This window comes from Burkholderia glumae LMG 2196 = ATCC 33617 (genome assembly GCF_000960995.1).
Taxonomy (GTDB): Bacteria; Pseudomonadota; Gammaproteobacteria; order Burkholderiales; family Burkholderiaceae; genus Burkholderia; species Burkholderia glumae.
This window is the reverse complement of sequence record NZ_CP009435.1, coordinates 622,701-734,357: the sequence shown is the minus strand read 5'-3', so window position 1 is coordinate 734,357 and position 111,657 is coordinate 622,701. Positions and strand designations below refer to the sequence as shown.

The following is a 111,657-nucleotide window of genomic DNA, read 5'->3' as shown; positions in this document are numbered from 1 at the left end:
CACGACCCTGCTGCGGCCGCGATGACGGCCGGCGCGTCGCCGCCGCGAGCCGCGCCCCATGCCTCGTCGCTCGGGCGGCGGCTGTTCGCGGCCTACGCCGCGCTGATCGTCTACGCCTCGCTGTATCCGTTCTCCGGCTGGCGCTCGCTCGGCGTCGGCGCGTTCGACTATCTGTTCGCGCCGATGCCGCGCTACTGGACCGGCTTCGACGTGGTCACCAACGTGCTCGGCTACCTGCCGCTCGGCGTGCTCGCGGTGGGCGCGCTGCATCCGCGCGTGCGCGGGCCGGCCGCCGTGCTTGCCGCGACGCTGTTCGGCACCCTGGTGTCGGGCGCGATGGAGGCGCTGCAGACCTATCTGCCCACCCGCGTCGCCTCGAATCTCGATCTCGGCGCCAATGCGCTCGGCGCCCTGCTCGGCGCGCTGCTGGCGGCGCCCGCCGTGCCGGCGCTGATCGAGCGCGGCATGCTGCGCCGGCTGCGCGACGCGTGGTTCGAGCGCGACGCGGCCACGCCGCTGCTGCTGTCGGCGCTGTGGCCGTTCGCGGTGCTGTTCCCGTCGCCGTTCCTGTTCGGCATCGGCAGCTGGCCGAGCGAGCTGTGGGATCGCGCCGACGTGTCGATGCGCGCCGCGCTGCTGGCCTGGGCGCCGGCCGGCTGGCGCGTGGCGGGCTGGTCCGACGCGTTCTACGCGCTCGACGCGCGCCTGTCGGCCACCGCCTGGGAGGCCCTGCTCGCCGCGCTGGGCCTGTTCGCGGCGCTCGCGCTCGCGTCGCTGACGATGCGCCGCGAGGCGCCGCGCCAGCGTCTCGTGATCGGCTTCGTCGCCGTGGTGCTGGTGCTCAAGCTGGCCGCCACCTTCGTGCAGTCGCGCAGCGGCCTGGCGTTCGACTGGGCCACGCCGGGCGGCTGCGCGGGCATCGCGCTGGGCCTCGAGGCCGGCCTCGCCGCGCTGCGCCTGCGCGCGGTCTGGCGCGCCACGGCCGCCGCCGCAGCGCTCACCGTCTCGCTCGTGCTCGTCAACGTGCTGCCGGTGAACCCGTTTTTCGACTACACGCTGTCGGGCTGGAGCCAGGGCCGCTACCTGCACTTCAACGGCATCGCGCGCTGGCTGGCGTGGATCTGGCCTTACGCGGCGCTGATCTGGCTCGCGTGGCGCGCCGAGCGCGGCTGGCTCGGCCGCCGCGCGCGCGGCCGGGACGGCGCGAAACGCGAGGGCCGCTGAGCGGCTGGGCGGCAAGCTGCCCGCGCCGGCCGGCCACGCGCGCATCACGAAAAGACCGGCGCCCGTCACGAAAACGACATCCGCGAGCGGCCTCAGCGGCCGCGGCCACCGCTCGCTATAATCGTGCACCCACCTCACCGATTCGGCCGGCGGCGCCTCGCGCACGCGGGCGGCTCCCACACCATGAACGGCAACTCCTACTACCGGCATCACGTCTTCTTCTGTCTGAACCAGCGCGATCCTGGCGCCGATCGTTCGAGCTGCGCGAACTGCGATGCGCAGTCGATGCAGGAATACGCGAAAAAGCGCGTGAAGGAACTGGGCCTGGCGGGCGCCGGCAAGGTTCGCATCAACAAGGCCGGCTGCCTCGACCGCTGCGAGGAAGGGCCGGTGATGGTGGTGTATCCCGAGGGCACCTGGTACACCTACGTCGACAAGCAGGACATCGACGAGATCGTCGAATCGCATCTGCGCGACGGCAAGGTGGTCGAGCGCCTGACGATCTGAGCGCGCGCGGGCCGTTTCGTCGGCTTGCCGCGCGGCCTCGGCCGGCGGTGGCGCGCGCTGCCGGCGCGGTTCGGCCCGCCGCTTTCCCATGGCGCTCCCGCCGATTCAGCCGATTCACCCGATTCATCGTTACCTCGCAGCGAAGCGCCGCCATGAATGCCCAAACCGAGAAATTCCTGATCGACGGCCCGGTCGGCCGCATCGAGATCGCCGTCGACCAGCCGCCCGCTGGCACCGCCACGCGCGGCGTCGCGCTGGTGGCGCATCCGCACCCGCTGTTCGGCGGCACGATGGACAACAAGGTCGCGCAGACGCTGGCGCGCACCTTCACCCAGCTCGGCTACACCGTCTATCGCTCGAACTTCCGCGGCGTTGGCGCGACCGAAGGCACCCACGACAACGGCCACGGCGAGGCCGACGACCTGCTCGCCGTGATCGCGCACCTGCGCGCGCAGCCGGGCCAGGCCGCGCTGCCGCTCGTGCTGGCCGGCTTCTCGTTCGGCACCTTCGTGCTGTCGCATGTCGCGAGGCGCCTGCGCGAGCAGGGCGCGGCGATCGAGCGGATGGTGTTCGTCGGCACCGCCGCGAGCCGCTGGGAGGTGGCCGAGGTGCCGGAGGATACCCTCGTGATCCACGGCGAGACCGACGACACGGTGCCGATCGCCTCGGTCTACGACTGGGCGCGGCCGCAGGAACTGCCGGTGGTGGTGATCCCGGGCGCCGAGCATTTCTTCCACCGCAAGCTGCACATCCTCCGGCGCGTGATCACCGACGCCTGGCGCTGAAGCCGGGCCGCGGCCTGTCCGTTCCGCGCGACGAAAACGCTGCTTGCGGGCGGAGGCCGCCGTCGCGCCCGTATAATGGCCGGGTTTGCCTGCGCCGCGCGCCCGGTCCGGTGCGGCTGGCGGGTTCGGCTGCGCCATGTGAAACACGCGCCGCGCGAACCGATGCCGCTGCCGCCTGTCCAACTCCGCGCGTCGCGCCCGGCTCCGCCCAGATGCCGCGGCCGGACCGCTCGCCGTCCCGGTTCCCCGATCTCGCGCCCCGTGCGCAGCACTTTCTGCCATCTGCCTGAATCGATCATGCGTTTGTCCTCCGTAGGCCTCAAGTCCCTCGCTTCTTCCACCGCCTTGGCCGCCGCCGCGCGCAACGTCGCGCTCGGTGTGGTCATGCCCGCCGCGCTCGTGACCACGGTCGCCGTCGCGCAGGCCAAGCCCGCCGCCAGGGCCAAGGCCGCCGCGGCCGCCGAGGCGCCGACCGGCGCGCCGGCCACCTACCTGCCGGGCGCGGTGCCGCCGCCCGGCGTCAACGCGCGCTCGTGGGTGCTGGTCGACGCGAGCAGCAACCAGGTGCTCGCCTCCGGCAACGCGGACGAGCGCGTCGAGCCCGCTTCGCTGACCAAGCTGATGACGGCCTACCTGGTGTTCGAGGCGCTCGCGTCGAAGAAGATCTCGATGGAGCAGATCGTGACGCCGAGCGAGGCGGTGCGCCGCGTCGGCACCGACGAGTCGCGCATGTTCATCGAGGCGAACAAGCCGGTGTCGGTCCATGATCTCGTCTACGGGATGATCATCCAGTCGGGCAACGACGCCGCGATCGCGCTGGCCGAGCTGGTCGGCGGCAGCGAAGCGCAGTTCGTCAACATGATGAACGCCGAGGCGCAGAAGCTCGGCATGAAGGGCACCCACTTCGCCGACGTGAACGGCATGCCCGACCCGCAGCACTACACCACGGCGGGCGACCTCGCCGTGCTGTCGGCGCGCCTGATCCGCGACTTCCCCGACTACTACAACATCTTCTCGGTGAAGGACTTCACCTACAACCACATCCGCCAGCCCAACCGCAACCGGCTGCTGTGGATCGACCCGACCGTGGACGGCCTGAAGACCGGCCACACCCAGGCGGCCGGCTACTGCCTGATCGCCTCGGCCAAGCGCCCGCTGCCGGGCTCGGCCGACGTCTCGCGCCGCCTGGTGACGGTGATGATGGGCGAGCCGAGGGAAAGCGACCGCGTGCAGGACAGCCTGAAGATGCTGAACTACGGCTACAGCGCGTTCGATACGGTGCGCCTCTACAAGGGCGGCCAGGCGGTGGAAACGCCGCGCGTCTACAAGGGCCGGGTCAACTCGGTGCCGGTCGGCGTGCAGAAGGACCAGTTCGTGACGCTGCCCAAGGGCGCGGGCGACAAGCTCAAGCCGCAGGTCACGCTGAACACGCCGCTCATCGCGCCGCTCGCCGAAGGCCAGCAGGTCGGCACGGTGCAGTTCGTGGCGGACGGCAAGACGGTCGCGCAGTTCCCGATCGTCGCGCTGCAGGCGGTGCCGGAAGCGGGCTTCTTCGGCCGTCTCTGGGATTCGATCCTGCTGATGTTCAGCAAGAAGTAAGCAGACGCCGGTGCGGCATGGCCCGGCGCGCGCGCCGCGCCGGGCCATGCCGAGCTGCCGCAACCCGCGCTGTGCCGTGGTCGACTCGGACGCATCGCCATTCGGAGTTTTTGATCGCCATGAGCCAAGCTGATTTCGATCCGGTCGTCTATCTGAGCATCTCGGCCGAGGAGCAACGGGTGCCGCTGTCGCAGGCGCGCGTGCCGGTCCTCGATCGCGGCTTCGTCTTCGGCGACGGCGTCTACGAGGTCGTGCCGGTGTACGCGCACGACGGCCGCCGCACGCCGTTCCGGCTGCCCCAGCATCTGGCGCGCCTCGAACGCAGCCTCAAGAAGCTCGCCATCCCGAACCCGCGCGACGACGCGGGCTGGAGCGCGCTGATCGACGAACTGCTCGCCACCAACGCGGCCGGCTTCGACGAGGGCGAGCACGCCAAGGTCTATCTGCAGATCACGCGCGGCGTCGCCGAGCGTGGCCATGCCTATCCGGCCGACATCGTGCCCACCGTGTTCATGATGGTCAGCCCGTTGGCGCTGCCCGGCAACGAGATGCGTACCACCGGCGTGCGCTGCGTGACGGCGGAAGACCGCCGCTGGCTGCATGCCGACATCAAGGCGACCTCGCTGCTCGGCAGCGTGCTGATGGCCCAGCATGCGGTCGAACGCAAGGCCTTCGAGACGATCCAGCTGCGCGACGGCAATCTCACCGAAGGCTCCTCGACCAACGTCTGGATCGTGAAGAACGGCGAACTGCTGGCCCCGCCGCGCAGCAACCGGATCCTCGAGGGCATCCGCTACGCGCTTGTCGAGGAGCTTGCCGAGGAATGCGGGATCGCGTTCGTGGCGCGCGAGATCAACGAAGCCGAACTGCGCGCGGCCGACGAGATCCTGCTGACGTCGGCCACGCGCGAAATCCTGCCCGTCACCTCGCTCGACGACCTGCCGGTGCAGGACGGCCGCCCCGGCCCCGTGTTCATCGCGCTCTACGAGGCCTACCAGCGCGCCAAGGCGCGCGAGCTGGCGCTCGCCTGAACACCCGTTTTCACCGATTCCTTCTGGAGAAGCCAAATGACCGAACCGACCAAGACAGTCGAGCTGACTGGTGCGATCGATGCCAGGAAGGACACGCTGCTCGAATTTCCCTGCGATTTCCCGATCAAGATCATGGGCCGCGCGCATCCCGAGTTCAAGGACACCATCTTCAAGGTGGTGGCCGTGCACGACAACGAGATCGATCTGGAGAAGATCGAGGAGCGTTCGTCCAGCGGCGGCAACTACACGGGGCTGACCATCACCGTGCGCGCCACCAGCCAGCAGCAGCTCGACGACATCTATCGCTCGCTGACCGGCCATCCGATGGTCAAGGTCGTGCTGTAGACCCGCGCCGGCGGGCGCCGCCCGCGCGCCGCCGCGTCTTGCTTGCGCCCTTGCCGGGCAGCCTTGCCCGCGCCGCTGCCTTGCTGCCGGCGCTCGCGCCCGGCTCAGGCCGCCTCGCCGGCCGGCCCGATTGCGCCGGGCGTGCCGGCTGCGCCCGCCGCCGTGCGCGCGGCCGCCGCGCTGGCCGCCGGCCGCGCCATCACGCGCGCCCAGCTCTGCTCGAAGCGCGCCAGCTCCTCCAGCAGCCAGCTGCGGAACGCCTGCACGCGCGGCAGCTGGATCCGCGAGTGCGGACAGACGAAATAGCAGTGCCACGGGCTCGGCCCGAGGATGTCGAACAGACGCACGATGCGGCCCGCCTCGAGTTCGGCCGCGGCCAGCGAGCGGCGCACCAGCGCGATGCCCTGGCCGTCGATCGCGGCCTGCACCAGCTGCGACGAATCCTGGAACAGCAGCCCGCGCTTGGGCTCGGTCAGCGTGGCGAGGCCGGCCGCGTCGAACCACGGGCGCCAGAGCTCGTCGTCGGAGCGCAGCAGCGGGTAGCGCGCCAGGTCGGCCGGCTCCCGCGGCAGCACGCCGCCGTTCAGCGTCGGCGCGCAGGCCGGCAGAAATGCCTCGTCGAACAGCTTTTCCACGTACAGCCCCGGATAGTGGCCGCGGCCGAAGCGGATCGCCACGTCGACGTCGTCGCGCGAGAAATCGGTCAGCGAATCGGTGGACTTCAGTTCGAGGTCGATGGCGGGGTGCCGGTCGATGAACGAGCCGATCCGCGGCGTGATCCAGCGGGCGGCGAACGACTGCAGCGACGACACGATCAGCCGGTTCGGCCGGTCCGGCGCGCAGACCTCGCGCGTCGCGTCCATCAGCATCGTCAGCGCGGCGCGCACCTGCCGCGCGTAGCGCTCGCCGGCCTCGGTGAGCGCGAGCCGCCGGCCGTTGCGCGTGAAGAGCGGCACGCCGAGCTCCTCCTCGAGCGCGCGGACCTGGTGGCTGACCGCGCCGTGCGTGACGAACAGCTCGTCGGCCGCGCGCGAGAAGCTCTCGTGGCGGGCCGCGGCCTCGAACGCGCGCAGCGCGTTCAGCGGGGGAAGTTTCAGAGCGTCCACTTGCTAATTTTTCTCACAAGAACGTGAAAACGTCTCGTTTTGCGCAAGCCGTTGATGTGTCTACGATTGTAGTCATTCCACCGCCGTTCCCGGAGCGCATCATGAGAGAAATTTCTTCAAGCGTCACCTTCGAAATCCAGCCCGGTGAGATCGTGCCGATGAAAGTGGTGCGCAGCACGCGTCTGGCGGTGCAGGGCGCGACCGTCTGGGCCACCCGCAGCCACGACGTGGACGATTATTTTCTGGCGTCCGGCGCCTCGCTGCGCCTGCGCCGCGGCGAGCGGCTGTGGCTCGGCGTGGAAGGCCCCGGCAGCGCCTGCGTGTCGTTCAGCGTCGCGGCCACGCCGCGCGAGGCCGCGCACACGCTGCTCGCGCGGCTCGCCAACTGGCTGGCACGCTTTCCCGACGGCTGGCGCACGGTCTGAGCGGCGCGCGGCGCGTGCCGCTTTTCGCTAAACTAGCGTCCATGTCAGCGCCGCCGGTTTCCATTCCGTCCCCCATCTCCACCGAGCCTGGCAGCGCGGTTGGCTCCGAGGCCGCCGCGCTGCCGCCGATCGCCGTGCGGTGGCTGGGCTCGGTCCCCTACGAGCCGACCTTCGAGGCGATGCGCGCGTTCACCGATGCGCGCTCGCCCGACACGCCCGACGAGATCTGGCTCGTCGAACATCCGCCCGTGTTCACGCTCGGCCAGGCCGGCAACCCTTCGCACCTGCTCGTCGCCGACAGCGGCGTGCCGCTCGTGAAGGTCGATCGCGGCGGGCAGATCACCTATCACGGCCCGGGCCAGATCGTCGCCTACCTGCTGGTGGACCTGCGGCGCCGCAAGCTGATGGTGCGCGGCATGGTCGAGCGCATCGAGCAGGCCGTGATCGAAACCCTCGCGGCGTATAATCTCGCGTCGGTCCGCAAGGCGGGCGCGCCCGGTATCTATGTGGAATCGGGGCCGCATGCCGGCGCGAAGATCGCCGCCCTCGGGCTCAAGATCCGCAACGGCTGCAGCTATCACGGCCTGAGCCTCAACGTGCGGATGGACCTTCGCCCGTTTCTCGCGATCAATCCGTGCGGCTACGCGGGACTCGAAACGGTCGACATGGCGACCGTCGGCGTGAGCGCCGACTGGCGCGACGTGGCCGGCACGCTCGTGCGCCGTCTGACCGCCAACCTCGACGGCGCCATCGCCGCCGCTTTGCCGCAGGCACTGGAACATTCGAATGACTGACGTAACCGCAACCCCCGCATCGGCCGATCCGGTCGCCGCCTACGATCCGACCTCGAAGCAGAAGGCCCAGGCGAAGACGGCCCGCATTCCGATCAAGATCGTGCCGATCGAGAAGCTCAAGAAGCCCGAGTGGATCCGCGTGAAGGCGGCCACCGGCAGCTCGCGCTTCAACGAGATCAAGACGATCCTGCGCGAGCACAAGCTGCACACCGTCTGCGAGGAAGCGAGCTGCCCAAACATCGGCGAGTGTTTCGGCAAAGGCACCGCGACCTTCATGATCATGGGCGACAAGTGCACGCGCCGCTGCCCGTTCTGCGACGTCGGCCACGGCCGCCCCGATCCGCTCGATCCGCAGGAGCCGGCCAACCTCGCGCGCACCATCGGCGCGCTGCGCCTGAAGTACGTGGTGATCACGAGCGTGGACCGCGACGACCTGCGCGACGGCGGCGCCGGCCACTTCGTCGAGTGCATCCGCCAGGTGCGCGAGCAGTCGCCCGAGACGCGCATCGAGATCCTCACGCCCGACTTCCGCGGCCGTCTCGATCGCGCGATCGGCATCCTGAACGCCGCGCCGCCCGACGTGATGAACCACAACCTCGAAACGGTGCCGCGCCTCTACAAGGAAGCGCGCCCGGGCTCGGACTACGCGCATTCGCTGAAGCTGCTGAAGGATTTCAAGGCGCTGCACCCGGAAGTCGCGACCAAGTCGGGGCTGATGGTCGGCCTGGGCGAGACGCCCGAGGAAATCCTGCAGGTGATGCGCGACCTGCGCGAGCACGATGTCGACATGCTGACGATCGGCCAGTACCTGCAGCCGTCCGAGCACCACCTGCCGGTGCGCGAGTACGTGCATCCGGACGTCTTCAAGATGTACGAGGAAGAGGCCTACAAGATGGGCTTCACGCACGCGGCCGTGGGCGCGATGGTGCGTTCGAGCTACCACGCCGATCTGCAGGCGCATGGGGCGGGCGTGGTCTGAAAGCCCGCCGGCGGCCGCTGCGCCGCCCGACAGCACGACACGAAAGCCCGCCTTCCGGCGGGCTTTCGCTCTTTTTGGCCCGCTGGTCGCGGGCCGCCGTGCTGCCGCCGCGCCCGCGCCGCGATGCCGTCGCCGCCATCCGCCCGAACGCGAAAAGCATAGCGGCGGCAGCGTCAATTGCATCGCAGGAATCGTTAGAACCGCAGGCGTGCCAAGGCCTCTATAGTCGGGCGCTTTCGTGCCGCTTCCCGACCCGAGGACCGCCATGCCGCGTTTGAACCCCGCCCGCGCCGCCGCCGCGCTCGCCACCGCCCTTGCCACCCTTGCCGCCACCGTGCTGCCGTCCGCGGCGCGCGCGGCCGACAGGGAGGTGGTGATCGCCTACCAGGACATGGTCGTGCCGTGGCGCTACGCGCAGGCCACCGGCGAAGTCGAGAAGGCGACCGGCTACCACGTCACGTTCCGCAAGCTCGGCAGCGGCGCCGACGTGATCCGCGCGCTCGCCTCCGGCTCGGTGCAGCTGGGCGAGGCGGGTTCGAGCCCGATCGCGGCCGGCCTCTCGCAGGGCGTGGACATCGCGTTGTTCTGGATTCTCGACGACATCAACGACGCCGAGGCGCTGGTCGCGCGCAACGGTCCGGGCGTGACCAGCGTGGCCGGGCTGAAGGGCCGCCGGATCGGCGTGCCGTTCGTCTCCACCTCGCATTTCCACACGCTGGTGGCGCTGCAGCAGGCGGGCGTGAACCCGAACGACGTGCGGATCGTCAACCTGCGCCCGCCCGAAGTGGCGGCGGCCTGGGCGCGCGGCGACATCGACGCGACCTACATCTGGGACCCGGTGCTCGCGAAGGTCAAGCAAAGCGGCACGGTGCTGACCACCTCGGGGCGGGTCGCCAAGGCGAGCGGCAAGGCCACCTTCGACGGCTTCGTGGTCGCGCGCGGCTTCGCGAACGCGCATCCCGAGTTCGTCACGCGCTTCGTGAAGGTGCTGGCGGCGGCCGACGCCGACTATCGCGCCCATCCGGCCGCCTGGGGCAAGGGCTCGGCGCAGGCCGCGGCGATCGCGCAGGAGTCGGGCGCGAACCCCGGCGACGTGCCGGCGAGCCTCGCGCTCTATGCGTTTCCGTCGCTCGCCGAGCAGGCGTCGGCCACCTGGCTGGGCGGGGGCGCGCAAGCGGGCGCGGCGAGGTCGCTGGCCGCCACGGCGGCGTTTCTGAAGACGCAGGGCACGATCCAGACGGTGCTGCCCGATTATTCGGTCGGCGTCGATCCGCGCTTCGTGAAGGCGGCCGCGCGATGAGCCTGCTCGAGATCCGGCAGCTGTCGGTGGCCTATCCCGGCGAGCGCGGGCGCGACGGCACGCAGGCCCTGGCCGGGGTCGACCTGTCGATCGAGGCCGGCGAGTTCGTGGTGGCGGTGGGCGCGTCCGGCTGCGGCAAGACCAGCCTGCTGAACTGCATCGCCGGCTTCGTCGCGCCGAGCGCCGGCCAGGTGCGCATCGACGGCGCCCCGGTGAGCGGCCCGGGCGCCGATCGCGGCGTGGTGTTCCAGAAATATGCGCTGCTGCCGTGGCTCGACGTGCTCGACAACGTCGCGCTCGGGCTGCGTTTGCAGCGCGTGCCGAAGGCCGAGCGCCACCTGCGCGCGCGCCGGATGCTCGCGCTGGTCGGGCTCGAACGGCATGCGCACGCGCGCGTCTACGAACTCTCGGGCGGCATGCAGCAGCGCGTGGGCATCGCGCGCGCGCTGGCCGGCGAGCCGCGCGTGCTGCTGATGGACGAGCCGATGGGCGCGCTCGATGCGCTCACGCGCGAAGCGATGCAGACGCTCGTGCTGGATCTGTGGGCGCGCACCGGCAAGACGGTGTTCTTCATCACGCACGACGTGGAGGAAGCCCTGTTTCTCGGCACGCGCGTGGTGGTCATGACGCCGGGGCCCGGGCGCATCGCCGAATCGCATGCGCTGCCGTTCGCGCGGCGCTTCGTGGCCACGCGCGATGCGCGGGCCGTCAAGTCGGCGCCCGACTTCATCGCATGGCGCGAACGGCTGATCGGCCTGCTGCATCGGCGCGACGCGGCGGAGGCGGCATGAGCGGGCGCGAGGCGGGGACGCGCGACACGGCGTTCGATCTCTGGGCCGGCGGCGGGCCGGGGCTTGCCGGCGTGGATCGGGCAGCCGCTGCGCCAGCCGATGCGGCGGCCGGGGCGGCGGCCGGGGCGGCGGCCGGGGCGGCCGCGAGCGCCGAGGCGGGCTCGCGCGAGCATGGCCTCGATCCGCCGCGCGCCGGGCCGGCCCGCGTGCGCCGCGGCGCGCCGCCGCCCGCACGGCGCACGGCGGCGCGCCGGCGCGTGCATCACGGCTCGCGGCGCCCCGGCGAGGGGCCGACGGCGGCGCTCAGCGCGGCGTCGGTGGCCGGACTCGCGCTGCTCTGGTGGGGCGCGACACACTTCGGCTGGGTGCCGCCGCTGTTCCTGCCGGCGCCGGCCGCGGTCTGGCGCGCGTTCGTCGAGGCGTGGCACGGCAAGCTGCAGGGCGGCGTGCCGCTTGCCGTGCAGCTCGGCTGGAGCGCATTGCGCGTGTTCAGTGCGTTCGCGCTGGCCGCGCTGATCGGCATTCCGGTCGGCCTCCTGATGGGCGTGAGCCGCGTCGCGCGCGGGCTGCTCGATCCGCCGCTGGAGTTCTACCGGCCCTTGCCGCCGCTTGCCTATCTGCCGCTGGTGGTGATCTGGTTCGGCATCGACGAGACTGCCAAGATCGTGGTGATCTTCCTGGCCTGCTTCGCGCCGATCGCGATGGCCGCGCGCGCCGGGGCGCGCGGCGCGACGCGCGAGCAGATCGCCGCGGCCTGGTCGCTCGGCGGCAGCGCCGCGCAGGTGGTGCGCCACGTGGTGCTGCCGGCCGCGCTGCCCGAGATCCTGACCGGGCTGCGGATCGCCATCGGCTTCGGCTGGACCACGCTGGTGGCCGCCGAGATGGTGGCCGCCACGGCCGGGCTCGGGCAGATGGTGCTCAACGCGTCGAGCTTCCTGCGCACCGACGTGGTGGTGATGGGCATCGTGCTGATCGGCCTGATCGCGTGGGGCTTCGATCTGGCGATGCGCGCGCTGGAGCGGCGCCTCGTGCCGTGGAAGGGGCGCGGGTAGCGCCGGCCTCCGGCGCCGTGCCGCGCAAGCGCGTCGGATCGGCCGCGCGACCGGCCGCGGCCCTGACATCGCCCGGCCGCCGCGCGCGGCGGGCTGCGCCCGGGATCCGGGCGCGCTGCCTCAAGCGGGGGCGCCGGGCGGGTCGACCGCGCGCCCGGACTTGCGCGCCTCGTCGAGGATGAACTCGATGAAGGTGGCCATCGCGCGCGTATGGTGGCGGTTCGGCATGTAGAGCAGCGCCATGCGCGTGCCGAAGATGCTGAGCCGGTAGGCGTCGAGCGTGGTGACCACGGCGCCGCGGCGCCAGTCGTCGTGGATCACGTAGTCGGGCACGATGCCCACCCCGAGCCCGGCCAGCACGGCCTGGCGCAGGAACAGGAAATTCTCGGAGATCAGCGTGGGCGCGAGCAGCACCTCGTGACGCTCGCCGTCGAGATAGGCGGCGATCCGCAACTGCCGCCCGACCACGGTGGCGGTGATCACGGGCGCGTCGGCCAGCGCGTCGAGCGTGGCCGGCATGCCGTGCCGCGCGGCGAACTCGGGCGACGCGCAGGCCACGTAGCGCACCGCGCCCATGTCGCGCGCGACCAGATTCTGCGGCGCCTCGGCCAGCACGCGCACGGCGATGTCCACCTCGTCGCGCAGCAGGTCCTCGACGCGGTTCTCGAACACCACGTCGAGCACGATGCCCGGGTGGCGCCGCTTGAACGCGATCAGCCAGTCCGACATCACGATCTGCCCATAGCCGCTGGGCACCGACAGCCGCACGCGCCCCTGCAGTTCCTGGCCGAGCGTGGCCACCGTCTCGCGCGCGGCCAGCAGCTCGTGCTGGATGCGCCGGCCGTGCTCGACGAGCCGCAGCGCCACCTCGGTCGGCTCGATGCGCCGCGTGGTGCGCCGCACCAGCTGCAGGCCGACCGATTTCTCGAGCTGGTTGAGCCGGTAGCTGACGTTGGCGCGGCTCATCTTGAGCCGGCGCGCGGCATTGCTGAGATTGCCGGCGTCGAGGATCTCGACGAGCAGCGTCAATGCGTTCAGGTCCATCACGGTGCCCACCGCCGATTGTCAAAAAAACTTTGACAGCTTGTAAAACGATCCTGAAATTGTCAATCGCGCTCGATCAATCGAGAATCGACGGCATCGCCAGCCCGGCCGCGGCCGCCCGCCGCCGCTGTTCCATTCGAGGAGACCCGATGTCCACGCCGCTTCCGTCCGCCTCCGGCACCGTCACGCGCGAGCGCCGTGACAAGGTGCTCGTCGTCACCGTCGATCATCCGCCCGTCAACGCGCTGTCCGCCGAGGTGCGGCGCGGCCTCGCGGAGGCGTTCGACGCGGCCGCCGCCGATGCCGCCGTGGCGGCGGTGCTGATCGTCGGGGCCGGCCGCAACTTCATCGCGGGCGCCGATATCCGCGAGTTCGGCAAGCCGCCGCAGCCGCCCGCGCTGCCCGACGTGTGCCGCCGCATCGAGGACAGCGCGAAGCCGGTGGTGGCGGCGCTGCACGGCGCGACGCTCGGCGGCGGGCTCGAGGTGGCGCTCGCCGCGCATTACCGGATCGCGCTGCCGGGCGCCACCCTCGGCCTGCCCGAGGTGCTGCTCGGGCTGCTGCCCGGCGCCGGCGGCACCCAGCGCGCGCCGCGCCTGATCGGCGCGGCCGCGGCGCTCGACCTGATGCTGAGCGGGCGCCACGTCGGCGCCGAGGAGGCGCTCGGGCTCGGCCTCGTCGATCGCGTGGCCGCCAGCGACGACACGCTGGCCGAAGGGCTCGCCTACACGCATGAACTGCTGGCCGCCGCCGCGCCGGTGCGCCGCACGCGCGACGCGCAGCGGCTGGCCGACCGCGCCGCCGCCGAGGCGGCGATCGAGGCCGCGCGCGCCGAGGTGGCGCGGCGTTCACGCGGGCTGTTCTCGCCACAGCGCATCGTCGAGGCGGTGCAGGCCGCGCTGACGCTGCCGTTCGACGCGGGCCTGCAGCGCGAGCGCGAGTTGTTCCTGGCCTGCCTGGACAGCCCGCAGCGCGCGGGTCTCGTCCATGCGTTCTTCGCCGAGCGCGAGGCCGCCAAGGCGCCCGGCGCCGAGGGTGCCGCGGCGCGGCCGGTCGAGCGCGTGGGCGTGGTGGGCGGCGGCACGATGGGCGCCGGCATCGCGGTGGCGGTGCTCGACGCCGGGCTGCCGGTGACGATGATCGAGCGCGACGCAGCCTCGCTCGAACGCGGCCGCGCGCATGTCGCCAAGGTCTACGACGCGCTCGTCGCCAACGGGCGGCTCGCTGCCCAGGCACGCGACGCGCGGCTCGCGCGCCTGACCGGCAGCACCGGCTACGACGCGCTCGCCGACGCCGATCTGGTGATCGAGGCCGTGTTCGAGGACATGGCGGTCAAGCAGGCCGTGTTCGCGGAACTCGCGCGCCTCACCAAGCCGGGCGCGGTGCTTGCCACCAATACCTCGTATCTCGACGTGGACGCGCTGGCCGCCGCCGCCGGGCCGCGCGCGGCCGACGTGATCGGCCTGCATTTCTTCTCGCCCGCGCACCGCATGAAGCTGCTCGAGATCGTCGTGCCGGCGCGCGTGAGCGCCGCGGTGGTGGCCACCGCGTTCGGCTTCGCGAAGCGGCTGCGCAAGGTCGCGGTGCGCGCGGGCGTCTGCGACGGCTTCATCGGCAATCGGCTGCTGGCGGTGTACCGCACGGCGGCCGACTACCTGATGGAGGACGGCGCGTCGCCGTACGAGATCGACGCGGCGATCCGCGGCTTCGGCTTCCCGATGGGGCCGTACCAGGTGATCGACCTGGCGGGCGGCGACATCGGCTGGGCCACGCGCAAGCGCCGCGCGGCCACGCGCGATCCGGCGCTGCGCTACGTGGCGATCGCCGACCGGCTCTGCGAGCGAGGCTGGTTCGGGCAGAAGACGCAGCGCGGCTTCTACCGCTACCCGGAAGGCGCGCGCGGCGGCCAGCCCGACCCGGAGGTGGAGGCGATCATCGCGGCCGAGCGCGCGGCCAAGGGCATCGTGCCGCGCGCGTTCGACGCCGACGAGATCGTGCGCCGCTATCTGGCCGCGATGATCAACGAGGCGGCCAACGTGCTGCACGAGAAGATCGCGCTGCGCCCGCTCGACGTGGACGTGGTGCTGGTCCACGGCTATGGCTTTCCGCGCCATCGCGGCGGCCCGCTCCATTACGCCGACACGCTCGGCCTGCCCGAAGTGCTGGCCGGGATCCGCCGCTATGCCGCCGAGGACCCGGTGTTCTGGCGGCCCTCGCCGCTGCTGGTGGAGCTGGCCGAACGCGGCGAGACCTTCGCGAGCCTCAATCGCGCCGGCTGAGCCTGCCCGCCCGCGACGCGACCCCGACCCATTCGATCCCGACCGGAGCCGATCCGGTGAATCTCGATTTCTCCCCCGCAGAAGAAGCGTTTCGCGACGAGGTGCGGCGCTTCCTCGCCGACGCGCTGCCGCCGGCGCTGTCGCGCAAGGTGAAGGGCGGCCTGCGCCTCACGCGCGACGACATGGCGCGCTGGCACGCGATCCTCAACGCGCGCGGCTGGCTGGCGAGCCACTGGCCGCGCGAATACGGCGGGCCCGGCTGGAGCGTCGTGCAGAAATTCCTGTTCGACAACGAATGCGCGATCGCCGGAGCGCCGCGCATCGTGCCGTTCGGCGTCAACATGCTCGGCCCGGTGCTGATCAAATACGGCAGCGAGGCGCAGAAGCGCCACTGGCTGCCGCGCATCCTCGACGGCAGCGACTGGTGGTGCCAGGGCTACTCGGAGCCGGGCGCCGGCTCCGATCTGGCCTCGCTGCGCACCAGCGCGGTGCGCGACGGCGATCACTACGTCGTAAACGGCCAGAAGACATGGACCACGCTCGGCCACTACGCCAACGTGATCTTCTGCCTGGTGCGCACCGCCACCGACGTGCGTAAGCAGGAGGGCATCAGTTTCCTGCTGATCGACATGGCCACGCCCGGCGTCGAGGTGCGGCCGATCGTGCTGCTCGACGGCGAGCACGAGGTGAACGAGGTGTTCTTCACCGACGTGCGCGTGCCGGTGGAGAACCTCGTCGGCGAGGAGAACCGCGGCTGGACCTATGCGAAATACCTGCTGACCTACGAGCGCACCAACATCGCCGGAGTCGGCCTCTCGATGGCCGCGCTCGACCGGCTGCGCGCGGTGGCTGCCAAGGTGCGCCGCCACGGCCGGCCGCTCGCCGAGGATCCGCTGTTCGCCGCGCGCCTCGCGCGCGTCGAGATCGAGCTCGAAAACATGAAGACCACCAACCTGCGCGTGCTCGCGGCCGTGGCCGGCGGCGGCGCGCCCGGCGCCGAGAGCTCGATGCTGAAGATCCGTGGCACCGAGATCCGCCAGGAAATCTCGTCGCTGATGCGGCGCGCGATGGGGCCTTACGCGGCGCCGTTCGTCGACGCGGCGCTCGATGCCGACGCGGCGGCCGACGGCGGCGACCCGCAAGGCGCCGTGCCCGGCCCCGACGGCGCGGCCAGCGCCGCCGCGCAGTATTTCAACCATCGCAAGCTGTCGATCTTCGGGGGCTCGAACGAGATCCAGAAGAACATCGTCGCGAAGACGCTGATCGGACTGTAACGGACGGAGGCCGCATGGACTTTACTCACAGCGAGGATCGCCGGATGCTCGCCGATTCGCTGAACCGCTTCGTGGCGGAGCAATACGGCTTCGCGGTGCGCGCGCGCATCGTCGGCAGCGAGGCCGGCTACAGCGACGACCTCTGGCGCCGCTTCGCCGCGCTCGGCGTGCTCGGCGCGCTGTTTCCGGAGGCCGACGGCGGCTTCGGCGGCGCCGGCTTCGACATCGCGGTGGTGTTCGAATGCCTCGGGCGCGGCCTGGTGGTCGAGCCGTTCCTCGGCGCGCTGATGGCCGGCCGCGCGCTCGCGCTGGGCGCGGGCCAGGGGCAGGGCGCCGCCGTCCATCGCGAGCGGCTTGCGGCGCTGCTCGACGGCCGCGCGGTGGCGGCGTTCGCGCATACCGAGCCGAGCACCCATTACGAGCCGCATCGCGTGGCGACGCGCGCGCTGCCCACCGCGCAAGGCTGGCGGCTCGACGGCGAGAAGGGCGTGGTGGCGCACGGCGGCAGCGCGACCTTCTTCGTCGTCTCGGCGCGGCTCGCGGAGGCGGACGGCGCGGCCGCCGGCGGTGACGACGACGACGACCCCGCCGGCCTCGCGCTGTTCGTGGTGCCGCGCGAGGCGCCCGGCGTGTCGGTGCGCGCCTATCCGACCATCGACGGCGGCCGCGCGGCCGAGGTGCGCTTCGAGCGCGTCGCGCTCGACGCCGGCGCGCGGCTGGCGGGCGACGGCGCTGCGCTGCTCGAACGCGTGACCGGCTTCGGGCTGCTGGCGCTCGGCGCCGAGGCGATCGGCGCGATGGACGTGGTGCGCGCGCAGACCATCGACTATCTGCGCACGCGCCGCCAGTTCGGCCAGCCGATCGGCGGTTTCCAGGCGCTGCAGCATCGCATGGCGGACCTGCTGCTCGAGATCGAGCAGGCGCGCTCGGCGGTGATCAACGCGGCGGCCGCGCTCGAACTGCCGCGCGCGGCGCGCGAGCGCGCGCTGTCGGCCGCCAAGTACACGATCGGCCGCACCGGCGCGCGCGTGGCGGAGGAAGCGATCCAGCTGCACGGCGGGATCGGCATGACCTGGGAGCTGCCGCTCGCGCATTACGCGAAGCGGCTCGTGATGATCGATCACCAACTGGGCGACGAGGATCACCACCTGGCCCGCTACATCGCGCTCGGCCGGGCCTGAGCCGTGCGGCCCGGGCGCTTGCGCGCCGGCCGCGAGGCCGGCCCCGGACCGTTGCCGAGCGCCTCGGCCGCCGCGCGCGGGAGTGGGGGGCGGTGCGCGCCGCCGCCAGCGCCGTTCCGGCACACTTTTTCACCCGTCCGGAATGCCGGACGCGATTGTTTCCGGATTTCCGGAAAGTCGGATTCGCTGCGCCCCCGGTTGCTGAGGAAATATATATAAATCAAATATTTAAGTGATTTCTCCAGGCTGGCATCGAGCTTGCGTGTATTTGTCGCAAGGCCGGTCTTCCGGCTGGACAACGACAGCAGCAAGGAGACAATCGATGACGCCCCACCCGTATCCTTCCCCCCGGATGGCTTGAGGCCGTCGCTTGTTGCGGCACGGCAGCCGCGCGGGCGAATGGCGCTCCCCCCTGACATTCGCCCGCGTGCGTGACGCCGACACTTCGACTCCCTTCACCCTTCTGGAATCTGGACCCATCGTGAAGAAGAAACCGTTCTACAAAGTGCTCTACGTGCAGGTGATCTGCGCCATCATCGTCGGCGTGATCCTCGGCCATTACTACCCGTCGCTCGCCGTCGACATGAAGCCGCTCGGCGACGGCTTCATCAAGCTGATCAAGATGGTGATCGGCCCGATCATCTTCTGCACGGTCGTGACCGGCATCGCCGGCATGCAGGACATGAAGAAGGTGGGCCGCGTCGGCGGCAAGGCGCTGCTCTACTTCGAGATCGTCTCGACGTTCGCGCTGGTGCTGGGCCTCGCGGCCACCCACCTGCTGCGTCCGGGCGCGGGCTTCAACATCGATCCGGCCACGCTCAACGGCAAGGAAGTGGCGTCGTATGCCGCCAAGGCGCATGGCCAGTCGACGGTCGACTTCCTGATGCACATCATCCCGAACACGATGTTCGACGCGTTCGGCCAGGGCGAGATCCTGCAGATCCTGCTGATCGCGCTGCTGTTCGGCAGCGTGCTCGCGCATATCGGCGAGCGCGGCAAGGTGGTGACCGACTTCATCGAGGGCATCAGCCGCGTGCTGTTCGGCATCGTCCACATCATCACCAAGCTCGCCCCGATCGGCGCGTTCGGCGCGATGGCGTTCACCATCGGCAAGTACGGCGTGGGCTCGCTGGTGCCGCTGCTCAAGCTGATCGGCACGTTCTACCTGACCTCGGTGGTGTTCGTGGTGGTGGTGCTCGGCGCGGTGGCGCGCTACACCGGCTTCTCGATCCTGCGCTTCGTGGCCTACATCAAGGAAGAGATGCTGATCGTGCTCGGCACCAGCTCGTCGGAGGCGGCGCTGCCGCAGCTGATGGAGAAGCTCGAGAAGGCGGGCTGCTCGCGTTCGGTGGTGGGCCTGGTGGTGCCCACCGGCTACTCGTTCAACCTGGACGGCACCAACATCTACATGACGATGGCGGTGCTGTTCATCGCCCAGGCCACCAACATCGAGCTGAGCTGGATGCAGCAGCTCACGCTGCTGGCCGTCGCGATGCTGACCTCGAAGGGCGCGAGCGGCGTGACGGGCGCGGGCTTCATCACGCTGGCCGCGACGCTGGCCGTGGTGCCGACCATTCCGCTCACCGGCATGGTGCTGATCCTCGGCATCGACCGCTTCATGAGCGAGTGCCGCGCGCTGACCAACATCGTCGGCAACGGCGTGGCGACGATCGTCGTCTCGGCATGGGAGAAGGAACTCGACCGCAGCAAGCTGCGCGCCGCGCTGAACGGCGAGGCCACGGTCGACGGCAGCCCCGCGCAGGTCTGACGTGAGGCCTCCTGCAGCGGTGCGCGATACGCCGCCGCTGCCGGGCGGGGCCGGCCCCGCCCCGTTTCGGGCGGGCGGCTATGCCACAATGAGCGATTCCCACTTTCCGGAAATCGCGAACGTGAAGCGCCGCCTGCTCGTCCTGCTGGTGCTCGTCGCGCTGCTCGCGGCGGCCTGCGCGCTGACCTGGACGATCACCTGGCAGCGCGGCGTGGACGATCTGCGCCGCAACGCGGCGGTGCGCGTGGACCGCACCACCAGCGCGCTGAAAAGCACCCTGGACCGCTACGAATCGCTGCCGTACCTGCTCGGCGGCCATCCGCTCGTGCAGGACGTGCTCGCCAATCCCGGCGTACCCGGCGACGTCGAGCGCGCCAATCGCTACCTCGACGACCTGACCCGCCACGCGCACGCCACCACCACCTACCTGATCGCCGCCGACGGGCACTGCGTGGCCGCCAGCAACTGGCGCGAGCCGGACAGCTTCGTCGGCATGGAATACCGGTTCCGGCCGTACTTCATCGATGCGATGCGCGGCGGCGTGGGCCGCTTCTTCGGGATCGGCACGGTTTCGCACGATCCCGGCTACTACATCTCGCAGCCGGTGCGGCGCGAGGGGCGCATCGTCGGCGTGGCGGTGGTCAAGCTCAACCTCGAATGGTTCCAGGGCGCCGATGCGTCCGAGCCGTTGGTGGTGGCCGACGATCACGGCGTGATCTTCCTGTCGTCGGTGCCGGCCTGGAAGTACCACACGCTCGAGCCGCTCACCGGCAGCGTCGCCGAGTCGATCTTCGCCACGCGCCAGTACGCGCAGCAGCCGGTCACGCCGGTGCCGATCCGCGTCGAGAAGGTGCTCGGCCCCGATGCCGAGATCGTGCGGATCGGCGCCGGCATGCGTGCGCCGCGCTACCTGGCCAGCACGCGCCGGCTCGGCGAGCCCGACTGGCGGCTCGTCACGCTCGCGCCCATCGAGCCGGTGGACACCGACGCGCGCAACGCCACCGTGGTGACCGGCTTCGGCTTCGTCTCGCTGTGCCTGTTCGCGTTCTACTGGCGCATGCGCCGCGCGCGCGTCAAGGAAATGATCCGCAGCCGCACGCTGCTGCAGAACGCCTATGCCGAGCTGAACCAGCGCGTGGCCGAGCGCACCGCCGACCTTTCCCAGGCCAACGAGCAGTTGCAGAAGGAGGTGGGCGAGCGGATTCGCGCCGAGCTGGAGCTGCGCACCGCCCACGACGAGCTCGTGCAGGCCAGCAAGCTCGCCGCGCTCGGCCAGATGGCGGCCGGCATCACGCACGAGCTGAACCAGCCGCTCGCCGCGCTGCGCAGCTTCTCCGACAACACCCGCGTGCTGCTCGATCGCGGCGAGCAGGCTGCCGCGCGCGAGAACCTGGAGGCGATCGCGTCGCTGACCGAGCGGATGGGCAAGATCACCAACCAGTTGAAGCTGTTCGTCGGCCGCGCGCGGCCGCGCAACGAGCGGGCGCTGGTCTCGCGCGCGCTGCGCAACGTCGCCTCGCTGCTGCGCGAGCGGCTGCAGGGCGTGGCGCTCACCGTCACGCTCAGCGATGCGCTGCATCCGCAGGACGGCGCGCAGCGATTCGACCCCGCACTCGAATATCCGGACCTGGTGGCGATCTGCGAGGACCTCCGTCTCGAACAGGTGCTGATCAACCTGCTCGGCAACGCGCTGGACGCGGTCGGCGGCGTGGCCGCGCCGCGCATCGACGTGACCATCGAGGCCACGCCGGCGACGATCGTCATCACGGTGGCCGACAACGGCCCCGGCGTGCCGCCCGAGCTGCTGCCGCGCCTGTTCGAGCCGTTCTTCACCACCAAGGAAATGGGGCGCGGGCTCGGCCTCGGTCTGGCGATTTCGTCGTCGATCGCCAGCGATGCGGGCGGCTCGATCGTTGCGCGAAACGCACCCGATCATGGCGCGGTATTCGTCTTGACGCTGCGCCGCGCGTACACGCATCATCCGCAGACGATGTCCGCCGGCCGTTGACGGATCGCGCCGGCCGCGGCATCGACAGCAATCCGCGTGAGGGAAGATGGCGAACCGCCTGCAGGTGATTTATATCGAAGACGACGAACTGGTGCGACGCGCGGCCGTGCAGAGCCTGCAGCTCGCCGGTTTCGAGGTGGCCGGCTTCGGCTCGGCCGAAGCGGCCGAGAAGGCGATCCTCGGCGAGCGCGTCGGCGCCGTGGTGTCCGACATCCGGCTGCCGGGGGCAAGCGGCCTCGAACTGCTCGCGCAGTGCCGCGAGCGCGCGCCGGACGTGCCGGTGATCCTCGTCACCGGCCACGGCGACATCAGCATGGCGGTGCAGGCGATGCGCGACGGCGCCTACGACTTCATCGAGAAGCCGTTCGCCTCCGAGCGGTTGATCGAGACGGTGCGCCGCGCGATCGAGCGGCGCGAGCTGGTGCTCGAGAATCTCGCGCTGCGCCGCGAGCTGGCCGTGCAGGGCCTGGTCGCGCCGCGCATCATCGGCCGCAGCCCGGCGATCGAGCAGGTGCGGCGGCTGATCGCCAACGTCGCGCCGACCGACGCGTCGGTGCTGATCAACGGCGATACCGGCGCCGGCAAGGAACTGATCGCGCGCAGCCTGCACGAGATGTCGCCGCGCCGCGACAAGCCGTTCATTGCCGTGAACTGCGGAGCGCTGCCCGAGCCGATGTTCGAGTCGGAGATGTTCGGCTACGAGCCCGGGGCGTTCACGGGCGCCGCCAAGCGCCGCGTCGGCAAGCTCGAGTACGCCTCGGGCGGCACGCTGTTCCTCGACGAGATCGAGAGCATGCCGCTCGCGCTGCAGGTCAAGCTGCTGCGCGTGCTGCAGGACGGCGTGCTGGAGCGGCTCGGCTCGAACCAGCCGATTCGCGTGAACTGCCGGGTGGTGGCCGCCGCCAAGGGCGACATGGTCGAGCACGTGGCGGCCGGCACGTTCCGGCGCGACCTGCTGTACCGCCTCAACGTCGTCACCATCGCGCTGCCGCCGCTGGCCGAGCGGCGCGAGGACATCGTGCCGCTGTTCGAGCACTTCATGCTCGACGCGGCCGTGCGCTACGGGCGCCCCGCGCCGCACCTGACCGACCGCCAGCGCGAGAGCCTGATGCAGCGCGACTGGCCCGGCAACGTGCGCGAACTGCGCAACGCCGCCGACCGCTTCGTGCTGGGCGTGGCCGAAGGGCTGGCCGATGCCGGCGCGGGCGCCGCCGAGGCGCGCGACGAGGCGGGCGCCGAGCAGTCGCTGAAGGAGCGCGTCGAGCAGTTCGAGCGCGCCGTGATCGCGGACACCCTGACGCAGACAGGCGGCGCCGTCGCCGCCACCGCCGACCGGCTGCACGTGGGCAAGGCCACGCTCTACGAGAAGATCAAGCGCTACGGGCTGTCGACCAAGGGCGAGCACGAACGCTGAGGCGGCGCGCGCCGCCTGGATGGACGAAGGCCGGCGGCGCCACGCGGCGCGGCCGGCCTTGGCAAGGCGGCGCGCTTACGCGTTCGTGGCGAGCGCCTTCTGCAGCAGCTGGTCGAGTTCCGCGAACTGCGGCTCGCCGACGTAGCGCTTGAGGATCTTGCCGTCGCGGTCCACCAGGAAAGTGGTCGGTGTGAGCTGGACGTTGCCGAACTGGCGGGCGACCGAGCCGTCGTCGAGCGCGACCTTGAACGGCAGCCGGCGCGTTTGCGCGTAGTTCGCGACGTACATCGGCGGATCGTAGCTCATCGCCACCGCGACGAATTCGAGACCCTGGCCCTTGAAACGGTTGTAGGTGTCGACCATCTGCGGCATTTCCTTCATGCAGGTCTCGCAGCTGGTCGCCCAGAAGTTGACGAGGTAGACCTTGCCCTTCAGGTCCGAGGCGGTCGAGACCTTCTGGCCCGAGAGCAGCGTGAAGGTGGCGTCGGGCACGCTCGACTTGCCGTTCAGCGCGAAATAGCCGGCCACGGCGATCGCGGCGGCCAGCACGGCGATCGCGACGTAGCGCAGCGGGCTGGTGCGGAAGGAGGAGGGAGCGGGGCTCATCGGCAGTACCTCGGCGGCCAGGCGAAAACCCGCGCGGCGTTGCGCGGGCGGCGTTCATTGTACCGTCAAACCATGTGAAGTATCGGGCGCGGCGCACGCGTGGCCCGGCGAGTCGCGGACCGGCGGCTGGCGGTCCGGCCCATGCTGCGCCACGCGCGGCGCGGCGGTTTTCGCTGATGCCGGCCATTTCGCCGCGCGCGGCGCCGCGGCGACGATAATGTCGCCTGCCGCGCCCGTGTGGCGGCGAGGCGTGTGCCTTCTCGCGGGTTTCCGTTGCGCTCGTTGCGTGCGGCCACGGCCGCCGCTGGTTGATCCGACATGTCCATCCCTGATTTCCGTGCGCCGGCGGCCGCACGGCGCTTCCCGCGCGGCGCGGCCGCCTTGCTGGCACGCGCCCGCGCCTGCCTGTTGTTGGCGGTGGCGGCGGCTGCCGCCGTCGGCTGCTCGCCCGCGCTCGACTGGCGCACGCTGCATAGCGACGCCGGCTACACGATCGATCTGCCGGCACGGCCCACCGTCGATGCGCGCACGGTCGAGATCGGCGGCGCGCCGCTGACGATGCGGATGCAGGCCGCGCACGTGGCCGGCGCCGTGTTCGCGGTCGGTACGGTGACGCTGCCGCAGCCGAGCGAGGCCGGCCGCCGGGCGGTGCTCGAGGCGCTGCGCGCCGCGCTGGCGCGCAATCTGCGCGCGCAGCCGGTGGTGCGCGAGGTCGCGGTGCCGCTCGCGGCGGGCGGCAGCACGCCCGGCGTGGAGCTGACGATCCGCGGCGGGCCGGCCGGCTCCTCGCAGGCGACAGCCGGCAAGACGATGGTGGCGCGGCTCGTCGCGCGCGGCGCGCATGTCTATCAGGCGGTGGCGATCGCCGATACCCCGCTGCCGGCGGAGGCGCTCGACCAGTTCCTCGGTTCGTTGAAGCTGGATTGAACCCCCGTGGCCGCGCGCCGCCGTCGGAAAGGCGGCGGATTGCTGCACGGCGAGGCGCGAGGACAGCCGCGGGCGCGCCCCGGAAAAGCCGCTAGCCGGCGGATTTTGCGGGATTTTTCCGTGCCCACGGCGGGTGTGGATAACTTTGTTGACAAGCCTCCCGCGCGACTGCCGGACGCCCGTCCCGGATGCTTTCAAAGCGGGCTACGCCGTTTTTACCGCATAAAAAAACGATTGACAATTCAACGGCTTGCGAAATTCGCGCGGGCGCCGGGCGAAGGCATGGCACACGGCCGGCCGATTTCGGTAAATGTGTATAAGTCAAGCCTTGACAGCGAGAAATTTCGACCGAAACAAGGTTTGCGGCCAGCAGCGGCCAGCGGCGGCGCGCGGCGGCACCGGCCGGCAGCGACCCGGGCGGTCCGCGCGCCTGCCGTTTCACACCAGTTCCATCGCGCGCCGGTAGCGGATCGCCTCGCCGATCTGGGCCGCGTCGGGCTGGGCGTCGCCGGCCAGGTCGGCGATCGTCCGCGCCACCTTCAGCACCCGGTAATAGGCGCGCGCCGACCAGCGAAAGCGTTCGCCGGCCTCGCGCAGCAGTCGCTCGCCGGCTTCGCCCGGCCGGCATACCTCGTCGGTCTCGCGGCCGCTCAGGCGCTGGTTGGTCTTGCGCTGGCGCGCCTGCTGGCGTTCGCGCGCGGCGGCCACGCGGCTCGCCACCACCGCGCTGGACTCGGCCGGCGTGGCGGCGCGCTCGGCCAGCTCGGCCGGCGAGAGCGCCGGCAGCGCGATCTGCAGGTCGATCCGGTCGAGGAGCGGCCCCGACAGCTTGCGCAGGTAGCGCGCGGCCACCTCGGGCGAGCAGCGGCAGCGGCCGCCGGGGTCGCCGCGCCAGCCGCACGGGCAGGGGTTCATCGCCGCCACCAGCTGGCACGCGGCCGGGAAGTCGGCCTGCAGCCCGGCGCGCGAGATGGTGATGCGGCCCGTGTCGAGCGGCTCGCGCAGCATTTCCAGCACGTGGCGGTCGAATTCGGGCAGCTCGTCGAGAAACAGCACGCCCAGGTGCGCGAGCGTGATCTCGCCCGGCTGCGGCGGATTGCGCCCGCCGACCAGTGCCGCCGCGCTCGACGAATGATGCGGCGTGCGGAACGGGCGCTGGCGCCACTGGCCGGGCGAGAAGCCGACGCGGCTCGCCGACAGCAGCGCGGCCGAGGTCAGCGCCTCGTCGTCGGTCATCGGCGGCAGCAGCCCCGGCAGCCGCGCGGCCAGCATCGACTTGCCGGCGCCGGGCGGCCCGATCATCAGCAGGTGATGGCCGCCCGCCGCGGCGATCTCGAGCGCGCGCCGGGCGCCGTGCTGGCCGACCACCTCGGCCAGATCGGGCGGCGCGGCGCCCGGTGCCGGCGCGGGCGGCGGCGCGGCAACCGGGGCGAGTCTGGCGTCGGCCGCGCCGGCCAGGTGCGCGCACAGCGTGGGCAGGTCGGGCGCGCCGAACACGGTGACGCCGGGCACCAGCGCCGCCTCGGCCGCGCTGTCGAGCGGCAGGTAGAGTTCGGGGCCGTCGGGGCGCGGCGGCGCGAGCCGTTCGCGGCAGCGGCCGGCGGCACGCGGTGCGCAGTCCGCGCCGGCCTGGGCGACGCCGCAGGGAGGGCCGGCGCGCGACGGGGCGGCGCCCGGCGCCGCGCTCACGCGTCGCCGGAGGCCGCCAGCGAGTTCCCCGCGCGCGGTTCCGCAGGCCATCGCGAACGCGCCGCGCATCGGCCGCAGCGCGCCCGTCAGCGACAGCTCGCCGGCGAATTCGCGGCCGTCGAGCACGTCGGGCGGCAACTGCCCGTTGGCGGCGAGGATGCCGAGCGCGATCGGCAGGTCGAAACGCCCCGATTCCTTCGGCAGGTCGGCCGGGGCGAGATTGACGGTAATGCGGCGCACCGGGAATTCGAAGCCGCAGTTCTGCAGCGCCGCGCGCACGCGCTCGCGGCTTTCGCGAACCTCGGTGTCGGGCAGGCCGACGATCGAGAACGACGGCAGGCCGTTCGCGAGATGAACTTCGACGGTGACTTCCGGCGCGTGGCCGGCGGCGGGCGCACGACTGCGCACGACGGCAAGCGACATGGTGGCACTCCTGGGTGCCGGACGGGCGGTGGCCGCCCGTCCGGGGAATCCGTTGAGGTGCGCGCTTGCCGGCGTGGCGCGTATCGGTTGGAACAGCGGGTCTGGCTTACGGGGGAAACGACGGACGGGGCCGCGGCCGGTGGGCCGGGGCGGAGCTGGGCCGCCAGGACGGGGCGGCGCCCGCGGGCCGCCCTCCCGGCGAGGCCGCGGCGTCAGTCGCCGGCGGGGCGCTCGGCCAGCTTGCGCTCCAGTTCGGCCACGCGGCGCTCGAGCTCTTCCAGGCGCGCGCGGGTGCGGGCGAGCACCTGCGTCTGCGTGTCGAAATCCTCGCGCGTCACGAGGTCGAGCTTCGAAAAGCCTTGCGTCAGCATGGCCTTCACGTTGCGCTCGACGTCCTTGGCCGGCGAATTCTTGAGCAGGTCGCTGACGCGCGACTGCAGATCGTTGAAAACGTCGCTGGGTTGTTTCATGGTGATCCCCTTCTCTGCACAAAAAATGTGCAATTCTCGTTGCATTCGTGCCCGCGAGGCGCGCATGAGCGAATCTGGTGCGTGCCGCCGGCCCGTTTTCGGGCATGGCGCGCCGCATGGCGGCGCGCCGGAGGTCCCGAACGTCCGAGCACTCTAACAACCTTCGATTGCGCGCGCCACCGAAGTGCCGCGACGTTGGCCGTTCGGCCGGCTCCGGCACGCCCTCGCGGGGCTTTCTCGGGGGGCGGGGCGGCGACATGGCACGCGAGTTGCTGAGTGTATTTCCGCGACCCATGCAACGCGGTTGGTCGGACCACCGATCGGACAACCAGAAAGCGAGAGGACTTCATGAAACTGATTACCGCAATCATCAAGCCGTTCAAGCTCGATGAGACGCGCGAAGCGCTTTCGGCGCTCGGCGTCTCGGGCATTACGGTCACGGAGGTGAAGGGCTTCGGCCGCCAAAAGGGCCACACCGAGCTCTATCGCGGCGCCGAATACGTGGTGGACTTCCTGCCGAAGATGAAGATCGAGGCCGCCGTGTCCGACGATCTGGTCGACCAGGCGGTGGAGGCGATCGAGCGGGCGGCCCGCACCGGCAAGATCGGGGACGGCAAGATCTTCGTCACGCCGATCGAACAGGTTATCCGGATTCGCACCGGGGAGACGGGCGCCGACGCCCTGTAAATCATCAGAACGACAAGCGACAAGAGGAAACCAACATGCGTAAACTTTTGATGTCCCTGCTGATGGCCGGCTCGCTCGTCGCGACCGGCATCGGCGCCGCGCTGGCCGACGACGCGTCGTCCGCGCCTGCCGTGGCTTCGGCCGCCGTCGCCTCCGACGCGTCGGCCAGCGCGCCCGCCGCGGCCCCGGCTGCCGCCTCCGCTTCGGCCACGAGCGCCGCGGCCGCCGCACCGGCTTCGGGCGCCTCGGCTGCCGCCGCACCGGCCGCGCCGACCGCGCCGTTCTCGGTCGATTCGTCGAAGATCAACTCGGGCGATACCGCCTGGATGCTGACCTCGGTCGCCCTCGTGCTGTTCATGACGATTCCGGGCCTCGCGCTGTTCTACGGCGGCATGGTCCGCAAGAAGAACGTGCTGGCCACGGTGATGCAGAGCTTCGCGATCACGGCCCTGATCACGGTGCTCTGGACCGTGGTGGGCTATAGCCTCGCGTTCACGCCGGGCAACGGCTTCATCGGCGGCTTCTCGCGCGTGCTGCTGTCGGGCATGGCCTACGTGAAGGGCGACACGGCCACCTCGCTGACCGTCAGCCACCTCGCCACCACGATCCCGGAATCGGTCTACTGCGTGTTCCAGATGACCTTCGCGATCATCACGCCGGCGCTGATCTGCGGCGCGTTCGCCGATCGCATGAAGTTCTCGGCGATGCTTGTGTTCATGACGATCTGGTCGCTGATCGTCTACGTGCCGATCGCCCACATGGTCTGGGAGCCGACCGGCTGGCTGGCCGCCGACGGCGTGCTCGACTTCGCGGGCGGCACGGTGGTCCACATCAACGCCGGTATCGCGGGCCTGATGGCGGCGCTCGTGCTGGGCAAGCGGGTCGGCTACGGCCGCGAATCGATGGCGCCGCACAACCTGGTGCTGACGCTGATCGGCGGCTCGATGCTGTGGGTGGGCTGGTTCGGCTTCAACGCGGGCTCGGCGGTGGCCGCTGACGGCCGCGCCGGCTTCGCGATGCTGACCACGCAGATCGCCACGGCCTGCGCCGCGCTCGGCTGGATGTTCGCGGAGTGGATCGCGAAGGGCAAGCCCTCGGTGCTCGGCATCGTCTCGGGCGCGGTGGCGGGGCTGGTGGCGATCACCCCGGCGGCCGGCTTCGTCGGCGTGGGCGGTGCGCTCGTGATCGGCATCGCGGCGGGCGTGGTCTGCTTCTGGTCGGCCACCTGGCTCAAGATCAAGCTCGGATACGACGATTCGCTCGACGCGTTCGGCGTGCACGGCGTGGGCGGCATTCTCGGCGCGCTGCTGACCGGCGTGTTCGCGGTCAAGGACATCGGCGGCTTCGACGGCAGCCTGCTGGTGCAGGCCAAGGGCGTGGCGATCACGCTGCTCTACAGCGGCATCGTGACCTTCATCATCCTGAAGGTGATCGACATGGTGATGGGCCTGCGCGTCTCGGAAGAGGAAGAGCGCGAGGGTCTGGACGTGATCCTGCATGGCGAACACGTCGAATGATCGAATGACGCACCGGTAATCCGGCGGGGCGGCGCCATTCGGCCGCCCCGCCCACAGAATGAGCGCAGCGACTTCTGCCCGCCTTTCCGGCGGGTTCTTTTTTATTCGCGGACCGGGCACGGCCGGGATAACCCTTCCGGTAATCGGGTCAATAGCGAGAAAAGATCCGGACAATCCTTGCTATCGCGGGAACAATCCCCAAATCGGCAGGGTATTTGCTCTACAATCTTTTTTCTCCTGTTCGCGAGTGATTCATGGTTCCCCATCTCGTTACGGCGTTAAACGGCCCGCTGCTCGAGCTGGAGCGGAAGATCCTCGACGCGACGCCGGCGATCGAACGCTGGTTCCGCCTCGAGTGGCAGGAACACACGCCGCCGTTCTATTGTTCGGTCGATCTGCGCAACGCCGGCTTCAAGCTCGCGCCCGTCGACGCCAATCTGTTCCCCGGCAGCTTCAACAACCTGCCGGCCGAAGTGCTGCCGCTCGCCGTCCAGGCGGCGATGGCCGCGATCGAAAAAATCTGCCCGGATGCCAAGGGGCTGCTCGTGATTCCGGAGCTGCCCACGCGCAACGCGTTCTATCTCGAGAATGTCGCGCGCCTCGCGACGATCATGCGCCAGGCGGGCCTGAACGTGCGCTTCGGCTCGCTCGACCCGAGCGTGACCGACGTCACGCCGATCACGCTCGCCGACGGCACGAAGATCGTCCTGGAGCCGCTCGAGCGCTCGCAGCGCCGGCTCGGCCTGAAGAACTTCGATCCCTGTTCGATCCTGCTCAACAACGACCTGTCGGGCGGGATTCCGGACGTGCTCGAGAACCTGCACGAGCAATACCTGCTGCCGCCGCTGCACGCGGGCTGGGCGGTGCGCCGCAAGTCCACCCATTTCGCCTGCTACGACGAGGTGGCCAAGAAGTTCGCGAAGATGGTGGGCGTCGACCCGTGGATGGTCAATCCGTACTTCGCGCACGTGGGCGGCATCGACTGGCAGGCCGGCAACGGCGGCGAGGCGCTGGCCGACGCGATCGACGCGGTGCTCAAGAAGATCGCGCGCAAGTATCGTGAATACGGCATCAGCGAGAAGCCCTACGTGGTGGTGAAGGCCGACGCGGGCACCGCCGGGCGCGGCGTGATGACGATCCACGACGCCTCCGAGATCGGCGGGCTGACCAAGCTCGAACGCGCGCAGATGTCCGAGACCAAGGCGGGGCTGCCCGTCAGCGACGTGATCGTGCAGGAAGGCGTCTACACCTTCGAGCGGATCGGCGACGACGTGGCCGAGCCGGTCGTCTACATGATCGACCGCTACGTGGTGGGCGGCTTCTATCGCACCCATGCGGCGCGCGAGCGCGACCAGAACCTCAACGCGCCCGGCATGCACTACGTGCCGCTCGGCTTCGAGCACACGGCGCTGCCCGATGCGCGCGCGCTGCCCGGCGCGGCGCCGCCCAACCGCTTCTACATGTACGGCGTGGTCGGCCGGCTGGGGCTGCTCGCCTCGTCGATCGAGCTCGAGAAGACCGACCCCGAGGCGATCCAGGTCTGAGCGGCCGCGCGCCGCCGCGGCCAGCCTCGCCACCGCCCCCGACATTCAGCCAAGCCTCATTCAGGACCCGCATGGACATTCTCTTTATCGCCGACCCGCTCGATTGCTTCCGGATCTACAAGGATTCGACCTACGCGATGATGGCCGAAGCCGCGCGGCGCGGCCATGCGGTGTATGCCTGCGAGCCGCGCCAGCTGGCCTGGAGCGGCACCTCGGTCGAGGCCGACGTGCGGCGCGTGACGATCGTGGGCGATCCCGACGACCTGCACCGCGACACCTGGTTCGAGGCGGCGGCGCCCGAGGCGCGCGCGCTGGCCGCGTTCGGCGCGGTGCTGATGCGCAAGGACCCGCCGTTCGACATGGAGTACGTGACCTCGACCTGGCTGCTCGAGATGGCCGAGCGCGCGGGCGCGAAGATCGTCAACCGTCCGCAGTCGATCCGCGACCACTCGGAGAAGCTCGCGATCGCCGAATTCCCGCAGTTCGTGGCGCCCACGCTGGTCACGCGCGACGCGGCGCGGCTGCGCGCGTTCCATGCCGAGCACGGCGACGTGATCGTCAAGCCGCTCGACGGCATGGGCGGCATGGGGGTGTTCCGCGTCAAGGCCGACGGCATGAACCTCGGCTCGATCGTCGAGATGCTCGGCGAGGACGGCCGGCGCACGCTGATGGTCCAGAAGTTCATCCCCGAGATCAAGGCGGGCGACAAGCGCATCCTGCTGATCGGCGGCGAGCCGGTGCCGTATTCGCTCGCGCGGATTCCGCAGGGCAACGAGGTGCGCGGCAATCTGGCCGCCGGCGGCATCGGCGTGGCGCAGCCGCTCACCGCGCGCGACCGCGAGATCGCCGCCGCGCTCGGGCCGGTGCTGGCCGCGCGCGGGCTGCTGCTGGTCGGGCTCGACGCGATCGGCGACTGGCTCACCGAGGTGAACGTGACCAGCCCGACCTGTTTTCGCGAGATCATGGAGCAGACCGGCTTCGACGTCGCGGCGATGTTCGTCGACGCGCTCGAACGCGCGGTCGGCTGAGCGCCGCGCGCGGCACGGACGGCGCCCGCGCAATCTAGCCAGGCCAGGCGGCAGCAACGGCCTGGCGCAGACAAGCGGCGGCGGCCGCGCAGGTCCCCCGCCGCCGGTTCGGCATCGCGGCCCGATTCACGTTGTGGATTGGCCCCGAAACCGGCCTGCTACAATGCCCGTTCGCCCGGCAGGTTCATTTCCGGGCATCCGGTCCGGCGTTCGGGCCACATTGTTGCAAGGTTGACATGGCTGGCATCCTGATCATCGCTCACGCCCCGCTCGCCACCGCCCTGCGGGACTGCATCTCCCATATCTACGGGGGGGTTCCCGCGCGCATCGGCTGCATCGACGTGCTCGCGGACAGCGACCCGTCGCAGGTGATGGGCTTCGCGCATGCGGAGATCGCGCGGCTGCGCGAGGAAAACGGCGTTCTCGTCCTGACCGACATGTACGGCGCGACCCCGGCGAACATCGCCGGCCAGCTCGCCAAGCTCGACGGCGTGCGCGTGCTGGCCGGCGTGAACCTGCCGATGCTGGTGCGCTCGGTCTGCTACCGCACCACGCCGATCGACACGCTGGTGGAAAAGGCGCTGGGCGGCTCGACCAAGGGCATCCACGAGATCGCCGCCGGCACGCCGCCGCCGCGCGTGGGCCTCGGCTGCGGCGAGTGCGCGCCGATTCCGCCGGAGCCCAAGCCGCAGACCGAACCGCTTTGACCGGGCGGGCCCGCCCGGCGCATTCATACGCTTCCTTTCCCCCGGCGGCGCGCGCCGCCGGCAGCCTTCACCTGAACGGAACACCATGCTTCAACAAGAAACGACCATCGTCAATAAATTGGGACTGCATGCCCGCGCCTCGGCCAAGCTGACTCAGCTCGCGGGCAACTTCCAGTCGGAAGTCTGGATGACGCGCAATGGCCGCCGGATCAATGCGAAGAGCATCATGGGCGTGATGATGCTGGCGGCCGGCATCGGCAGCACGGTGACGATCGAAACCGACGGCGCCGATGAAAAGGAAGCGATGGACGCGCTGCTCAAGCTGATTGCCGACAAGTTCGGCGAAGGCCAGTAAGCCGCGCACGGGCGGCCGACCGCGCCGCCTCGCCAGCCCATGCCGCGCCCCGACGCGGCATTTCTTTTGGGTATTGGCGTTTGTTCAGACAACAGATCATTGTGGTGCCGATGCTGCGCCGCATGCAGCCACGCGGGGAGCGCGGAATTTATAATCACGAGTCGGGGTCATATGCGCATCGCGGCGGTGGGCTGCGGCTGACCTGACTCACAGGAGGTGCGCGTGTCGTTCACGCTGCAGGGAATTCCCGTTTCGAGAGGTATCGCGATCGGTCGTGCGTATCTGATCGCGCCGGCGGCGCTCGACGTCGCGCATTACCTCGTCGAGGCGCAGCAGCTCGACGCCGAGATCGACCGGCTGCGCGCCGCGCTGCTCGCCGTGCGCGGCGAACTCGACGCGCTGCGCGCCGACCTGACCGACGACACGCCGAGCGAGGTGGCCGCGTTCATCGACGTGCATTCGATGATCCTCAACGACGCGATGCTGGTGCAGGAAACCATCGACCTGATCCGCGACCGCCGCTACAACGCCGAATGGGCGCTGACCGAGCAGCTCGACGTGATCGCCAGCCACTTCGACGACATCGAGGACGAGTACCTGCGCGAGCGCAAGGCCGACATCGAGCAGGTGGTCGAGCGCGTGCTGAAGGCGCTGGCCGGCGCGCCGTCGCCGGCCCAGGCGCTCGGCCGCGCGGCCAGCGGCAAGGACGACATGATCGTGGTCGCGCACGACATCGCGCCGGCCGACATGATGCAGTTCAAGAACCAGGCGTTCCACGCGTTCGTGACCGATCTGGGCGGGCGCACCTCGCACACGGCGATCGTCGCCCGCAGCCTGGGCATCCCGGCCGCGGTCGGCGTGCAGCATGCGAGCGCGCTGATCCGCCAGAACGACCTGATCATCGTCGATGGCGACCAGGGCATCGTGATCGTCGATCCGGCGCCGATCGTGCTCGAGGAATACTCGTACCGGCAGTCCGAGAAGGCGCTCGAGCAGCGCAAGCTGCAGCGCCTCAAGTTCTCGCCGACGCAGACGCTCTGCGGCACCAAGATCGACCTGCTCGCCAACATCGAGCTGCCCGACGACGCGAAGGCGGCCGTGGAGGCCGGCGCGGTCGGCGTGGGTCTGTTCCGCACCGAATTCCTGTTCATGAACGACGAGAACGCGCTCGCCGAGGAAGAGGAGCAGTTCCGCGCGTACCGCCGTGCGGTCGAGCTGATGAACGGCATGCCGGTGACGATCCGCACCATCGACGTGGGTGCCGACAAGCCGCTCGACGCGCTCGACGGCGGCTACGAGACCGCCCCGAATCCGGCGCTGGGCCTGCGCGCGATCCGCTGGAGCCTGTCCGAGCCGCAGATGTTCCTGACCCAGCTGCGCGCGATCCTGCGCGCCTCGGCGATCGGGCCGGTGAAGATCCTGGTGCCGATGCTCGCGCACGCGCAGGAGATCGACCAGACGCTCGACCTGATCCGCGAGGCCAAGCGCCAGCTCGACGACGCCGGGCTCGCCTACGATCCGAACGTGCGGGTCGGCGCGATGATCGAGATCCCGGCCGCCGCGATCGCGCTGCCGCTGTTCCTCAAGCGCGTCGATTTCCTCTCGATCGGCACCAACGACCTGATCCAGTACACGCTCGCGATCGACCGCGCCGACAATGCCGTGGCGCATCTGTACGATCCGCTGCACCCGGCCGTGCTGCACCTGATCGCCTACACGCTGCGCGAGGCCAAGCGCGCGGGCGTGCCGGTGTCGGTGTGCGGTGAGATGGCCGGCGATCCGGCGATGACGCGCCTGCTGCTCGGCATGGGGCTCACCGAGTTCTCGATGCATCCGAGCCAGCTGCTGGTGGTCAAGCAGGAGATCCTGCGCGCGCACCTGAAGGCGCTCGAGAAGCCGACCGCCGACGTGCTGGCCTCGTTCGAGCCCGAGGACGTGCAGCTCGCGCTGAAGCAGCTCGCGCAGGCCGAGCCGAAGGCCGACCTGGTGGCCTGAGGCGGCCCGCCCGGGGCCGGCCGCATGCGGCCGGCGCTGCCTCGCCTTGCGCCTCGAACTCGCGGCCTCGACGCGGCGGCCGGCGGCCCGCCGGGTCTTTCCGCGCGGCGGCTTTTCGGGCCGCGCGCGCCGGGCTCAGTGCGTGCCGCCGCAGACCGGGCAATCGGGCTGCCGTGCGATGCGCATCGTGTTCCATTCCATGCGCAGCGAATCGAGCATCATCAGCCTTCCCACCAGCGTCTGGCCGATGCCGCCGATCACGCGCAGCGCCTCGGCGGCCTGCATCGCGCCGATGATGCCGACGGTCGGCGCGAACACCCCCATGGTCGAGCAGGCCACCTCCTCGAACGGCTGGTCCTCGGGAAACACGCAGGCATAGCAGGGCGAGGCCGCGTCGCGGAAGTCGAAGGTGCTGATCTGGCCGTCGAAGCGCAGCGCGGCGCCCGACACGAGCGGGATGCGATGCGCCGCGCAGGCACGGTTGATGGCGTGGCGCGTGGCGAAGTTGTCGCTGCAGTCGAGCACCACCGTGGCCAGCGGCACGGCAGCGTCCAGCCAGGCGGCCCCGACGCGCTCGGCCACCGCATGCACGACGATCTCGGGGTTGAGCCGCGCGAGCGCCTCGCGCCCCGACTCGACCTTGCGCCGCCCGACCGATTCGGTCGCATGCAGGATCTGGCGCTGCAGGTTGGTGAGGTCCACCGTGTCGGCATCGACCAGCGTGATCGCGCCCACGCCCGCGGCGGCCAGGTACATCGCGGCCGGCGATCCGAGGCCGCCGGCCCCGACGATCAGCGCGTGCGCGTCGAGGAAGCGCTGCTGCGCCTCGATGCCGATTTCGTCGACGAGGATGTGGCGGGAATAGCGGAGCAGTTGTTCGTCGTTCATCGCGGAGGGGCGGGTGGGAAGTGCCGTGCCGCTATTCTAGGCGGGTTCGCGCGGTGCCCGCGTGCGCGGCGTCAGGCCGGGCACGGGCCGCGTGCCGCGCCCAAGCAAAACGGGCCACCGCGGCGAACCGCGGTGGCCCGTGCCCGTGCCGACGGCGCGGCCGTTAATGGGCGGCCGAGGCGGGCTGAGCGGCCGGGGCCTTGGCCGGCGCGCCCGCCTTCGCGGCCGAGGCCGCCGAAGCCGGCGCGGCGCCGAGCGGCTTGGTCACGCTTTCGGCCAGCAGCGACTTCGACTCCTGCACCGGCTTGCCTTCCAGCTTGGCCAGCGCCTGCTGCAGCATGAAGTCGTCGGCGCTGCCGAACTCCACCGGCTTGCGATTGCGATCCTTCTCGCGCTGCTCCGGCGTCTTCTTGTCGTTCTGCTCCTCAAGAATGCGCAACTGGTCGAGGCGGCGCTGCTCGCGCGCTTCCAGTTCCTTCTTCTCGTTCGGGTCCTGCGTGTTGGCGAGGTGGTTGGTGTAGTCCACTTCGCGCGTCACCAGCACGTCGTCCGGATCGCCGTCGGCGAACTGATCGACCGGGATGTCCGGCACGATGCCCTTGTTCTGGATCGAGCGGCCGCTCGGCGTGTAGTAGTAGGCCGTGGTCAGGCGCAGCGCGGTGTCGGCCGTGAGCGGGCGCACCGTCTGCACCGAGCCCTTGCCGAACGTGGTCTTGCCCATGATCAGCGCGCGGTGCGAATCCTGCAGCGCGCCGGCGACGATTTCGGAGGCCGACGCCGAATAGGCGTTGGTCAGCACGATCATCGGCACGGTCTTGAAGATCGCCGGCAGGTTCTTGAGCGGATCGGAGTCGAAGCTCGGCAGGCGATAGTTGTCGTAGTCGTCGCGGTAGACCTGCTTCGAATCGGGGATCTGGCCGTTGGTCGACACCACCACCGCGTTCGGGGGCAGGAACGCGCCGGCCACGCCGACCGCGCTCTGCAGCAGGCCGCCGCCGTTGTTGCGCAGGTCGAGCACGAGGCCCTTCAGGTTCGGCTGCTGGCGCGCGATGTCCTGCAGGCGGGCCGCGAGGTCGGGGATGGTGCGCTCCTGGAAGCTCGTGATCCGGATGTAGGCGTAGCCCGGGGCGAGCATCTTCATCTTCACGCTCTGCACCTTGATGATCGCGCGCGTGACCGTGACGGGGAAGGTGCGGTCATCGCTCTTGCGGAAGATCGTCAGCGTGACCTTGGTGCCCGGCTCGCCGCGCATCTGCTTGACGGCCTTGTCGAGCGTCATGCCGCGCACCGGCTTGTCGTTGATGCGCGTGATCAGGTCGCCGGGGCGGATGCCGGCGCGGAACGCGGGCGTGTCCTCAATCGGCGAGATCACCTTCACGAGGCCGTCTTCCTGCGAGATCTCGATGCCGAGCCCGGCGAAGCGGCCCTTCGTCTGCTCCTGCAGTTCCTCGTAATCGGTCTTGTCGAGATACGACGAGTGCGGGTCGAGGCTCGACACCATGCCCTTGATCGCGGCCGTCAGCAGCTTCTTGTCGTCGACCGGCTCGACGTATTCGCGCTTGATCTGGCCGAACACCTCGGCGAACAGGCGCAGCTGGTCGAGCGGCAGCGGCGTCGTGATCGTTGCCTGCTGGGCCGACGCCGAGATTTGCAGCGTCGCGAAGATGCCGGTTGCAAGGCCGGCGGCGACGAGGCCGATATTCTTCAATTTCATTCGCATAGGGTCGTGTGCGTCGGAAAGCGCGTTTGGCGATGGCGTGAAGGTGGGAGGACGGTCAAGTATATCTCCGATCTTCCCGATGCTCCGCCCATGCGGGGCGAAGCGCTGATGAAGCGGATTCGACAGCGCCGCGTGGCGCGGGTTCGCACCGGCAGGCGCTGCGGGGGCCAGAATCGATGCGAAACACCTGAAAACGCGGGAAAACACCCAGGCCGGCCGGCGCGAAACCGAGGCGCCGCCGCCCGGCCGGCCCCGCCAGCGCGCGAGCGGCCGGCGGCGGGCCGGCCTCGTTTACTTTTTGCTTACTTCGCTTTGCCCTGCTGTGCGACGGCGGCCTGCGCCTTCGCGATCGCGTCCTGGTCGCCGAGGTAGTAATGCCGGATCGGCTTCAGGTTCTCGTCGAGCTCATAGACGAGCGGCACCCCGTTCGGGATGTTCAGGCCGACGATGTCGGCGTCGGAGATGCCGTCGAGGTACTTGATCAGCGCGCGCAGCGAGTTGCCGTGCGCGGCGATCAGCACCTGCCGGCCGCTCTTGATGGCGGGCGCGATCGACTCGTTCCAGAGCGGCAGCACGCGCGCGACGGTGTCCTTCAGGCATTCGGTGAGCGGCAGCTGCTCGCGCGGCACCTTCGCGTAGCGCGGGTCGCCGTAGGGCGCGCGCTCGTCGTCGGCCGCCAGCGCCGGCGGCGGCGTGTCGTAGCTGCGGCGCCAGACCAGCACCTGCTCGTCGCCGAACTTGGCGGCCGTTTCGGCCTTGTTGAGGCCCGACAGCGCGCCGTAGTGGCGTTCGTTGAGGCGCCACGAATGGATCACCGGCAGGTACATCTGGTCCATCTGGTCCTGCACGTGCCACAGCGTGCGGATCGCGCGCTTGAGCACCGACGTGTAGGCGACGTCGAACGCGTAGCCGGCTTCCTTCAGCAGGACGCCGGCCTGGCGGGCTTCCGCGTTGCCCTGCTCGGTCAGGTCGACGTCGACCCAGCCGGTGAAGCGGTTTTCCTTGTTCCAGGTCGATTCGCCGTGGCGGATGAGAACGAGCTTGTGCATGAGTGCTTGCGGTCGGTAGTGAGGAAGCGAAGCGGCGGGCGACGCCTTCCGGAAGCGCGGCGCCATCGCGACAGACGGATATTTTATAATGGCGCGATTGTCCTTTTCGATTTCTCTTTTTGCGGCGGATTCTCCGTGACGTTCTTTACCGATTACACGAACCTTGCGCTCATCGCGATCCTGCTCGTCTCGGGCGGCATGCTGATCTTCCCGACGCTGCGTCGCGGCGGCGGCGGCCTGTCGGCGGGCGAGGCGACCCAACTGATCAACCGGCGCAACGCGATCGTGATCGATCTGCGCCCGGCCGCCGAGTACGGCACGGGCCATCTGCCGGCGGCGCGCTCGCTCGAGTTCTCGGAGCTGGCCGGCAAGCTCGGCCAGGTCGCGAAGAACAAGAGCGCTCCGGTGCTGCTGGTCTGCCAGAACGGGCAGCAATCCAACAAGGCCGCCAAGCTCGTGCGCGAAGCCGGCTACGGCGAGGTCCATGTGCTGCAGGGCGGCCTGGCCGCCTGGCAGAAGGCCGGCATGCCGGTCGTCAAATAAGGAGTGGCGAAGTGAACAAAGTGCTCATGTACAGCACGCAGGTCTGCCCGTATTGCATGATGGCCGAGCGCCTGCTCAAGCAGCGCGGCGTCGAGCAGATCGAAAAGGTGCTGATCGACAAGGATCCGTCGAAGCGCGCCGAGATGATGGAACGCACCGGCCGCCGTACCGTGCCGCAGGTCTACATCGGCGAGACCCATGTGGGCGGCTACGACGACCTGTCGAAGCTGGATCGCGAAGGTGGCTTGCTGCCGCTTCTGGACGCGGCCTGATTCCGGCAGAATGACCGCCTTCCCGGGGCACCGGGAGGGCCGCGCGCCTCGCGCTTCGCACGACACAACAACCGGATGGCCGGAGCAAGCCGGCCGCCGTCATACCATTTTTAGGGAGCCACCATGTCCGACGTCGAAAACCAGCCTTTCTTCAACATCCAGCGCATCTACCTGAAGGATCTCTCGCTCGAGCAGCCGAATTCGCCAGCGATCTTCCTCGAACAGGACATGCCGTCGGTTGAGGTGGAAGTCGACGTGAAGGCCGAGCGTCTGGCCGAAAGCGTGTACGAAGTGGTCGTCGCGGGCACCGTGACGGCGAAGGTCAAGGACAAGGTCGCGTTCCTGATCGAGGCCAAGCAGGCCGGCATCTTCGATATCCGCAACATTCCGGACGAGCAGCTCGATCCGCTCGTCGGCATCGCCTGCCCGACGATCCTGTTCCCGTACCTGCGTTCGAACATCGCCGACGCGATCACGCGCGCGGGCTTCCCGCCGATCCACCTGGCGGAGATCAACTTCCAGGCGCTTTACGAGCAACGCCTCGCGCAGATCCAGCAGCAACAGGCCGGCGCCGCCAACGGCGCACCGAACGGCACGACGCTGAACTGAGCGCGTCGCGTGAACCGGTGCTGGGTATGAAAGTCGCTGTTCTCGGCGCCGGTGCATGGGGCACCGCGCTCGCCGCGCATCTGGCCGCGCGGCACGATACGGTACTCTGGGCGCGCGATCGCGCGCTCCTCCAGGGCCTCGAGGCCTGTCACGAAAACACCCGCTACCTGCCCGGCGTGCCGCTGCCGGCCGCGCTGCGCTGCGAGCCTGCGCTGCCGGCGGCGCTCGCGCACGCGGCGGCCGACCACGCGCTGTGCGTGATCGGCGCGCCGGTGGCGGGGCTGCGCGCGCTCTGCGCGGCGATGCACGAGGCCGGCTGCGTGCCCGCGCATCTGCTGTGGATCTGCAAGGGCTTCGAGGCCGATACCGAGCAATTGCCGCACCAGGTGATCGCCGAGGCGCTGCCCGGCCACGCCAGCCACGGCGTGCTGTCCGGGCCCAGCTTCGCGCGCGAGGTGGCGCAGGGGCTGCCGGTGGCGCTGACCGTCGCGAGCGCGTCGGCGGCCTGCCGCGCCCTCACGCTGGCGGCCTTCCACCACGGCGCGATGCGGATCTATACCGGCGACGACGTGGTCGGCGTCGAGGTGGGCGGCGCGGTCAAGAACGTGCTCGCGATCGCGACCGGCATCGGCGACGGGCTGGGCCTCGGCCTCAATTCGCGCGCGGCGCTGATCACGCGCGGGCTGGCCGAGATGTCGCGGCTCGGCGTGGCACTGGGCGGGCGGGCGGAGACCTTCACCGGGCTCACCGGCCTCGGCGACCTGATCCTGACCGCCACCGGCGACCTCTCGCGCAACCGCAAGGTGGGACTGCAACTGGCCGAGGGCCGCTCGCTCGACGAGATCCTCGGCGCGCTCGGACATGTGGCCGAGGGCGTGCGCTGCGCCCGCGCGGTGCTGGCGATCGCCCGCGCGCACGACATCGACATGCCGATCACCGAGGCCGTTTGCGGCGTGCTGTTCGACGGCGTCGCGCCGCGCGAGGCCGTCAACGGACTGCTGCGCCGCGACGCGAAGGCGGAGTGAGCGCTCGCTGACGGCCCATTCCGGCCGCGGGAGCGGGCCACCTGCCTGCCGGCCGCGCGGGCCCCCGGCGCATTGCCTGGCCGTGCCGCCAAGGGCCGGCTTCGTCGCTCGATTTGCCGGCAAGCCGCTTCTGCCTCGCCGCGTTGCCTGACGCGCCGCGCCGGCCGCAACGGCGGGCTGGCGCCGCGCCCGCATCGCGTCTACGCTTGGCGCTATCGCGACTGCCGGTGGAGGAGGCCAGCATGATCATGATCGGTTCGACCCGCGTCGAGGCACGCATCGTCGACATCACGACGCTCGCGCTCGACGCGATCGTCAACGCCGCGAACGAGTCGCTGCTCGGCGGCGGCGGCGTGGACGGCGCGATCCATCGCGCGGCGGGGCCGGACCTGCTGGCCGAGTGCCGCACGCTCGGCGGCTGCGCAACCGGCGACGCGAAGCTCACGCGCGGCTACCAGCTGCCGGCGCGGCACGTGATCCACACGGTCGGGCCGGTCTGGCACGGCGGCATGTCGGGCGAGGCCGAGCAGCTCGCCTCGTGCTACCGGCGCTCGCTGGAGGTGGCGGCGGCGGCCGGCTGCGTCTCGGTGGCGTTCCCTGCGATCAGTTGCGGGGTCTACCGCTTCCCGCCCGAGGCGGCCGCCACGATCGCCGTCAGCACCGTGGCGTCGATGCTGCCCGGTGCCGGCTTCACGCGCATCGTGTTCGCCTGCTTCGCCGAAGACCTGTTCGAACACTACCGGCGCGAACTGGCGCGGCTTTGAGAGGCGGGGCGAAGATGGCGCCGGGGCCGCCCGCGGTGCGGCCGCCGGGCCCCGCATCGCCTCATTCGCCTCCTTCGAAGCCGGCCTGGCGCCAGGCCTCGAACACGACCACGGCCACCGTGTTCGACAAGTTCAGGCTGCGATTGTCGGGCCGCATCGGCAGCCGCACGCGCTGCTCGTCCGGAAAGCGCGCAAGCATCGCCTCGCCGAGGCCGCGCGTCTCGGCCCCGAACACGAACCAGTCCCCCGGCCTGAACACGCGGTCGTGAAAGCGCCCCGAGCCGCGCGTCGTGAACGCGAACATGCGCGCCGGGTCCGGCTGCTCGGCGGCGAGCAACGCCTCCCAGTCGCGATGCACGTGCATCCGCGCGTATTCGTGATAGTCGAGCCCGGCGCGGCGCAGCTTCGCGTCCTCGAGCGGGAAGCCGAGCGGCTCGACCAGGTGCAGCCGCGCGCCGGTATTGGCGCAGAGGCGGATCACGTTGCCGGTGTTCGGCGGGATTTCGGGTTCGACGAGTACGACGTTGAACATGTTCGTTTCCGGTTCGTGGATGCGTGAAACATGGCGCGGAGCCTGCCGGGCGTTGCCGCGGCCGGGCTCCCGCCGTCTTCGATGCTGCCTTGATGCTGTCCCGATGTTGCCTTGGTCCCGGCCTTGCGAGCGCGATCGCAGTTTCCGGCCGGGCGTGTCAATCGCGCGAGGTGCGCAGCGCGACGTAGTTGGTCACGCGCCGCGCGCCCGCGCGCTTGAGCAGCACGGCGAGCGCCGCGAGCGTCGCGCCGGAGGTCATCACGTCGTCGACGAGTCCGACGTGCAGCCCGCAGACGTCGCCCGTCACGGCGAACGCGTGCGCCACGTTCTCGCGCCGCGCCGCCGCGTCGAGCCGCGTCTGCGGCGCGGTATGGACCGTGCGCACCAGCAGCGCCGGCTCGGCGCGCACCTCGAGCGCGCGCGCGAGCGGCCGCGCGATCGCCCAGGCCTGGTTGTAGCCGCGCTCGACCAGCCGGCGCCGCGCGAGCGGCACCGGCGCGATCAGGTCGGGCCGCTCGGCGTCGGCCGCCGGCCGCTCCCGAACCGCGCGCGCGAGCCGCTCGGCGAACAGCCTGCCCAGCGCGAGCCGCGCACCGAACTTCAGGTCCAGCACCAGGCTTGCGAGCGGCGGCCGGTAATCGGCCAGCGCGAACGTCGCGTCGAACGGCGGCGGCGCGCGGCGGCACGCGCCGCAGCGATAGCCGGTCGAATGCGCGTGCCGCGCGCGCCACGCGGACAGCGGCAGCGCGCATTGCGCGCAGCGCAGCCGCGCTTCATTCCAGTACGCCTCGTCGCATGCGCGGCACACTATGTTGCGTGGCGAATTGCCGCACATGTTGTTGCACGAGCGGTTGCAAGCGTTGCCGCACAGCACGCAAAGCCCGGGCAGCGCCAGCGCGGCAACGCGTGCGAACAGCTCCCGCCATCCCGCTGTGCAGCATGCGATCCGGCTGTTGCGACGCAATACACAGGCGATCGACATCAGTTTCTCCGCGAGTGCCGCCCGCGCTGAAGCCCGCGAGGCGAGCGAGTATACTTCGGGCACTTCGCCAGTTTGCCCGACATGTCTCCCGTTCCCTCATCTTCTGGCCGTCCGGCCAGCGATCCCCGGCATCTGCGGCGGATCTTCGATCGCCGTGCCGCCGCGTTCGACGCGGTCGCATTCCTGCCTCGCGAAATCGCACAGCGCATGAGCGAGCGTCTCGACTACATCAAGGTGAATCCGGCGGGCGTGCTCGACGCCGGCTGCGGCATCGGCGACGATCTGCCCGCGCTGCGCACGCGCTTCCCCGAGGCGCCGGTGTACGGCATCGACCTGTCGGCGGCGATGCTCGCGCGCGCCGCGTCGCGCGACGCGACCGACACGAGCTGGCGCCGCTTCCTGCCCTCGGCGCTGTCGAAGGCGCTGGGCCAGCGCGGCCCGCGTCTGGCGCAGGCCGACTTCTCGGCGCTGCCGTTCGCGGGCGAGGCGTTCGACTTCGTCTGGTCCAATCTTGCCCTGCACTGGCATTCGCGCCCGGACCGCGTGTTTCCCGAATGGCAGCGCGTGCTGCGCGTGAACGGGCTGCTGATGTTCAGCACGTTCGGCCCCGACACGCTGCGCGAATTGCGTGGCGCCTATGCCGATGCTGAGGCCGTTACCGATTGCGCGCCGCGCCCACACGTGATCGACTTCGTGGACATGCACGATCTCGGCGACATGCTGGTCGAGAGCGGCTTCGAGATTCCGGTGATGGACCAGGAACGGCTGACCGTCACCTATCGGTCGCCGGAATCGCTGCTCGCGGACGTGCGTCGCTGGGGCGCCTATCCGTTCGCGCGCGACGGCGGCGAGCGCCTGTCGGCCCGCACGCGGCGCGCGCTGGGCGAGGCGCTCGAGGCGCGCCGTGGCGACGACGGCACGATCGCGCTGACGTTCGAAGTGATCTACGGACACGCGTGGAAGGCGGTGCCGCGCACCACCGCCGACGGCCACGGCATCGTGCGCATCGAGGACATCGGCCGAGGTCGTCCCAAGCGTCTCTGAGTCGGTAAAGAGGGGTTTCGTTATGCTTGAAATTAGCAGTCGAAATTATCTCCGAAAAATCTTCTAGAATGGCTGAAACGCTTGCCCCGCCTGGGTTTGCGGGCAATGGGCGCTTGCTTGTAGATGCGTATGTTCGCGCCTATAATGCGTCAGTTTGCCGCCCTGCATGCATCCCACAATACAGGTCGGCAGGCCCGGTTCGGGCCAGCTTCGATGCCGATCGCGAGAGGCAGCGATGGATGGAACGATGGGTTTCACGGACACCGAAACAGTCCTGATGGACTGGCTCATCAAACGCAACTGTTCGGTGTGGCCGCGCCAGTTCGTTGCGTGTTACGCATCGCTGGCCGCTTTCTCGCTTGCGATCGCCGCGCTGCTGTCGTGGCGCGGTGCCTGGCTCGTGCTGCCGTTCACCGGGGTCGAGCTACTGGCAGTCGGCGTGGCATTCACGCTGTACGCACGCCATGCAGTCGATTACGAACGTATCAGGCTGTTTCCTCATCGGCTCCTGATCGAGCAGATGAGTGCGGAACGGCTGACGTGCTTCGAGTTCAATCCGCGCTGGGTGCGGGTCGAGCCCGGCGCGTCGCCGCGCGATCCGGTGCGGGTCGTGTGCCGGGGGCAGAGCGTCGTGGTCGGGCAGCATCTCGCGCAGTATCGGCGCGCCCAGTTCGCTCATGAATTGCGTGCGTGGCTGATGCGCTGCGGCTGATCGAGGCGGCCGCGGCGTGGGGCCGGCGGCGGGGAGGGTAGGAATGACAATTTTGGGTAAGGAAGCCATGAAAACAATCAAGCGCGCCCTCACTGGTTTGCTGGCCGTCAGCGGACTCATCGCGTCCGGTGCCGCATTGGCCGTCGGCGACAGCCCGGGCGGCCCCCGCGTCAACGAAATCAATCTCCAGCCGCCCGTCACCAAGATCGCGCAGGAACTGTACGACCTGCACACCATGATGCTGATCCTCTGCACGGTGATCTTCGTCGGCGTGTTCGGGGTGATGTTCTATTCGGTGTTCGCCCATCGCAAATCACGCGGCCACAAGGCCGCGAATTTTCATGAAAGCACCACCGTCGAAATTATCTGGACGATTGTGCCGTTCGTGATCGTGGTGCTGATGGCGCTGCCGGCCACCAAGGCGGTGGTCGCGATGAAGGACACCACCAACGCGGACGTCACGATCAAGGTCACCGGCTATCAATGGAAGTGGGGCTACGACTACGTGAAGGGGCCGGGCGAGGGCATCAGCTTCGTCTCCACGCTCACCACGCCGCGCAGCGAAGTGAACGGCCAGCAGCCGATCAGCGAAACCTATCTGCAGGAAGTCGACCACCCGCTGGTGGTGCCCGTCGATAAAAAGATCCGCATCATCACCACCGCCAACGACGTGGTTCATTCGTGGTACGTGCCGGCCTTCGGCGTGAAACAGGATGCGATCCCGGGCTTCGTGCGCGACACCTGGTTCAAGGCCGACAAGGTGGGCACCTACCGCGGTTTCTGCACCGAGCTGTGCGGCAAGGAGCATGCCTACATGCCGGTGGTGGTGCAGGTCCTGTCGGCCGACGACTACGACAAATGGGTGAAGGACCAGAAGGCCAAGGCCGCCGCCGCCACGCTCGATCCGAACAAGGTATGGACCCGCGCCGAGCTGATCGCGCACGGCGAGGACGTCTACAAGGCCAACTGCGCGGTCTGCCACCAGCCGAACGGCAAGGGGCTGGGCGCGTTCCCGGCGCTCGACGGCAGCAAGATCGCCAACGGCCCGATCGCCCAGCATGTGAGCCTGGTGCTGAGCGGCAAGGGCGCGATGCCGAGCTGGGCCTCGCTGTCGGATGTCGATCTGGCCTCGGTCGTCACCTACGAGCGCAATGCGTGGGGCAACCACATGGGCGACGCGCTGCAGCCGAAGCAGGTGGCCGACGCGCGCAACGGCAAGCTGCCCGAAGGCGGCGCGACGCAGGCGGCGGCCCCGGCGGCCGCATCGGGTGCGTCCGCGCCGGCGGCGGAGGCCTCGGCGTCCGCGCCGGCCGCCGAGGCCTCGGCGGCAGCGGCCGCATCGGGTGGCGACGCGTCGGGCACGTCGGCTGCGTCGGCGCCGGCTGCCGAGGCCGCCGCGCTGCCGGCCGCCGTCTATTTCGATACCGGCAAGAGCGAATTGCCGGCCGACGCGAAGGCCGCGCTCGATGCCGCCGCGCGATATGCGAGCGCGCATCCGGACGCGAAGCTCGCGCTGTCGGGTTTCACGGATACGACGGGCTCGGCCGATGCCAACGCCGAACTCGCGAAGCGTCGCGCGCAGGCGGTGCGCGACGCGCTGAAGGCGGCCGGCATCGCCGAGGACCGGATCGTGTTGAAGAAGCCGCAGACGATCACGGGCGGAGCGGATGCCGGGCAGGCGCGCCGTGTCGAAATCGGCCCGGCTGCCTGACGTGTCGTTCGTCGTCTAGGTCGACGTCATCGGAACGAGGATTAGGAGACATCCATGTCTAGCATAGGACACGACGTAACCGCGGGACACGCGCACGACGATCATGCGCACGAGCTACCGCACGGCTGGCGCCGCTGGCTGTTCGCGACCAATCACAAGGACATCGGCACGCTGTACCTGCTGTTCTCGTTCGTGATGTTCCTGTCGGGCGGCGTGATGGCGCTCGGCATTCGCGCCGAGCTGTTCGAGCCGGGCCTGCAGATCATGCGTCCCGAGTTCTTCAACCAGCTCACCACGATGCACGGCCTGATCATGGTGTTCGGCGCGATCATGCCGGCCTTCGTCGGCTTCGCGAACTGGATGGTGCCGCTGCAGATCGGGGCCTCGGACATGGCGTTCGCGCGCATGAACAACTTCAGCTTCTGGCTGCTGCCGGTGGCGGCGGTGCTGCTGGTGGGCTCGTTCTTCGCGCCGGGCGGCGCGACCGCGGCGGGCTGGACGCTGTACGCGCCGCTTTCCACGCAGATGGGGCCGGGCATGGACTTTGCGATCTTCGCGGTCCACCTGATGGGCGCCTCGTCGATCATGGGCGGCATCAATATCGTCGTGACGATCCTGAACATGCGCGCGCCGGGCATGACGCTCATGAAGATGCCGATGTTCGCGTGGACCTGGCTGATCACCGCCTACCTGCTGATCGCGGTGATGCCGGTGCTGGCCGGCGCCATCACGATGGTGCTGTTCGACCGCCATTTCGGCACCTCGTTCTTCAACGCGGCGGGCGGCGGCGACCCGGTGATGTATCAGCACATCTTCTGGTTCTTCGGCCATCCCGAGGTCTACATCATGATCCTGCCCGCGTTCGGGATCGTCTCGCAGGTGATACCGGCGTTCTCGCGCAAGCCGCTGTTCGGCTACAGCTCGATGGTGTACGCCACCGCGTCGATCGCGATCCTCTCGTTCATGGTCTGGGCGCACCACATGTTCGCCACCGGCATGCCCGTCACGGGTCAGCTGTTCTTCATGTACGCGACCATGCTGATCGCGGTGCCGACCGGCGTGAAGGTGTTCAACTGGGTCGCCACCATGTGGCGCGGCTCGCTCAGCTTCGAGACGCCGATGCTGTTCGCGATCGGCTTCCTGTTCGTGTTCACGTTCGGCGGGCTGACCGGGCTGATGCTGGCGATGGCGCCGCTCGACATCCAGTACCACGGCACCTACTTCGTGGTGGCGCACTTCCACTACGTGCTGGTGGCGGGCTCGCTGTTCGGGCTGTTCTCGGGCTGGTACTACTGGTCGCCGAAATGGACCGGCTGGATGTACAACGAGATGCGCGGCAAGATCCATTTCTGGGCGTCGATGATCTTCTTCAACATCACGTTCTTCCCGATGCACTTCGTCGGTCTGGCCGGCATGCCGCGCCGCTATGCCGACTATCCGGCGCAGTTCACCGACTTCAACCAGGTCGCGACGATCGGCGCGTTCGGCTTCGGCCTCGCGCAGGTCTACTTCCTGTTCGCGGTGGCGCTGCCGGCCTATCGCGGCGGCGGCGGGCTCGAGAAGGCACCCGACAAGCCATGGGACGGCGCGATCGGCCTCGAGTGGACGGTGCCGAGCCCGGCGCCGTTCCATACCTTCGAGCATCCGCCGACCGTCGACTGACTCACTGCGCGCTGGCCGCCCGGCCCGGGCGGCGGCGCACCAACCCGTCCGAGCCGATGAGCCGCCACCGTTCACAAGCACGCACGCCCGCGCAGATCCGCGCGGGCAACCGGCGGCTGGGCCTCGTGCTGCTGGCCGTGGTCGCCGCCTTTTTCATTGCCGCCGTCGTCAATCAATGGATCGCTTCCACTTCATGACGCCGGCATGAACGCCTAACGGAGAGGATTCCTCATCATGTCGGAACCGGTCGTCGACGCTGATTCCAGCTTCAATCGCACGATGCTGCTGAAGCTCGCGGTGGTCGCGGCGCTGATGTTTGGCTTCGGGTTCGCGCTGGTGCCGATCTACCGCGCGATCTGCCAGGTGACGGGCCTCAACAATCTCGTGCAGCGCGACGTCAGCGCGCGCGAGGCGCGCAACACCCAGGTGGACGCGAGCCGCACGATCTCGGTGGAGCTCGACGCGAACGCGCGCGGCCCGCTCGGCTTCCGGCCCGAGCAGCGCAGCCTCGACGTGCATCCGGGCGAGGTGATGACGGTGGTCTACGAGGTGACCAACGCGCAGGACCGTCAGGTGGTCGCGCAGGCGATCCCGAGCTACGCGCCGAAGCAGGCCACCGAGTATTTCAAGAAGATCGAGTGTTTCTGTTTCACGCAGCAGACGCTGAAGCCGAACGAATCGCGCCGCATGCCGGTGGTGTTCGTGGTGGACCGGGCGCTGCCGAAGGACGTGAAGACGATCACGCTGTCCTATACGTTCTTCGAGCTGAGCCCGCCGGCAGCGGCGGCGGGCCCGGGCTCGAAGCGCGGCGCGTGAGCGGGCGGCAACCAAGGCAGCGCCGGGGAGGCGACGATGACGCAAGGCTCGTTCGGCAAGACGCTCAAGGCCGTGTTCTGGTCGTTCTTCGGCGTGCGCAGGCGCAGCGATCTGGAGGCCGACGCGCAGTCGCTGAATCCGCTGCATGTGCTGATCGTGGCACTGCTCGCGGCGGTGGCGTTCATCGGCGTGCTGCTGCTCGTCGTGCATGCGGTGGTCGGCTAGCGCGAGGCGCGGGCGAAGCCGGCAGGGGGCGGCGCGCGAGGGGCGCGGCCGCGGTTTAGGCGCGAGGCGGCGCGCTCGCGGAAGCTTTCCGGAGCGCTCCGGAATCAACTGGACGAAGTGGAGAATCAAGCATGAGCGGCCAACACGAAAGCCCTTACTATTTCATCCCGCATCCGTCGCGGCACCCGATCAATGCGGCGCTCGGCCTGCTCGTCATGCTCGGCTCGGCGGCGCTGTGGATCAACGGCCATGCCTGGGCGCCGATCACCGTCACGCTCGGCCTGCTGTGGCTGCTGTTCGTGCTCTATCACTGGTTCGGCGACGCGATCTCCGAATCGGAGGGCGGCATGTACGGCCAGCGCGTCGACAAGTCGTACCGCTGGAGCATGAGCTGGTTCATCTTCTCCGAGGTGATGTTCTTCGGCGCGTTCTTCGGCGCGCTGTTCTACGCGCGCGAGATCGCGCTGCACCAGCTCGGCAGCCTCGACTACCGGCTGATCTGGCCGGACTTCAGCGCCGTCTGGCCGAATGAGGGGCCGGCCGCGCTGGCGGGCCACTTCCGCACCATGGGCCCGTGGCCGGTGCCGACCATCAACACCGCGCTGCTGCTGAGCTCGGGCGCGACGCTGACGGTCTCGCACCATGCGCTGCGCGAGAACCACCGGCGCAAGGCGATCGTCTGGCTGGCGGCCACCATCGTGCTCGGCGTGAGCTTCCTGTTCCTGCAGGGCTTCGAGTATTTCCATGCGTACAACGAACTGAACCTGACGCTCGCCTCGGGCGTGTACGGCTCGACCTTCTTCCTGCTGACAGGTTTCCACGGCTTCCACGTGTTCCTCGGCGGCACGATGCTGACCGTGGTGCTGGTGCGGATGCTGCGCGGGCACTTCAAGCCCGATCACCATTTCGCGTTCGAGGGCGCGGCCTGGTACTGGCACTTCGTGGACGTGGTGTGGCTGGGCCTGTACGTGGTGGTGTACTGGCTGTCGTAGCAGGCGCGCGCATGGCACGCGGTGCGCGTGCGGGGCGCGGCCTCGCCGGCCTCAGCGGCCGAGCGGGATGCCGGTCGAGTGGATCCAGCCCATCCAGTTCGCGAACAGGATGAACAGGAACAGCGAGATCGACAGGCCGACGCGCGTCGCGAGCGACCAGACCATGCGTTTGGTCTGGCCCCGGTCGTGCATCATGAAATAGAGGGCCGAAGCGAGGCTCGCGAGGATCAGCGCAAACGCGATGGGAACGAGGATGTGCATGGCACTTACCGTGATATGGCGATTCGTCGCAGACGTGGCGATTATCCCACTTCGATCGCGTCGATGTGACACGTCGGAGCGTCTGCGGTGAAGCTGCGCTGGCTGCCCACGCTGCTGATCCTCGCGGTGATCGCCGTGACGCTGCGGCTCGGCTTCTGGCAGCGCGATCGCGCGCATCGGAAAGAGGCGCTCGAGGCGCAGGTGCAGCGCTACGAGCATGCGGCCCCGTTCGAGGCGAGCTCGGCGCCGACGGCGCTCGGCGCGGTCGAGTTCCACCGCGTGCGTGCGACGGGTCGCTTCCTTCCCGCTGCCGCGGTTTATCTCGATAATCGCGCCTACCGCGATCAGCCCGGCTTCTACGTGGTGATGCCGATGCGGCTCGCGGACGGCGGCTACGTGCTCGTCAACCGCGGCTGGCTGCCGCGCAACAGCGCCGACCGCACCGCGATGGCGCCGTTCGCGACGCCGTCCGGCACCGTGACGATCGAAGGCATCGCGCGCGCCGACGCGTCGCGCGCGTTCGAACTGGGGCGGGGTGGTTCGGCCGGGCACCAGCCGATTCGCCAGAATCTCGAGCTCGCCGCCTATGCGCGGGAAACCGGGCTGCCGCTGCAGTCCTACGTGATCCAGCAGACCAGCGACAGCGGCGACGGCCTGGTGCGCGATTGGCCGCAGCCGACGCAGGATGTGGGGCGCAACTACGGCTACATGGTGCAGTGGTGGGCGATCGCCGCGGCGGCGGCCGGTTTCGGGCTCTACGCGGCGCGGCGCGCGGCGCGCAAGCCTTCGGGCGCGACCTGAGCGCGCCACCGGCGGCGTTCGGCGCCGCGCCCCGCTCCCTATCCAGACGATGAAGAGGAATTTCGTGTCGACCCAGCCTTCCCGTCCGACGCCGGCCCGGCCTAGTCCCGACCACTCGCCTGACCGCCCGTCCGGCCAGGGTGGAACGGGTCGCGACCCCCATTCTGAGCGCGACACATCGTCGCAGCGCGGCTCGTGGCGCCGCGGGCGCTGGGTGGTGCTCGCGCTGTGCCTGATCTGCGCGGCGCCGCTCATCGCCTCCTACTTCACCTACTACGTGATCAAGCCCCGCGGCGCTTCGACCAACTACGGCACGCTGATCGAGCCGCAGCGGCCGATCCCCGCCACGCTCACGGCGACCGACGAAAACGGCCGAACCGTGGCGCTCGCCTCGCTGCGCGGGGTCTGGCTGCTCATGATGGAAAACGGCAGTTTGTGCGATGATGCGTGCGCCCGGAAGCTGTACTTCATGCGGCAGGTCCGCGCGACGCAGGGCGGCGAGCGGCAGCGCATCACGATGGTCTGGCTGCGCCGCGACGCGGCGGCCATCGATGCGAGACTGCTGGCCGCCTATCCGGACACCCGGCGCCTGGTCGCCGATCCGGCCGCGCTCGACGCGTGGCTGCCGGCCGAGGCCGGCACGCAGGCGACGGATCACATCTATCTGGTGGACCCCAACGGCAACCTGATGATGCGCTTCCCGAAGGACCCCGACCCCAGCCGGATCAAGCACGACGTGACCAAGCTGCTCAAGTGGTCGAGCATCGGCTGAACGGCCGGTACCCGCAATCGAGAACTCCCGGATGTACTTACTGCAACTGGGCCTGATCGGCCTCACCATCGCGCTGTTGCCCCTCTCCTACGTGTGGGTGAAGACCGACGACGACAAATTCCGCAAGCTCGTCTGGATGACGACGTTCTTCACGCTCGATCTCGTGATGTTCGGCGGCTTCACGCGGCTCACCGACTCCGGGCTCGGCTGCCCGGACTGGCCCGGCTGCTACGGCACCTCGTCGCCGTTCGTCGCGCACGCGGCGATCTCGGCCGCGCACCTGGCGATGCCCACCGGCCCGGTCAGCATGACCAAGGCCTGGATCGAGATGATCCACCGCTATTTCGCGATGGCGATCGGCGTGCTGATCATCGCGCAGATGACCATCGCCTGGGTCGCGAAGGCGCGCCGCCGGCCGCTGTCGGTGTCGCCGTGGTGGCCCACCGGCCTGCTGCTGCTGATCGTCGTGCAGGGCGTGTTCGGCGCCTGGACGGTCACCATGAAGCTGCAGCCGGTGATCGTCACCACCCACCTGCTGCTCGGCCTCACGCTGCTCGGTGCGCTCGGCTGGCTGGCCGCGCGCATGACGCCGCTGCCGGCCCGGGAGCCCGAGGCGGGGCGCCACCGCGCGGCCGCGCTCACGGCGCTGGTGCTGCTGGTGGTGCAGATCGCGCTGGGCGGCTGGGTCAGCACCAACTACGCCGTGCTCGCCTGCACCGATTTCCCGACCTGCAACGGCCAGTGGCTGCCGCCGATGGATTTCGCGCACGGCTTCCACCTGTGGCGCGCGCTCGGCATGTCCGGCGACGGCGAGGTGATCACCCAGGACGCGCTGGTGGCGATCCACTGGACCCACCGCACGTTCGCCGTGGTGGTGGTCGCCTACCTGGTCGCGTTCGCCTGGCGCATGCGCCGCTTCGAATCGCTGCGGCGGCCCGCCAACGGCGTGCTGCTGGTGGTCGCGATCCAGTTCCTGACGGGGCTCTCGAACATCGTGCTGCAGTGGCCGCTGCCGGTCGCCGTCGCGCACAACGGCGGGGCGGCGATCCTGCTGCTGTTGCTCGTCATGTTAAACTTTCGAATCCTTTCAAGCCGTCCCGGCCGCGTCGCGCTTCGCGCGCGCGACATCGCGCCCGCCTGACGCTCCCCACGCCCATGGAATCCTCGCTTTCCCAGTCCTCCGGCAGCCGCCTGTCGCAATATTTCGCGCTGACCAAGCCGCGCGTCACGCAACTCGCGGTGTTCTGCGCCGTGATCGGGATGTTCCTCGCCACGCCCGGCATGGTGCCGCTGCGCCCGCTGATCGGCGGCACGATCGGCATCTGGCTGCTGGCCGGCGCCGCGTTCGCGATCAACTGTCTCGTCGAGCAGAAGATCGACGCGAAGATGCGCCGCACCGCATGGCGGCCTTCCGCGCGCGGCGAGATCACCACGCCGCAGATCCTGGCCTTCTCGACGGTGCTCGGCGGCGTCGGCGCGTGGACGCTCTACACCTTCACGAATCCGCTGACGATGTGGCTGACGATCGCCACCTTCGTCGGCTACGCGGTCGTCTACACGCTGCTGCTCAAACCCGCCACGCCGCAGAACATCGTGATCGGCGGCGCGTCCGGCGCGATGCCGCCGGCGCTCGGCTGGGCCGCCGTGACGGGCACCGTGCCCGGCGACGCGTGGATCCTGGTGCTGATCATCTTCGTCTGGACCCCGCCGCACTTCTGGGTGCTCGCGCTCTACCGGATCAAGGACTACGAGAACTCGGGCCTGCCGATGCTGCCCGTCACGCACGGCGAGAAGTTCACGCGGCTGCACATCCTGCTCTACACGCTCATCCTGTTCGTCGTGACGATGATGCCGTTCATCTCGGGCATGAGCGGCGTGGTCTATCTGGCGAGCGCGGTGCTGCTCGGTGCGGTGTTCATCGCCTACGCGTGGAAGGTCTACGTCGACTATTCCGATGCGCTCGCGCGCCGCGCGTTCCGCTACTCGATCGTCTATCTCTCGCTGCTGTTCATGGCGCTGCTCGTCGATCATTACCTGCGCCCGCTGCTCGGCTTCTGAGCGCGCCGCGATGATGCCGCGCCCCATCCCGTCCACGCGGCGGCGCTGGCTGGCCGCCTGCGCCGCGGCCGGCGCGCTGCTGCTCGGCGGCTGCAGCCGCCAGCCGGCCTTCGAGAATCTCGACATCACCGGCAACACGCAGTTCGGCCAGGACTTCGCGCTGCCCGACACCACCGGCCGCACGCGCACGCTCGCCGACTACAAGGGCCGCGCCGTGGTGCTGGTGTTCGGCTATACGCATTGCCCCGACGTCTGCCCGACCACGTTGGCCGAACTCGCGCAGGCGAGGCAGCAGCTCGGCGCCGAGGGCAAGCGCGTGCAGGTGCTGCTCGTCACCGTCGATCCCGAGCGCGATACGGCGCCGCTTATCGCGCAGTACGTGGCCGCGTTCGATCCGTCGTTCGTCGCGCTGCGCCCGGCCGGCGAGGCGCAGCTCAAGCAGGTGGCGAAGGACTTCCGGATCTATTACGCGAAATCGCCCGGCAAGACGCCCGACGGCTACACGATGGACCACACGGCGGCGAGCTACGTGTTCGACCCGGCCGGCAAGCTGCGCCTGTTCGTGCGCGACGGGCAGGGGCCGGCGCCCTGGGTGCACGACCTGAGGCTGTTGCTGGGCTGAGCGGGCCGGCTTCGGCGTCCGCGAGTCGCCGCCGGGCGAAGCGAACGGCCCGCCCGCCACGGACCAGCGGGGTCCTGTCCGTTCGCGGCCGCGCCGGCCGCCGGCATTGCCAGCGCCCGGCATACCCATATGAGTGGGATGTATTTCACGCGGCGCCGATCCTGTGACACCATGCGCACTCTTTGACGGGCGGGGCGGCCACGAGCCGCGCCGTCCTTTTATCAAGCCGGTACCGCAACAACGCAAGCGAGAACAACAGATGAAGCGTCGCAATCTCCTGAAAGCAGTGTCCGCCGTCGCCGCCGGGGCGGCCCTCGGCATGTCGTTCGGCGCCCACGCGCAGGACAAGGTGATCAAGGTCGGCACGGTCGCCGGCCCGGATGCGCAGGTGTGGCAGGTGGTGCAGAAGGTCGCCAAGGAGAAGCAAGGCCTGAACGTGAAGGTGATCGAGTTCAACGACTATGTGCAGCCGAACGCGGCGCTCGATTCGGGCGACCTCGACGCCAACAGCTTCCAGCACCAGCCCTACCTCGACAGCCAGGTGAAGCAGCGCGGCTACAAGATCGTCAGCGCGGGCCTGACCTACATCTCGCCGATCGGCGTGTATTCGAAGAAGTTCAAGTCGCTGAAGGACCTGCCGGTGGGCGCCAAGCTCGCGGTGCCGAACGATCCGTCGAACGAGAACCGCGCGCTGCTGCTGCTGCAGGCGCAGGGCGTGATCAAGCTGAAGGGCGGCGCGGGCACGGGCGGCAACAACGCGACGGTGCTCGACATCGCCGACAACCCGAAGAAGTTGAAGATCTCCGAGCTGGACGCGGCGCAGCTGCCGCGCGTGCTCGGCGACGTGGACGCGGCGGTGATCAACACCAATTACGCGCTGGCCGCGAACCTGCAGCCGACCAAGGACGCGATCGCGCTCGAATCGCTGACGAGCCCCTACGCGAACCTGATCGCGGTGCGCGCGCAGGACCGCAACCAGCCGTGGGTGAAGAAGCTCGTCGCGGCCTATCAGTCGCCGGAAGTGAAGGCGTTCATCAACAAGCAGTTCAAGGGTTCGATGGTGCCGTCGTTCTGAGCGCGCCCGCCGCGTTTCACCGGTCGTCGATCGAAAGGCCCCGCGGGGCCTTTCGTCGTTTCGGGCCCCGGCAAAAAGTCATCTTTGAATTTGTCGCAGCCGGGCGGCTTCCACTATACTGTATAAACATACAGTAATCGGTCGCCTCATGCCTACCGCTTCCGTCTCTCCCGAATCGCTGCATCCATCGCTCTGGCGCGGCTCCCAGCTCGCCCGCGGCGGCCCGCGCACGGTCGGCACCGGCTATCCGGCGCTGTCGGCCGAGCTGCCGGGCGGCGGCTGGCCGGTGGGGGGGCTCGTCGAGCTGCTGGTTCCACACCCGGGCTGCGGCGAGATGCGGCTGCTCGCGCCGGGGCTGGCCGGCAGCGTCGCCGAGCGGCGCCCGCTCGCGCTGGTGGCGCCCCCGCATCCGCCGAACGCGGCCGCGCTGGCCGCATTCGGCGTGCCGCTCGATGCGCTGCTGTGGTTGCGCACAGCCAACCGGCGCGATGCCCTGTGGACAGCCGAGCAATCGCTGAAGACGGGCTGCTGTGGCGCGCTGCTGTTCTGGCAGATGGAAGCCGCGCCGGCCGACGTGTTGCGGCGCCTGCATCTGGCGGCCGCGCGCGCCGGCGACACGCTGTTCGTGATGCTGCGCCCGCTCGCGGCGGCGCGCCAGCCGTCGCCGGCGGTGCTGCGGCTCGCGGTGCGGCCGCAGCCGTGCGGCGTGTCGGTCGAGATCGTCAAGCGCCGCGGGCCGGCCTGCGCGGCGCGGCTCGAACTCGCGTTGCCGTCGCCGATCGTGGAGGGTCGTTATGCGCGTCTTGCTCGGCATCCATCTGCCGCGCCTGCCGCTCGACGTGTGCGCGTGCCCGTCTGAGCACGCGCCGGCCGCGGGCCGCGCCGTGCTCGAGCAGGGCGTGGTGCTGGTGGCCGACGCGGCCGCGCGCGCGCGCGGCGTGCGGCCCGGCATGAAGCGCGGCGGCGTGCTGACGCTCGCGCCCGACACGCATCTCGCCGAACGCGATCTCGCGCGCGAAGCCGATGCGCTGCGCGCGGTCGCGCTGGCGCTGCTGCGCTTCTCGCCCTCGGTCGCGCTCGACGAGGAGGCGACCCTGATCGTCGAGGTCGGCGCGAGCCTGCGGCTGTTCGGCGGGCTGCCCGCGCTGTGCCGGCAGGTGGGCGCCGCGCTGGCGGCGCTCGGCTACGCGGCGCGCCTCGGCACCGCGCCGACCGGCCGCGGCGCCTGGCTGCTCGCGCGGGCGCGCGGCGGCGCGCGCCGGCGCGTGGCGCGCGAGTCCAGCCTGCGGCGCGTGCTGGACGCGCTGCCCTGCGTGCTGCTGCCGGCCGCGCGGGCCTACGCGGGGTGGCTCGACGGGCTCGGCTGCACGACGCTCGGCGGCCTGCGCCGGCTACCGCGCGCGGGGCTGCAGCGCCGCTGCGGAACCGTGCTGCTCGAAGCGCTCGATCGCGCCTACGGCGACCTGCCGGAGCCGTTCGCGTGGCTGCCGATCCCCCCCGAGTTCGACACCCGTCTCGAATTGCCGGAACGCGTCGAGCATGCGGAGGCGGTGCTGTTCGCGGCGCGCCGGCTGGTGGCGCAACTGGGCGGCTGGCTGGCCGCGCGGCAGCTCTCGCTCGTCGCGCTGCGCCTCGACCTCGAACACGAGCGCGGCCGCTGCGCGGTGCCGCCCACCTCGGTCGAGCTCGCGTTCGCCGAGCCCACGCGCGACGAGCTGCATTGCCTGCGCGTGCTCGGCGAGCGGCTCGCGCGCGCCGAGCTGCCGGCCGCCGTGCTGGCGCTGCGGCTCGTCGCGACGCGCGTCGAGGCGGTCGCGCCGCCGAGCGCCGAGCTGTTCCCCGAGCCGGGCCGCACGCGCGAGGCACGGGCGCGGCTGGTCGAGCTGCTGCGCGCGCGGCTCGGCGCCGACAACGTGCTGTGCGCGGCGCCCGGCGCCGACCATCGGCCCGAGGCCGCCAACCGCTGGCTGCCGTCGCATGCGCCGGCGGGCCGCCCGTCCGAGGCGCCGGCCGTGGCGCCGCGCCCCGCGTGGCTGCTGGCCGAGCCGATCGCGCTCGCGATGCGCGAGAACCGGCCTTGCTACCGCACGCCGCTGCGCCTGATGTCGACGGCCGAGCGCGTCGAGGGCGGCTGGTTCGACGGCCAGCTCGTCCAGCGCGACTACTACGTCGCGCAGGACGACGACGGCGCCTGCTACTGGATCTACATGGATCGCGACCGGCGCGGCAGCGAGCCGCGCTGGTTCCTGCACGGCCTGTTCGGGTGACGCGATGGCGATGCCGTCGGCCCTGCCTGCCTACGCGGAGCTGTTCTGCCGCACGAATTTCTCGTTCCTGTGCGGCGCGTCCTCGGCCGACGAGCTCGTGGCGCGCGCGCACGCGCTCGGCTATCGCGGCATCGCCGTCACCGACGCCTGTTCGCTCGCCGGCGCGCCGCGCATGCACGTGGCCGTGAAGGCGAAGAACGCCGAACTCGAGGCCGCGTGGAAGGCGGCGGGCGCGCCGCCGGCGGACCGGCCCGAGCCGTTCCGGCTCGCCGTCGGCGCGTATTTCGAGCTGACGCCCGAGCGCGTCGCGCCGGGCGGCGATCCCGGCCCGGGCGGGTTCGGGCTGGTGCTGCTGGCATGCAACCGCGAGGGCTACGGCAACCTGTCCGAGCTGATCTCATGGCGGCGCATGGCGGCGCCGAAGGGTAGCTACACGCTCACGCCGCGCATGCTGGCCGCGCCGCCGCCCGAGTTCGCGCATCTGCGCGGCATGCCCGACTGCTTCGCGATCCTGGTGCCGGCCTATCCGGTGCGCGCCGACGTGCTCGACGCGCAGCTCGCGTGGTGCGCGGCGCAGTTCGGCGAGCGCGCGCGGCTCGGCCTCGTGCAACTGGGGCGCTCGCTCGACGGCCTGTATCGCGAGACGATCGAGGCAGCCGGCGTGCAGCGCGCGATGCCGCTCGTCGCGCTCGGCGACGTGACGATGCACCTGCGTTCGCGCAAGCCGCTGCAGGACCTCATGACGGCGATCCGGATCGGCCGGCCGGTCGGCGAATGCGGCTACGCGCTGGCCGCCAACGCCGAGCAGCACCTGCGCGGGCTCGGGCGCATCGCGCGGCTGTTTCCGCAGGAGGCGATTGCCGAGACCTGCCGGATGCTCGACGCCTGCCGCTTCGACATGGGCACGCTGAAATACGAATATCCGCACGAGATCGTGCCGGCGGGGATGACGCCGACCGATTACCTGGCGCAGGAAACCTGGCGCGGGGCGCGAAAGCGCTTTCCGGAAGGGCTGCCGGCCGAGGTCGAGGCGCAGATCCGCCACGAGCTCGCGCTGATCGCCGAGATGGAATACGAACCGTTCTTCCTGACCGTCTACGACATCGTCAAGTTCGCGCGCGAGCAGGACATCCTCTGTCAGGGGCGCGGCTCGGCCGCGAACTCGGTGGTCTGCTATTGCCTCGGCGTGACGGCGGTCGACCCGAAGCGCAGCACGATGCTGTTCGAGCGCTTCATCAGCCGCGAGCGCGGCGAGCCGCCCGACATCGACGTCGATTTCGAGCACGAGCGGCGCGAGGAAGTGATCCAGTACATCTACGCGAAGTACGGCAAGGATCGCACCGCGCTCGCGGCGGCCGTCTCCACCTACCGGCCGCGCGGCGCGCTGCGCGAGACCGGCAAGGCGCTCGGCGTCGATCCGATGCTGGTCGAGCGCGTCGCCAAGGGGCACCGCTGGTTCGACGGCAGCGCCGACCTGCTCGCGCGCTTCGCCTCGGTCGGGCTCGATCCCGAGGTGCCGCTGATCCGCGCCTGGGCCGAGCTGGCGTCGCGGCTGCTCGGCTTCCCGCGCCACCTGTCGCAGCATTCGGGCGGCTTCGTGATCAGTCGCGGCAAGCTTACGCGGCTCGTGCCGATCGAGAACGCGGCGATGGCGGGGCGCCGCGTGATCCAGTGGGACAAGGACGATCTCGAGGCGCTCGGGCTCATGAAGGTCGACGTGCTCGCGCTCGGCATGCTGAGCGCGCTGCATCGCGCGTTCGATTTCGTCGAGGCGTGGCGCGGCACGCGCATGCGTCTGGCTGACCTCGAGGAGGGCGACGAGGCGACCTACGCGATGATCTCGCGCGCCGATACGGTGGGCGTGTTCCAGATCGAGTCGCGCGCGCAGATGTCGATGCTGCCGCGGCTGAAGCCGGCCTGCTACTACGATCTCGTGATCGAGGTGGCGCTCGTGCGGCCGGGGCCGATCCAGGGCGGCGCGGTGCATCCGTACCTGCGGCGGCGCCAGGGGCTCGAGCCCGTCGAGTATCCGAAGGAGGATCTGAAGCCGGCGCTCGAACGCACCAAAGGCGTGCCGATCTTCCAGGAGCAGGTGATGCAGATCGCGATCATCGCGGCCGGCTTCACGCCCGGCGAGGCCGACGAACTGAGGCGCGCGATGGCGGCCTGGAAGCGCAAGGGCGATCTCGGCAAGTATCGCGAGCGGATCGTCGAGGGCATGCTCGCGCGCGATTATCCGGAGCGCTTCGCCGACCAGATCTTCGAGCAGATCAAGGGCTTCGGCGAATACGGCTTTCCGGAGAGCCATGCGGCGAGCTTCGCGATCCTCGTCTATGCGAGCAGCTGGCTCAAGTGCCACGAGCCGGCGATCTTCCTCGCCGCGCTGCTGAACAGCCAGCCGATGGGCTTCTATCCGCCCGCGCAGCTGGTGCAGGACGCGAAGCGGCACGGCGTGACGGTGCGGCCGATCGATGTGACGGCGAGCGGCTGGGACGCCTCGCTCGAGGCGCTGCCCGGCGAGCCGCCGCCCGCGGGCCGGCCGGCCGTGCGGCTCGGCATGGCGCTGGTGGCCGGGCTGGGCCGCGAGGCCGCGCTGCGCATCGAGGCGGCGCGCGCCGCGCGGCCGTTCGAGAGCGTCGACGATCTGGCGCGCCGCGCGCGGCTGGCGCGGCGCGAGCTGGAGGCGCTGGCGGCCGCGAACGCGCTCGCGGCGCTCGCCGGCAACCGGCGCGCCGCGCTCTGGCAGGCCGTGGCCGCGGCGCCGTCGCGCGACCTGCTGGCCGCCGCGCCGATCGACGAACCGGTGAAGCCGGCGCTCGGTGCGCCGTCCGAGGCCGACGACATCCTCGCCGACTATCGCACCGTCGGCCTGACGCTGAACCGGCATCCGGTGGCGCTGCTGCGCGACGCGCTGCGTGCGCGCCGGCTGTGCTCGGCCGAGGAACTGGGCCGCCACCGCAACAAGCGGCTCGCGCGCGCCTGCGGGATCGTCACCGCGCGGCAGATGCCGGGCACCGCGAAGGGCACGCTGTTCGTCACGCTGGAGGACGAGACCGGCTGCGTGAACGTGATCGTGCGGCGCGAGCTGATCGAGCGGCAGCGCCGCGAGATCCTCGAGGCGCGGCTGCTTGCCGTGTACGGCGTATGGCAGAGCGAGAACGAGGTCCGGCATCTGATCGCACAGTACCTGGAGGACCTGACGCCGCTGCTGGGCGGGCTGCGCACGTCGAGCCGCGAGTTTCACTGAGCTTGCCGAGCGGCGGGCGGCCCTGCCGGATCAGCGGGACGGCGGCAGAATCGGTTCGACGGCGCGTCCGATCGCTGCGGTAAGATGGGACCGCTACGGGTGGCGGGCCACGCGTGCCGTCGTGTCGGGGAAAGGGATGAAAATCCATAGTCATTATGACAATCTGAAGGTATCGCGCGATGCGCCTCCGGAGGTGATTCGCGCCGCCTATAAAAGCCTTGCGCAGAAGTACCATCCCGATCGCAATCGCGACCCGCGGGCGGCGCGGATCTTCACGATCATCAATGCCGCCTACGACGTGCTCAGCGATCCATCCCGGCGCGCGGATCACGACGAATGGCTGGCGAAAAAGGAGCACGAGGCGGCGCACGCCGCGCGCCAAGACGCGCCCGAGCCTGCCGCCGCCGCTCGCCCGCAGCCGGCGCGAACCGGCCCGGGCCGGCGCCTGCCGCTGCCCGTCTGGCTGCTGATCGGCGTGATTGCCTGGCTGGGCGTCAGCCTGCTGGTGAAGCAGGTCCGTGTGCCGGGCCAGCTGGACGTCGCCGTGCCGCCGCCGATCGCGACACCCGCCGGGTCGTATACGCCGCCGTCGCCGGGCGCCATTCCGCTGACGAAGGACGGCCCGCGCTACGTCCGCCCCTCGGTCGCACCCAACGGGCTCGCATGGCCGGATCGGGCTGCCTATCTGAGCGGCTATCCGGTGTCGGCGAACGACGGCCATTCGACCATCACGATCGACAACACCGGCAATCCGTTTGACGTCCACGGCAAGCTGATCCGCATCGACGATGAGGCGGGGCCGGCCGTGGTCCGCCAGTTCTTCATTCCGGCCGGCCGGTCGTTCCGGCTGCAGATGCTCGCGCCCGGCCGCTACGATCTGCACTATCGGCAGCTGGACGACGGCAGCACCTTCAGGACGGAGCCCATCGGGCTGCAGGAATACGCCACTGATGGCGACCTCCGCTATCAGAGCGCGAGCATCGCGCTGTTTCCGGCCTCGGACGGCACCATGGGCCCGCAGCCGATCGCGGCCGATACGTTCTGAGGCTTGCCGCCATCGCCGTGACCGCCGTCGGCCGGCGCCCGCGCCGCGCCCCGGCCTGCACCGCCTTTCGCGGGCCTACGCCCGGCGCACCGCCGCCTGGCAGCCGATGCCGCGCGATCGGGCATGGAACATCGCGCAGGCGTTGATCTGCGGGGCTTGCCGACGATCGCCTCGAGCGCGTCGCGCAGCGGCCGCGCTTCGCCCACCGGTCGGCCGTGCGTTCGCGGATCGACTCGCGCCTTCGAGGCGCATCCTCGGCGCCGATCGGCACCATCCAGGTTCGCTTCCACGGCGAGCGGGCCGGCCGCGTGACGCTGCGCCCGCCGCGCAGTCGCGGCAGAACGCGACGCGCCGGTGGCGTGCGGTGGCGCGCTTGCCTGCTGGCGCGCCGCGCGCGGGCGGCACGATACCCCGCGGTGCGGCGGGGGCGGGTTCGGGCACGGATACCAGTTCGCGGAACTGGTTCTATGCAGGTATGGTTTCCGGCCGAAGCAGCGCATGGCGTGCCACGCCGGCCTTTGCCCCGGAATACCGCCTCGGGGTAAATACCGATTCGAAAAAACCGCGATAAACAAGGCGCTTTCGCCACTAAACCTCCGATGCGGCGCGGCATTTCAGCGATCGTCAGGGATCGGTCCGGCTAAATTGACTGGTATTAGTTTGGTTATATAATCAGCTCGCTTCGGCCGGGGGCGAGCCCGTCGCGGCCCGCCGGCCGGCCTTCTCTCGCAACCCGCATGACCCGGATACAAGTGAACGAGATGCTGACCGGAAACCTACTGACCGCCGAAGGCTGGCGCTACGGCACGATCGAGTTCGGCAACGGCCGGATCACCGCGCTGTCGGGCCATGCCGTCGACCCGTCGATGAACGACGCGCCGTACATCGTGCCGGGCTTCATCGACCTGCACGTGCATGGCGGCGGCGGAGCCGACGTGATGGAGGGCGGCGACGCGATCGAGACCATCGGCCGGACCCACGCCCGCTACGGCACCACCAGCCTGCTCGCCACCACCATGACGGCGCCGCGCGACGAACTGATGAAGGTGGTCGCGCAGCTCGGCGAGCGCGCGCGCAACCGCACGCCGGGCTGCGCGCGCGTGCTCGGCGTCCATCTCGAAGGCCCTTACATCAACCCCGGCAAGCTCGGCGCGCAGCCCGACGCGGCGGTATCGGCCGCGCTCGACGAGGTGCTGCGCTATCTCGCGATCGCGCCGATCCGCGTGGTCACGCTCGCGCCCGAGATCGCCGGCCACATCGAGATCATCTCGGAGATGGCCGCGCGCGGCGTGCGCGTGCAGCTCGGCCATTCGCTCGCCACCTATGAGGAGGGCGTCGCCGCGCTCAAGCATGGCGCCTGCGGCTTCACGCACCTGTTCAACGCGATGTCGCCGCTGCACCACCGCAACCCCGGTCTGGTCGGCGCCGCGCTCGCCCATGCCGAGTACGCGGAGATCATCCCCGACCTGCTGCACGTCCATCCCGGTGCGATCCGCGCCGCGCTGCGCGCGATCCCGCGCCTGTACGTGGTGACCGACAGCACCTCGGCCACCGGCATGCCCGACGGCGAATACCGGCTCGGCAGCCAGCACGTCACCAAGTGTCTCGGCGGCGTGCGGCTGGCCGACGGCACGCTGGCCGGCAGCACGCTGACGATGGACCAGGCGTTCCGCAACCTGGTGTCGATCGGGCTGCCGATCGCCGACGTATCGAACCGGATGTCGCGCTTCGCCGCCGACTATCTCGGCCTCGAGGATCGCGGCCGCCTCGCGCGCGGCGCCTGGGCCGACATCGCCGTGTTCGACCGCGACCTGAACCTGAGCGCGACCTACGTCGAAGGAGAATCGATTGTCGAATATGCTTGAAGAGGCGCGCGAAGCGTCCCGCGTGGTCGCCGCGCAACTGGCCGACACCTCGCGCCTGGAGGCGCTCGCCGAGCGCCTGCTCGCCGCACCGCCGCAGGTGGCGCTGACGGTCGCGCGCGGCAGCTCGGACCACGCCGCCAGCTATTTCGCGAGCCTGACGATGAGCCGGCTCGGCGTGCCGGTGGCCTCGCTGCCGATGTCGGTGGCGACCCTGCAGCAGGCGCCGCTGCGCGTGCGCGGCCAGCTCGCGGTCGGCTTCTCGCAGTCGGGCAAGAGTCCCGACCTCGTCAACACCCTCACCGCGCTGCGCGACGCCGGCGCGCTGACGGTGGCGGCCGTCAACGTGCTGGCCTCGCCGCTCGCGGAGGCGAGCGAATACGCGCTGCCGATCGGGGCGGGCCCCGAGCTGTCGGTGGCCGCCACCAAGAGCTACATCGCGATGCTGTCGCTGTCGGCGCAGATCGTGGCGCTCTGGCAGCGCGACGCGGCACTGATGACGGGCCTGCGCGCATTGCCCGAGACGCTCGCGAGCGCGGGCGCGCTCGACTGGAGCGCGGCGATCGACGAGCTGCGCGGGGTCGAGCGCATGATCGTGATCGGCCGCGGGCTCGGTCTCGCGATCGCGCAGGAGGCCGCGCTGAAGCTGAAGGAGACCTCGGGCATCCAGGCCGAGGCGTTCTCGAGCGCCGAGGTGCGGCACGGCCCGATGGAATTGATCGACCGCGACTATCCGCTGCTGGTGTTCGCGCCGCCGGGCCCCGAGCAGGCCGGCCTGCTGCAGTTCGCGGCCGACATGCGCCAGCGCGGCGCGCGGGTGCTGCTGGCCGCGCCCGAGGGCACGCCCGGCGCGCTGCTGCCGCTCGCGCGCGCGGCCCACACGGCGCTCGACCCGATCGCCGCGATCCTGTCGTTCTACGTGATGGCCGCGCATCTGGCGGTCGCGCGCGGGCGCGATCCGGATGCGCCGCGCCACCTGAACAAAGTCACCGAAACACACTGAGTCGCGAGACAGACGATGAGACGTGCCGAGGAGTCCCAGTTGAAGAACGCATCCCCTGAACAGTTCGTCCTGCTCGCGCCGCTGACGGGGCCGGCCGTGCCGCTCGCCGAGGTGCCCGATCCGGTGTTCTCGGGCGGCATGTTCGGCGACGGGATCGGCATCGATCCGCTCGAGGGCCGGCTCGTGGCGCCATGCGCCGGCATCGTCACGCATCTCGCGCGTACCGGCCACGCGGTCACCATCACCACCGCCGAGGGCGCCGAGGTGCTGCTGCACATCGGCATCGACACGGTCGAGCTGAGCGGCCGCGGCTTCATGCCCAAGGTCGAGGCGGGCGCGCGCGTGGCGCCCGGCGACGTGCTGGTCGAATTCGACATCGACCTGGTCGCGCAGGCCGCGCCGAGCCTCGTGTCGGTGGTGGCGATCGCCAATTCGGACGCGTTCGAGATCGTCGAGCGCGCCGGCAGCGGGCTGGTGCGCGCGGCCGTCTCGCCGCTGCTCACGCTGCGTGCGACCTCGCCCGAGGTGGCCGGCGCCGCACGCGACGTCGCCGACGCGATGGAAGCGCGCCGCCGGATCACGCTCGCGAACGCGGGCGGCCTGCATGCAAGGCCGGCCGCGCGGGCGCGCGAAGCGGCGCGCGGGCTCGATGCGCGCGTCCATGTGCAGTTCGGCGAACGGCGCGCGGCGATCGAGAGCGTGGTCGGGCTGCTCGCGCTCGGCGCCGGCGAAGGCGCCGAGATCGAGCTGGTCGGCGTGGGGCCGCAGGCGGCCCAGGCCGTCGATGCGATCGCCGAGGAGCTGCAGCGCGCCGCGCACGACGAGGCGCAGACGCGCGCCGCGCACGCGCTCCAGGCGCCGCCCACGGTGTCCAAGGGGCCGCGCCCGAGCGGCGCCGCGCTCGATCCGAACACGCTGGCCGGCGTCTGCGCCGCGCCCGGCATCGCGGTCGGCAAGCTGGTGCGCTGGGACGAGGCCGAGCTGAGGCCGCCCGAACTCGCGAGCGGAACGCCGGCGGCCGAAAGCCGACGGCTCGACAGCGCGCTTGCGGCCGTCGACGCGGAACTCGAGCACACCGTGCGCGGCGCCTCGCAGCGCGGCGCGGTGGGCGAGGCCGGGATCTTCGCCGTGCATCGCGTGCTGCTCGAGGACCCGGCCCTGCTCGACGCGGCGCGCGACCTGATCAGCCTCGGCAAGAGCGCCGGGCACGCGTGGCGCGAGACGATCCGCGCGCAGATCGCGGTGCTCGGCCAACTCGACGATCCGCTGCTGGCCGAGCGCGCGGCCGACCTGCGCGACATCGAAAAGCGCGTGCTGCGCGCGCTCGGCCTCACGGCCGGCGGCGCGCGCGAGCTGCCCGAGGAGGCGGTGCTCGCCGCGGAGGAGTTCACGCCGTCCGATCTGGCGTCGCTTGACCGCCAGCGCGTGAGCGCGCTCGTGATGGCGCGCGGCGGCGCCACCTCGCACGCGGCGATCATCGCGCGCCAGCTCGGCATTCCCGCGCTGGTCGCGGTCGGCGACGCACTGTTCGCGATTCCCGAGCAGACCCAGGTGGTGATCGACGCCACGGCCGGCCGGCTCGAACACGCGCCGACCGCGCTCGACGTCGAACGCGCGCGGCGCGAGCGCCAGCGCCTGGCCGGCGTACGCGAGGCGAACCGGCGCCAGTCGGGCGAGGCGGCCGTGACGGCCGACGCGCGCCGCATCGAGGTGGCCGCCAACATCGCGACGCTCGACGACGCCAAGACCGCCATCGAGCACGGCGCCGACGCGGTCGGCCTGCTGCGCACCGAGCTGCTGTTCATCCACCGCCAGGCGGCGCCGACCACCGACGAGCATCGCGACAGCTATCAGGCGATCGTGGACGCGCTGCAGGGGCGCACCGCGATCATCCGCACGCTCGACGTCGGCGCGGACAAGGAGGTCGATTACCTGGCGCTGCCGCCCGAGCCGAACCCGGCGCTCGGCCTGCGCGGCATCCGCCTCGCGCAGTTGCGCCCGGACCTGCTCGACGACCAGCTGCGCGGCCTGCTGGCCGTGCAGCCGTTCGGCGCGGTGCGGATTCTGCTGCCGATGGTCACCGATGTCGGCGAGCTGGTGCGGATTCGCGAGCGCATCGACGGCTTCGCGCGCGAGGCGGGCCGCGGCGAGCCGATCGAGGTGGGCGTGATGATCGAGGTGCCGTCGGCCGCGCTGCTCGCCGACCAGCTCGCGCAGCACGCCGACTTCCTCTCGATCGGCACCAACGACCTGACCCAGTACACGCTCGCGATGGACCGCTGCCAGGCCGATCTCGCGGCGCTCGCCGACGGCCTGCACCCTGCCGTGCTGCGCCTGATCGACGCCGCCGTGCGCGGCGCGCAGAAGCACGGCAAGTGGGTCGGCGTGTGCGGCGCGCTCGGCGGCGATCCGCTCGCCGTGCCGATCCTGGTCGGCCTCGGCGTCACCGAGCTGTCGGTCGATCCGGTGTCGGTGCCGGGCATCAAGGCGCGCGTGCGCGGCCTCGACTACGCGCTGTGCCGGCAGCGTGCGCAGGACCTGTTGTCGCTCGAATCCGCGCAGGCGGTGCGGGCGGCCAGTCGTGAAATCTGGCCGCAGCAGTGAGCGGTCGCGCAGCCGGGTTCGCGTCGTGGGTTTCCCCACGCAGCATCAACACATCAACAACGAAAGACGAGACGATTGGGAGATCTGAATGGACGGGAATCCGTTTCTGAAAATACAGAGCCTGGGACGGGCGCTGATGTTGCCGATCGCGGTATTGCCCGTGGCGGGCATCCTGCTGCGGCTGGGCCAGTCCGATGTGCTCAACATCAAGATGATCGCCGACGCGGGCGGCGCGGTGTTCGACAACCTGCCGCTCCTGTTCGCGATCGGCGTGGCCGTCGGTTTCGCGAAGGACAACAACGGCGTCGCGGCGCTCGCGGGTGCGATCGGCTACCTGATCGAAACCGCGATCATGAAGGACATCGACCCGAAGCTGAACATGGGCGTGCTGTCCGGGATCATCGCGGGCATCGTGGCGGGACTGCTCTATAACCGCTACAAGGACATCAAGCTGCCGGACTATCTGGCGTTCTTCGGCGGCAAGCGCTTCGTGCCGATCGTGACCGGCCTCGTCTGCGTGGTGCTCGGGATCGTGTTCGGCTACATCTGGGGGCCGATCCAGAACGTGATCGACGCGGCCGGCCACTGGCTGACCACGGCCGGTGCGATCGGCGCGTTCGTATACGGATTCCTGAACCGGCTGCTGCTCGTCACCGGGCTGCACCACATCATCAACTCGCTCGCCTGGTTCGTGTTCGGCACGTTCACGCCGCCGGGCGGCGGCGCGCCGGTAACGGGCGACCTGCACCGCTTCTTCGCGGGCGATCCGACCGCGGGCGGCTTCATGGCGGGCTTTTTCCCGATCATGATGTTCGGTCTGCCGGCCGCATGCCTGGCGATGTTCCACGAGGCGCCGAAGGCGCGCCGCGCGGTGGTGGGCGGCCTGCTGTTCTCGATGGCGCTGACCTCGTTCCTGACCGGCGTGACCGAGCCGATCGAATTCAGCTTCATGTTCCTCGCGCCGGTGCTGTACGTGATCCATGCGGTGCTGACGGGGCTTTCGCTCGCGATCTGTCAGCTGCTTGGCGTGAAGCTCGGCTTCACGTTTTCGGCCGGCGCGATCGACTACGTGCTGAACTACGGGCTCTCGACGAAGGGCTGGATCGCAATCCCGCTCGGCCTTGCCTACGCGGTCGCCTACTACGCGCTGTTCCGCTTCTTCATCCGCAAGTTCAACATGGCCACGCCGGGCCGCGAGCCCGCCGGCGACGCGCCGCTGGCCGCGGACAGCCTCGGCGGCCCGGCCGGCGCGGCCGGCGGTTTCGCCGCGGCGCAGGTCGCGGGCGATGCGGCGGCGCCGCGCGCGCTGCGCTATATCGCGGCGCTCGGCGGTGCAGCGAACCTGACGACGGTCGATGCCTGCACGACGCGACTGCGTCTGTCGGTAGTCGATCCGGAGCAGGTGTCCGAGGCGAACCTGAGGGCGATCGGCGCGCGCGGCGTGCTCAAGCGCGGCGGCAGCAGCGTGCAGGTGATCATCGGGCCTGAGGCGGACCTGATCGCCGACGAAATCCGCAGCGCGATCGGCAGCGGCGAGGCCCCGGCGGCGGCCCCGGCTGCCACGCCGGCAGCCGCAGCGGCAGCACCGGGCGGCGAGGCCGGTCCGCTCGATCCTGATCCGATGCGCTGGCTCGCCGTGTTCGGCGGCGCGGCCAACGTGGCGTCGCTCGACGCGGTCGCCGCCACGCGGCTGCGCGTGGTGGTGCGCGATCCGTCGGCCGTCGATCGCGACCGGCTCGCGAGCGTGGATGTCGCCTGGGTGTCGACCGACACGTTCCACATCATCTGCGGCAGCTCGGCCGCGCGTTACGCGCAGCAAATGTCGGCGCGCCTGCCGCCGGCCGGCGGGGCGGCCGAGCAGCCCGCGTGAGCGCGGCGCGGCGAACGCCGCGCACCCTGGCAAAACGGCGCCCGAGGGCGCCGTTTTTTTTGTGATGAAGACGACGGCGCGGGCAGGGCGCGCCGCCGCCGCGGCGACGATCAGCGATCGCGGCCGGCGGGCGTGTGCCCTACGCGTCGTGCGCGTCGTGTGCTTCGTGCGATTCGAGCCACATCGCGTTGATCACGCCGAACGACAGCGCGACGCCAATGCCGAGAATCCAGGTGAAGTACCACATGTGTCGGGCTCCGAAAGAGTGGGTTCGGGGTAGCGGCCGGGCGGCGGGCGCCCGGCGCGCCGGTCAGTACAGCGTATGGCGGTTGTCGCTGAGCACCTGCGGGGTGACCTTGCCGCGCATCACGCGGTAGACCCAGCCCGTATAGAGCAGGACCAGCGGCAGGAACACGATCACGGCACCGAGCATGACCTCGAGCGTCAGACGGCTGGAGGTCGAGTCCCAGACGGTCAGGCTGCTGCGCGGGTCGAGCGAGGACGGCATGATGAACGGGAACATCGAGAAGCCGGCCGTCAGGATCACGCCGACGATCATCAGCCCGGTGGCCACGAAGGCCGTCTTCTCGAACCGCGACCCGGCCAGCAGCGCGGCCAGCAGGCCGCCCGCGAAGGCGATCACGGGCGCGACGATCATCCACGGATAGGTGCCGTAGTTCGAGAGCCACAGTCCGTGGCCAGCCGCCACCTGCTTCATTAGCGGATTCGCGACGCTGTCGAGCGGGGCGGCCTGCGTGATGTGATAGCCGCCGATCGACGAGGCGATCAGCGCCCCGGCGACCGCGAACAGCACCACCGCGGCCAGCGCGCTCAGACGCAGGGCGCGGCCCGCGCGCTGCGCGATCACGCCGTCGGTCTTCATGCGGATGAACGCGGCGCCGTGCGCGAGCAGCATGGTCAGCGAGACGAGCCCGCAGAGCAGCGCGAACGGATTGAGCAGGGCCCAGAAGCCGCCCGTGTAGGTCACGCGCAGGTCGTTGTCGAACGCGAACGGCACGCCTTCGAGCAGGTTGCCGAAGGCCACGCCGAACACCAGCGCCGGCACGAAGCCGCCGACGAAGAGCCCCCAGTCCCAGCCGCGGCGCCAGCGCGGGTCGGTGCGCTTGCTGCGGAAGTCGAAGCCGACCGGCCGGAAGAACAGCGCGAACAGCACCAGCAGCATCGCGAAGTAGAAGCCCGAGAACGAGGCCGCGTACACCAGCGGCCAGGCCGCGAACATCGCGCCGCCGGCCGTGATCAGCCAGACCTGGTTGCCTTCCCAGGTCGCGCCGACCGTGTTGACGATGATGCGCCGCTCGTCGTCGGTTTTGCCGAGGAACGGCAGCAGCGCGGTGGCGCCCATGTCGAAGCCGTCGGTGAGCGCGAAGCCGATCAGCAGCGTGCCGACCAGCACCCACCAGATCACCTTCAGAGTAGCGTAGTCCATAACGATTCCTTGTCAGGGTTCGGTGAAGCGGCACGCGTCAGGCGGCCGAGCCGGCGGCCTGCTGCTCGTGGTGATAACGCCCGGTGTGCAGCGCCGACGGCCCGAGCCGCGCGTACTTGAACATCAGCATGATCTCGATCACGAACAGTGCGGTATAGAACGCGACGAAGCCGGCGATGCTCAGGTACAGGTCGCTCGACACGAGGCTCGACGCGGACAGGTGCGTCGGCAGGATGCCGGCGATCGTCCACGGCTGGCGGCCGACTTCCGCGACCACCCAGCCGAACTCGGCCGCCAGCCACGGCAGCGGGATCGCCCAGACGGCCCAGCGCAGGAACCAGCGGCGCTTCGGCTGCAGCAGGTCGCGCTTCAACGAGAACCAGAACGCGAGCACGAAGGTGGCGAGCAGCAGGAAGCCGAACAGCACCATCAAGCGGAACGAGAAGAACACGGGTGCCACGGGCGGGATCGTCTTCTTCGCGGCTTCGGCGATCTGCTGCGGCGTGGCATCGGTCACGTTGGCGGTGAATTGCTTGAGCATCAGCCCGTAGCCGAGGTAGGCCTTGTGCGCGTCGAACTGCGCGCGGGTGGCCTCGCTGGTGTCGCCGGACTTGAGCTTCTGCAGCGCCTGGTAGGCGACCATGCCGCTGCGGATGTGGTCCTCGCTGCGCTTGATCAGGTCGTTGAGGCCTACCACCGGCTCGTCGATCGAGCGCGTCGCGATCAAGCCGAGCGCATACGGGATCCGGATCGCATAGTCGGTGTGCTGCGTCGCCTGGTTCGGGATGCCGAACACGGTGAAGGCGGCCGGTGCCGGCTGGGTATCCCATTCCGATTCGATCGCGGCGAGCTTCACCTGCTGCACTTCGCCCGTCGTGTAGCCGGACTCGTCGCCGAGCACGATCACGCAGAGCGCCGAGGCGAGCCCGAAGCCGGCCGCGACCGCGAACGAGCGCAGCGCGAACGCGGTGTCGCGGCGGCGCAGCAGGTACCACGACGACACGCCGAGCACGAACATCGAGGCGGTCACGTAGCCGGCCGAGACGGTATGCACGAACTTGACCTGCGCGACCGGGTTGAACAGCACGTCGGACAGGCTCGCCAGCTCCATGCGCATGGTCTGGTAGTTGAATTGCGCGCCGACCGGGTTGTTCATCCAGCCGTTCGCCACCAGGATCCAGAGCGCCGACAGGTTCGAGCCGAGCGCGACGAGGAAGGTGACGATCAGATGCTTGACCTTCGAGAGCCGGTTCCAGCCGAAGAAGAACAGCCCGACGAAGGTCGATTCGAGGAAGAACGCCATCAGCCCTTCGACGGCGAGCGGCACGCCGAAGATGTCACCGACGTAGTGCGAGTAGTAGGACCAGTTGGTGCCGAACTGGAATTCGAGCGTGATGCCGGTGGTCACGCCCATCGCGAAATTGATGCCGAACAGCTTGCCCCAGAACTGGGTCATGTCCTTGTAGACCTGCTTGCCCGTCATCACATAAACGGCCTCCATGATGACGAGCAGCCAGGACAGGCCGAGCGTGAGCGGAACGAACAGGAAATGGTAAAGCGCGGTGACGCCGAACTGCAGGCGTGATAGATCGACGACTTCACTGCTGATCATGGTGGTCCCCGGTGGAAGAGCGGACGGCGGTCGTCCCGAGCAGTTGCGCGGCGACCGCGGCGGCTGGCAGCGACATGTGCTCCGCTTGTGGATGATTGAAAAACGCGTATTTGAGCGCCATCAACAGGACCAGCTTGATGGCCAGCACCACCGACAGATCGCGAATCAGCGTCGGGCCTTGGGTCCAGGAGATGAAGCGCGCGCGCAATGACGGCGGCCCGTCGCGAGGCGCGGATTTGGGGGTGAGGATCAGCGGCATGATCGTGTGGGTAACGCTCGAAAGTGAGGAAGACGAACCGGCGAAAAATCGCCGTTTTACGTCAAGTGCAGCACTGCAATTTTAAAATTGTGCGCTGCGATAATTGACCACGCTGATGCGGCAGACAGTCGCGAAACGGCCCCTAACGTTTGATGTGACTCAAATGGCGATTGAGTGACGCGCTGAGTGCCTGAACGGCGGTCGATTGCGGAACAGGCGCCGGTATTATTTATAGTTCGTGGTCCGGACCTTGTCAGCGTTGTCTGTCATCGTGCGACGATCGGCGTCATGCGCGCCGAGAACGATCGGTCGACCGGCGAGCAGAACTGGGCAGGAAAAGAGGCGGAAGCGCGGCAGAAGCGCGCGCCATCAAACAGAAAGGCCTGCGGTGGAGCCACCGCAGGCCTTGGAACTTCGAACCGAACGCCGTCGCCGCTACGGGCGGCCGCGCGCGTCAGGCATAGGCGGCGAGCGCCGCGCGCATCTTCTTCATCGCGCTCGCCTCGATCTGGCGAATGCGCTCGGCCGATACACCGAATTCGGCCGCTAGATCGTGCAGCGTCGAGCCCCCCGAGCCGTCGTCGCCGACGTTCAGCCAGCGCGCCTCGATGATGCGGCGGCTGCGCGTGTCGAGCGAGTCGAGCGCCTCCGAGATGCCTTCCGTCTGCAGGCGGTCGCGCTGGCGCGAGGCGAGCACGGCGGTCGGCTCGTTGTGCGAATCGGCCAGATAGGCGATGGGCGCGAACGATTCCTCGCCATCCTCCACTTGCCCTTCGAGGGCGATGTCGCCACCCGACAGGCGCGTTTCCATTTCAGCCACGTCTTCGCGCTTGACGTTCAACTCCTGCGCGAGGCCGTCGATTTCCTCGGGCGTCATTGCCTGCATGCCCTTCTTGTGGCTGCGCAGGTTGAAGAACAGCTTGCGCTGCGCCTTCGTGGTGGCGACCTTCACCATGCGCCAGTTGCGCAGGATGTATTCGTGGATCTCGGCCTTGATCCAGTGGATCGCATACGAGACGAGGCGCACGTTCTGGTCGGTATCGAAGCGCTTGACGGCCTTCATCAGGCCGATGTTGCCTTCCTGGATCAGGTCGCCGTGCGGCAGGCCGTAGCCGAGATAATTGCGTGCGATCGACACCACCAGACGCAGGTGCGAGAGCACCAGCCGGCGGGCCGATTCGAGATTCTGCTGATCGCGGAATTCCGTCGCATACTGACGCTCTTCCTCGGGCGTCAGCATCGGGATCCGGTTCACGGCCTGAATGTAGGCGTCGATGTTGCCGAGCTGGCCGGGCAACATCGAATTCGAGGCGAGCGCCAGCGCGCCTGCCGTAGAGGCCTTCGCCGGCACCGGGCCGAGAGTGTTCGGAAGGGTCAGAGCATTGCTCACATAAACTCCTTTGGAATCAGGGACGAGCCCCGTAACAAGACGATTCCACGAGACTATCTTAGCACTCTCGTCAGGAGAGTGCTAAACACTTAGAGGGGACAGGGCCATTGGAGTTCCCTATATCCTATTGACGAGTGCGTTTCGATAGATTCGAACATGGCCCTACGTGTCGTGAATATGCAAATCGACGTGCTTTCCTGAGATTTTCAGGAAACGATTTCGACTATTGTGGCTTGAGAAGCAAACTGTTTCTCCCAACGATGCCAATTAGAAAAATCCTTTACCATAAGATGCTTTCGTTTTTTGAGCCGGCCGCGACGATCGCGGCGGCGCTCCATTCAACCCCGGAATCTGGAGTGAAGGATGCACAACAAGAAAAATCTCAGGGCGGGACGGTGGCTGGCCGGCGCGGCGCTGGCAGTGACGCTGTCGAGCGGATGCAATGCCGCGTTCGCCGATCGATGGGGGGTGCAGGTGGCAGGCGGCATCGCCGACCACGACATGAAGAAGGCGGAGCTCGGCATCGTCTGGGATCCGGGTTGGTCGTGGTGGCAGGTCGGCGATTGGCATTTCACGTTTGTCGCCGAAGGTCACGCGGCGTATTGGCATTATGGTGGAGACCACGCGGTCAATGCGAACATCGGTGAGTTCGGGGTCACGCCGGTGTTACGTTTCATCAAGCGTAGCGGCGACGTGCGCCCGTTTCTCGAGGCCGGGGTCGGCGTGCGCCTGCTCACGCATCCGCACATCGCCGCCAACTACACGATGTCGACGGCCTTCCAGTTCGCCGACATGGTCGGGGTGGGCGCGCAGTTCGGCCACCGCCAGCAGTATCTGGCCGGCTTCCGTTTCCAGCACGAGTCGAACGCGGGTATCAAAGATCCGAATCCTGGTATAAATTTCAGCCAAATCTATCTGCAGTACAACTTCTAAGCGGCACGCGCGGCGGGCGCGGGGCCTGGGAGTACGGTGATGGTGGCGAAGATGATCGATGCGATTCGCGAGCTCGAGCGTGACCGGTTCCGCGCGATGGTCGAAGGTGACGGCGAGGCGCTCGACGCGCTGCTGTCCGACAGCGCCTATTACGTGCATACGAATGGCAAGCGCGAATCGAAGCAGCAGCTCATCGACGCGATCGTTGCCGGTCGCCGCCGCTATCGCCAGATCGAGGTGCAGACCCAGGACGTGATGCCGATCGGCGGCGAGGCGTTCGTCGTGACGGGGCGCGTGATCGTCGAGCTGGAGGCCAACAACGGCGGCATCGTGTTTCCGGTGGCCTACACTGCGCTGCAGGCTCAGGAACAGGGCCGCTGGCGCCTGCTCGTCTGGCACGCGACGCGTTGCGCCACCGAAACCTAGGCGTCGCGGTCGCGCGGCGCGAGGCCGTTAGCGGGTGCCTCGCAGGTTTGTTTCGTGGCGGCCAGTCAGGCCGCCTTTTTTGCGCCCGTGCGCCGTGGATCTCACGGGGCGGTGGCGCAGTGCATGCGGCCGCGCCGCAAGCCGAGGCGCCAAGCGCCCCACCGCGGGCGGCGGGCGGCCGTCCGGCCCGCGAGCCTCAGGCCGCGGCGCGACGGTCCGCGCAATGCCAGCCGGAACGGTTGAGCGCGCTAATGACCGCATCGACGGCGGCCACCGCCGGTTCCTCGTGGATCCCCACCCCGTAGCGCAGCGCGGCGCCGCCGAGCCGCGCGCCGACGAACACGGCGCAGCGGCCGTCCCGGCCGCGCAGCGCCTCGATCGATGCCACTTCGACCGTCGTGCCGGCCGCAGCGGAGAACGCCGCCGCGGCCTGCACGGCGATTGCCTCCACGGTGTCGCTCGCGAGCGTCCCGCCGGCCGCAATTTCCCGCCGCTGCCAGGTCATCGTGCTGCCGACGCGCGCGGCCGGCCCGGTGGTCTCCAGATACTCGCGGCGGAACAGCGCGCAGATCGCCTCGCCCGTCACTTCCTCGCCGGAGCGGTCGGCCACCGCCTGCACCGCACGGCTGAACTCGATCTGCACGCGGCGCGGCGGCGCGAAGCCCATGCCGCGTTCGAGCAGGTAGGTAGCGCCGCCCTTGCCGGACTGGCTGTTGACGCGGATCACCGCTTGGTAGCCGCGGCCGAGATCGGCCGGATCGATCGGCAGATAGGGCACTTCCCAGGGGGCGTCGGCGCGCTGCCGCGCGAGGCCCTTGCGGATCGCGTCCTGATGCGAGCCCGAGAACGCCGTGAAGACGAGATCGCCCGCATACGGATGGCGCGGATGCACCGGCAACTGGTTGCAGCGCTCGACCACGGCGCGTACCGCGTCGATATCCGAGAAGTCGAGGCCCGGATCGATGCCCTGCGTGTAGAGATTGAGCGCGAGCGTGACGAGATCGACGTTGCCGGTGCGCTCGCCGTTGCCGAACAGGCAGCCCTCGACGCGGTCCGCGCCGGCCAGCAGCGCGAGCTCGGTCGCAGCCACCGCGGTGCCGCGATCGTTGTGCGGATGCACCGACAGCACGATGCTGTCGCGATAGCCGAGGTTGCGGTCCATCCACTCGATCTGGTCGGCAAACACGTTCGGTGTCGAGGCCTCGACCGTGGCCGGCAGGTTGACGATCATCTTGTGGTCGCGGGTCGGGCGCCAGGTCTGGGCAACCGCGTCGCAGACTTCGCGCGCGAAGCTCAGCTCGGTCATGCTGAAGGTTTCGGGCGAGTACTGATAGGTCCAGTGCGTGCCCGGGCGCGCCTGCGCCTGCTCCTTGATCATCCGCGTGCCGTCCACCGCCAGCGCCTTCACCTGCTCCTTCGAGAGACCGAACACGATCTGGCGAAACGACGGCGCGATCGCGTTGTAAAGATGGACGATCGCGCGCGGCGCGCCTTCGAGCGCCTCGAAGGTGCGAGCAATCAAGTCCTCGCGCGACTGCACCAGCACCTCGATCGTCACGTCTTCCGGGATCCGCCGCTCGTCGATCAGCTTGCGCACGAAGTCGAAATCGGTCTGCGAGGCCGACGGGAAGCCGACCTCGATCTCCTTGAAGCCGATCGCGACGAGCATCTCGAAGAATTCGAGCTTCTGCTCGATGCGCATCGGCTCGATCAGCGACTGGTTGCCGTCGCGCAGGTCGGTGGACATCCAGATCGGCGCCTGCGTGATCGTGCGGGATGGCCATTTGCGGCCGTTCAGGCGAACGGGTTCGAATGGGCGGTACTTGTCGGCGGGGTTGCGCTGCATGGTGGCCTCGAGGCGATGCGGTCGCGAGCGAAGACGGGGCGGCAGCCGGATGGCGGCTGCCTGCGCACGGGCCGCACGGCTTCGCGGCCGGCATGCGGCGGATCTTCGCGATCGCCCGACGGATGGACGGACGACGGCTGACGACTACGGGTTAAGAAAAACGAGAGGGAACTGCGGGAACGGCTCAGGGGGGACCGTGCCGGAAGCACGGCGCGACGACAGCCTTACGCTAGTCGTAGCGATAGCGACCGCGCTAGGCGGCCGGAGGTAATTCGGAGGGGGTTCGGAATGGAACGCATGGCGACAACTCTAATGCGGCAGGTCACGCGTTGTCAAATGCCGCCACGAGATCGCGTCTCATGCACGCCGTTCGCATCGCCGCAGCCTTGCCGCGCTCGCGCCGCCCGCCGCGTTCAGGCTTCGACGCGCACGATCCGCAGGATCGTCTCGACCTGGCGCGCGAGCGCGTCGGGCACGGGCACGGCGCCGTCGAGCACGGCGCGGGTCCAGGCGGCCGTGGTCGCCGCGTCCTTCGACTCGGGCAGTGCGACGGGCGGCGCATCGGGTGACGAGCGCTCCGGCGCCAGCAGCGTCTCGCAGCGCCCGTCGTGGAGCCAGTCCACCTGCACCTGCCGGCGCGTGTCGGCCACCGCCTCGCCCTCGGTGCCGCGTGCGAGCAGCGCACCGCCGGCGGCCGCCTCCGGATGCTCGACGAACAACTGCGCGAGGCTGTCGCGATAGGGGGGATGCGTGTAGTTCACGAGGCGCAGCCCGAACGGCTCGAACGGCTGCAGCAGCTTCACCAGCGTGTGCGTGGAGTTGCGCACGCCCAGCACGCGGCGCAGCGCCAGCAGGCGCGCGAGCTTCGGCGCGAGCACGTCGAGCGGCGCGAAGGCGACGTGCCGCTCGGCCAGCGCGCGTTCGGCGGCCGCGGGCGAGGCGGCGGCCGGCATGCCGAGCTCGGCGAAGATCTCGGCGCTGGTCACGCGTCCCGGATCGGTCGCGACGCCATGCACGAGCACCGGCACGCCCTCGCGGGCCAGCAGCAGCGCGAGCAGCGGCACCAGGTTCGGCTGCTTGCGCGCGCCGTTGTAGCTCGGGATCGACACCGGCCGCGAGGCGCCGGCCGGCGCGCGCAGCGGTGCGAACGACGCCTGCGCGGCGGCCAGCATGGCAGCCAGTTCGTCGGCCGTCTCGCCCTTGAGCCGGTACGCGATCAATACCGCACCGAGCTCCACGTCCGACACGCGGCCGTCGAGCATCGCCTGATACAGCTGGAAGGTGTCCTCGGGCGATAGCGCGCGGGCGCCGTGCGGGCCGCGGCCGATCTCCTTGATGAAGCGGGCGCAGGAAAAGGGTGCGGTCGGGGCGGAAATGGCGGCGTCGGTCATCGCGGCTTGGCAGCTTGGGCGCGGCACCGGTGCGGCGCCGCGCCTGGGGTAGGGGGCAAGCCCACTGAGTACCGCATTTGCGGCATTCTTGCAAGCGGACCGGCACCGCGCTGCCGCGGCACAATACCGAGCCGCATCACGGACGCCGCATCGGCGGGAGTGCCGGCGATGGAGCTACGGGGTGAGTTGCGCAGCTCGGCGTGATACCGCCCGCGTATCGCGCGCCGAATCCCGACGCACTGGTGCCGAGGTTGGGCGACGACGACGTTGCGCGGCAGCAGTCGCTCGCGGTCATCGAATGTCTCGACGAGACCGCGCCCAAGCCGCCGCCGTTGCCGCGCACCGGCCGGCTCGGGCATGGCGATACGCCCACGCTTGCCGACTGCTGCCCGATCTCGCAGACCTACGACGCGCGGTGCTTCGGCCTGGAGCTGGCGCCGTATCCGACGCTCGTGCGGAACTACGATCCCGCGATGACGCTCGACGCGTTTCACGCGGCGCCGCCGCCGGCCGCATGGCGGGCCCGGCCAGGGCCGGGCCGTGAACGGGGAAAACGGGACGCCGCCGCTTCAGCCGAGCAGCGCGTCGGCGAATTCCTCGGCGTTGAACGGCTGCAAGTCCTCGACCTTCTCGCCGACGCCGATGAAGTAGACGGGTATCGGCCGCTGCCGCGCGATCGCGGCGAGAATGCCGCCCTTCGCGGTGCCGTCGAGCTTGGTGACGATGAGCCCGGTCAGGCCCAGCGCGTCGTCGAATGCCTTCACCTGGGCGAGCGCGTTCTGGCCGGTATTGGCGTCGATCACGAGCAGCACCTCGTGCGGCGCGTCGCTCTGCGCCTTGCCGATCACGCGCTTGACCTTGCGCAGTTCCTCCATCAGGTGCAACTGCGTGGGCAACCGGCCCGCGGTGTCGGCCATCACCACGTCGATCTTGCGCGCGCGCGCGGCGCCGACCGCATCGAATATCACGGCGGCCGGATCGCCGCTTTCCTGCTGCACCACGGTCACGTTGTTGCGCTCGCCCCAGATCGCGAGCTGCTCGCGCGCGGCCGCGCGGAACGTGTCGCCGGCGGCCAGCAGCACCGATTGGTCGAAGCGCTGCAGGTGTTTGGCGAGCTTACCGATGCTGGTGGTCTTGCCGGCTCCGTTGACGCCCGCGATCATCATCACGAGCGGCTGGGCGCGGCCCAGCATCAGCGATTTCTCGAGCGGCGCGAGCAGGTCGACGAGCAGCGCGCGCAGCGCGGCCTTCACCTGCAGCGGATCGCTCAGGCGTTCGGCGCGCACCTTCTCGCGCAGCGCGCCGAGCAGGTATTCGGTCGCGTCGATGCCGGCATCGGACATCAGCAGCGCGGCTTCGAGCTCCTCGTAGAGTTCGTCGTCGATCCTGGTATTGACGAACACGTTGGTGAGGCTCGTGCTCGTCTTCGAGAGCCCGGAGCGTAGTCGTGCGATCCAGGATTTTTTCGCGGCCGGCTCAGGCGCGGGCGGCGGCACGACTTCGACGGCGGGGGCGGCGGGCACGGCCGCAGGGGCGGGGGCGGCCGGCACCGGTGCAGCCGGGCTGGCGGCGGGTTCGGCGTCGTGTGCCGGCGCGGGCGCCGGCCGGCTCGCCGCGGCGGCGGCATGCCCGGCCGCGTCCGGCGCGTGAGCCGCGCTGGCTTGCTCGTCGGCCGCCGGCGCGTCCTGCGACGCGTCGTCGGCCTTCGAGCCGATCAATCGTTTGAAGAAGCTGAACATGGTCTGCTGGCTTGGGGAAGAGGGATCGGCAGCGCGGCGGCCGTGGCCGGCGCCCGAAACGGGGGATTTTATCAGGCGTGCCGCGCGGGCAGCGGCGAAGCGCTGCGCCGGCTGTGGTAACGTGCGCCTGTTTGCGGCCCCGGGCCGCGCCGATCCACCCGTTTCGTCCCGTTTGCCCCGATCCCGTATGCCTCGTTCGTCCTCCCCCCGCCTGTCGGCCGGTGCCAGCCGCGGCAAGCCGCACACGATCCGCATCATCGGCGGCGAGTGGAAGCGCACGCCGCTGCCGGTGCTCGACCTCGACGGGCTGCGCCCGACGCCCGATCGCGTGCGCGAGACGTTGTTCAACTGGCTCGGCCAGGACCTCCACGGCCGGCGCTGTCTCGACCTGTTCGCCGGCACCGGCGCGCTCGGCTTCGAGGCCGCCTCGCGCGGCGCGGCGAGCGTCGTGATGGTGGAGCGCAACGCGCGTGCCGCGCAGCAACTGCGTGTGATTCGCGACAAGCTCTCGGCGCGCGCCGTCGAGGTGGCCGAAGCCGACGCGCTGCGGCTCGCGGCCGGCCTCGCGCCGGCCTCGTTCGACGTGGTGTTCGTCGATCCGCCGTTCGCCGACGCCGAACTGTTCGAGCGCGCGCTCGCGCTGGCCGTCAAGCTCGTGGCACCCGGCGGCCACCTGTACGTGGAAGCCGGCGACGCGCTCGACCCGGCCGCCCACGAGGCGCTCGCGGGCTGGACCGTGACGCGCGAGGGCAAGGCCGGCGCGGTCCGCTATCATTTGCTGCAACGCGAAAATGATGAATAATGCGCGTTCCAAACGAGGCGCCGCGCGCAGCGCGCGACGCGCGCCCATCGTGGGGGCGGCCGTGATCCGTATCGCCGCCGCACCAATCGCATGATCACAGGAGGAGCGACATGGTAGTCGCCGTGTACCCGGGTACGTTCGATCCGCTCACGCGCGGGCACGAGGATCTCGTGCGGCGCGCATCGAGCATTTTTGACACGCTCGTCGTCGGCGTGGCCGACAGCCGGGCGAAGAAGCCATTCTTCTCGCTCGAGGAGCGTCTGAAGATCGCGAACGAGGTGCTCGGCCATTATCCGAACGTGAAGGTGATGGGCTTCACCGGGCTGCTGAAGGATTTCGTGCGCACCAACAATGCGCGCGTGATCGTCCGGGGGCTGCGCGCCGTGTCCGATTTCGAGTACGAATTCCAGATGGCCGGCATGAACCGCTATCTGCTGCCCGACGTCGAAACCATGTTCATGACGCCGTCCGATCAATACCAGTTCATTTCGGGCACGATCGTGCGCGAGATCGCGCAACTGGGTGGCGACGTCAGCAAGTTCGTGTTCCCGTCGGTCGAGAAGTGGCTGACGGAAAAAGTATCCGCGATGGGGCAGGCGCCGGCCGTCTGACGCCGCCCGTCCCGTCGTGCTCTGGTCGTGCGTTGCGCGCCGGCTCACGCCCGGCGCCGCGCCGGCCGGCCCTTTTTCTTACCGTTCCGAACCGTTGCCCGCGCGGCGCGCGCGTCCGGCCTCCCGCCACGGGAGGCCGCCGGTTCAGAACAGGTACAGCCCCGCGACGAACACCACGCCCGAGAACAGCAGCGCCGTCACGCAGTAGCCCATGATGTCGCGCACGCCGAGCCCGGCGATCGCGAGCGCGGGCAGCGCCCAGAACGGCTGGGCCATGTTGGTCCAGGCCTCGCCGTAGGCGATCGCCATCGCGGACTTGCCGAGATCGACGCCGAGCGCCTGCGCGGCCGGCATCACGAACGGCCCTTGCACCACCCAGTGGCCACCGCCCGAGGGCACCGCGAAGTTGATCACGGCCGAACTGAGGAACGTGAGCAGCGCAAACGTATGGACGTTGGCGATGTCGACGAACCAATTCGTGATCACGCCGGCCAGCCCGGAATGATCCATTAGCGCCTGGATGCCGGCATAGAACGGGAACTGGATCATGATCGCGCCGGCGCCGCGCGCGGCTGCGCCGATCGCGCGCGCATAGGCCATCGGCGTGCGGTGCAGCACCAGGCCGGCGGCAAGAAACACCAGGTTGACGGTGTCGATGTCGAGCATGAACCCCCTGGTGCGCGTGCGGATCACGAGAAACACCAGGCACAGCAGCGCGACCAGCAGCGACAGCAGGCGGCTTTCCTCCATGCGCTCGGCCCAGGTTGCGCCGGGCGCGAGCTTGCGCTCGAAGCTGGGCGGATCCTCGAGCAGCTTCGGATCGACCGTCACCACCTCGCCGGGCTTCGGCATCATCAGCCGCGCGAGGAACGGCAGCATCACGATCAGGCCGATCGTGACGAACGCGTTGTAGCCGGTGAACAGCGTCTGCGAGACGGGGATCAGGCCGATCACCTTCTCCATCGGATTGCCCTTGGTCGCGGCGACCAGCGGCACCGAGCCGGACAGGCCGCCGTGCCAGGTCAGGAAACCCATGTAGGCCGAGGCGACGAGCAGGCGGTAGTCGGAGCCGGGCACGCGCCGTGCAACCTCGCGCGCGAGCATCGCGCCGAGCACGAGACCGAAGCCCCAGTTGATCGCGCAGGCCACGCCGGCCACGAAGGCCACCAGCATCACGCCCTGCGCCGGCGTCTTCGGTGAGCTCGCAAGCGCGACCAGCAGGCGCTTGACCGGACCGGAGCTGGCGAGCGCGTGCCCCGTGACCAGGATCAGCGCCATCTGCATCGTGAACGCGAGCAGGTTCCAGAACCCGCCGCCCCACAGCAGCACGAGTTCTCCAGGTGTCTTCGGCGTGAGCGAGAACGCGAGCACGAAGGTGACCACGGTCAGAAAGATCGCGAAGATCAGCGGATCGGGCAGCACTCGATGCACGATCTGGGTGAAAAAGCGGGAAATGCGGGAAATCACGGGTCTCCTCCTGGCTGGTGAGTTCGGTCGTTGTGGTTGATATGATTCGCCGCCCGTTGCCGGGCGGCCGGTGCGAGCCGGATTGCCGGTCGCAAAGCCGGCGCCGCGGCGGGAATGGTAACGAAATACGCGGCGCGGCGTGCTGGCTGGCCGATTTGGCCGCTCGAGCTCGAGGGAAGCGCGGCGCGGGGCGGTGGCGGGAGAGCTCCGCGCGCGGCACGGCCGGGCCGGCGCGGACGATCCCGAAAAGTTATAATGCGTTGTTTTTTCTAGGAAAGCTGGTGCCAGTATGGCTTTGATGATTACCGACGAGTGCATCAATTGCGACGTGTGCGAGCCGGAGTGCCCGAACGGCGCGATCTCGATGGGCCCGGACATCTACGTGATCGATCCCGGCAAATGCACCGAATGCGTCGGTCACTTCGATGAACCGCAGTGCCAGCAGGTCTGTCCCGTCGAATGCATTCCGCGCGACCCGCAGCATGCGGAGACGCACGCTCAACTGATGAGCAAGTATCACGCGCTGGTCGCGGCGGCCGGCGAGGCCGGCACACCGTAACGCCGTCTCGGGCGCCGCCTGCCCGCCGCTCCCGCAGGCTGCGCCGGCGCGAAGCCGCTTCCGTCAGCCGAGCAGGTCGCGCAGTGCGTCCACCAGCAGGTCGCATTCGGCGTCGGTGCCCACCGTGATCCGCAGGTATTGGTCGATGCGCGGCTGCTTGAAGTGCCGCACGAAGATCTCGCGTGCCTTCAGCGCGGCGGCCAGCGCGCCGGCGTCGTGCCCCGGATGGCGCGCGAACACGAAATTCGCCGCCGACGGCACGATCTCGAAGCCGAGCGCCTCGAGCGCTGCGTTGAGCCGGGCGCGGCTCGCGACCACGCGCGCGCAGTTCGACTCGAACCACTCGCGATCCTCGTAGGCGGCGCGCGCGGCCACCTGCGCGAGGCGGTCGAGCGGATACGAATTGAAGCTGTCCTTCACGCGGTTCAGCGCCTCGATCAGCGGCGCCTGGCCGAACGCGAAGCCGACGCGCATGCCGGCCAGCGAACGCGCCTTCGAGGTCGTATGCACGACCAGCAGGTTCGGATGGCGGTCGATCAGCCCGATCGCCGATTCGGCGCCGAAATCGACGTAGGCTTCGTCGACCACCACCACCGCATCCGGATTGCCGGCCACGATCCGCTCGACCTCGGCGAGCGGCAGCGCGCGGCCGGTCGGCGCGTTCGGATTCGGGAACAGCACGCCGCCGTTGCCGCCGAGGTAGTCCTCGACCCTAATCGAGAGATCGTCGGCGAGCGGCACCGCCTCGTACTCCACGCCGTACAGGCGCGCGTAGGTCGGATAGAAGCTATAGGTGACGTCGGGAAAGCGGATCGGCCGCTCGTGTTGCAGCAGCGCCTGGAACGTGTGGGCCAGCACTTCGTCCGAACCGTTGCCGACGAACACCTGTTCCGGCGTGAGGCCGTGATGGGCGGCCACTGTCTCGCGCAGCGCGCGGGCCAGCGGATCGGGATAGCGGCGCAGCGCTTCGCCCGCCGCGCCGAGCTCCCGCGCGATCGCCTCGACGACGCGCGGCGACGGCGGGTACGGGTTCTCGTTCGTGTTCAGCTTCACGGGATTCGCGAGCGCGGGCTGCTCGCCCGGCACATACGGAACGAGCTGCTCGACGATGTTGCTCCAATAACGGCTCACCACGGGCTCCTGACTGAAAACGAGCAGATTAACGCAGGCCGGGCGCGCACGGCGCAAAACTCGCCGCGCCCCGTGCGGGGCGCGCTACGCGCCGTTGCGGTGCAACTGCATCACCGCGCGCTCGGCCTCGCCCTTCACGAAGATCGGCATCACCGCCAGCGCGCGCTCGATCGACGCGTCGATCACGTCCTGTTCCTCGCGGCGCGGCGGCTTCAGCACGAAGTTCGCGACGTCGGGTTTCGCGCCGGCGCGCGAGCCTTCGGGAATCAGGTCGCGCGGATGGCCGATGCCGATCCGCAGCCGCCAGTATTGCTGCGAGGACAGATGCGCGGAGATGTCCTTGAGCCCGTTGTGGCCGCCGCTGCCGCCGCCGAGCTTGAGCTTCACGGCGCCGGGCGGCAGGTCGAGTTCGTCGTGCGCGACGAGGATCTCGTCGGGCAGGATCTTGAAGAACTGCGCGACCGCGACGACCGACTGCCCCGAGCGGTTCATGTAGGTCTGCGGTTCGAGCAGGTGGACTTCCTCGCCGTACAGGCGGGCCTTCGCGTAGTGGCCATGGAAGCGGCGCTCGTCGCGCAGCGTCGCGCCGGCTTCGCGCGCGAGCTGGTCGACGCACCAGAAGCCGGCGTTGTGGCGCGTCGCCGTGTATTCGGCGCCGGGATTGCCGAGTCCGACGATCAGTTTGATCATGATGAAGAGGCCGATTGGACCGGTCGGGCCGCGTGAGCGGCTTGGGCACGACCATGAAAAAACCCGCCGGGCGAGCCGCGGCGGGTTGCTTCGGACCGTCGTCTGGACGGTGCGGGCGCGGCTCGGAAAGCCGTGCTCAGGCAGCGGGCGTTTCGCCTTCGCCGGCAGCGGCGTCGTCCGAGACGGCGCCAGCCGGGATCGTGGCAGTCGCGATCACGGGGTTTTCCGCGTCGATGTGTGCCACCAGCGCGACGCCGTTCGGCAGCGTGATGTCCTTGGCGTGGACCGACTGGCCGGCCTCGAGCTTCGACAGATCGACTTCGAGGAATTCCGGCAGGGCCGAGGGCAGGCACTCGACGTCGAGTTCGGTGATGACGTGCGAGACGACCGCGCTCGACAGCTTCACCGCCGGGCTGACTTCCGCGTTCAGGAAGTGGACCGGCACCTTCGTGTGCAGCTTCTTCGAGGCGTCGACGCGCTGGAAGTCCACGTGCAGCACGAGCTGGCGGAACGGATGGTATTGCACGTCGCGCAGCAGGACGCTTTGCGACTTGCCGGCCACTTCGAGATCGAGGATCGACGAATGGAAGGCTTCCTTCTTCAGGGCGTGCCACAGGGCGTTGTGATCGAGTTCGATCATTTGCGGGGCTGCTTCACCGCCGTACACGATACCCGTGGTCTTGCCGGTGTTACGCAGGCGGCGGCTCGCACCCGTACCTTGCTGAGTACGCTCGAAAGCGACGACTTTCATGACTTTCTCCAATGACTGCCCGCGACCAGGCAGTGTAATGGGGCCTTTCGGCCCTTGATGCGGCCCGGGTTTCGTCCTTCCGGGCCGATGTGCAAAAAGCGAAGCGCGGACGCTTCGCTTTTCACGTACAACCGAATACCTTGGATTCGCGCGCCGGCGTGAGCCGCCACGCGAACCGCTGTGCCGCGATCAGGACTCGGCGAACAGCGACATCACCGAATCGCCGCGGCGGATCCGCGCGAACGTTTCGGCGAGCAGATCGGCGCTCGACAGCGCCCGGATCTTCGCGCAGCCGAGCGACTCGGCCGACAGCGGGATGGTGTCGGTGACGACGAGCTCGTCGAGCTCCGACGCGTCGATGCGCGCGGCCGCGCCGCCCGACAGCACCGGGTGCGTGGCATAGGCGAACACGCGCTTCGCGCCGCGTTCCTTCAGCACTTGCGCGGCCTTGCAGAGCGTGCCGGCCGTATCGACCATGTCGTCCATGATCACGCAGGTGCGGCCTTCGACTTCACCGATGATGTTCATCACCTCGGCGACGTTCGCCTTCGGGCGACGCTTGTCGATGATCGCGAGATCGCAGTTCAGCTGCTTGGCGAGCGCACGCGCGCGCACCACGCCGCCGACGTCCGGCGACACCACCAGCAGATCCTGGTGGTTCTGCTTGCGCAGGTCGCCCAGCAGGATCGGCGTGGCGTAGATGTTGTCGACGGGAATGTCGAAGAAGCCCTGGATCTGGTCGGCATGCAGATCCATCGTGATGATTCGCTCGACGCCGGCGATTTCCAGCATGTTCGCGACGATCTTCGCCGAAATCGCGACGCGCGCCGAACGCGGGCGGCGATCCTGGCGTGCGTAGCCGAAGTAGGGGATGGCAGCGGTGATCCGGCCTGCGGATGCGCGCTTGAGCGCATCGACCATGATCATCAGTTCCATCAGGTTGTCGTTCGCTGGCGCGCAGGTCGATTGCAGGACGAAGATGTCCTTGCCGCGCACGTTTTCCTGGATTTCGACCTGGATTTCACCGTCCGAGAAACGGCTGACCATGGCCTTGCCAAGAGGAATTCCGAGATTGTCGACGACTTTCTGTGCAAGCGCGGGGTTTGCGTTGCCAGTGAAAACCATCAGGCCGTCATGGCTGCTCATCATGAACCTGCTTCGGGCTGGGGGCGGGAATGACAGAAGAAACTTTGGCAGGGGAGGAAGGACTCGAACCCTCGCATGCCGGAATCAAAATCCGGTGCCTTGACCAACTTGGCGACTCCCCTACACTCAACTACGAGCTTCACCGGAAGTGTAGGACATCCGATGCAGCAAAACTTAGAACGCGAAAGCAAAGAGGGGATGAGTACCCAGGCTTCCGGAAACTGCGCTGTTCCAGCCGGCCGGCAGTTTGGCTTGCGCCGCTTCTGCTTCGCTCCTGCTGCTGAACGCTGCAAACACGCTAGCTCCAGAGCCGGTCATCCGCGCGGGGGTCAAATCATACAATGCTTCGACCGCCTTTGCAACTTCCGCGTACTTCTTTGTCACAACCGCCTGCATGTCGTTTTGACCGAAGCTGTCTGGCCAACCCTTGCTGCTTTGCTGTGCAAGAAAGTCCGTAATTGTGATTGGCTTCGAATCTCTTGTCAACGACTTATCCGAAAAAATTTCGGCGGTCGGTACGTGAACCCGAGGCGTCACAACCAGGAACCAGCGAGTCGGCAATTCTACCTGCTCCAATGCTTCTCCGATACCCTCCGCAAACGCATTTTTTCCGAACACGAAGAACGGCACGTCGGCGCCCAGTTTCACCGCCAGCGCCTGCAGTTCGGTGCGCGGCAGGTTCAGCTCCCAGAGGCGGTTCAGCGCGAGCAGCGTGGTGGCCGCGTCCGAACTGCCGCCGCCGAGACCGGCGCCCATCGGCAGCACCTTGTCGATCTCGATGTCGACGCCGAGCGCGGTGCCGGTATGCGCCTGCAGCAGCCGCGCGGCGCGCACCACGAGGTCGCCGTCCTCGGGGACGCCCGCCACTTCGGTGACGCGGCGCACGACGCCGTCGTCGCGTCGCGTGTAATGCAGCGTGTCGCCCCAGTCGAGCAGCTGGAACACGGTCTGCAGCGCGTGATAGCCGTCTGGGCGGCGGCCGGTGATGTGCAGGAACAGGTTGAGCTTCGCGGGGGCGAGGCAGTTGCGCAGCGCGCGGGAGGTATCGGTCATGCTTCGGGACTTCGTGGCGGAAAACGGAGTGCGCGGCTCAGCGATCCAGCACCAGCTTGATGTCGAGCGGAGGTTCGGCGCGCGTGAGATCGAGCCGCCTGACGCCGGTGGCGGGCGCGTCCGCGTAGGCGCGGTAGTCGATGGTCCAGCCGTCCTGGCGGATCTGCTTCGGGTGCGAGGCATCGCCCGTGATGTCGGCCGGCGAGCCCGGCGACGGCCGCGGCAGCATCCAGTAGCGCAGGCCGTCGAGCGGCAGCGAGAAGCCGAGCGTGTCCTGCATCAGCTGCCCGACGTCACCGGCAAAACGCGGCGCGCGGCCCGGCATCTCGAGCGAGGCGCGCTGCGGCGACGAGCGGACTACCGCGAGCGTCTGGCCGAGCGGGCTGCGCAGTTCGAGCGTGATGACGTTGCCGGTTTCCTGCCAGTCGAAGTTGCCGTAGACGTTCTGCTGCTTGCCGAGCCGGTCGTCGTAGCGGACCGAGAAGCGGCCCGTGTAGGCGTGCGCGGCCTGCGTCATGATCGTGTCGGCGCTGGTGGCGCTGGTGGCGCTGAGCGCCGCCGTGCCGGCGGGCGGCTGGGGGCGCGTCGCGCAGCCGGCCAGCAGGGCGCCCGCGGCGAGCACGGCGCAAGCGTGGCGCGCGAGCCGCGCGCCGGTTCGAATCGTGGTGCTCACAGCCCGTTCACCCCGAAGCGCTTGAGCGTGCTGACGAGCGTGTCGTTGTCGGGCTCGAGCTTTTGCGCAGCACGCCAGACTTCGCGGGCCTTGTCCCGCTGGCCGCTCTTCCAGAGCACTTCGCCGAGGTGCGCGCCGATCTCGGCGTTCGGCTGCAGCGCATAGGCCTGCGTCAGGATCTTGGCGGCGGCGGCGTTGTCGCCGAGCCGGTACTTGACCCAGCCGAGGCTGTCCATGATGAACGCATCCTTGGGCGCGAGCGCGCTGGCGCGCTCGATCAGCTTGTTCGCCTCGGGCAGGCGCTCGTTGCGGTCCGCGAGCGAGTAGCCGAGCGCGTTGTAAGCCTGCGGGCTGTCCGGCTGGGCGCTGATCAGCAGGCGCAGCTGCTGCTCCATGGTCGTGTACTGGCCGATCTTCTCGCAGGCCATCGCATAGTCGTAGCGCAGGTCGGGATCGTCGGGGAACTGCTCGACGGCCTGCGCCAGCCGGTCGGCCGCCTCGCGGTAGCGCTTGGCGGCGAACAGCAGCGACGCGTCGGTGCGCGCGATCACGGCCGCGTCGTGCGGATCGGAGACCTGGATGCCGGCCAGCACCTGGCGGGCCTCGTCGGTTTTGCCCTGCTTGGCGAGCAGTTGCGCGCGCGTGACCTGGGCCGGGATGTAATGCGGGCTCGACGCGTCGATCTTGTCGAGCCATTGCGAGGCTTGCGCATCGTCGTTCTGCTCGATCGCGATCTGCGCAAGGTAGACGTAGGCCTGGCCGACATCGGCGCCCTGGCGCTTCTGGGCGAGTTCGATGTACTGCTTCAGGTCGGCCTGCGCGTCGTCGTAATGCTTTTCCTGGATCTTGACGAGCGCGAGCGCCATCAGCGGCGCCGGTTCCTTCGGATCGTTCCTGCGCATCGCCTCGAACTGCTTCTGTGCGTCCTCGAGGCGGTTGTCGGCCAGATAGAGCTGCGCCAGCGCGAGGCGTCCTTCGCGCGACTTCGGATTCTGCTGGACGAACTTCTCGAACGAGGCCACGCCGACCGCGCGCTCGTCGGGACCCATCTGCGAGAGCATCAGGGCCGCCGGCAGGTAGTCGGGCCGCAACTTCAGCGCCTGCTTCAGCGAGGCGACGGCGCCCGCCCGGTCGTCGGTGGCGAGCTGCTGGCGTGCGATGGCCAGCTGCGCCTCGGGGCGATCGAGGTCGTTCTTGAGCAGATCCTGCAGCACCGTCAGGCCCTCGACCCGGTTCGGGCCGCGCGAAATCAGCGCCTGCAGCGCGAGCAGCGCGTCGCCGCGATTCTCGCCGTTGGCGCGCGCGAGCTCGCGCGCGAGCAGCGGCTCGGCTTCGGCCGGCTTGCCGGCCAGCACCAGCAGCGCCGAGTCGACCTGCGAGGCGCGGTTCGAGTCGGGCGCGAACTGGCGCCACAGATTTGCCGCGGCAAGCGCGTCGGCCGGGCTCTGGGCCGCCAGCGCGATCTCGGTGGCCCGCTGCGCCATGCGCGGGTCCTTCGTGTCGCGTGCCAGCGCGAGGTAGGTCTGGTATGCGGGCGCCGGCTGCGAGCGCTGCAGCGCGACCTCGGCCGCGAGCACCTGGTAGACGATCTGCGCCGTCAGCGGCACGTTCGGCAGATCCTTTTTCTCTTCGGGAAAGGCCGGCGAGAACGCGCTTTGCGCCAGCGCGTCGGACGCGCCGGCAGCCGGTGCGTCGGCGGGAGTCTGGGCATGCGCGGCAACCGCGCCGAACGTCCAAGCGGCGACAAGCGCGGCGCCGAGGGCGCGGCGAACCGGAAAGGCGAACGCGCGGCGCGCGCGGGCGGCGGAGCGCTTCGGGGACAGCGTCGAGGGCAAGGTCATGGAAATCCGTTCGAGGTTTCGGTCGATTGTAACGCGCTCGCTACAATACGCGCACCATCGCACCAGCCACACACAGACCACAAAACCATGCCAGAGTTGCCGGAAGTCGAGGTTACCCGCCGCGGAATCGAACCCTTCGTCACCGGACGGCGCGTCAGGCGCGTCGACGTGCGCACCGCCACGCTGCGCTGGCCGGTGCCCGACAACCTCGCCGCCGCGCTCGAGGCGCGCGAGGTGCTGCGTGTCGAGCGGCGCGGCAAGTATCTGCTGTTCGAGGTGGATGCCGGCTGGTTCATCGTCCATCTCGGCATGACCGGTACGCTGCGCGTGCTGCCCGGGGGCGAGCCGCCCGAGGCCAGGAAGCACGACCACATCGACTGGGTGTTCGACGAATGCGTGCTGCGCTTTCGCGATCCGCGCCGGTTCGGCGCCGTGCTCTGGCACGCGCGCGAGTCCGGCGACATCCACCGGCATCCGCTCCTCACGAGCCTCGGCGTCGAGCCGTTCTCGCCGCTCTTCACGCCCGAGCTCCTGTTCCGGCGCACGCGGGGGCGCACCGTTTCGGTGAAGCAGGCGCTGCTGGCGGGCGACATCGTGGTGGGCGTCGGCAATATTTACGCCTCCGAAAGCCTGTTCCGCGCCGGCATCCGGCCGACCACGGCCGCCGGCCGCGTGTCGCTGCCGCGCTACCAGCGGCTCGCCGAGGCGGTGCGCGCGACGCTGGCCGACGCGATCGAGCGCGGCGGCAGCACCTTGCGCGATTTCGTCGGCAGCAACGGCGAAAGCGGCTACTTCCAGCTCGACTGCTTCGTCTACGATCGTGCCGGCGAGCCGTGCCGCGTCTGCGGTACGCCGATCCGCCAGATCGTGCAGGGCCAGCGGTCCACCTATTTCTGTCCGAATTGTCAGCGTTGATATCTTGAAACCTCCCCGTACCCGAGCGGCGCCGGTCGCGCCGCCCACCCCGCTGCACGCGAGCTTCGCGCGCCGCCTGATCGCCTGGCAGCGCGAACACGGCCGTCACGACCTGCCGTGGCAGAACACGCGCGATCCGTACCGGATCTGGCTGTCGGAAATCATGCTGCAGCAGACCCAGGTTTCGACCGTGGTGCCGTATTACCAACGGTTTCTCGCGCGCTTTCCCGAGGTCGCCGCGCTGGCCGCCGCGCCGGCCGACGACGTGATGGCGCTGTGGGCCGGGCTCGGCTATTACACGCGCGCGCGTAACCTGCATCGCTGCGCGCAGGTGGTGGTCGAGCAGCATGGCGGGCGCTTTCCGCAAACGCCCGACGCACTCGCCGAGTTGCCCGGCATCGGACGCTCGACCGCGGCCGCGATCGCCTCGTTCGCGTTCGGTGCGCGCGCGCCGATCCTTGACGGCAACGTCAAGCGCGTGCTCGCGCGCGTGTTCGGCGTGGAGGGGTTTCCGGGCGAGAAGCGCGTCGAGAACGACATGTGGGTGCTGGCCGAAACGCTGTTTCCGCGCGACGAGGACGATGCCGGCATCAGCGCCTACACGCAGGGCCTGATGGATCTCGGCGCGACGCTGTGCGGGCGCGGCAAGCCCGACTGCCAGCGCTGCCCGTTCGCGCCCGACTGCGTGGCCAATGCGACCGGCCGCCAGCGCGAGCTGCCGGCGGCACGGCCGAAGAAGGCGGTGCCGACGCGGCGCACCTGGATGCTGGTGCTGCGCGACGGGGATGCCGTGCTGCTCGAACGGCGCCCGCCCGCCGGCGTCTGGGGCGGTCTCTGGAGCCTGCCCGAGGCGGACGGCGACGCGGCGGCGCTGCAGCGCGTGCGCGCATTCGGCGCCGATTCGGTGATCTCGCTCGCGCCGTTTACGCACACGTTCACGCATTTCCGGCTCGAGATCGAGCCGCGCATCGCCGAGGTCGGCAGGGCATCGGGCGGCCAAGCCGGCGCGGCCGATGCCGACACCGAATGGGTGCCGCTCGCGCGGCTCGACGCGTACGGCGTGCCGGCGCCCGTGCGCAAGCTGCTCGACAGCCTGAGCGGGACGCTGCTCTGACCGATGCTCAGGGGCGGCAGGGGGGCGGCCCGGGCCGCCCCGCCCGTGCGCTCACAGCCAGTCGTGGCGCTTGAGCACCTGATGCACGGCGTCGATCCGCGCGCCGACGCCGGGGAGTTCCATCAGCTTCTGCCGCGTGCGCAGATCGAGCGGCAGCACCTCGGCGAGCCGGTTCGACACCCAGGTCGGATCCTCGAAATGGAACGGCTCGAGAAACGGCAGCTCGCCGGCCTTGACGTTGCGCAGCGCGCCGACGATGCGCTCGAGCACTTCCGCGCAGGCGCCGAACTGCGCGATCGACAGCTCGCCGTCGAGCGGCTCGTCCTCGGGGAGCGGCTCGGCGATGCCGACCAGCAGGCCGTTGGCCTCGACGCGGTGCGAGAGCAGCCGGAAACGCCGCGTGCCGACGGTGCGCAGCAGCAGCATGCCGAACTCGCCGGTATCGCATTCGATGATCTCGGCCATGCAGCCGACCGCCTCCGGCACCGATACCGCGTCGTCCTGGGCGACCTCTGGGCCGCTCTTGAGCAGGCAGACGCCGAACGGCGCATGATCGCGCAGGCACGAACGGACCATGTCGACGTAGCGCTGTTCAAACACCTTCAGCGGCAGCAGGCCGCCGGGGAACAACACCGTGCGCAGCGGGAACAGAGGCAAATCGATGAGCGTGGTCGAAAGCGATGACATGTGGCGCCCCCTTGACGAGGAACGGCTCGCTCAGGTGACGAGCCGCGACGACGCATCGGCATCAACCGGCGCGTCACGATGCCGCACTATCACGTTCGCCTGCCGCGACAGACGCGCGGCGAGCGTCTCCGCAATGAACACCGAGCGATGCTGGCCGCCCGTGCAGCCGATCGCGACCGTCAGATAGCTGCGATTGTCGTCGCGGAAATGCGGCAGCCATTTGACGAGGAAGGCCTCGACGTCGTCGATCATCTGGTGGACGATCGGCAGCGCGTCGAGGAACGCGATGACCGGCTGGTCCAGCCCGGTCAGCGGCCGCAGCTCGCGGTCGTAATACGGATTCGGCAGCGCGCGCATGTCGAACATGAAGTCCGCGTCGAGCGGCACGCCGCGCTTGAAGCCGAACGACTCGAACATCAGCACGAGGTCGTCGTTCTTCTGTTCGATGAAGCGCTTGACCCAGGTGCGCAGCACGTTGGCGCGCAGGTTGCTGGTGTCGATCTCGTGGCCGAAGCCGGCCAGCGGCGCGACCAGCTCGCGTTCGCGCTCGATCGCTTCTTCCAGCGACGACAGCAGCCCGACGTCGGCCTGGTGCGACGGCGAGCCCGACAGCGGGTGGCGGCGGCGGGTTTCGGAGAAGCGCTGGATCAGCGCCTGGGTGCTCGCGTTGAGGAACAGCACGCGCACGTCGTGGTGCTGCGAGAGTTCGCGGATCAGGTCCGGCATGTCGTCGAGCGAGCCGCTCGAGCGCGCGTCGATCGCCACCGCGAGGTGCTGCTGGCCGTCGGCGGCGATGCTGCGCAAGAGTTCCGGCAGCACGCGCGGCGGAAGGTTGTCGACGCAGTAGTAGCCCGCGTCTTCCAGCGCGTTGAGTGCGACGGACTTGCCGGAGCCGGAGATACCGGTGATGAGGACGATGCGCATGGGAGGCGGAAAATCCAGACGTTTCATCATAGCACCGGCTCAGCGCGCCCGTCTGGGCCCGGCATCGGCGCGCGTCAAACCAGCTTGCCGGGGAACTGGCTGTCCGGATCCTGCATGGCCAGGCGCTGCCGGTCCATGAAGTCGCGCAGCGTATCGATGCCGCGCAACTGCAGGATCGTGTTGCGGACCGCGGCCTCGACGAGCACGGCCAAATTGCGGCCGGCCGCCACCTGGATCGTCACCTTGCTGATCGGCAGGCCGAGCACGTCCACGGTCTGGCTTTCCAGCGGCAGGCGCTGGAATTCGCCGTCCGGCCGGCGCACCAGCTGGACGATCAGCTTCAGCTTCATCTTCCGGCGTACCGCGGTTTCCCCGAAGATCGTCTTGATGTCGAGCAGGCCCAGCCCGCGCACCTCGAGCAGGTTCTGCAGCAGCGGCGGGCAGCGCCCCTCGACGAAATCGGGGCCAAGACGCACGAAATCGACCGCGTCGTCGGCCACCAGGCCGTGGCCGCGGCTGATCAGCTCGAGGCCGAGCTCGCTCTTGCCGAGGCCCGAATCACCGGTGAGCAGCACGCCCATGCCGAGGATGTCGAGGAACACGCCGTGCAGCGTGGCGCGCGGCGCGAGGATGCGCGACATGTAGAGGCGCAGGCTGTCGATCACGGCGGCCGCCGACATCGGCGTGGTGAACAGCGGCGTGGACGAGCGCGTGCAGCGCAGCACCAGCTCCGGCGGCGCGGCGGCGCCGCCCGCCACCACCAGGAACGGCGGTTCGAGCGCGATCAGCTCGGCCATGTGGCGCGAGCGGTCCTCGTCGGTCTGGCGCTGGTAATACTCGATTTCGGCCTCGCCGAGCACCTGAATCCGGTTCGGGTGGATCAGGTTCAGGTGGCCGACCAGGTCGGCGCTCGAGGTGGCGTTGCCGACCGTCTCGGAGGAAAAGCCGCGCTCCCAGCCTTCATGCCCCGTCAGCCAGCTGAGCTTCAGCATGGCGGCGTTGTCGTCGAAGATGCTCTGGGCGTTGATGCTGGACGTGTCCATGGTGAATCCGTCACTCCAAATGGCCGGTGCGGGCCGATGCGGCGGGCGGCAACGGCGGTCGCGGCGCCGGTCCGGCTGCGGGCGGGCCGGCCTGCGCCTGCAGGCCGATGCGGGGGCTGCCCGCCCCAATCAGTTCAAGGTTGCCATTGAGTGAGGAGCTGATGCAACTCGTTGCGATCCGGCTCGGTATGCAGGCGCTCGCGGGCCTCGCGGTCGGACAGCAGTTGCGCGATCTCGGAGAGGATCTCGAGGTGCTGCTGCGTCGCCTGCTCGGGAACCAGCAGGAAGATGAGCAGCGAGACGGGCTGGCCGTCCGGCGCCTCGAACGGGATCGGCTCGGCGAGCCGGACGAACCCGGCGAGCGGCTGCTTGAGGCCCTTGATCCGGCCATGCGGAATGGCGACGCCTTCGCCGAGACCCGTCGAGCCGAGACGCTCGCGCGCGAACAGGTTGTCGGTGACGATGCTGCGCGCGATGCCGTTCTGATTTTCGAAGATCAGGCCGGCTTGTTCGAACACGCGCTTCTTGCTGGTGACGGAGAGGTCGATGACGACGTTCTCGAGTGGCAGGATTTTGGCTAGGCGATTCATGTTGACAGGCAAGGGGGCAGCCTGGGGTCTCCTCGCGGCGGTGGACGGATATTCCATGACGGCAAAGATGCGGGGGCGCCGGCCGATGGCGGCTTGTGTGCACGACAAGCCGGCCCCGCCGATGCCCCCCGGTAATAACCCGCACATTATAGTGCACGGACGTTCGCGTGGCGCGCTGCGCGCAAAGCGGTCTTGACGCGATGGTACACCGCGGCCGCAACGAAAAACCGCCCGTCGGAACGGGCGGTTTCGAGGGCGCTCGCGCGCCGGATGTCATTGCGGGGGCAATTCGATCTGATCGATCGCGGGCTGATGCTTGATCGGGTCATGCGCGTGCGTCTGCAGCCGTTCCATGTGCTTGACGACCTGGCGGTCGAGCTTGTCGATCAGCAGATCGATCGCCGCATAGAGGTTGCCGTTGGCGCTTTCGACGAAGATGTCCTTTCCCTTCAGATGCAGATTGATTTCCGCGCGCTGCTGTCTGTCCTTTTCCTTATGGTTGTCGACCGAGAGGATCACAGTGCCATCGATGACTTGGTCGCTATGCCGTAGCACCCGATCCAGCTTGGTGATCACGTATTCGCGAATGGCGGGCGTCACTTCGAGATGGTGTCCACTGATCTTCAGGTTCATAGTGCTTCTCCATGCAGATGACCCCGGCGCGGTGAGAGGCGGCGCTTGCCGGCAGGGCGATCTCCGTGAACGAAGGGGACGGAGCGGGCCTGCGGCGGCACTATGCCTTCGACAGCGCGGCGGCCGGAAAACGCCCGCCGCAAGCAGCGGGCTACAGAGACTTGCGCAGATTCACTGCGGGGATCTTGAGGGCTTCGCGATACTTCGCAACCGTGCGGCGCGCGACCACGAATCCCTGTTCCGCCAGCAGCTCGGCGATTCGGCTGTCCGATAAAGGAGTTTTCGGGTCTTCGGCTCCTATCAGTTGCTTGATGAGGGCGCGGATCGCCGTGGATGAGGCGGCGCCGCCGGTATCCGTCGAGACATGCGACCCGAAGAAGTACTTAAATTCAAGAGTGCCGAACGGGGTCAGCATGTACTTGCCGGTTGTCACACGCGAGACAGTTGACTCGTGTAGGCCCAGCGTATCAGCTATTTCCCTCAAAACCAAGGGGCGCATGGCTATTTCGCCATGTGCAAAAAAGTTCTTCTGGCGCTCGACGATTGCTTGCGCGACGCGCAGGATGGTCTCGAATCGCTGCTGGATGTTCTTGATCAGCCAGCGCGCTTCCTGGAGCTGCTGCTTCAGCGAGCCGGCGCCGGGATCGCCGCGGCTGTTGCGCAGGATGTTGGCGTACAGGTGGTTGATGCGCAGCTTGGGCACGACTTCCGGATTCAGCTCCGCGAGCCAGTTCTGGCCGCTCTTCTTCACCATGATGTCGGGCACCACGTAGTCGGCCTCGGCCTTGCCGTAGGCGGCGCCCGGGAACGGCTCGAGCGAGCGGATCAGCGCATGCGCGTCGCGCAGCTCGTCGTCGCTCGCCTTCAGTTGCTTGCGCAGCCGCGTGAAGTCGCGCGCGGCGAGCAGTTCGAGATGCTGCGAAACGATGTCGAGCGCGAGCGTGCGCGTGGGGGACGGATCGAGTCGCAGCAGCTGCAGGCGCAGGCATTCGGACGCCGAACGCGCGCCGACGCCGGCCGGATCGAAGCTGTGCAGCAGCGCGAGCGCGGCGGCCAGCTCGTCGAGCTCGACCTCGAGCTCCTCGGGCAGGTCGGCGCGGACTTCGTCGAGCGTCGCGCCCAGATAGCCGTCGTCGTCGAGCGACTCGATCAGGAACGTGATCAGCGCGCGGTCGCGCGGGCTTGCCTGGGTGACGCGCAGCTGTGCCGACAGGTGGTCGCGCAGCGAAGTCGAGGTCTCGTGGACCTGCAGCGGCGGGAGATCGTCGTCGTCGGAGGCGCCCGAAGTGCGGCCGTAGTCGTCGAGGTTCCACTGGCTCGCATCGCCGTCGCTGCCGGAGTAGCTGTCGTAGTCGTCGCCGCCCGAGCCGTCGTCGCGCTCGCTGCGCTCGCCGGCCGGCGCGTCGCCGCCGACGGGCGCACCCTGCATCGGCTCGGGCGCCGAGGACGGCGGCGTCTGCGCGATCAGCGAGCCGTCGGCGGCCACGCGCAGCGGGCTCGCGATCCACTCGTCGTCGTTTTCGAGCAGCGGGTTCTGCGCGACGGCCATCGCGACTTCCTGTTGCAGTTCGAGCGTCGACAACTGCAGCAGCCGGATCGACTGCTGCAACTGGGGAGTCAGCGCGAGGTGCTGCGACAGGCGGAGTTGGAGGCTGGCTTTCATGGCAAAAAGGAATCGTTACCTGAAGTTTGCCACGTAGGCGGCGCGTTGCGGAATGCGTGATGCACGAAGGTCGCGGCGCGGCCGAGCACCGTCGCGAGTACGGATCGGACCGGCCGCGGCCTGCGGGCACGCGCCGTCGGCCGGCGGCGCCCCGGTGCCGCGCGGGCACCGGGGCGGCTTACATGCGGAAATGTTCGCCGAGATAGACGCGGCGCACGCTTTCGTTCTCGATGATGTCCTGCGGCGCGCCGGAGGCGAGCACCGAGCCGTCGCTGATGATGTAGGCGTGGTCGCAGATGCCGAGCGTCTCGCGCACGTTGTGGTCGGTGATCAGCACACCGATGTTCCGTTGCTTCAGGAACTTGACGATCTTCTGGATTTCGAGCACGGCGATCGGATCGACGCCGGCGAACGGCTCGTCGAGCAGGATGAAGCTCGGATTGCTCGCGAGCGCGCGGGCGATCTCGACGCGGCGGCGCTCGCCGCCCGACAGCGACAGCGCCGGGTTGTCGCGCAGGTGCGCGATCTGCAGTTCGTCGAGCAGCGCCTCGGCGCGCGTGGCGGTGGCATCCTTCGAGAGCCGCCGGCCGTCGTCGTCGTACTGCAGTTCGAGCACGGCGCGGATGTTTTCCTCGACGGTCAGCTTGCGGAACACCGACGCTTCCTGCGGCAGGTACGACAGGCCGAGCGAGGCGCGCTTGTGGATCGGCAGCCGGCTGATCGGGCTGCCGTTCAGCGAGATGTCGCCGGCGTCGAGCGGCACGAGGCCGACGATCATGTAGAACGAGGTGGTCTTGCCGGCGCCGTTCGGGCCGAGCAGGCCGACCACTTCGCCGCTCTTGACGTCGAGCGACACGTCCTTGACGACGGTGCGCGAGCCGTAGCGCTTTTTCAGATTGCGCACCACGAGCGAACTGGTGGTGCCGGCCGGCTGGCGATTGGGCAGGGCGTTCACGGATTGGTGCCCCCCTGCATGCTGTTCGACGGCGCGAGCGTCGCGCCGGTGCCGTTCAGCGGCGCCGGGCCGCCCGTCTTCGGCGAGAGCATCGCGCGCACGCGGCCGGTCGGGTTGCCCGGCGCGGAGACGTCGCTGCCGCCCTTCGCGGTATAGAAGTCGTGCTGGCCGTCATAGGTGATCACGCTGCCATGCACCGTGTCGGCGACCGTCGACAGACCCTGCAGGCGCCGCACGGTGGCGTCGCGCGTGAGCGTGGTCAGGTCCTGCTTGCCGTCGTAGTCGATGCGCTCGGCGTCGCCGTCGATGTATTCGTCGAGCCCCTCGCGCTTCTGGCGGAACGAGGCGTGCTTCTTGCTGCCGGGCGCCATGGTGGCGGTGGCGTACTGATAGCCCTGCGGGTCCTGGCGCACTTCGACGCGGTCGCCCTTGATCAGGATCGTGCCTTTGGTGATCACGACGTTGCCGGTCGCGACCGTCACCTGCTTCAGGTCGTCATAGGTCAGGTTGTCCGCCTCGACCTGGATCGGCTTGTTCTGGTCCGCCTTTTCCGCGTGCGCCACCGGCGCGACGCCCGGCAGCAGCAGCGCGACGAGCGCCGCGGCAAGCCCGGCGCGGACAGCGCGGCGGGCGCTGCCGTAGGAAAAACAAGGGAACGATTCGTTCATGCAGTCACGCAAGCTGGGTTACTTGGATTGGCGGGAAGCGCCGCCGGAGACGTCGGACGCGGCGATCGTGCCGCGGACGTTGCCGTAAAGGTCGATGACCCGGGTGACATTGTTGTACTTCATGCCGTTGGTCGCGTTGGCGATCGACAAGCCGCGCTGAAGTTTAACCGGCTTTTCGGTCTCGATCACATCGTCGTTCACGAGCACCCGGAAATGCTGGGAGTCCGCTTCCATCGGCGGGTCGCCCGCGCCCGCCGCACGCACGATCTTCGCGTTGTCGTACAGATCGACCACCGACACGTCGCCGTTGACGGTGCCGCGCAGCGCCGTGGCCGTCACCACCGGCTTGCCGGGCTGGAACGCGCGCAGCGCGGGCGAATCCAGCACGCTGGTCTCGTCGTCCTCGTAGTGAACCAGCTTGCTGGCGGTGAGCCGGTACTGCGTGGCGCCGGAGTCGTCGAGTTCGGTGACCGAGAAATTGTCGGCGAAATAGTCGGGCGAGTGGGTTTTCGGGCGGGCGATCGCCTCGCCGGGCGGCGGCAGCGTGGCCTGCAGCAGCCAATAGGTCACGCCGGCGAGCGCGGCCATCGCGATCACCGGCAGCAGCGAGGTCAGGCGAAACCGGGGCGTCATGCGTCAGGCTCCGAGCGCGGCGGCCAGCAGCGCCTCGTAGCGGCCCTGCGCGCGCAGGATCGTGTCGACCACCTCGCGCGCGGCGCCCTGGCCGCCGCGCGCCTCGGCCACCCAGTGGGCGCGCGCGATCACGTCCGGATGCGCGTTGGCGGGGGCGGCCACGAAACCGCAGCGCGTCATCACGCCCAGGTCGGGCCAGTCGTCGCCCATGTAGCCGCATTGCTCGGGCGGCACGCCGGTGGCCCGCAGCAGTTCGGCGAATGCCTCGAGCTTGTGCTCGACGCCCTGGTAGAGATGACTGATGCGCAGCTCCCGGGCGCGCATGGCGACGATCTCCGAGCGGCGCCCGGTGATGATCGCCGTGTCGATGCCGGCTTCGCGCAGCAGCTTCAGGCCGTGGCCGTCCTGCGAATGGAACGACTTCATGGTGTCGCCGGCGGCCGTGAAATGCAGGCCGCCGTCGGTCAGCACGCCGTCGACGTCGAAAATCATCAGCTTCACGCGGCTCGCGCGTTCGGCGGCCGTGGCGGGGGCAGCGGACATCAGATCACCTTCTGGGAGAACAGGTCGTGCATGTTGAGCGCGCCGATCAGCGTACCGTCCGGATCGGTCACCAGCATCTGGTTGATCCGGTAGCGCTCCATCAGTTCCACCGCCTCGACGGCGAGATGGTCGGGGGCGATGGTGCGCGGGTGGCGCGTCATCACGTTGCCGATCGGCAGGCGGCGGAAATCGCCGTCGCGCTCGAGCACGCGGCGCAGGTCGCCGTCGGTGAAGATGCCGGCCACGCGATTGTGCTCGTCGACCACGGCGGTCATGCCCATGCGCTTCGCGGTGATCTGGAACAGGGCGTCGGACAGCGTGGCCGCGAGCGTGACGGTGGGGATTTCGTCGCCGGTGCGCATCACGTCGCGCACGTAGGTGAGCAGGCGCCGGCCGAGCGCGCCGCCCGGGTGGGAGCGCGCGAAATCGTCGGGGCCGAAGCCGCGCGCGTCGAGCACCACCACGGCCAGCGCGTCGCCGAGCGCGAGCGCGGCGGTGGTGCTGGCGGTCGGCGCGAGGTTCAGCGAGCAGGCCTCCTTCTCGACGGCGGCGTTGAGATGGACGTCGGACAACTGGGCGAGGCTCGACTGCGGCCGGCCCGTCATCGCGATCAGCTTGGCGCCGAGCCGCTTGATGAGCGGCAGGATCGAGACCAGTTCGGCCGATTCGCCCGAGTTCGAGATCGCGATAAAGACATCGTCGGCGGTTACCATGCCGAGGTCGCCGTGGCTGGCCTCGGCCGGATGCACGAAGAATGCGGGCGTGCCGGTGCTGGCGAGCGTGGCGGCGATCTTGCGCGCGATGTGGCCGGATTTACCGATTCCGGAGACGACCACGCGCCCGCGGCAGTTCAGCAGCAGGCCGACCGCGCCGACGAAGTCGCCGTCGAGTTGCTCGCGCAGGGCGCGCACGGCGTCCGCCTCGATGTCGAGCACGTCGCGAGCGAGCGCGAGCGCCCGATCATCATTGATTTTCGCTATCATGCGCGGAGTATAGCAAAGGCGTTTGTTCGCCGCGCCGGGCGCCGGGACTGCGCTCCCGACGGAGTCCTGTCCTCGCCCACCGAGCCGCCGCTGCGCGCGGCCCCACCCGCGTCCGCCAGTCGCGACGCCCTGACGAACGAGGACCCTTAGCACGTGATATCCCCGCTCGAAATGACGCTCCTGCTGCTGCTGGCTTCCGTGGCGGGCGTCGTCGTGTTCCGCTCGCTGAACCTGCCGCCGATGCTCGGCTATCTGACCGTGGGCATCCTGGTCGGCCCGCACGCGCTCGGCTTCGCCGGCGATCTCGAGCGCGCCGAGCACCTCGCCGAGTTCGGCGTGGTGTTCCTGATGTTCTCGATCGGCCTCGAATTCTCGCTGGCCAAGCTGCGGGCGATGCGGCGGCTGGTGTTCGGGCTCGGACTCGCGCAGGTGGTGGTCACGCTCGCGGTGGCGGTGCTGCTCGGCCTCGCGTTCGAGCATTGGGTCCACATCACCTGGCAGGGCAGCGTCGCGCTGGGCGGCGCCCTGGCCATGTCGTCCACGGCGATCGTCTCGAAGATGCTGGCCGAGCGGCTCGAGATCGAGACCGAGCATGGCCGCAACATCTTCGGCGTGCTGCTGTTCCAGGATCTGGCCGTGGTGCCGCTCTTGATCGTGATCTCGGCGTTCGGCGGCGAATCGTCGAAGGATCTGGCCGTCACGCTCGGCCTCGCGGCCGTGAAGATCGTGATCGCGCTGTCGCTGCTGCTGTTCGTCGGCCAGAAGTTCATGACACGCTGGTTCAACGTGGTGGCGCGGCGCCGCTCGCAGGAGCTGTTCGTGCTGAACCTGCTGCTCGTCACGCTCGGCGCGGCATTCATTACCGACCGGTTCGGGTTGTCGCTCGCGCTCGGCGCGTTCATCGCCGGCATGCTGATCTCCGAGACGCCTTACCGGCACCAGGTGGAGGAGGACATCAAGCCGTTCCGCGACGTGCTGCTCGGCCTGTTCTTCGTGACCACCGGGATGCTGCTGGACCCGAGCGTGATCTGGGAGCACCCGTTCCTCGTGATCGGCTTCTTCGTGGGCCAGGTGCTGCTGAAGGCGGCCACCATCACCGGCCTGGCGCGGCTGTTCGGTGCCACGCCCGGGGTGTCGATGCGCACCGGCCTGGGGCTCGCGCAGGCCGGCGAATTCGGCTTCGTGATGCTGAACCTGATCCTCGACCGCCATCTGGTGGACCCGACGCTGTTGCAGGCGATTCTCGCCTCGATGCTGCTGTCGATGCTGGCCGCGCCGTTCCTGATTCAGAACGCCGACCGGATCGTGATGCGGCTGTCCTCGACGGAATGGATGCAGCAGTCGCTGCAGATGACGCGCATCGCGACCCAGAGCCTCAAGCAGCAGGGCCACGTGATCATCTGCGGCTACGGCCGGGCGGGCCAGAACCTGGCGCGCATGCTCGAACAGGAGGGGCTCTCCTACGTGGCGCTCGATCTCGACCCGGACCGCGTCAGCGCGGCGGCCGCGGCCGGCGAGTCGGTGGTGTTCGGCGACGCGGCGCGGCGCGAATCGCTGCTCGCGGCCGGCATCCACCGCGCCACGGCAGTGGCGATCACCTATGCGAACACGCCCTCGGCGTTGCGCGTGCTGCACAACGTCCATGAACTCGAGCCGACGCTGCCGGTGATCGTGCGCACCGTGGACGACGCCGACCTCGACCACCTGCTCGCGGCCGGCGCGACCGAGGTGATCCCCGAGATCGTCGAGGGCAGCCTGATGCTGGCCTCGCACACGCTGGTGGTGATGGGCGTGCCGATGCGGCGCGTGGTGCGGCGCGTGGAGGAGATGCGCGACGCGCGCTACAGCCTGCTGCGCGGCTATTTCCACGGCGCCGATGACGCGGACGACGACGATCACGAGCAGGTGCGGCTACAATCGGTGCCCGTCGACGCGCGCTCGGATGCGGTCGGCCGCTCCCTCGAGGACGTCGGGCTCTACGCGCTCGGGCTCGAGGTGACGGCGATCCGGCGCCACGGTATCCGCGGCGTCGAGCCGGACCCCGAGACGAAGCTGCGCGCGGCCGACATCGTCGTGCTGCGCGGGCTGCCCGAGGCGCTCTCGCTGGCCGAGGAGCGGCTGTCGCGCCACCGCCGCGACGGCGGGCCGGCCCCGGCCTGAGCCGGGCGCGGCGGACGGGCACCGTATCATGTCGAGCGGCGCGGCCCCCGCAGCCGGATATTGTTCGGACCCCATCAATTTCCGTCGGTCGCCACGGCCGACGCGCGCCGTTTTTTTGGAGAAGTTCATGAGCCATCAGCCGTCGGGCGTGTCGCCCGATCCCGCCGAGTTCGTCCGTCGCCATGTGCGCACGGTGCCGGACTGGCCGCAGCCGGGCGTGCAGTTCCGCGACATCACGCCGATCCTGCAGAACGCGAAGGCGCTGCGCGTGCTGGTCGATCTGCTGGTCGAGCGCTACGTCGACGCCAAGCTCGACTACGTGGCCGGGCTCGACGCGCGCGGCTTCATCATCGCGCCGATCGTCGCCTATGAGCTGAGCGTCGGCTTCATCCCGATCCGCAAGGTCGGCAAGCTGCCGTACAAGACACGGTCGGAATCCTATGAGCTCGAATACGGCAGCGCGACGGTGGAGATCCATGAGGACGCCTGCAAGCCCGGCGACCGCGTGATCATCGTCGACGACCTGATCGCCACCGGCGGCACCATGATGGCCGGCAAGAACCTGCTGGAGCACCTCGGCGCGAGCGTCGTGGAAGGCGCGGCGATCATCGACCTGCCCGACCTCGGCGGCTCGGCGCTGCTGCGCGGCGCGGGCCTGCCGCTCTACGCCGTCACCGAATTCGCGGGCCACTGAGCCGCTTGGCCGGTGGTGCCGGGCCGACCCCGGCGCGTGCCTGTTCCCCTCATCCTCTGCCAGCGAGCCGTTTAGCCATGCCGAGCTTCCTGCTGTTCCTCGCCGCCTCGATCGCGATCACGGTCGCGCCCGGCCCCGACAACCTCCAGGTGCTCGCGCGCGGCATCTCGCAGGGCCGCGCCGCGGGCCTGGTGGCCGCGCTCGGCTTCTCGGCCGGCGTGATGTTCCATACCACGCTGGCCGCGTTCGGCGTGGCCGCGCTGCTGCGCTCGTCACCGCTGGCGTTCCATGTCCTGAAGCTGGCGGGCGCCGGCTACCTGATCTGGATCGGCATCAAGGCGCTGCGCAGCCAGGGGCTCGCCGCCGCGGCCACGCGCGGCCCGCAGCCGCTCGCGACGATCTTCCGCCAAAGCGTGATCGGCAACCTGCTGAATCCCAAGGTCACGCTGTTCTTCGTGGTGTTCCTGCCGCAATTCGTCGATACGCACGGCGCGCAGCCGGTGTCGCTGCAGATGCTCGAATTGGGCGTGCTGTTCATGCTGCAGTCGGCCGTGGTGTTCTCGGCCTTCGGCCTCGGCGCGGGCGTGCTCGGCGCCTGGCTCAAGCGCCGGCCGCGCGCGGGCGTCTGGCTCGACCGGCTGGCCGGGGCGACCTTCATCGGGCTCGGCCTGCGCATCGCGTTCAAGGATTGAGGTTGCGATGAGCTTTCCGTGCATCGCGGCCGCGCGCCGCTTCGACGCCGCCGCGCACCTGCCGTTCGTGATCGCGGGCGAGCGGTTCGGCTGGATCCGGCGCCGCGATCTCGGCGCGCTCGCGCGCTGGCCCGACGTATTCGAGATCGGCGCCGCGCAGGTCGCGCTGGCTGCCTCGCTCGAGACGCCCGACACCCGCAGCATGGCGCTCGCGAGCGTGACGGGCGCGCTCGCCGCCGACGGGCTGATCCCGGGCTGGCGCAACGAGATCTACGCGGTCCGCAACGCGTTCGACGCGCCGCCCGCCGCCTACCTCGAACGCGCCGCTTCGCGCTTCTTCGGCACCCTGACCTACGCGGTTCACCTGAACGGCATCGTAGAATACGCGCCGGCCGAGCCGCTGCGGATGTGGGTGGGCCGGCGCAGCGACACCAAGGCGACCGATCCGGGCATGCTCGACAACGTGGTGGCGGGTGGGATCGGCTGGGGCCTCGGCGTGGAGGCGACGCTCGCCAAGGAGTGCTGGGAGGAAGCCGGCATGCCGGCCGAGCTGGCCGCGCGCGCGATCGCGGGGCGCACCGTCCACGTGCTGTGCTCGCTGCCGGAAGGCACCCAGGCCGAGCAGATCTTCGTCTACGACCTGCCGCTGCCGCGCGATTTCGTGCCGCGCAACCAGGATGGCGAAGTGGCCGAGCACCGGCTCGCGCGGGCCGACGAGGTCGTGCGCTGGCTCGCGGCCGGCGCGATGACGATGGACGCGAGCCTGGCCACGCTCGACAGCCTGTTGCGCCACCGCGTGCTCGCGCCGCAGGCGGCGGCCGGCATCGACGCGCTGTTCTCGCCGCCGCCGGCGGCCTGACGGCGCCACGAATTCAATCGATTGGAATGGAGGTGCGGTCATGTCGACCGACCATAGCTTTATCCTGAAACTGTCATGTCCCGACAAGCACGGCATCGTGCATGCCGTGTCGGGTTTCCTGTTCGAGCGCGATACCAACATCGTCGATTCCGCGCAGTTCGGCGACAGCCGCACCGGCGAGTTCTTCATGCGCGTGCATTTCGACCAGGCCAGCGCGGCCGATGCCGGCACCGCGCTCGACACGCTGCGCGACGCGTTCGCGCCGCTCGCCGAACGCTTCGCGATGCGCTGGGAGCTGCACGACGCGTCGATCAAGCCGCGCGTGGTGATCCTCGTCTCGAAGATCGGCCACTGCCTGAACGACCTGCTGTTCCGCTACCGCACCGGTCAGCTGCCGATCGAGATCGCGGCGATCGTCTCGAACCACAAGGATTTCTACCAGCTCGCCGCCAGCTACGACGTGCCGTTCCACCATTTCCCGCTGGTCGCGGGTGCCTCGGCGCAGGCGAAGGCCGCGCAGGAGGCGCGCGTGCTGGAGGTGATCGACGAGCATTCGGCCGACCTGGTGGTGCTCGCGCGCTACATGCAGATCCTGTCGCAGGACATGTGCCGGCGCCTGGCCGGCCGCGCGATCAATATCCACCATTCGTTCCTGCCGAGCTTCAAGGGCGCGAAGCCGTATTACCAGGCGTTCGACCGCGGCGTGAAGCTGATCGGCGCGACCGCGCACTACGTGACGACCGACCTCGACGAAGGCCCGATCATCGAGCAGGAAGTCGAGCGCGTCGACCATAGCATGACGCCGGAGCAGCTGACCGCGATCGGCCGCGACGTCGAATGCGTGACGCTCGCGCGCGCCGTGAAATGGCACGTCGAGCACCGCATCCTGCAGAACGGCACGAAGACGGTGGTGTTCCGCTGAAGCCGGCAGCGGGCGAGGGCCGGCCGCGCGGCCGCGCCCGCGCCTCTGCTCAGATGAGGCGCAGCGTTGCCAGCTCGCGCTTCAGGTAGGCATAGAAGATCGGCGCGGCGATCACGCCCGGCACGCCGAACGCGGCCTCCATGACGAGCATCGCGAGCAGCAGCTCCCAGGCGCGCGACTCGATCTGGCCGCCGATGATGCGCGCGTTCAGGAAGTACTCGAGCTTGTGGATCAGGATCAGGAACGTGAGCGAGGCGAGCGCCGTGCCCACCCCCACCGACAGCGAGATCGCCACGATCAGCGAGTTCGAGATCAGGTTGCCGATCACCGGCATCAGCCCGACGATGAACGTGACGAGCACGAGCGTCTTGCCGAGCGGCATCTGCACGTGCACGATCGGCAACACGGCAAGCAGGTAGACCGCCGTGAAGGCCGCGTTGATCGCCGAGATCTTGATCTGCGCGAACACGATCCGCCGGAACGCCTCGGCGAACATCGCGACGCGCGCGAGCAGCGCCGTGGACAGCGGGCGGCGCGTCTTGCTGCGGTCGGCGCCGATCGCGATCATCGCGCCGATGATCATGCCGAACAGCACGTGGCCGAAGATCCGCGCCGCGCTCTTGCCGCCTGCCTGGAGCTGGTCCATGTGCTTCGACATCAGGCCGGTGGCCTTCACCTTCATCTGCGTGGCGTCCACCGGCAGCACGTTGGCGACCCAGCCCGGCACGCGCCCGCGTGCCTGGTCGATCAGCTGCATCATCTGGCCCATCAGCCCCTGCAGGTTCGGCACCGTGTGCTCGACGTGATCGATGATCGCGGCCGTGAGGCCCGCCAGGCCGCCCACGATCACCACCGACAGCAGCACCACCGACAGCCAGCGCGCGCGGCCGCTCGACATGTGGCGCTCGATCGCCGGCGAGATGGTATGGACGAGCTGGTAGACGAGCAGCCCGGCCAGCAGGCCGGACAGCAGTTTCAGATGGAGAATCAGGAACAGGCCGAGGATCGCGACGAGATAGCTGCCGATTTCGATCGCCGACAGCCTGGGCAGGCTGAAATCGCCCGTCAGCCTGACACTGCGCAGATGAGGCTCGCGAGGCGGGGTATCTCGCGTCGACTCGGTTGGCTTCTCCATGACTGTTCCTGGTTCCGTCGGACTGGTTCGCACGCACGTGGGCGCGCGCGCGTCTTCCTCTTCCGCATCGGGCGAGTATAGCAACGATTGGGGGCGGAAAAGCCGTGCGGATACCGAATCGCGGCCGCGGCGGGCGCCGCCGCGCGCTGCCGTGAGCGGGGCGATGGCCGGGCGGCAGGGCCGATGGGCGGGCGGCAGGCTGCCGGGCGGCGGGCCGCCCGGTGCCGTGCTTATTTCTTCGCGCGCTTGAGCAGCGGCGCGAGATACTTGCCGGTGAAGCTCGCCTTGGTCTTCGCGACCGTTTCGGGCGTACCCTGCGCGATGATCTGGCCGCCGCCCGCGCCGCCTTCCGGCCCGAGGTCGATCACCCAGTCGGCGGTTTTGATCACGTCGAGGTTGTGCTCGATGATGACCACCGTGTTGCCCTGGTCGCGCAGCCGGTGGATCACCTCCAGCAGCAGCGCGATGTCGTGGAAGTGCAGGCCGGTGGTCGGCTCGTCGAGGATGTAGAGCGTGCGGCCGGTGTCGCGCTTGGACAGTTCGAGCGAGAGCTTGACGCGCTGCGCCTCGCCGCCCGAGAGCGTGGTGGCCGACTGGCCGAGGCGGATATAGCCGAGGCCGACGTCGAGCAGGGTCTTGAGCTTGCGCGAGATCACCGGCACCGCGGCGAAGAACTCGTGCGCCTGCTCGACCGTCATGTCCAGCACTTCGCTGATGTTCCTGCCCTTGTACTGGACCTCGAGCGTCTCGCGGTTGTAGCGCTTGCCGTGGCAGACGTCGCACGGCACGTAGACGTCGGGCAGGAAGTGCATCTCCACCTTCAGCACGCCGTCGCCCTGGCACGATTCGCAGCGCCCGCCCTTGACGTTGAACGAGAAGCGGCCCGGATCGTAGCCGCGCTCCTTCGCGCTCGGCACGCCCGCGAACAACTCGCGGATCGGCGTGAAGAGGCCCGTGTAGGTGGCCGGGTTCGAGCGCGGCGTACGGCCGATCGGCGACTGGTCGACGTTGATCACCTTGTCGAAGTGCTCGAGCCCCTCGATCGACTCGTACGGCGCCGGCTCGGCCGAGGCGCCGTACAGGTGGCGCGCCACGGCGTGATAGAGCGTGTCGTTGATCAGCGTCGACTTGCCCGAGCCCGATACGCCGGTAATGCAGGTCAGCAGGCCCACCGGCAGTTCGAGCGAGACGTGCTTGAGGTTGTTGCCGTGCGCGTCGTCGATGCGCAGCATGCGCTCCGGGTCCGGCGCAATGCGCTCGTCCGGGTAGTCGATGGTTTTCTTGCCGTTCAGATACTGGCCCGTCAGCGACGCCGCGTTGGCCTGCACCTGCTTGGGCGTGCCCTCGGCGATCACCGCGCCGCCGTGCTCGCCGGCGCCCGGGCCCATGTCCACCACGTAATCGGCGGTTCGAATCATGTCCTCGTCGTGCTCGACCACGATCACCGAGTTGCCGAGGTCGCGCAGGTGCTTGAGCGTGCCGATCAGCCGGTCGTTGTCGCGCTGGTGCAGGCCGATCGACGGTTCGTCGAGGACGTACATCACGCCGGTCAGGCCCGAGCCGATCTGCGAGGCGAGCCGGATGCGCTGGGCCTCGCCGCCCGAGAGCGTTTCCGCGCTGCGCTCGAGCGAGAGATAGTCGAGGCCGACGTTGTTGAGGAAGGTCAGCCGGGCGACGATCTCCTGGATCACCTTGTCGGCGATTTCGCGCTTGGCGCCGTCGAGCGTCATCGCGCTGAAGTGGGCGAGCGTGTCGCGCAGCGGCCAGCCGCTGACTTCATAGATCGCGCGCGCCTGCTCGCCGCTGCCCACGCGCACGAAGCGCGCCTCGCGGCGCAGCCGGGTGCCGTGGCAGGACGGGCAGGGCTGGTTGTTCTGGTACTTCGCGAGCTCCTCGCGCACCGCGGCCGAGTCGGTCTCGCGGTAGCGCCGCTCCAGGTTCGGGATGATGCCCTCGAACACGTGCTCGCGGATCGAGGTGCGGCCGCGCTCGTTGATGTACGAAAACGGGATGGCCTGCTTGCCCGAGCCGTACAGCAGGATCTTGCGGACCTTCTCGGGCAGATCCTCGAACGCCAGGTCGAGGTCGAACTCGTAGAACGCCGCGAGGCTCTGCAGCATCTGGAAGTAGAACTGGTTGCGCTTGTCCCAGCCCTTCACGGCGCCCGCCGCGAGCGACAGCGACGGGTGG

The 111,657-nt window shown here is 69.4% G+C and carries 106 protein-coding genes and 1 tRNA gene (1 of these 107 cut by a window edge); 65 read left to right on the top strand and 42 right to left on the bottom strand.

Annotated features, from left to right (window positions below):
• Positions 1-21: 21 nt before the first annotated feature.
• The 6 genes from KS03_RS15860 to KS03_RS15835 all read left to right on the top strand — a co-directional run bounded on the left by KS03_RS15860 (position 22) and on the right by KS03_RS15835 (position 5,491).
• Positions 22-1,224 (top strand): VanZ family protein, encoded by a 1,203-nt coding sequence (locus tag KS03_RS15860; protein WP_015877127.1) that lies wholly within the window; start codon positions 22-24, stop codon positions 1,222-1,224.
• A gap of 183 nt (positions 1,225-1,407) precedes the next feature.
• Complete coding sequence (locus tag KS03_RS15855; protein ID WP_015877126.1) at positions 1,408-1,731, top strand: (2Fe-2S) ferredoxin domain-containing protein; 324 nt, start codon at positions 1,408-1,410, stop codon at positions 1,729-1,731.
• 152 nt (positions 1,732-1,883) lie between these two features.
• A complete protein-coding gene (locus KS03_RS15850; protein ID WP_015877125.1) occupies positions 1,884-2,516 on the top strand; it encodes an alpha/beta hydrolase in 633 nt (210 codons plus the stop codon).
• Between the two features lie 297 nt (positions 2,517-2,813).
• A complete protein-coding gene (locus tag KS03_RS15845) occupies positions 2,814-4,115 on the top strand; it encodes a D-alanyl-D-alanine carboxypeptidase family protein (protein WP_015877124.1) in 1,302 nt (433 codons plus the stop codon).
• Positions 4,116-4,234: 119 nt separating this feature from the next.
• Positions 4,235-5,146 carry a D-amino acid aminotransferase gene (locus tag KS03_RS15840; protein ID WP_015877123.1) on the top strand — a complete coding sequence of 304 codons (912 nt, stop codon included), beginning with the start codon at positions 4,235-4,237 and terminating at the stop codon, positions 5,144-5,146.
• 36 nt (positions 5,147-5,182) lie between these two features.
• Positions 5,183-5,491 (top strand): HP0495 family protein, encoded by a 309-nt coding sequence (locus KS03_RS15835; protein ID WP_015877122.1) that lies wholly within the window; start codon positions 5,183-5,185, stop codon positions 5,489-5,491.
• Between the two features lie 104 nt (positions 5,492-5,595).
• Here the strand turns inward: KS03_RS15835 and KS03_RS15830 are convergent, their stop codons facing one another.
• Positions 5,596-6,597, bottom strand: coding sequence for a transcriptional regulator GcvA (locus KS03_RS15830; RefSeq protein WP_015877121.1), 1,002 nt, complete (start codon positions 6,595-6,597; stop codon positions 5,596-5,598).
• Positions 6,598-6,698: 101 nt separating this feature from the next.
• Here KS03_RS15830 and KS03_RS15825 point away from each other — a divergent pair, with 101 nt between their 5' ends.
• The 6 genes from KS03_RS15825 to KS03_RS15800 all read left to right on the top strand — a co-directional run bounded on the left by KS03_RS15825 (position 6,699) and on the right by KS03_RS15800 (position 11,938).
• Positions 6,699-7,022 (top strand): DUF2917 domain-containing protein, encoded by a 324-nt coding sequence (locus KS03_RS15825; protein WP_017424681.1) that lies wholly within the window; start codon positions 6,699-6,701, stop codon positions 7,020-7,022.
• A 41-nt stretch (positions 7,023-7,063) separates the two neighbouring features.
• On the top strand, positions 7,064-7,816 hold the full coding sequence (gene lipB, locus KS03_RS15820; protein ID WP_015877119.1) for a lipoyl(octanoyl) transferase LipB: 753 nt from the start codon (positions 7,064-7,066) through the stop codon (positions 7,814-7,816).
• Positions 7,809-8,795 (top strand): lipoyl synthase, encoded by a 987-nt coding sequence (gene lipA / locus KS03_RS15815; RefSeq protein WP_015877118.1) that lies wholly within the window; start codon positions 7,809-7,811, stop codon positions 8,793-8,795. The genes lipB and lipA overlap by 8 nt, the downstream gene beginning before the upstream one ends.
• A 265-nt stretch (positions 8,796-9,060) precedes the next feature.
• Entirely contained in the window at positions 9,061-10,095 is a 1,035-nt protein-coding gene (gene tauA / locus KS03_RS15810; protein WP_017433139.1) for a taurine ABC transporter substrate-binding protein, read from the top strand.
• The gene (locus KS03_RS15805; protein ID WP_015877116.1) at positions 10,092-10,886 is read left to right on the top strand and encodes a taurine ABC transporter ATP-binding protein; all 795 of its coding nucleotides are present in this window, start codon (positions 10,092-10,094) and stop codon (positions 10,884-10,886) included. Before tauA ends, KS03_RS15805 begins: the two co-directional genes overlap by 4 nt.
• Positions 10,883-11,938 (top strand): ABC transporter permease subunit, encoded by a 1,056-nt coding sequence (locus KS03_RS15800; protein ID WP_088499454.1) that lies wholly within the window; start codon positions 10,883-10,885, stop codon positions 11,936-11,938. The genes KS03_RS15805 and KS03_RS15800 overlap by 4 nt, the downstream gene beginning before the upstream one ends.
• Before the next feature lie 120 nt (positions 11,939-12,058).
• Here KS03_RS15800 and KS03_RS15795 read toward each other — a convergent pair whose 3' ends face one another.
• The gene (locus KS03_RS15795; RefSeq protein WP_015877114.1) at positions 12,059-12,982 is read right to left on the bottom strand and encodes a LysR family transcriptional regulator; all 924 of its coding nucleotides are present in this window, start codon (positions 12,980-12,982) and stop codon (positions 12,059-12,061) included.
• 149 nt (positions 12,983-13,131) lie between these two features.
• On the opposite strand from KS03_RS15795, the gene KS03_RS15790 reads away from it, so the two are divergent.
• From KS03_RS15790 to KS03_RS15780, 3 genes are read left to right on the top strand one after another with little or no spacing between them, the layout of a single operon-like run.
• Positions 13,132-15,261, top strand: coding sequence for a 3-hydroxyacyl-CoA dehydrogenase NAD-binding domain-containing protein (locus tag KS03_RS15790; RefSeq protein WP_015877113.1), 2,130 nt, complete (start codon positions 13,132-13,134; stop codon positions 15,259-15,261).
• A 56-nt stretch (positions 15,262-15,317) separates the two neighbouring features.
• Positions 15,318-16,535: an acyl-CoA dehydrogenase family protein gene (locus KS03_RS15785; protein ID WP_045678851.1), complete on the top strand. Its 1,218-nt coding sequence runs from the start codon at positions 15,318-15,320 to the stop codon at positions 16,533-16,535.
• Between the two features lie 14 nt (positions 16,536-16,549).
• A complete protein-coding gene (locus tag KS03_RS15780; protein WP_015877111.1) occupies positions 16,550-17,716 on the top strand; it encodes an acyl-CoA dehydrogenase family protein in 1,167 nt (388 codons plus the stop codon).
• On the opposite strand, the gene KS03_RS31435 is transcribed toward KS03_RS15780, so the two are convergent.
• On the bottom strand, positions 17,692-18,027 hold the full coding sequence (locus KS03_RS31435; RefSeq protein WP_127913925.1) for a hypothetical protein: 336 nt from the start codon (positions 18,025-18,027) through the stop codon (positions 17,692-17,694). The genes KS03_RS15780 and KS03_RS31435 overlap by 25 nt on opposite strands.
• 170 nt (positions 18,028-18,197) lie before the next feature.
• Between KS03_RS31435 and KS03_RS15775 the strand changes: the two genes are divergently transcribed.
• The 3 genes from KS03_RS15775 (at position 18,198) to KS03_RS15765 (ending at position 22,906) form a co-directional block, all read left to right on the top strand.
• Positions 18,198-19,484: a dicarboxylate/amino acid:cation symporter gene (locus KS03_RS15775; RefSeq protein WP_017433591.1), complete on the top strand. Its 1,287-nt coding sequence runs from the start codon at positions 18,198-18,200 to the stop codon at positions 19,482-19,484.
• An 88-nt stretch (positions 19,485-19,572) separates the two neighbouring features.
• Positions 19,573-21,492 carry a sensor histidine kinase gene (locus KS03_RS15770; protein WP_080569342.1) on the top strand — a complete coding sequence of 640 codons (1,920 nt, stop codon included), beginning with the start codon at positions 19,573-19,575 and terminating at the stop codon, positions 21,490-21,492.
• Between the two features lie 46 nt (positions 21,493-21,538).
• Positions 21,539-22,906: a sigma-54-dependent transcriptional regulator gene (locus KS03_RS15765; RefSeq protein WP_015877108.1), complete on the top strand. Its 1,368-nt coding sequence runs from the start codon at positions 21,539-21,541 to the stop codon at positions 22,904-22,906.
• A gap of 75 nt (positions 22,907-22,981) precedes the next feature.
• Here KS03_RS15765 and KS03_RS15760 read toward each other — a convergent pair whose 3' ends face one another.
• Positions 22,982-23,518, bottom strand: coding sequence for a peroxiredoxin family protein (locus KS03_RS15760; protein ID WP_085962374.1), 537 nt, complete (start codon positions 23,516-23,518; stop codon positions 22,982-22,984).
• A gap of 312 nt (positions 23,519-23,830) precedes the next feature.
• Here KS03_RS15760 and KS03_RS15755 point away from each other — a divergent pair, with 312 nt between their 5' ends.
• Positions 23,831-24,439, top strand: a complete 609-nt coding sequence (locus KS03_RS15755) for a hypothetical protein (RefSeq protein ID WP_015877106.1) — start codon at positions 23,831-23,833, stop codon at positions 24,437-24,439.
• A 438-nt stretch (positions 24,440-24,877) separates the two neighbouring features.
• Here the strand turns inward: KS03_RS15755 and KS03_RS15750 are convergent, their stop codons facing one another.
• Both KS03_RS15750 and KS03_RS15745 read right to left on the bottom strand, forming a co-directional pair.
• The gene (locus KS03_RS15750) at positions 24,878-26,551 is read right to left on the bottom strand and encodes a YifB family Mg chelatase-like AAA ATPase (RefSeq protein WP_039200330.1); all 1,674 of its coding nucleotides are present in this window, start codon (positions 26,549-26,551) and stop codon (positions 24,878-24,880) included.
• A gap of 212 nt (positions 26,552-26,763) precedes the next feature.
• Positions 26,764-27,021, bottom strand: coding sequence for an accessory factor UbiK family protein (locus KS03_RS15745; RefSeq protein WP_015877104.1), 258 nt, complete (start codon positions 27,019-27,021; stop codon positions 26,764-26,766).
• Positions 27,022-27,369: 348 nt separating this feature from the next.
• Here KS03_RS15745 and KS03_RS15740 point away from each other — a divergent pair, with 348 nt between their 5' ends.
• From KS03_RS15740 to ptsP (KS03_RS15710), 7 genes are all read left to right on the top strand, one after another.
• Positions 27,370-27,708 (top strand): P-II family nitrogen regulator, encoded by a 339-nt coding sequence (locus tag KS03_RS15740; protein ID WP_006398175.1) that lies wholly within the window; start codon positions 27,370-27,372, stop codon positions 27,706-27,708.
• A 35-nt stretch (positions 27,709-27,743) separates the two neighbouring features.
• The gene (locus tag KS03_RS15735) at positions 27,744-29,225 is read left to right on the top strand and encodes an ammonium transporter (protein ID WP_169512170.1); all 1,482 of its coding nucleotides are present in this window, start codon (positions 27,744-27,746) and stop codon (positions 29,223-29,225) included.
• 254 nt (positions 29,226-29,479) lie between these two features.
• On the top strand, positions 29,480-30,769 hold the full coding sequence (gene gshA / locus KS03_RS15730) for a glutamate--cysteine ligase (RefSeq protein ID WP_015877102.1): 1,290 nt from the start codon (positions 29,480-29,482) through the stop codon (positions 30,767-30,769).
• A 71-nt stretch (positions 30,770-30,840) separates the two neighbouring features.
• Complete coding sequence (gshB, locus tag KS03_RS15725; protein WP_015877101.1) at positions 30,841-31,797, top strand: glutathione synthase; 957 nt, start codon at positions 30,841-30,843, stop codon at positions 31,795-31,797.
• Between the two features lie 236 nt (positions 31,798-32,033).
• Positions 32,034-32,504 carry a PTS sugar transporter subunit IIA gene (locus KS03_RS15720; protein ID WP_015877100.1) on the top strand — a complete coding sequence of 157 codons (471 nt, stop codon included), beginning with the start codon at positions 32,034-32,036 and terminating at the stop codon, positions 32,502-32,504.
• An 85-nt stretch (positions 32,505-32,589) separates the two neighbouring features.
• Positions 32,590-32,859, top strand: a complete 270-nt coding sequence (locus KS03_RS15715; RefSeq protein ID WP_015877099.1) for an HPr family phosphocarrier protein — start codon at positions 32,590-32,592, stop codon at positions 32,857-32,859.
• 222 nt (positions 32,860-33,081) lie between these two features.
• Positions 33,082-34,854: a phosphoenolpyruvate--protein phosphotransferase gene (ptsP, locus tag KS03_RS15710; protein WP_015877098.1), complete on the top strand. Its 1,773-nt coding sequence runs from the start codon at positions 33,082-33,084 to the stop codon at positions 34,852-34,854.
• Between the two features lie 135 nt (positions 34,855-34,989).
• Here the strand turns inward: ptsP (KS03_RS15710) and KS03_RS15705 are convergent, their stop codons facing one another.
• The 3 genes from KS03_RS15705 to gpmA all read right to left on the bottom strand — a co-directional run bounded on the left by KS03_RS15705 (position 34,990) and on the right by gpmA (position 38,511).
• Complete coding sequence (locus tag KS03_RS15705) at positions 34,990-35,742, bottom strand: HesA/MoeB/ThiF family protein (protein ID WP_015877097.1); 753 nt, start codon at positions 35,740-35,742, stop codon at positions 34,990-34,992.
• A 163-nt stretch (positions 35,743-35,905) separates the two neighbouring features.
• Positions 35,906-37,462 (bottom strand): S41 family peptidase, encoded by a 1,557-nt coding sequence (locus tag KS03_RS15700; protein WP_015877096.1) that lies wholly within the window; start codon positions 37,460-37,462, stop codon positions 35,906-35,908.
• Positions 37,463-37,764: 302 nt separating this feature from the next.
• Entirely contained in the window at positions 37,765-38,511 is a 747-nt protein-coding gene (gene gpmA / locus KS03_RS15695; protein ID WP_015877095.1) for a 2,3-diphosphoglycerate-dependent phosphoglycerate mutase, read from the bottom strand.
• A gap of 135 nt (positions 38,512-38,646) precedes the next feature.
• On the opposite strand from gpmA, the gene KS03_RS15690 reads away from it, so the two are divergent.
• From KS03_RS15690 to KS03_RS15670, 5 genes are all read left to right on the top strand, one after another.
• Entirely contained in the window at positions 38,647-39,054 is a 408-nt protein-coding gene (locus tag KS03_RS15690; RefSeq protein ID WP_015877094.1) for a rhodanese-like domain-containing protein, read from the top strand.
• Positions 39,055-39,065: 11 nt separating this feature from the next.
• Entirely contained in the window at positions 39,066-39,326 is a 261-nt protein-coding gene (grxC, locus tag KS03_RS15685) for a glutaredoxin 3 (protein WP_015877093.1), read from the top strand.
• 123 nt (positions 39,327-39,449) lie between these two features.
• Entirely contained in the window at positions 39,450-39,935 is a 486-nt protein-coding gene (gene secB, locus KS03_RS15680) for a protein-export chaperone SecB (RefSeq protein WP_015877092.1), read from the top strand.
• A gap of 26 nt (positions 39,936-39,961) precedes the next feature.
• Positions 39,962-40,960, top strand: a complete 999-nt coding sequence (locus KS03_RS15675) for an NAD(P)H-dependent glycerol-3-phosphate dehydrogenase (protein ID WP_015877091.1) — start codon at positions 39,962-39,964, stop codon at positions 40,958-40,960.
• 242 nt (positions 40,961-41,202) lie between these two features.
• Entirely contained in the window at positions 41,203-41,724 is a 522-nt protein-coding gene (locus KS03_RS15670) for an O-acetyl-ADP-ribose deacetylase (RefSeq protein ID WP_015877090.1), read from the top strand.
• A gap of 61 nt (positions 41,725-41,785) precedes the next feature.
• Here KS03_RS15670 and trmL read toward each other — a convergent pair whose 3' ends face one another.
• Complete coding sequence (gene trmL, locus KS03_RS15665; protein WP_015877089.1) at positions 41,786-42,256, bottom strand: tRNA (uridine(34)/cytosine(34)/5-carboxymethylaminomethyluridine(34)-2'-O)-methyltransferase TrmL; 471 nt, start codon at positions 42,254-42,256, stop codon at positions 41,786-41,788.
• Between the two features lie 157 nt (positions 42,257-42,413).
• The gene (locus KS03_RS15660) at positions 42,414-43,238 is read right to left on the bottom strand and encodes a ComF family protein (RefSeq protein WP_015877088.1); all 825 of its coding nucleotides are present in this window, start codon (positions 43,236-43,238) and stop codon (positions 42,414-42,416) included.
• 81 nt (positions 43,239-43,319) lie between these two features.
• Here KS03_RS15660 and KS03_RS15655 point away from each other — a divergent pair, with 81 nt between their 5' ends.
• The 8 genes from KS03_RS15655 (at position 43,320) to KS03_RS15620 (ending at position 50,400) form a co-directional block, all read left to right on the top strand.
• Positions 43,320-44,282, top strand: coding sequence for a methyltransferase domain-containing protein (locus tag KS03_RS15655; protein ID WP_035981001.1), 963 nt, complete (start codon positions 43,320-43,322; stop codon positions 44,280-44,282).
• 247 nt (positions 44,283-44,529) lie between these two features.
• Positions 44,530-44,994, top strand: a complete 465-nt coding sequence (locus KS03_RS15650; RefSeq protein WP_017433494.1) for a DUF2244 domain-containing protein — start codon at positions 44,530-44,532, stop codon at positions 44,992-44,994.
• Between the two features lie 43 nt (positions 44,995-45,037).
• The gene (gene coxB / locus KS03_RS15645) at positions 45,038-46,705 is read left to right on the top strand and encodes a cytochrome c oxidase subunit II (RefSeq protein WP_015877085.1); all 1,668 of its coding nucleotides are present in this window, start codon (positions 45,038-45,040) and stop codon (positions 46,703-46,705) included.
• Positions 46,706-46,759: 54 nt separating this feature from the next.
• Positions 46,760-48,367, top strand: coding sequence for a cytochrome c oxidase subunit I (gene ctaD / locus KS03_RS15640; RefSeq protein WP_015877084.1), 1,608 nt, complete (start codon positions 46,760-46,762; stop codon positions 48,365-48,367).
• A gap of 56 nt (positions 48,368-48,423) precedes the next feature.
• Positions 48,424-48,564, top strand: a complete 141-nt coding sequence (locus KS03_RS15635; RefSeq protein ID WP_015877083.1) for a cytochrome oxidase small assembly protein — start codon at positions 48,424-48,426, stop codon at positions 48,562-48,564.
• Between the two features lie 37 nt (positions 48,565-48,601).
• Positions 48,602-49,183, top strand: coding sequence for a cytochrome c oxidase assembly protein (locus KS03_RS15630; protein WP_015877082.1), 582 nt, complete (start codon positions 48,602-48,604; stop codon positions 49,181-49,183).
• A 36-nt stretch (positions 49,184-49,219) separates the two neighbouring features.
• Complete coding sequence (locus KS03_RS15625) at positions 49,220-49,408, top strand: DUF2970 domain-containing protein (protein WP_015877081.1); 189 nt, start codon at positions 49,220-49,222, stop codon at positions 49,406-49,408.
• Between the two features lie 131 nt (positions 49,409-49,539).
• Positions 49,540-50,400 (top strand): cytochrome c oxidase subunit 3, encoded by an 861-nt coding sequence (locus tag KS03_RS15620; protein ID WP_015877080.1) that lies wholly within the window; start codon positions 49,540-49,542, stop codon positions 50,398-50,400.
• A 51-nt stretch (positions 50,401-50,451) separates the two neighbouring features.
• Here the strand turns inward: KS03_RS15620 and KS03_RS15615 are convergent, their stop codons facing one another.
• Complete coding sequence (locus KS03_RS15615; RefSeq protein WP_013699452.1) at positions 50,452-50,661, bottom strand: twin transmembrane helix small protein; 210 nt, start codon at positions 50,659-50,661, stop codon at positions 50,452-50,454.
• An 87-nt stretch (positions 50,662-50,748) separates the two neighbouring features.
• On the opposite strand from KS03_RS15615, the gene KS03_RS15610 reads away from it, so the two are divergent.
• The 14 genes from KS03_RS15610 (at position 50,749) to nagE (ending at position 69,887) form a co-directional block, all read left to right on the top strand.
• Positions 50,749-51,462: an SURF1 family protein gene (locus tag KS03_RS15610; RefSeq protein WP_015877079.1), complete on the top strand. Its 714-nt coding sequence runs from the start codon at positions 50,749-50,751 to the stop codon at positions 51,460-51,462.
• Positions 51,463-51,511: 49 nt separating this feature from the next.
• Positions 51,512-52,234 (top strand): SCO family protein, encoded by a 723-nt coding sequence (locus KS03_RS15605; protein WP_017432875.1) that lies wholly within the window; start codon positions 51,512-51,514, stop codon positions 52,232-52,234.
• Between the two features lie 31 nt (positions 52,235-52,265).
• Positions 52,266-53,375 (top strand): COX15/CtaA family protein, encoded by a 1,110-nt coding sequence (locus KS03_RS15600; RefSeq protein WP_015877077.1) that lies wholly within the window; start codon positions 52,266-52,268, stop codon positions 53,373-53,375.
• Between the two features lie 14 nt (positions 53,376-53,389).
• Entirely contained in the window at positions 53,390-54,292 is a 903-nt protein-coding gene (gene cyoE / locus KS03_RS15595) for a heme o synthase (protein ID WP_015877076.1), read from the top strand.
• Between the two features lie 10 nt (positions 54,293-54,302).
• Positions 54,303-54,914, top strand: coding sequence for an SCO family protein (locus KS03_RS15590; RefSeq protein ID WP_015877075.1), 612 nt, complete (start codon positions 54,303-54,305; stop codon positions 54,912-54,914).
• A gap of 259 nt (positions 54,915-55,173) precedes the next feature.
• A complete protein-coding gene (locus KS03_RS15585; protein WP_015877074.1) occupies positions 55,174-55,989 on the top strand; it encodes a MetQ/NlpA family ABC transporter substrate-binding protein in 816 nt (271 codons plus the stop codon).
• Positions 55,990-56,137: 148 nt separating this feature from the next.
• Positions 56,138-56,848, top strand: a complete 711-nt coding sequence (imuA, locus tag KS03_RS15580; protein WP_015877073.1) for a translesion DNA synthesis-associated protein ImuA — start codon at positions 56,138-56,140, stop codon at positions 56,846-56,848.
• Positions 56,784-58,256, top strand: a complete 1,473-nt coding sequence (locus KS03_RS15575) for a Y-family DNA polymerase (protein WP_015877072.1) — start codon at positions 56,784-56,786, stop codon at positions 58,254-58,256. Before imuA ends, KS03_RS15575 begins: the two co-directional genes overlap by 65 nt.
• Before the next feature lie 4 nt (positions 58,257-58,260).
• A complete protein-coding gene (locus KS03_RS15570; RefSeq protein WP_015877071.1) occupies positions 58,261-61,503 on the top strand; it encodes an error-prone DNA polymerase in 3,243 nt (1,080 codons plus the stop codon).
• Positions 61,504-61,639: 136 nt separating this feature from the next.
• Positions 61,640-62,548: a J domain-containing protein gene (locus KS03_RS15565; protein ID WP_015877070.1), complete on the top strand. Its 909-nt coding sequence runs from the start codon at positions 61,640-61,642 to the stop codon at positions 62,546-62,548.
• Between the two features lie 761 nt (positions 62,549-63,309).
• Positions 63,310-64,413 (top strand): N-acetylglucosamine-6-phosphate deacetylase, encoded by a 1,104-nt coding sequence (gene nagA, locus KS03_RS15560; RefSeq protein ID WP_015877069.1) that lies wholly within the window; start codon positions 63,310-63,312, stop codon positions 64,411-64,413.
• Positions 64,406-65,413 carry an SIS domain-containing protein gene (locus KS03_RS15555; RefSeq protein WP_015877068.1) on the top strand — a complete coding sequence of 336 codons (1,008 nt, stop codon included), beginning with the start codon at positions 64,406-64,408 and terminating at the stop codon, positions 65,411-65,413. The genes nagA and KS03_RS15555 overlap by 8 nt, the downstream gene beginning before the upstream one ends.
• 15 nt (positions 65,414-65,428) lie before the next feature.
• The gene (gene ptsP / locus KS03_RS15550) at positions 65,429-68,017 is read left to right on the top strand and encodes a phosphoenolpyruvate--protein phosphotransferase (protein WP_015877067.1); all 2,589 of its coding nucleotides are present in this window, start codon (positions 65,429-65,431) and stop codon (positions 68,015-68,017) included.
• A gap of 88 nt (positions 68,018-68,105) precedes the next feature.
• Positions 68,106-69,887, top strand: a complete 1,782-nt coding sequence (nagE, locus tag KS03_RS15545; protein WP_015877066.1) for an N-acetylglucosamine-specific PTS transporter subunit IIBC — start codon at positions 68,106-68,108, stop codon at positions 69,885-69,887.
• A gap of 139 nt (positions 69,888-70,026) precedes the next feature.
• On the opposite strand, the gene cydX is transcribed toward nagE, so the two are convergent.
• The 5 genes from cydX to rpoH form a co-directional block, all read right to left on the bottom strand.
• Positions 70,027-70,134, bottom strand: coding sequence for a cytochrome bd-I oxidase subunit CydX (gene cydX / locus KS03_RS15540; RefSeq protein WP_017432772.1), 108 nt, complete (start codon positions 70,132-70,134; stop codon positions 70,027-70,029).
• Between the two features lie 63 nt (positions 70,135-70,197).
• Entirely contained in the window at positions 70,198-71,334 is a 1,137-nt protein-coding gene (gene cydB, locus KS03_RS15535) for a cytochrome d ubiquinol oxidase subunit II (protein WP_015877065.1), read from the bottom strand.
• Positions 71,335-71,371: 37 nt separating this feature from the next.
• Positions 71,372-72,946 (bottom strand): cytochrome ubiquinol oxidase subunit I, encoded by a 1,575-nt coding sequence (locus tag KS03_RS15530; protein WP_015877064.1) that lies wholly within the window; start codon positions 72,944-72,946, stop codon positions 71,372-71,374.
• Positions 72,933-73,205 (bottom strand): cytochrome oxidase putative small subunit CydP, encoded by a 273-nt coding sequence (gene cydP / locus KS03_RS15525; RefSeq protein WP_015877063.1) that lies wholly within the window; start codon positions 73,203-73,205, stop codon positions 72,933-72,935. Before cydP ends, KS03_RS15530 begins: the two co-directional genes overlap by 14 nt.
• 454 nt (positions 73,206-73,659) lie before the next feature.
• Positions 73,660-74,595 (bottom strand): RNA polymerase sigma factor RpoH, encoded by a 936-nt coding sequence (rpoH, locus tag KS03_RS15520; protein WP_017432773.1) that lies wholly within the window; start codon positions 74,593-74,595, stop codon positions 73,660-73,662.
• Positions 74,596-74,958: 363 nt separating this feature from the next.
• Here rpoH and KS03_RS15515 point away from each other — a divergent pair, with 363 nt between their 5' ends.
• Positions 74,959-75,528, top strand: coding sequence for an acyloxyacyl hydrolase (locus KS03_RS15515; RefSeq protein ID WP_015877061.1), 570 nt, complete (start codon positions 74,959-74,961; stop codon positions 75,526-75,528).
• 39 nt (positions 75,529-75,567) lie between these two features.
• Positions 75,568-75,954: a nuclear transport factor 2 family protein gene (locus KS03_RS15510; protein WP_015877060.1), complete on the top strand. Its 387-nt coding sequence runs from the start codon at positions 75,568-75,570 to the stop codon at positions 75,952-75,954.
• 196 nt (positions 75,955-76,150) lie between these two features.
• Here KS03_RS15510 and leuA read toward each other — a convergent pair whose 3' ends face one another.
• From leuA to ftsY, 3 genes are all read right to left on the bottom strand, one after another.
• Positions 76,151-77,800: a 2-isopropylmalate synthase gene (gene leuA / locus KS03_RS15505; RefSeq protein WP_015877059.1), complete on the bottom strand. Its 1,650-nt coding sequence runs from the start codon at positions 77,798-77,800 to the stop codon at positions 76,151-76,153.
• Between the two features lie 413 nt (positions 77,801-78,213).
• A complete protein-coding gene (gene ybiB / locus KS03_RS15500) occupies positions 78,214-79,191 on the bottom strand; it encodes a DNA-binding protein YbiB (RefSeq protein WP_015877058.1) in 978 nt (325 codons plus the stop codon).
• 569 nt (positions 79,192-79,760) lie between these two features.
• The gene (ftsY, locus tag KS03_RS15495) at positions 79,761-80,930 is read right to left on the bottom strand and encodes a signal recognition particle-docking protein FtsY (protein WP_015877057.1); all 1,170 of its coding nucleotides are present in this window, start codon (positions 80,928-80,930) and stop codon (positions 79,761-79,763) included.
• A 187-nt stretch (positions 80,931-81,117) separates the two neighbouring features.
• Between ftsY and rsmD the strand changes: the two genes are divergently transcribed.
• Positions 81,118-81,732 carry a 16S rRNA (guanine(966)-N(2))-methyltransferase RsmD gene (gene rsmD, locus KS03_RS15490; protein WP_035983602.1) on the top strand — a complete coding sequence of 205 codons (615 nt, stop codon included), beginning with the start codon at positions 81,118-81,120 and terminating at the stop codon, positions 81,730-81,732.
• Between the two features lie 110 nt (positions 81,733-81,842).
• A complete protein-coding gene (gene coaD / locus KS03_RS15485; protein ID WP_015877055.1) occupies positions 81,843-82,343 on the top strand; it encodes a pantetheine-phosphate adenylyltransferase in 501 nt (166 codons plus the stop codon).
• Positions 82,344-82,487: 144 nt separating this feature from the next.
• On the opposite strand, the gene KS03_RS15480 is transcribed toward coaD, so the two are convergent.
• Positions 82,488-83,810, bottom strand: coding sequence for a TIGR00366 family protein (locus tag KS03_RS15480; RefSeq protein WP_015877054.1), 1,323 nt, complete (start codon positions 83,808-83,810; stop codon positions 82,488-82,490).
• Positions 83,811-84,099: 289 nt separating this feature from the next.
• Here KS03_RS15480 and KS03_RS15475 point away from each other — a divergent pair, with 289 nt between their 5' ends.
• A complete protein-coding gene (locus KS03_RS15475; RefSeq protein ID WP_015877053.1) occupies positions 84,100-84,369 on the top strand; it encodes a YfhL family 4Fe-4S dicluster ferredoxin in 270 nt (89 codons plus the stop codon).
• A 63-nt stretch (positions 84,370-84,432) separates the two neighbouring features.
• Here KS03_RS15475 and hisC read toward each other — a convergent pair whose 3' ends face one another.
• From hisC to KS03_RS15435, 8 genes are all read right to left on the bottom strand, one after another.
• On the bottom strand, positions 84,433-85,500 hold the full coding sequence (hisC, locus tag KS03_RS15470) for a histidinol-phosphate transaminase (protein WP_035983605.1): 1,068 nt from the start codon (positions 85,498-85,500) through the stop codon (positions 84,433-84,435).
• Between the two features lie 84 nt (positions 85,501-85,584).
• A complete protein-coding gene (gene pth, locus KS03_RS15465) occupies positions 85,585-86,190 on the bottom strand; it encodes an aminoacyl-tRNA hydrolase (RefSeq protein WP_015877051.1) in 606 nt (201 codons plus the stop codon).
• 136 nt (positions 86,191-86,326) lie between these two features.
• Positions 86,327-86,941 carry a 50S ribosomal protein L25/general stress protein Ctc gene (locus KS03_RS15460; RefSeq protein WP_015877050.1) on the bottom strand — a complete coding sequence of 205 codons (615 nt, stop codon included), beginning with the start codon at positions 86,939-86,941 and terminating at the stop codon, positions 86,327-86,329.
• Positions 86,942-87,130: 189 nt separating this feature from the next.
• On the bottom strand, positions 87,131-88,087 hold the full coding sequence (locus tag KS03_RS15455; protein ID WP_026051571.1) for a ribose-phosphate pyrophosphokinase: 957 nt from the start codon (positions 88,085-88,087) through the stop codon (positions 87,131-87,133).
• Between the two features lie 45 nt (positions 88,088-88,132).
• Positions 88,133-88,209: transfer RNA gene (locus KS03_RS15450), tRNA-Gln, on the bottom strand.
• Between the two features lie 52 nt (positions 88,210-88,261).
• Positions 88,262-89,140: a 4-(cytidine 5'-diphospho)-2-C-methyl-D-erythritol kinase gene (gene ispE, locus KS03_RS15445; RefSeq protein WP_015877048.1), complete on the bottom strand. Its 879-nt coding sequence runs from the start codon at positions 89,138-89,140 to the stop codon at positions 88,262-88,264.
• Between the two features lie 37 nt (positions 89,141-89,177).
• The gene (gene lolB / locus KS03_RS15440; RefSeq protein ID WP_017432630.1) at positions 89,178-89,813 is read right to left on the bottom strand and encodes a lipoprotein insertase outer membrane protein LolB; all 636 of its coding nucleotides are present in this window, start codon (positions 89,811-89,813) and stop codon (positions 89,178-89,180) included.
• Positions 89,810-91,654 (bottom strand): tetratricopeptide repeat protein, encoded by a 1,845-nt coding sequence (locus KS03_RS15435; protein ID WP_015877046.1) that lies wholly within the window; start codon positions 91,652-91,654, stop codon positions 89,810-89,812. The genes lolB and KS03_RS15435 overlap by 4 nt, the downstream gene beginning before the upstream one ends.
• A gap of 87 nt (positions 91,655-91,741) precedes the next feature.
• Between KS03_RS15435 and mutM the strand changes: the two genes are divergently transcribed.
• Both mutM and mutY read left to right on the top strand, forming a co-directional pair.
• A complete protein-coding gene (gene mutM, locus KS03_RS15430; RefSeq protein WP_015877045.1) occupies positions 91,742-92,569 on the top strand; it encodes a bifunctional DNA-formamidopyrimidine glycosylase/DNA-(apurinic or apyrimidinic site) lyase in 828 nt (275 codons plus the stop codon).
• A 4-nt stretch (positions 92,570-92,573) separates the two neighbouring features.
• Entirely contained in the window at positions 92,574-93,683 is a 1,110-nt protein-coding gene (gene mutY, locus KS03_RS15425) for an A/G-specific adenine glycosylase (protein WP_015877044.1), read from the top strand.
• 51 nt (positions 93,684-93,734) lie between these two features.
• On the opposite strand, the gene KS03_RS15420 is transcribed toward mutY, so the two are convergent.
• The 11 genes from KS03_RS15420 to kdsD all read right to left on the bottom strand — a co-directional run bounded on the left by KS03_RS15420 (position 93,735) and on the right by kdsD (position 103,005).
• Complete coding sequence (locus tag KS03_RS15420; protein WP_017432629.1) at positions 93,735-94,370, bottom strand: LON peptidase substrate-binding domain-containing protein; 636 nt, start codon at positions 94,368-94,370, stop codon at positions 93,735-93,737.
• Positions 94,371-94,400: 30 nt separating this feature from the next.
• Complete coding sequence (gene rapZ / locus KS03_RS15415; RefSeq protein WP_015877042.1) at positions 94,401-95,294, bottom strand: RNase adapter RapZ; 894 nt, start codon at positions 95,292-95,294, stop codon at positions 94,401-94,403.
• A gap of 74 nt (positions 95,295-95,368) precedes the next feature.
• Positions 95,369-96,337 (bottom strand): HPr(Ser) kinase/phosphatase, encoded by a 969-nt coding sequence (gene hprK, locus KS03_RS15410; RefSeq protein WP_015877041.1) that lies wholly within the window; start codon positions 96,335-96,337, stop codon positions 95,369-95,371.
• A gap of 134 nt (positions 96,338-96,471) precedes the next feature.
• On the bottom strand, positions 96,472-96,984 hold the full coding sequence (gene ptsN, locus KS03_RS15405; protein ID WP_015877040.1) for a PTS IIA-like nitrogen regulatory protein PtsN: 513 nt from the start codon (positions 96,982-96,984) through the stop codon (positions 96,472-96,474).
• A gap of 216 nt (positions 96,985-97,200) precedes the next feature.
• Positions 97,201-97,560, bottom strand: coding sequence for a ribosome hibernation-promoting factor, HPF/YfiA family (gene hpf, locus KS03_RS15400; protein WP_015877039.1), 360 nt, complete (start codon positions 97,558-97,560; stop codon positions 97,201-97,203).
• Positions 97,561-97,711: 151 nt separating this feature from the next.
• Positions 97,712-99,223, bottom strand: coding sequence for an RNA polymerase factor sigma-54 (locus KS03_RS15395; protein WP_015877038.1), 1,512 nt, complete (start codon positions 99,221-99,223; stop codon positions 97,712-97,714).
• 178 nt (positions 99,224-99,401) lie between these two features.
• Complete coding sequence (lptB, locus tag KS03_RS15390) at positions 99,402-100,178, bottom strand: LPS export ABC transporter ATP-binding protein (RefSeq protein ID WP_015877037.1); 777 nt, start codon at positions 100,176-100,178, stop codon at positions 99,402-99,404.
• Positions 100,175-100,846 (bottom strand): lipopolysaccharide transport periplasmic protein LptA, encoded by a 672-nt coding sequence (gene lptA / locus KS03_RS15385; RefSeq protein WP_015877036.1) that lies wholly within the window; start codon positions 100,844-100,846, stop codon positions 100,175-100,177. The genes lptB and lptA overlap by 4 nt, the downstream gene beginning before the upstream one ends.
• Positions 100,847-100,864: 18 nt before the next feature.
• Positions 100,865-101,479 carry an LPS export ABC transporter periplasmic protein LptC gene (gene lptC, locus KS03_RS15380; RefSeq protein ID WP_015877035.1) on the bottom strand — a complete coding sequence of 205 codons (615 nt, stop codon included), beginning with the start codon at positions 101,477-101,479 and terminating at the stop codon, positions 100,865-100,867.
• A gap of 3 nt (positions 101,480-101,482) precedes the next feature.
• Positions 101,483-102,022: a KdsC family phosphatase gene (locus KS03_RS15375; protein ID WP_015877034.1), complete on the bottom strand. Its 540-nt coding sequence runs from the start codon at positions 102,020-102,022 to the stop codon at positions 101,483-101,485.
• Entirely contained in the window at positions 102,022-103,005 is a 984-nt protein-coding gene (gene kdsD / locus KS03_RS15370) for an arabinose 5-phosphate isomerase KdsD (RefSeq protein ID WP_015877033.1), read from the bottom strand. Before kdsD ends, KS03_RS15375 begins: the two co-directional genes overlap by 1 nt.
• A 153-nt stretch (positions 103,006-103,158) precedes the next feature.
• Here kdsD and KS03_RS15365 point away from each other — a divergent pair, with 153 nt between their 5' ends.
• From KS03_RS15365 to purU, 5 genes are all read left to right on the top strand, one after another.
• Entirely contained in the window at positions 103,159-105,165 is a 2,007-nt protein-coding gene (locus KS03_RS15365; protein ID WP_015877032.1) for a monovalent cation:proton antiporter family protein, read from the top strand.
• A 127-nt stretch (positions 105,166-105,292) separates the two neighbouring features.
• Complete coding sequence (locus tag KS03_RS15360) at positions 105,293-105,859, top strand: adenine phosphoribosyltransferase (RefSeq protein ID WP_015877031.1); 567 nt, start codon at positions 105,293-105,295, stop codon at positions 105,857-105,859.
• Between the two features lie 77 nt (positions 105,860-105,936).
• A complete protein-coding gene (locus KS03_RS15355) occupies positions 105,937-106,551 on the top strand; it encodes a LysE family translocator (RefSeq protein ID WP_015877030.1) in 615 nt (204 codons plus the stop codon).
• A 7-nt stretch (positions 106,552-106,558) separates the two neighbouring features.
• On the top strand, positions 106,559-107,410 hold the full coding sequence (locus KS03_RS15350; protein ID WP_015877029.1) for an NUDIX hydrolase: 852 nt from the start codon (positions 106,559-106,561) through the stop codon (positions 107,408-107,410).
• A 40-nt stretch (positions 107,411-107,450) separates the two neighbouring features.
• Positions 107,451-108,332 carry a formyltetrahydrofolate deformylase gene (gene purU, locus KS03_RS15345; RefSeq protein WP_015877028.1) on the top strand — a complete coding sequence of 294 codons (882 nt, stop codon included), beginning with the start codon at positions 107,451-107,453 and terminating at the stop codon, positions 108,330-108,332.
• Between the two features lie 49 nt (positions 108,333-108,381).
• Here the strand turns inward: purU and KS03_RS15340 are convergent, their stop codons facing one another.
• Together KS03_RS15340 and uvrA are read right to left on the bottom strand one after the other, a co-directional pair.
• Positions 108,382-109,467 (bottom strand): AI-2E family transporter, encoded by a 1,086-nt coding sequence (locus KS03_RS15340; protein ID WP_015877027.1) that lies wholly within the window; start codon positions 109,465-109,467, stop codon positions 108,382-108,384.
• 230 nt (positions 109,468-109,697) lie between these two features.
• Positions 109,698-111,657 carry the 3' portion of an excinuclease ABC subunit UvrA gene (gene uvrA / locus KS03_RS15335; protein ID WP_015877026.1) on the bottom strand. It continues 911 nt past the right edge of the window, so the window shows 1,960 of its 2,871 coding nt (coding positions 912-2,871); the start codon falls outside the window, past its right edge; the stop codon is at positions 109,698-109,700.

Excerpts from the sequence above, each read along its gene's own strand:
- KS03_RS15860 (WP_015877127.1), top strand. The coding sequence starts at position 22 with ATGACGGCCGGCGCGTCGCCGCCGCGAGCCGCGCCCCATGCCTCGTCG.
- KS03_RS15855 (WP_015877126.1), top strand. The coding sequence starts at position 1,408 with ATGAACGGCAACTCCTACTACCGGCATCACGTCTTCTTCTGTCTGAAC.
- KS03_RS15850 (WP_015877125.1), top strand. The coding sequence starts at position 1,884 with ATGAATGCCCAAACCGAGAAATTCCTGATCGACGGCCCGGTCGGCCGC.
- KS03_RS15845 (WP_015877124.1), top strand. The coding sequence starts at position 2,814 with ATGCGTTTGTCCTCCGTAGGCCTCAAGTCCCTCGCTTCTTCCACCGCC.
- KS03_RS15840 (WP_015877123.1), top strand. The coding sequence starts at position 4,235 with ATGAGCCAAGCTGATTTCGATCCGGTCGTCTATCTGAGCATCTCGGCC.
- KS03_RS15835 (WP_015877122.1), top strand. The coding sequence starts at position 5,183 with ATGACCGAACCGACCAAGACAGTCGAGCTGACTGGTGCGATCGATGCC.
- KS03_RS15825 (WP_017424681.1), top strand. The coding sequence starts at position 6,699 with ATGAGAGAAATTTCTTCAAGCGTCACCTTCGAAATCCAGCCCGGTGAG.
- lipB (WP_015877119.1), top strand. The coding sequence starts at position 7,064 with ATGTCAGCGCCGCCGGTTTCCATTCCGTCCCCCATCTCCACCGAGCCT.
- lipA (WP_015877118.1), top strand. The coding sequence starts at position 7,809 with ATGACTGACGTAACCGCAACCCCCGCATCGGCCGATCCGGTCGCCGCC.
- tauA (WP_017433139.1), top strand. The coding sequence starts at position 9,061 with ATGCCGCGTTTGAACCCCGCCCGCGCCGCCGCCGCGCTCGCCACCGCC.
- KS03_RS15805 (WP_015877116.1), top strand. The coding sequence starts at position 10,092 with ATGAGCCTGCTCGAGATCCGGCAGCTGTCGGTGGCCTATCCCGGCGAG.
- KS03_RS15800 (WP_088499454.1), top strand. The coding sequence starts at position 10,883 with ATGAGCGGGCGCGAGGCGGGGACGCGCGACACGGCGTTCGATCTCTGG.
- KS03_RS15795 (WP_015877114.1), bottom strand. The coding sequence starts at position 12,982 with ATGGACCTGAACGCATTGACGCTGCTCGTCGAGATCCTCGACGCCGGC.
- KS03_RS15790 (WP_015877113.1), top strand. The coding sequence starts at position 13,132 with ATGTCCACGCCGCTTCCGTCCGCCTCCGGCACCGTCACGCGCGAGCGC.
- KS03_RS15780 (WP_015877111.1), top strand. The coding sequence starts at position 16,550 with ATGGACTTTACTCACAGCGAGGATCGCCGGATGCTCGCCGATTCGCTG.
- KS03_RS15770 (WP_080569342.1), top strand. The coding sequence starts at position 19,573 with ATGAGCGATTCCCACTTTCCGGAAATCGCGAACGTGAAGCGCCGCCTG.
- KS03_RS15765 (WP_015877108.1), top strand. The coding sequence starts at position 21,539 with ATGGCGAACCGCCTGCAGGTGATTTATATCGAAGACGACGAACTGGTG.
- KS03_RS15755 (WP_015877106.1), top strand. The coding sequence starts at position 23,831 with ATGTCCATCCCTGATTTCCGTGCGCCGGCGGCCGCACGGCGCTTCCCG.
- KS03_RS15750 (WP_039200330.1), bottom strand. The coding sequence starts at position 26,551 with ATGTCGCTTGCCGTCGTGCGCAGTCGTGCGCCCGCCGCCGGCCACGCG.
- KS03_RS15745 (WP_015877104.1), bottom strand. The coding sequence starts at position 27,021 with ATGAAACAACCCAGCGACGTTTTCAACGATCTGCAGTCGCGCGTCAGC.
- KS03_RS15740 (WP_006398175.1), top strand. The coding sequence starts at position 27,370 with ATGAAACTGATTACCGCAATCATCAAGCCGTTCAAGCTCGATGAGACG.
- KS03_RS15735 (WP_169512170.1), top strand. The coding sequence starts at position 27,744 with ATGCGTAAACTTTTGATGTCCCTGCTGATGGCCGGCTCGCTCGTCGCG.
- gshA (WP_015877102.1), top strand. The coding sequence starts at position 29,480 with ATGGTTCCCCATCTCGTTACGGCGTTAAACGGCCCGCTGCTCGAGCTG.
- gshB (WP_015877101.1), top strand. The coding sequence starts at position 30,841 with ATGGACATTCTCTTTATCGCCGACCCGCTCGATTGCTTCCGGATCTAC.
- KS03_RS15720 (WP_015877100.1), top strand. The coding sequence starts at position 32,034 with ATGGCTGGCATCCTGATCATCGCTCACGCCCCGCTCGCCACCGCCCTG.
- KS03_RS15715 (WP_015877099.1), top strand. The coding sequence starts at position 32,590 with ATGCTTCAACAAGAAACGACCATCGTCAATAAATTGGGACTGCATGCC.
- KS03_RS15705 (WP_015877097.1), bottom strand. The coding sequence starts at position 35,742 with ATGAACGACGAACAACTGCTCCGCTATTCCCGCCACATCCTCGTCGAC.
- KS03_RS15700 (WP_015877096.1), bottom strand. The coding sequence starts at position 37,462 with ATGCGAATGAAATTGAAGAATATCGGCCTCGTCGCCGCCGGCCTTGCA.
- gpmA (WP_015877095.1), bottom strand. The coding sequence starts at position 38,511 with ATGCACAAGCTCGTTCTCATCCGCCACGGCGAATCGACCTGGAACAAG.
- secB (WP_015877092.1), top strand. The coding sequence starts at position 39,450 with ATGTCCGACGTCGAAAACCAGCCTTTCTTCAACATCCAGCGCATCTAC.
- KS03_RS15675 (WP_015877091.1), top strand. The coding sequence starts at position 39,962 with ATGAAAGTCGCTGTTCTCGGCGCCGGTGCATGGGGCACCGCGCTCGCC.
- KS03_RS15670 (WP_015877090.1), top strand. The coding sequence starts at position 41,203 with ATGATCATGATCGGTTCGACCCGCGTCGAGGCACGCATCGTCGACATC.
- trmL (WP_015877089.1), bottom strand. The coding sequence starts at position 42,256 with ATGTTCAACGTCGTACTCGTCGAACCCGAAATCCCGCCGAACACCGGC.
- KS03_RS15660 (WP_015877088.1), bottom strand. The coding sequence starts at position 43,238 with ATGTCGATCGCCTGTGTATTGCGTCGCAACAGCCGGATCGCATGCTGC.
- KS03_RS15655 (WP_035981001.1), top strand. The coding sequence starts at position 43,320 with ATGTCTCCCGTTCCCTCATCTTCTGGCCGTCCGGCCAGCGATCCCCGG.
- KS03_RS15650 (WP_017433494.1), top strand. The coding sequence starts at position 44,530 with ATGGGTTTCACGGACACCGAAACAGTCCTGATGGACTGGCTCATCAAA.
- coxB (WP_015877085.1), top strand. The coding sequence starts at position 45,038 with ATGACAATTTTGGGTAAGGAAGCCATGAAAACAATCAAGCGCGCCCTC.
- ctaD (WP_015877084.1), top strand. The coding sequence starts at position 46,760 with ATGTCTAGCATAGGACACGACGTAACCGCGGGACACGCGCACGACGAT.
- KS03_RS15635 (WP_015877083.1), top strand. The coding sequence starts at position 48,424 with ATGAGCCGCCACCGTTCACAAGCACGCACGCCCGCGCAGATCCGCGCG.
- KS03_RS15630 (WP_015877082.1), top strand. The coding sequence starts at position 48,602 with ATGTCGGAACCGGTCGTCGACGCTGATTCCAGCTTCAATCGCACGATG.
- KS03_RS15625 (WP_015877081.1), top strand. The coding sequence starts at position 49,220 with ATGACGCAAGGCTCGTTCGGCAAGACGCTCAAGGCCGTGTTCTGGTCG.
- KS03_RS15620 (WP_015877080.1), top strand. The coding sequence starts at position 49,540 with ATGAGCGGCCAACACGAAAGCCCTTACTATTTCATCCCGCATCCGTCG.
- KS03_RS15615 (WP_013699452.1), bottom strand. The coding sequence starts at position 50,661 with ATGCACATCCTCGTTCCCATCGCGTTTGCGCTGATCCTCGCGAGCCTC.
- KS03_RS15605 (WP_017432875.1), top strand. The coding sequence starts at position 51,512 with ATGAAGAGGAATTTCGTGTCGACCCAGCCTTCCCGTCCGACGCCGGCC.
- KS03_RS15600 (WP_015877077.1), top strand. The coding sequence starts at position 52,266 with ATGTACTTACTGCAACTGGGCCTGATCGGCCTCACCATCGCGCTGTTG.
- cyoE (WP_015877076.1), top strand. The coding sequence starts at position 53,390 with ATGGAATCCTCGCTTTCCCAGTCCTCCGGCAGCCGCCTGTCGCAATAT.
- KS03_RS15590 (WP_015877075.1), top strand. The coding sequence starts at position 54,303 with ATGATGCCGCGCCCCATCCCGTCCACGCGGCGGCGCTGGCTGGCCGCC.
- KS03_RS15585 (WP_015877074.1), top strand. The coding sequence starts at position 55,174 with ATGAAGCGTCGCAATCTCCTGAAAGCAGTGTCCGCCGTCGCCGCCGGG.
- imuA (WP_015877073.1), top strand. The coding sequence starts at position 56,138 with ATGCCTACCGCTTCCGTCTCTCCCGAATCGCTGCATCCATCGCTCTGG.
- KS03_RS15575 (WP_015877072.1), top strand. The coding sequence starts at position 56,784 with ATGCGCGTCTTGCTCGGCATCCATCTGCCGCGCCTGCCGCTCGACGTG.
- KS03_RS15570 (WP_015877071.1), top strand. The coding sequence starts at position 58,261 with ATGGCGATGCCGTCGGCCCTGCCTGCCTACGCGGAGCTGTTCTGCCGC.
- KS03_RS15565 (WP_015877070.1), top strand. The coding sequence starts at position 61,640 with ATGAAAATCCATAGTCATTATGACAATCTGAAGGTATCGCGCGATGCG.
- nagA (WP_015877069.1), top strand. The coding sequence starts at position 63,310 with ATGCTGACCGGAAACCTACTGACCGCCGAAGGCTGGCGCTACGGCACG.
- KS03_RS15555 (WP_015877068.1), top strand. The coding sequence starts at position 64,406 with ATGCTTGAAGAGGCGCGCGAAGCGTCCCGCGTGGTCGCCGCGCAACTG.
- ptsP (WP_015877067.1), top strand. The coding sequence starts at position 65,429 with ATGAGACGTGCCGAGGAGTCCCAGTTGAAGAACGCATCCCCTGAACAG.
- nagE (WP_015877066.1), top strand. The coding sequence starts at position 68,106 with ATGGACGGGAATCCGTTTCTGAAAATACAGAGCCTGGGACGGGCGCTG.
- cydX (WP_017432772.1), bottom strand. The coding sequence starts at position 70,134 with ATGTGGTACTTCACCTGGATTCTCGGCATTGGCGTCGCGCTGTCGTTC.
- cydB (WP_015877065.1), bottom strand. The coding sequence starts at position 71,334 with ATGGACTACGCTACTCTGAAGGTGATCTGGTGGGTGCTGGTCGGCACG.
- KS03_RS15530 (WP_015877064.1), bottom strand. The coding sequence starts at position 72,946 with ATGATCAGCAGTGAAGTCGTCGATCTATCACGCCTGCAGTTCGGCGTC.
- cydP (WP_015877063.1), bottom strand. The coding sequence starts at position 73,205 with ATGCCGCTGATCCTCACCCCCAAATCCGCGCCTCGCGACGGGCCGCCG.
- KS03_RS15515 (WP_015877061.1), top strand. The coding sequence starts at position 74,959 with ATGCACAACAAGAAAAATCTCAGGGCGGGACGGTGGCTGGCCGGCGCG.
- KS03_RS15510 (WP_015877060.1), top strand. The coding sequence starts at position 75,568 with ATGGTGGCGAAGATGATCGATGCGATTCGCGAGCTCGAGCGTGACCGG.
- leuA (WP_015877059.1), bottom strand. The coding sequence starts at position 77,800 with ATGCAGCGCAACCCCGCCGACAAGTACCGCCCATTCGAACCCGTTCGC.
- ybiB (WP_015877058.1), bottom strand. The coding sequence starts at position 79,191 with ATGACCGACGCCGCCATTTCCGCCCCGACCGCACCCTTTTCCTGCGCC.
- ftsY (WP_015877057.1), bottom strand. The coding sequence starts at position 80,930 with ATGTTCAGCTTCTTCAAACGATTGATCGGCTCGAAGGCCGACGACGCG.
- rsmD (WP_035983602.1), top strand. The coding sequence starts at position 81,118 with ATGCCTCGTTCGTCCTCCCCCCGCCTGTCGGCCGGTGCCAGCCGCGGC.
- coaD (WP_015877055.1), top strand. The coding sequence starts at position 81,843 with ATGGTAGTCGCCGTGTACCCGGGTACGTTCGATCCGCTCACGCGCGGG.
- KS03_RS15475 (WP_015877053.1), top strand. The coding sequence starts at position 84,100 with ATGGCTTTGATGATTACCGACGAGTGCATCAATTGCGACGTGTGCGAG.
- pth (WP_015877051.1), bottom strand. The coding sequence starts at position 86,190 with ATGATCAAACTGATCGTCGGACTCGGCAATCCCGGCGCCGAATACACG.
- KS03_RS15460 (WP_015877050.1), bottom strand. The coding sequence starts at position 86,941 with ATGAAAGTCGTCGCTTTCGAGCGTACTCAGCAAGGTACGGGTGCGAGC.
- KS03_RS15455 (WP_026051571.1), bottom strand. The coding sequence starts at position 88,087 with ATGAGCAGCCATGACGGCCTGATGGTTTTCACTGGCAACGCAAACCCC.
- ispE (WP_015877048.1), bottom strand. The coding sequence starts at position 89,140 with ATGACCGATACCTCCCGCGCGCTGCGCAACTGCCTCGCCCCCGCGAAG.
- KS03_RS15435 (WP_015877046.1), bottom strand. The coding sequence starts at position 91,654 with ATGACCTTGCCCTCGACGCTGTCCCCGAAGCGCTCCGCCGCCCGCGCG.
- mutM (WP_015877045.1), top strand. The coding sequence starts at position 91,742 with ATGCCAGAGTTGCCGGAAGTCGAGGTTACCCGCCGCGGAATCGAACCC.
- KS03_RS15420 (WP_017432629.1), bottom strand. The coding sequence starts at position 94,370 with ATGTCATCGCTTTCGACCACGCTCATCGATTTGCCTCTGTTCCCGCTG.
- rapZ (WP_015877042.1), bottom strand. The coding sequence starts at position 95,294 with ATGCGCATCGTCCTCATCACCGGTATCTCCGGCTCCGGCAAGTCCGTC.
- hprK (WP_015877041.1), bottom strand. The coding sequence starts at position 96,337 with ATGGACACGTCCAGCATCAACGCCCAGAGCATCTTCGACGACAACGCC.
- ptsN (WP_015877040.1), bottom strand. The coding sequence starts at position 96,984 with ATGGAATATCCGTCCACCGCCGCGAGGAGACCCCAGGCTGCCCCCTTG.
- hpf (WP_015877039.1), bottom strand. The coding sequence starts at position 97,560 with ATGAACCTGAAGATCAGTGGACACCATCTCGAAGTGACGCCCGCCATT.
- KS03_RS15395 (WP_015877038.1), bottom strand. The coding sequence starts at position 99,223 with ATGAAAGCCAGCCTCCAACTCCGCCTGTCGCAGCACCTCGCGCTGACT.
- lptA (WP_015877036.1), bottom strand. The coding sequence starts at position 100,846 with ATGAACGAATCGTTCCCTTGTTTTTCCTACGGCAGCGCCCGCCGCGCT.
- lptC (WP_015877035.1), bottom strand. The coding sequence starts at position 101,479 with ATGACGCCCCGGTTTCGCCTGACCTCGCTGCTGCCGGTGATCGCGATG.
- KS03_RS15375 (WP_015877034.1), bottom strand. The coding sequence starts at position 102,022 with ATGTCCGCTGCCCCCGCCACGGCCGCCGAACGCGCGAGCCGCGTGAAG.
- kdsD (WP_015877033.1), bottom strand. The coding sequence starts at position 103,005 with ATGATAGCGAAAATCAATGATGATCGGGCGCTCGCGCTCGCTCGCGAC.
- KS03_RS15360 (WP_015877031.1), top strand. The coding sequence starts at position 105,293 with ATGAGCCATCAGCCGTCGGGCGTGTCGCCCGATCCCGCCGAGTTCGTC.
- KS03_RS15355 (WP_015877030.1), top strand. The coding sequence starts at position 105,937 with ATGCCGAGCTTCCTGCTGTTCCTCGCCGCCTCGATCGCGATCACGGTC.
- KS03_RS15350 (WP_015877029.1), top strand. The coding sequence starts at position 106,559 with ATGAGCTTTCCGTGCATCGCGGCCGCGCGCCGCTTCGACGCCGCCGCG.
- purU (WP_015877028.1), top strand. The coding sequence starts at position 107,451 with ATGTCGACCGACCATAGCTTTATCCTGAAACTGTCATGTCCCGACAAG.
- KS03_RS15340 (WP_015877027.1), bottom strand. The coding sequence starts at position 109,467 with ATGGAGAAGCCAACCGAGTCGACGCGAGATACCCCGCCTCGCGAGCCT.